Here is a 115,343-nt window from a genome sequence, read left to right as displayed (position 1 = left end):
ACCAGGACTCGGCGGACGATCTGTGCCAGATGGTCGCCGACGGCACGTTCCCGCACGAGGAGGGCAATCCGCGGGGATTGTCGACGCCTCGCGCGGGTGACGGTTTCATCCGGCTCGACCGGACCGGGACGGTCACCTACACGAGCCCCAACGCGCTCTCGGCGTTCCACCGCATGGGCTGGACGGCCGAGCTCAACCACACGCGGCTCTCCGACGTGGTGAAGCAACTCGTCACCGAGCCGTTCGAGGCCGACGATGTCGCGATGATGCTCGACATCGCGGCCGGGGTGGCCGAGGTGCCGACCGGCCCGTACCGCGACATCGGCATGCGGGTGGAGGCCGACGCCCGACGCGCGACGGTCCTCATCCGGGCGGTGCCGCTCCGCCCGAAGGGTGAGGAGTCGGGGAGCGTGGTGCTCATCCGCGACGTCACCGAGGTCAAGCGGCGCGACCGCGCGTTGATCAGCAAGGACGCGACCATCCGGGAGATCCACCACCGGGTGAAGAACAATCTGCAGTCGGTGTCGGCGCTGCTGCGCCTGCAAGCCCGGCGAACCTCCAACACCGATGCCCGGGAGGCGCTGAACGAGGCCGTGCGCCGCGTCGCGTCGATCGCTCTGGTTCACGAACTGCTGTCGGGCAGCGTCGACGAGGAAGTCGATCTCGACGAGGTCGTCGACCGTCTCGTCCCGATCCTGGTCGACGTGGCGTCCAACGAGTCACGGGTGACGGTGCGTCACCGCGACCGGCTAGGGGTTCTCCCCGCCGAGCTGGCGATGCCGTTGGTGATGGTGCTCACCGAACTGATCCAGAATGCGATCGAGCACGGTTTCGACGGTTCGCCCCGATCCGACGCAGAGATCGCGGTCATCGCCGAACGCGACGTGCGCAACCTCCGTATCGCGGTGCGCGACAACGGCTCCGGACTGCCCGAGAACTTCGACCTGGCCACCTCGGATCACCTCGGACTCCAGATCGTGAAGACGCTCGTGTCGATCGAACTCGGTGGCGAGCTCGACGTCCGGCCCAACCCGGAAGGGTTGGGAACCGAAGTCGGAGTGCATATTCCGCTGCGTTCCTGAGAACGCAGTTCTTCCGTGGGGTGAGAACCGTTGCCGGACACGAAAAAACCCGGCCGTGGCCGGGTTTCTTCGAATCCGGGCGAACGCCGGCTCGGATGAGCCTAGACGCTGCTACGGGTGCGGGTACGCGCGGTACGCCGCTTCAGCGCGCGACGCTCATCCTCGCTCATGCCGCCCCAGACGCCTGCATCCTGGCCCGACTCGAGGGCCCACGAGAGGCAGTCAGCGGTGACAGGGCACCGTGCACAGACGAGCTTCGCGTCGGCGACCTGTGCGATGGCCGGACCGCTGGTTCCCACGGGGAAGAACAGCTCCGGATCCTCGTCGCGACAGATGGCCTTGTGACGCCAGTCCATTCCACTACTCCTTCAGGCGCGTTTCCGCGCACCACTCGATTAGTTGATTGCTTGCTGATTGTTTGGCTGGTAACTCTCAGTTCACGCGGCCGCACCAAATGTTTCCGCGTTGTTGCTTGTGAATACTTTCACGAATCCGGCCGAAGTCAATGGTTCTCGGTTAACACGTGGGCAACATCACGTCCCGCGCCTACCACTTCGGCCGAAGGCGCCCCCACGGGGGGTACGGACAGCGGGTTCGCCGTCCGTGTAGTAGCCTACGCGCACCCGCCGACGACTGTCGATGAGTTTCCGCAGGTCGCGCCCCTCCCAAGGCCCGAAATAGTCCGTGACGTGGAGTGACGTGTCGCGTATTCTTGCTCACATGCGTCGACGATGTTGATCCACACCACGCCGATCCGGCCATGACGGGCCGGGTCCACAACGGCGATTAACGGCCGCGGCCGTGTGCGCCGCCCTCTTCGAGGACCTGATACCGCTCTACCCGGTCTACGCGATTCTGTTCGCCGATGCCACCGTTCCCGGGGCCGGGTTGACGGCCGCCGAGATCAGCGCACTGTTCGCGATCTGGTCGCTGTCGACGGTGATCGTCGAAGTGCCGACCGGGATCCTGGCCGACCGATTCTCGCGACGCCGCCTACTGGTCGCGGGGCCTCTGGTCACCGGCGCCGGCTTCGCGCTCTGGACCTACGCGCCCTCCTTCCTCTCCTTCGCCGCCGGCTTTGTGCTGTGGGCGATCGGCGGATCGCTGCGATCCGGCACGAACCAGGCGCTCGTCTACGACGAGCTCGCGCATCTCGGCAGGTCGCAGGACTACGCACGGCTCTCGGGCGCGATGCGGGCGGCGGCCGCGGTCGGGGTCATCGGCGGCACGGCCCTGGCGGTGCCACTCCTCGCGTGGGGCGGATACGCCGCCGTCGGTACCGCAAGTGTCGCGGCCTGCGTGCTCTGCGCGTTGATCTCCGCAGGACTACCGGAGACGGGCCGGATCGGAGTGGGGCGCTCCGGACCGGACGTGACGCCGGATGCCGGCACCGCCGACCTCGACGAACCGCCGGTCGGGTGGTTCGCGATCCTTCGCGGCGGCCTGCACCACCTGCGCAACCAGCCGACCGCACGCCGGCTGCTGATCCTGGTCGTCGTCCTGACCTGGGTCGCGGCGCTCGACGAGTACCTGCCGTTGCTGGTCGAGTCCTTCCTGAGCGGCACGGTGTCGGGCGTCGCGACGCCGGAGTCTGTCGCACTGCTCATGATCGTGGTCGCAGCCGGGGACATCTGCGGTTCCCTCGCGGCCCGGCGCGTCCGGGATCCCGCTGCGATCGGCCCCGCGGTGGGACTCGGCGCATCGGTGCTGATCGTGGCCGCGCTGTGGGGTCACCCGGCCGGTGTCGTCGGCGTGGCCGTCGCGTTCGGGATCTTCGGGTGGGCGCTGGTCGTCGCCGACGCCGCTCTGCAGGACCGACTGGACTCCGCGTCGCGGGCGACGGTCACGTCGATCGCGGGCGTGGGGGAGGAGGTGGTCGCGATCCTCGCCTTCGCCGGATGGGCTGCGGGATCGGTACATCTGGGGCCGGCGGCGTTGTTCGCGATCGCCGCGTCGCCCTATGCGGTGGCGGCGGGTGCGATGACGGTCAGGGCGTCGCGCCGATGATGAAAACGTATGTCGCGGAACGCACCGATGTAGTCGCCGTCCATCTGCACGTCGATCGGGGCCTCCGCCATGAACCGGACCTCGTCGACGTCGTCGTCGCGAAAGAGGTGGTGTGCCTTGGGATCTGCCTGGGCCAGCAGCCGCGTGGCGAGCGGGAGGTTGCGCAGGACCCCGGTCGACGTCGCCACGAACACGCCGAGTCCGGTGTCGAAACCGGTGGTCGGATTGGTGCGGATCTCGCGCGGCCCGAGATAGGTCCACGGACTGGTGTTGGAGACGAAACCGAAACGGGCGCCGACGATCCGGTCGCGGCCGGGGATCTCGACGTCGAACGTCGCCGAGCTGCCGGCCTGCTTGAGGAAGCTGCTGACGGTGGTCCACAGATACCGGGCGGGCGTGGCGGCCTTGCCCGCATGCCGCTTGTCCTCCATCGCGTGCACCACGACGGCGTCCATGCCCATGCCGGTGTTGAACAGGAACCAGCGGTCGTCGGTGTGACCGAGGCCGATTCGACGGCTCTCCCCGGCGTCGAGGAGCGAGATGATCTGCTGGGTCGCGAGCAGCGGGTCGGGGTCGATGCCGAGGGTGCGCGCGAAGACGTTTGCGCTGCCGCCCGGGATGACGGCCAGACTCGGCCGGCGCCTCGCGGGATCGCTCGTCCCCGGGGGATCGAGGAGGCCGTTGGTGGCCTCGTTCACCGAGCCGTCGCCGCCGTGGACGATGACCGTGTCGAATTCCTCGGCGGCCGCACGGGCGGCGAGGTCGAAGGCATGCCCACGGTGGGTGGTCAGCTCGACGTCGAGGTCGAAGTGAGCGCTCAGTGTGTGCACGAGAGCATCGCGCCCGGCCGGACTGGTCGCGGTGGCGAAGGGGTTGACGATGAGCATGACGCGCACGACACCCGAGGATATGGGGTAGGTGGCCCAAGCGCGCAATCCGCCCTGCGTCCCGGTGCCGGGAGGGGGCCCCGTGGGGTGCGCGGCCACCGCCCGACCGGCGCCGAATACCCTGGACGCGTGAGCACGGAGAAGGACCGCCCGGAGCAGGACCGGCTTGAGATCGACGTCGATCCGTCGGTGACGCCCACCCAGATCAAGGTGGCCGGCGCGGTGACCACCGTGGAAGGCCTGGTCGGCGTCGCGGTGGCGGTGATCCTGGTGATCCGCGGGCTCGCCGGACACGAGGAGACGGCCATCAGCGGCTACGGCACCGCCATCTGGTTCGGGATCATCGGTGGCGGCGTCCTCGTCGGCGGCGTGGCCCTGTTGGCGGGTCGGCGCTGGGGTCGATCGATCGCGATGGTCGCCCAGATCCTGCTGCTTCCGGTCGCGTACTACCTGTACACCAGCGGCTGGCCGGTGTTCAGCGTGCCGTTGGCACTCGCGGCGATCGCGGGGCTGGTGATGCTGTTCAGCCCGGCCGCCGTGCGGTGGCTCGCCGGGGATCTCGAGCCCGACCACTGAGCCCTTCACCGGTCGCGGGATCGGGCATCCCGATCAGTTGACCCAGTTGTTACCGCAACCCTGACTCTTATATGTCGACGCCCGGGCGGGCGCCCGTACAGTAGGGCACATGACGCGCATCCTTGCGATTGCCAATCAGAAGGGTGGGGTCGCCAAGACCACCACGGTCGAGTCCCTCGGAGCCGCACTTGCCGACCTCGACGTGTCGGTCCTCGTCGTCGACCTCGACCCGCAGGGCTGTCTCACCTTCTCCCTCGGCCATGATCCCGATCAACTGGAGTCCTCGGTGCACGATGTGCTGCTGGGCGACGAGGAGATCGCCGACGTACTCCTCGACACCGAGGACAAGGTGACGCTGCTGCCCGCCACCATCGACCTGGCCGGTGCCGAGGCGCTGCTGCTGATGCGGCCGGGACGTGAGTACGCACTCAAGCGGGCACTCGCCGAGGTCGGGCAGGACTTCGACGTCATCATCGTCGACTGCCCGCCGTCGCTGGGCGTGCTCACGCTCAACGGTCTGACCGCGGCCGACGAGGTGATCGTCCCGCTGCAGTGCGAGACGCTCGCCCACCGTGGTGTCGGGCAGTTGCTGCGCACCGTCCGCGAGGTCCAGCAGATCACCAACCCCGACCTCACGATGCTGGGTGCGGTGGCGACGCTGTTCGACGCGCGGACCACGCACAGCCGCGACGTCCTCGCCGACGTCGCCGATCGCTACGACCTTCCGGTGCTGAACCCGCCGATCCCGCGCACGGTCCGTTTCGCCGAGGCGTCGGCTTCCGGTGCCTCGGTCATGCGGGGACGAAAGAACAAGGGCGCCACCGCATATCGCGAACTCGCGGAGAACCTGTGGAAGCACTGGGACGCGGGGGAGGACGTGCGGACCCTCGACTTCTGAGGGGACGACGTCAGGCCGGTCCGAAGGCCTCGACCGTCGTGCCGCGCTGTTCGACGACCATCTCGCCGATGACCCGCAGGCTCACCACGCCGTCCGGTGCGGTGCTGCGGGTGAGTGGGATCGACCGGATCTCACGTCCACCGGCCACGTCGCGCACGCTGATCCCGGACGCACTCGGCAGCAGGAGTTGCCCCGCCATCACCTCACCGGGGCCGAGTGTCGCCGGTACCTGGTAGATCGGTTTGAGGCTCTGCGCATCCAGCACCACGGTGGCCTTGCCGGTCCAGTAGGTGACGACGCCGTCGCCCCCGAGCGGGACGCTGTCCTTCGGAGGAATGGCGTCCCCGGCGACGGTGTTCGAGCCGGTGGCCACGCCCTCGGAGTCGAAGCGGCGGATCGACGGTCCGCTGTCACCGCCGAGCGCCGGTGGTTCGGCCGGACTCGCACCGCCGTCGTAGACGGCGATACCCGTCGACGACATCGCGATCACCACCGGCGGAGGTCCGCTGACGTCGCCGGTGATCAGCGTCGAACCGTACTGCTCGACGCGTTCGTCGTCGTCGAGGAGGGCGCCCAGCACGGTCAGCCGGTAGCCCGGGTCGTCGGCACAGCGTTCGACGACGGACAGGCGGTCGCCGGTGATGGCCGAGGAGTAGATGACGCAGTCCTTGCGCTTGGCCTCGTCCTCGGGGCGCACGGGTGCCTCCACGCGGCCGTACTCGATGCCGCGGACCAGGTTCGAACCCCACGTCTCCAGTCGCCCGGAGCCCTGGGCGACCACGTATCCGTAGTCGCTGACCAGCCGGAGCTCGTCGTCGGCGTCACTGGTCCGGGAGCCCTTGCGGGCACCGGTCTTCGCGTCGAGAGCGGTGACCTCCGAGCAGCCCCGCGAGTTGCGGTAGACCGCGAGCGCGAGGTCGGTGCTGGCGGTCCAGGCGGTGTCGACGACGCAGAGGTCGAGGTCCCGGCGATAGGACCACAGTTCGTCCCCCGAAGCGGGGTCGCGTCCGACGACGGTGCCGCCGTCGCCGGTCACCACCACCGAATCGGCGATCGCCGGGACGACGGTGGCGTCGGAGGCGGCCTGCCAGCGCGGCGCGAACGCGTCCGGAACCGCCGCGGGCTGTTCGACCTCGGGTGGGGTGGACTGCGCCTGAACGCTGGTCGTCCCGCGGACGGGGCTCACCAGCCAGGCGATCAGCCCGGCAACGGCGACGAGCACGATGATGGTCGCGGTGATCGCGAGATCGATCGGCCGGCGCCGCTCCGGTTTGACGCGTGCCACGCGTGGACTCGTGGTGGGTTACTCGGCTGCGGCCGGTGCGGACTGTGCGGCGACCGGGGTCGCGTCGGAGCCTGCACCCGAACCCTCGCCCGCCGTCGCGCGGTTGGCGCCGCCCCGACGGCGACGGCGACGACGCGGCTTCGAGGTTCCCTCGGCGGTGTCGTCCCCGGAGGTCTTCGCCTCGGCGTCGTCGGTGGTGCTCGTGGTGGTCTCGCTCGTGGTGGTCTCGCTCTTGGTCGTCTCGGCGCTTGCGGCATCGTCGCCCTGGCCGCCGCGGGTACGACGACGGGTGCGGGTGGAACGCTTACGCGGCTCCCGATCCTCGCGCGTCTCGCGGGTCTCGTTCGGGTCGCGCGCCGGCTTGGCGGCCACGATCCGGCCGGTGACCGAGTCCGGGATGGACATCTCCTCGTGCAGGTGCTCGGAGGTGGAATAGGTCTCCGCGGGCTCGGGGATGCCGAGTCCGAGGGCCTTGTCGATGAGCTCCCAGCGGTGCAGCTCGTCCCAGTCCACGAGGGTCACCGCGATCCCGGTGCGGCCCGCGCGGCCGGTACGGCCGATCCGGTGGACGTATGTCTTGTCGTCCTCGGGGCACTGGTAGTTGATCACATGGGTCACGTCGTCGATGTCGATGCCGCGGGCGGCGACGTCGGTGGCGACGAGGACGTCGATGGTGCCGTTCCGGAACCGGCCGAGGGCCTTCTCACGGGCGATCTGACCGAGGTCGCCGTGCACGGCGCCCACCTTGAATCCGCGCTCGGCGAGGTCGTCGGCGACCTTCTGGGCGGTGCGCTTGGTACGCGTGAAGATCATCGTCGCGCCGCGACCGTCGGCCTGCAGGATGCGGGCCACGAGTTCGGCCTTGTCCAGCGCGTGAGCACGGTAGGCGTACTGCTTCGTGCGGTCGTGCACGGCGGAGTCGTTGGCGTTCTCGGCCCGGATGTGCGTCGGCCGATGCAGGAAGGTGCGGGCCAGGGTGACGATCGGGCCGGGCATGGTCGCCGAGAAGAGCATCGTCTGACGCGGCGTCGGCAGCGCGGACATGATCCGCTCGATCTCCGGCAGGAAGCCGAGGTCGAGCATCTCGTCGGCCTCGTCGAGGACGAGGATCGAGACCTTGCCGAGCACGAGGTGTCCCTGCTGGGCGAGGTCGAGGAGGCGGCCCGGGGTGCCCACAACGACGTCGACGCCGGACTGCAGTTCGGCGATCTGCGCCTCGTAGGGGCGGCCGCCGTAGATCGAGGTGATCTTCAGCATGCGGTTGGTGCCAGTGTCCTTCGGCCCGCTCGCTCCGCTCCCGGCGCCGGGGGCAAGGGTGACGTCGGTCTTGCGGGCGGCGATCTCGAGGTCGCTGGTGACCTGCACGCAGAGTTCGCGGGTGGGCACGATGATCAGCGCGCGAGGGGTGTTGTCGAGGGGGCGGACACCCGTTGCCTCGGCGTTGGCGAGGCGATGGAGCAGCGGGATGCCGAAGCCGTAGGTCTTGCCCATGCCGGTACGGGCCTGACCGATGAGGTCGTCCCCGCCCATGGCGAGGGGGAGGGTCAGTTCCTGGATGGCGAACGTCTGGGTCTTGCCGTCGTCGGCGAGTGCCGAGACGATGCGCTCGTCCACGCCGAGTTCGGCGAAGGTGGGGGCGGTGTGGGTTTCGTCGACGATGGTCGTCTGCACGGCCGAATCGCTCATATGCGTGTGTTGCCTTTCTGGCCAGTCTCTTGCGCGCGTGTGATTCCTGCGCGCACGAGGAAAAAGCTCGAAAGTGCGCGCGCAAATGTCGTGGTGGCACCGGGGATTCGACCGAGGTGTCGTGAGACGGACTCTTCGATCCGGCGAGGAACTCGCTGTCTCGATCCCGCGAGGAGATCGCGAGGGGGCGTCGTCACATCCAATCGGCCGCATCCACACGCTCGCGCCGGCGAGCACGCGATGATCACGCAGCTCAGCGGGCAGGCGCCGGGGGGTCCCGTCGGAGTGCACCGAAGTCGAGTGTACTTGGTGCTTCCGGAGAGGCCGCTACCATCACCTCATGGCGCCTGTACCCGACCCCTCCGACATCACCCCGGTAGCTGCGATCGAGACCCAGGACCGCGTGGTCGGGAAGCTGTTCGCGGTGCTGCTGGCCGGCGAGTTCGCCGCCTTCCATCGGCTCATCGAGGAGTCGGCGATGGCTCCCGACGTGCCCAGCAAGATCGCGATCGCGCGGATGGCCGCCTCCGAGGTCGGCCACTTCGACCGCCTCGCCGAGCGGGTCGAGACGATGACGGGCCTCACCGCCGCCGAGGCGGTGGAACGGTACCGGTCGGTCTTCGACCAGTACCACCGGGCCACCACCCCGAAGACCTGGTACGAGGCGCTGGTCAAGGCCTACGTCGGTGACGGTCTGGCCTCCGATTTCTACGTCGAGCTGTCCGACATGCTCCCGCCCGACTCGCGCACCGTGATGGCCGAGGTGATGGCGGAGACCGCCAACTCGGCGTTCGCCCGCGAGCAGGTCCGGGCGGCCGTCGAGGCCGATCCGTCGATCAAGTCCGCGCTGGTCCTGTGGGGGCGCCGTCTGCTGGGCGAGGCCATCACCCATGCGCAGTGGGTGCTCGCGGCCGAGGAGGAGGTCACCGATCTGCTGTTCTCCGGGGGCTCCTCGCTGTCGGGGGTCGCCCACTTCTTCGACGCGGTCGCGGCCAAACACGGCGAGCGCATGGCCGATCTCGGTCTCGGCTGACCAATCCGCTCGTTCCCTTGCTTTTTCGCTGTCAGCGGAGCGGCTGTCCGGTCCCGTGACCGCTGGACTAGCCTTGTGCGGCAAGCGTTGTTGACACCGGAGGAGGGCGGCACATGGCCGTGGAAGTGAAGATCGGCATCACCGACAGCCCGCGTGAGCTGACCGTCGCGACGTCGCTGACCAGCGACAAGGCCTATGCCGAGGTCGAGGCGGCACTCGGCGGCAAGCAGCAGTTGCTGGCCCTGGTGGACGAGAAGGGCGCCCGTTACCTGATCCCGGTCACCAAGATCGCCTACGTCGAGGTCGGGGCGTCGGAGAACCGTCGCGTCGGGTTCGGTTCCTGAGGCGGGACACAGACCAACGAACAAGGGTCCGGTGCGCACCTCGCGATCACTCGCGAAGGTCGCACCGGACCCTTGTCGTCGGTCTGGGTCTGTCGTCTGAGTTCAGGACTGACCGTAGTCGGTGTCCTCCGCCGGGGTCTCCGCGTCGGTCTGCGGTGCGGCCTGGCGCGGGAAGTGGGACAGACCGCCCCAGAGCAACGCGACGGTGGTGTCGACGGCCGTCTGCTTGTCCACGGGACGCTTGGCCTCGAGCCAGTAGCGCGCGTTGACCTGGCTGGCCCCGACGAGCCCGGAGGCGAGCATGCGGGAGCGGTACGGATCGAGACCGGAATCGTGCATGACCAGGCCGTACACTGCGTCCACGCAGGCCTCGGTGGCACCTTCGACGCGGCGGATGACCGCGGGGTCGGAGGCATCGGAGGAGAAGATCAGCCGGTAGCCGGAGTTGTCCTGGTCGATGAAGTCGAAGAAGGCCTCGACGGCGGCACGGACGCGCTTCCGGTTGTCGGTGGTGGTGCGCAGGGCGGTGTTCACGTCGCTGACCAGCTTCTCGGCATGCGAGTCGACGACCGCGATGTAGAGGTCCAGCTTCGACGGGAAATGCTGATACAGGACGGGTTTGCTCACTCCCGCGTGCACGGCGATCTCGTCCATCCCCGCGGCGTGGTAGCCGCGTTCGACGAAGATCTCACTGGCCGCATCGAGCAACTGCATGCGCCGTGCGCTGCGAGGCAGGCGCGTACTGCGTCCGGGAACCGAGGACGCGTTGGTTGCGGTCGACATGGCGAAGATCGTACTCGGGAGACCTTCCTGCGCAGTATCTGCGGTCCGCTGTGAGAAAGTTGTCCCGTGAGCCGCGCAGAGGATGGTGGCACCGGCCTTGATCAGGGACCGGTGCGCACCAAGGATGTCGGCCCGAGATCGTCGGGACGCCCCAAGCCGGACCAGCCGCTTCGGGCGCGCTGGGACCCGACCGATGACAGCGGCCGTCCCCGCGTCGACCGCGAGGCACAGCCCGAGTACAAGAAGCAGTCGTCGCTCGGCCGCTTCGTCTCGACGTACGGCTGGCGCGCCTACGCCATCCCGGTCCTCACGGTTCTCACGATCGCGCTGATCGTGGTGACCATCCAGGACGGGCGCGGTTCCGATCTGGCCCCGACCGCCGCGGTCAACCCGGACTCGGCTGCCCGCAACACCGACATCAACACCGAGACCCGCCCGATCGGTGCGCCGACTGGCGACATCCAGGCCGCCGCGCTGCCGGCCGGCACCCTTCCGCAGGGCGGACCGTTCACCACGCAGGGCCGCCAGACCTTCCGGGTGCTGCGCGGCGCGGGACCGAAGGTCGGCACCGGAGGCCAGGAGTACACCTACACCGTCGAGGTGGAGAACGGCCTGAACCCGCAGGACTACGGCGGCGACCCGACCTTCGCGAAGATGGTCGACATGACGCTGGCCAATCCGCGCAGCTGGATCGGCGACGGGCGCGTGAGCTTCCGGCGCATCGACCGCGGGGAACCGGACCTGCGCATCACCCTGGTCTCCACCGGCACGACCCGCGAACTGTGCGGGTACCAGATCAGGCTGGAGACCTCGTGCTACTACCCGCCGCAGGAGCGCGTGACCCTCAACGAGGCCCGCTGGGTCCGCGGGGCGCTGTCCTATCAGGGTGACGACATCGCCTACCGGCAGTACCTCGTCAACCACGAGGTCGGCCACGGACTCGGCTACGCATCGCATGAGCCGTGCCGCGAGGACGGGGCGCTCGCGCCGGTGATGATGCAGCAGTCCTTCGGCACCGACAACTCCGAGATCATGGCTCTCGACCCGGACATGAAGGCCAACCGCTCGCTCGTCTGCCGCCCGAATCCCTGGCCGTTCCCCAAGCGCTGACCCCGGGAATGAGCGGACCCTTCCGGTGGTTGTGCCAAGAGTCCGTGTACTCGCCGAATACTGGAGGCGTTCGTGTCGTCGCAAGGGTCGCTCACCGGGTCGCTGCCACCGCTCGTGGAGCCGGCAGCCGAACTGAGCAACGAAGAGGTGGCCCGCTACAGCCGCCACCTGATCATCCCGGATGTCGGGATGGACGGGCAGAAGCGCCTGAAGAACGCGAAGGTGCTCGTGATCGGCGCGGGCGGACTCGGTTCGCCGACGCTGCTGTACCTCGCCGCGGCGGGTATCGGCACCATCGGCATCGTGGAATTCGACATCGTCGACGAGTCCAACCTGCAGCGCCAGGTCATCCACGGACAGTCCGACATCGGGCGCCCGAAGGCCGAGAGCGCGCGGGACTCGATCCTCGAGATCAATCCCTACGTCACCGTGAACATCCACGATCAGCGACTCGAACCCGAGGGCGCGATCGAGCTGTTCTCGCAGTACGACCTCATCCTCGACGGCACCGACAACTTCGCGACCCGCTACCTGGTCAACGACGCCGCGGTGCTCGCGCACAAGCCCTACGTCTGGGGATCGATCTACCGTTTCGAGGGTCAGGCGTCGGTGTTCTGGGAAGACGCCCCCGACGGTCGCGGCATCAACTACCGCGACCTCTACCCGCAGGCCCCGCCGCCCGGGATGGTGCCGTCGTGCGCCGAGGGCGGTGTCCTCGGCATCCTGTGCGCCTCGATCGGATCGATCATGGGTACCGAGGCCATCAAGCTCATCTGCGGCATCGGCGAGCCGCTGCTCGGCCGCTTCATGGTCTACGACGCCCTCGACATGACATACCGGACCATCAAGATCCGCAAGGACCCGGAAGGCGAGCGCATCGCCGGCCTCATCGACTACGACGACTTCTGCGGTGTGGTCTCCAGCGAGGCCTCCGACGCCGCGGCCGGGTCGACGCTCACCGCCGCCGAACTCAAGCAGAGGATCGACGCGGGGGAGAAGCTCGCGATCATCGACGTACGTGAACCGGTCGAGTGGGACATCGTCCGGATCGAGGGCGCGACCCTGATCCCGAAGGGCGAGATCCTCTCCGGCGAGGGCCTGGCGAAGGTTCCGCAGGATCGCCCTACGGTCCTCTACTGCAAGACCGGCATCCGGTCGGCCGAGGCACTCGCCGCACTCAAGCGGGCCGGTTTCGCCGACGCCACGCACCTGCAGGGCGGGGTGACCGCCTGGGCCAACCAGGTCGACAAGACGTTGCCGGTCTACTGACCGCCGTTCCCACCGCGTGCCTTCTCGAATCGGTCACCTGCGCTCGGTAATCTGGCCTGGTGAATACCGTCGAGCCGCCCGAACACGTGTTGAACACGTTCGGGCTCACCTCCCATCCGCCCGTCGCCATGGGCGAATCATGGATCGGTGGCTGGCGCGTCGGTGAGGTCGTGCTGTCGCTCGTGCCCGACCACGCGCGCGCCGCCTGGTCGGCCGCCGTCCGCGAGACGCTCTACGTCGAGGGCATGCGGATCGCACGCCCGTTCCGCGCCACCGACGGCCGCTACGTCGTCTCGGGTTGGCGTGCCGACACCTACATCGCCGGAACACCCGAGCCGCGCCACGACGAAGTGGTCCTCGTCGCCGACCGCCTGCACGAGGCGACCGCAACCCTCGAACGTCCGCGCTTCCTGCTGCAGCCGCCCGCGCCGCCGCACACCGACGTCGACGTCTTCACCGCCGCCGACCGCGCCGCGTGGGAGGAGGTCCCGTTGCGCTCGGCCCGTGCCGCGGGCATGGCCGAGCCGACCGCACCCGACGGGGTGCAGAGCGTCGAGATGCTGAGAACCCTTGCGAAGCTTCGCAAGCCGGTCGACCTGCCGTCCCAGGTCGTGCACGGCGACCTGTTCGGCACCGTGCTCTTCGCCGGTGCCGCGGCGCCCGGCATCACCGACATCGTCCCGTACTGGCGACCTGCTCCGTGGGCGGCCGCGGTCGCGGTGGTCGACGCCCTCGCCTGGGGCGGCGCCGACACCGAACTCATCCAGCGGTGGTCCGATCAGCCGGAGTGGCCGCAGATGATGCTGCGGGCGACGATGTTCCGTCTGGCCGTCCACGCGCTGCACCCGCGCTCGACCGCCGGCGCACTGCCCGGGTTGCAGCGGGTCGTCGAGCTGGTACGTTTGCTCGTATAACCGCAGCTCACAGCCCCGATCTGAGTTTGTCGGAGTTCTCACAGGGCCCTTGGGGTGAAGTGAGAACAACGTGACGGTCCGGTCACCTCGCGGAAAATCCGCGCAACACGCCCCCGGGATGCTTGGTCTCAGTCGCACGACACAGGTGTCGGCGTCCGATATGACAGTTCGCTGTCGTGTCGAGAAGACAGCCCGCACTGCTCGTGCAGTGACCACCAAGCATCGGAAGACGGGGACGAATGGCCTTCGCAGACCTCAGAACACAGCTCAAGCGTGACCACACGATCACCGACTGGGACCCGGAGGATCGCGTCGCCTGGGAGAACGGCAACGCCGCGATCGCCAAGCGCAACCTCGTCTGGTCGGTGATCTGCGAACACGTCGGCTTCTCCATCTGGTCGCTGTTCTCGGTGATGGCCCTGTTCATGGGTCCCGAGTACGGCATCAGCATGGATCAGAAGTTCGTCATCGCCGCGACCGCGACCCTCGTCGGCTCGTGCCTGCGCATTCCCTACACCCAGGCCACCGCGAAGTTCGGTGGACGCAACTGGGCCATCTTCTCCGCCATCGTGCTCCTCATCCCGACGGGCCTGACGATGATGCTGATGATGAACCCGGGCGAGTTCGGGTTCGGCTGGTTCCTCGCGGTCGCGGCCATCACCGGCTTCGGCGGCGGCAACTTCGCCTCCTCGATGACCAACATCAACGCCTTCTACCCGCAGCGACTCAAGGGCTGGGCGCTGGGCCTCAACGCCGGCGGCGGCAACATCGGCGTCCCGGTCGTCCAGGTCATCGGACTGCTGGTCATCTGGCTCTTCGCCGACCAGCCCGAGCTTGTCTGCGCGATCTACCTGGTGGCACTTGCGGTCGCGGGCATCGGCGCGGCGATCTACATGGACAACCTCGACCATCAGACCGCCAGCGGCAAGGCGATGATCGACTGCCTCAAGTACCGCGACACCTGGCTCATCTGCCTGCTCTACATCGGCACCTTCGGCTCGTTCATCGGTTTCGGTTTCGCGTTCAGCCAGGTCCTCAACATCAGCTTCACCTCTGCCGGCGCCTCCAAGCCCGCCCTCGCGGCGGCGCAGATCGCCTGGATCGGACCGCTTCTCGGCTCGCTGGCCCGTCCCTACGGCGGCAAGCTCGCCGACCGTATCGGCGGCGGCAAGGTGACGCTGTACTGCTTCATCGCGATGGCCGCGTCGGCGTCGATCCTCGTGATCGCCGGTATGTCGGCCGACGCCAACGGGAAGGTGATCAGCGGCGGTGTCCTCGCGGCCTTCATCACCGGCTTCATCCTGCTGTTCCTGATCTCCGGGATCGCCAACGGTTCGGTCTACAAGATCATCCCGACGATCTGGGAGCACAAGGCGCAGACGCTGTCGGGTCTGAACGCCTTCGGCAAGTCCACCTGGTCGCGCAGCATGTCCGGCGCGCTCATCGGCATCGCCGGTGCGGCCGGCGGCCTCGGCGGTGTCGGCATCAACCTGGTGCTGCGGTCCAGCTACAAGTCCAATCAGTCGGCGACGCAGGCATTCTGGGTGTTTCTCACCTTCTATGTGGTGGCCGCGGTGGTCACCTGGTGGTTCTACGCACGACGCCCGATCGTCGTCGGCGAGACCACCGACCTGCCGGTCGCGGAGACCGCAGGCACCACCGCCGGCACCGGCGAGCCGGTCACCAAGGAAGCGCTGGCCTGAGTTCACCCGCGGCGCAACCCGACCAACAGGCAAGGCACAGGGAGTAGACAATGAGCAGCGAGACCAGCACCGGCCGCAACACCGTCGTCGTGATTGGTCACGGCATGGTCGGCCACCGCTTCGTGCAGGAGATGCGCAAGCGTGACACCGACAACCGGTGGCGCGTCGAGATCGTCAGCGAGGAAGCCGATCCGGCCTACGACCGCGTGGGTCTGTCCTCCTACGTCGGTGCGTGGCAGCGCGATGCGCTCGCGCTGGACGGCAATACCTACGACGGTGACGATCTCGTCGTCACGCATCTGGGGGAGACCGTCACCGGCCTCGATCGGGCGCAGCGTCGGGTGGTGACCTCCGCGGGACGCGAGATCGACTACGACGCACTCGTTCTCGCGACGGGTTCCTACGCCTTTGTGCCGCCGGTGCCGGGGCACGACAACTCCAAGTGTTTCGTCTACCGCACACTCGACGACCTCGACGACATCCGGGCGGCCGCCGACACGGCCGGCCCGGGTGCGACGGGCGTCGTGGTCGGCGGTGGCCTGCTCGGGCTCGAGGCGGCCAACGCCCTGAAACTGATGGGCCTCAAGCCGCATGTGGTCGAGTTCGCACCGCGGCTCATGCCGATGCAGGTCGACGCCGGCGGCGGGGCGATCCTGAAGAACCTCGTCACCGACCTCGGCCTCGAGGTCCATACCGGCGTCGGCACCTCGGAGATCGCCGACGGCGAGAACGGTGGCCTGCGTGTCACGCTCTCGGACGAATCGCTGATCGACGCCTCGCTGGTCGTCTTCTCGGCCGGTGTCCGACCCCGCGATCAGCTCGCCCGCGACGCGGGCCTGGCGGTAGCGGAGCGCGGCGGTGTCCTCGTCGACACGAACTGCGTCACCGACGACGAGCACATCTTCGCCATCGGTGAGGTCGCCGCGGTCGAGGGTCGCTGCTACGGACTCGTCGCGCCCGGCTATTCGACGGCCGAGGTCGTCGCCGACCGCCTGCTCGGCGGATCGTCGACCTTCCCCGGCGCCGACCTGTCGACCAAGCTGAAGCTGCTAGGTGTCGACGTCGCCAGCTTCGGAGACGCGTTCGCGACCACGGAGAACGCGCTCGAGATCACGTACCACGACGCGGTCGCGGGCCGCTACGCCAAGATCGTCGTCAGCGACGACGCGAAGACCCTGCTCGGCGGCATCCTCGTCGGGGATGCCTCGGCCTACGCGCTGCTCAAGCCGATGGTCGGTCGCGAGATCCCCGGCGACCCCGCTGCCCTGATCGCTCCCGAGGGCGGCACCGGCGTCGGCATGGACGCGCTGCCCGACGATGCCGAGATCTGCTCCTGCAACGGGGTGTCGAAGGGCTCGATCTGCTCGGCCATCGCCGACGGCGCCTGCGACATCGCCGCGATCAAGGGCTGCACCTCGGCCGGCACCACCTGCGGCGGCTGCCTGCCGAGCATCAAGCAGCTCCTCTCCGCGTCGGGCGTCGAGCTCAGCACGTCGCTGTGCGATCACTTCGCCCAGTCGCGCGCCGAACTGTTCGAGATCGTCGCCGTCACCGGCATCCGGACCTTCTCCGAACTCATCGACCGCTTCGGCACCGGCCTGGGTTGCGAGATCTGTAAGCCGACCGTCGCCTCGATCCTCGCCTCCACGTCGAGCGATCACATTCTCGACGGCGAGCAGGCCGCCCTGCAGGACACCAACGATCACTTCCTCGCGAACATGCAGAAGAACGGCTCGTACTCGGTGGTGCCGCGCATGCCGGGCGGCGAGGTCACGCCCGAGCAGCTCATCGTCATCGGCGAGATCGCCCGCGACTACGGGCTGTACACCAAGATCACCGGCGGCCAGCGCATCGACCTGTTCGGCGCCCGCGTCGACCAGCTGCCCGAGATCTGGCGGCGCCTCGTCGACGCCGGGATGGAGTCCGGTCACGCCTACGGCAAGAGCCTTCGCACGGTGAAGAGCTGCGTCGGCTCCACCTGGTGCCGCTACGGCGTCCAGGATTCGGTCGGCATGGCGGTCTTCCTCGAGAAGCGATACCGGGGTCTGCGGTCGCCGCACAAGATCAAGTTCGGCGTCTCGGGATGCGCCCGCGAATGCGCGGAGGCCCGCGGCAAGGACGTCGGCGTCATCGCCACCGAGAACGGCTGGAACCTCTACGTCGGCGGCAACGGCGGTCAGAGTCCCAAGCACGCGCAGCTGCTGGCCAGCGGAGTGGATGACGACACGCTGGTCGCCTACATTGATCGGTACCTCATGTTCTACATCCGGACTGCCGACCGACTGCAGCGCACAGCCCCGTGGCTGGAGTCGCTCGACGGCGGTCTGGACCATCTCAAGGCCGTCGTCTGCGACGACAGCCTGGGGCTCGCCGCCGAACTCGAGGACGCGATGGCCCGGCACGTGGCCGGGTACACCGACGAATGGGCGGCGGTGCTCGACGACGAGGACAAGTTGAAGAGGTTCGTGTCGTTCGTGAACGCACCCGACGTGGTCGACCCGACCATCCGGTTCGCCGAATACGAACGTAAGGTGCCGGTGCTGCTCGACATGCCGCAGGTGCGTCCGGGAGCGGACGCGGACACCGGGCCGGTTGTGGACGCGGCGCCGGTGAAGGAAGGAGTGCCGACATGACCATCGCACCAGACGAGACCGGGCAGATGCCCGGGACGGTCGAGGGGAGTTGGATGCGGGCCTGCCCGATCGACGACCTGATCGTCGGCCGCGGCGTCGCGGTGCTCGGTCCGCGCGGTGAGCAGGCGGCGCTGTTCCGCCTGCCGGCCGCCGAGACCGACCGCGAGGCCGCACCCGGCCGTTCCCGCCTGTACGCCATCGGCAACATCGACCCGTTCGGCCGCGCCGCGGTCCTCTCGCGCGGACTCACCGGGGACCGCGCCGGCGAGCCGACGGTCGCCTCGCCGCTGGGCAAGCAGGTGTTCGCACTGCGGACCGGCGTCTGCCTGGACGACGAATCGGTCTCCGTGCCGAGCTACGGCGTGCGCGTCGTCGAGCGGATCGTCGAGGTGTTCTTTCCCGCGTGAACGCCATCAATCTTCCCGGTGACCCGACCGACCCGGACCCGTTGCCCGCCGACCCGCTACCACTGACCGGATTCACCATCGGCATCACCGCGGCGCGTCGTGCCGAGGAGTTCGCCGCACTGCTCGAACGACGCGGTGCCCGGGTGGTCCAGGCTCCGACGATTCGCATCCTGCCGCTCGTCGACGACACCGAACTCGAGCGGGTGACCGAGGAGATCATCGCCTCGCCGCCGCAGATCATGGTGGCGACCACCGGCATCGGTTTCCGCGGTTGGATCGAGGCGGCCGACGGCTGGGGCAACGCCGAGGACGTGCTGCGTTCGCTGTCGCAGAGCAGGCTGATCGCGCGCGGTCCCAAGGCGAAGGGCGCCATCCGCGCCGCGGGACTGCGCGAGGAGTGGTCGCCGGAGAGCGAGTCCTCCTCGGAGGTGCTCGACCACCTGCTCGCCGAGGGCGTCGAGGGTGTGCGGATCGCCGTCCAGCTGCACGGCGCGACGAGCGAATGGGAACCGCTGCCGGACTTCTGCACCGTCCTGCGGGCCGCGGGCGCCGTGGTCGTGCCGATCCCGGTCTACCGCTGGAACATGCATCCCGACGTGGCGCGCATCGACAAGATGATCGCGCAGGTGCTGCGCGGTGACCTCGACGCGATCACCTTCACCAGTGCGCCGGCGGCGGCGTCGATCCTCACCCGCGCCAAGGAACTCGGCAAGCTGCAGCAGTTCGTGCACGCACTGCGCACCGCGGTCCCGGTGATGTGTGTGGGATCGGTGACCGCGAGTCCGCTGGAGGCGCTGCAGATCCCGACGACGTATCCGCGCCGGTTCCGGCTCGGCGCGCTCGCGCGCCTGATCACCGACGAACTCCCGCGCCGCGCCCACGTGCTGCGAGTCGCCGGACACGACACCGCGATCCGCGGGCAGGCCGTCGTCGTCGACGGCGAGCTGAAGGACCTGTCGGCGACGGGCCTGCTGCTGTTGAAACTGCTCGCCCGCAATCCCGGTCGGGTGGTGTCGCGGCAGGAGATGCTCGCGGTCCTGCCCGGCGACAGTTCCGACACCCACGCCGTCGAGGTTGCGGTCGCGCGACTCCGTGCGGCGCTGGGGGATTCGAAGATGGTCCAGACCGTCGTCAAACGCGGTTACCGCCTGGCCGTCGACCTCGAGTACGACGCCGAAGACGAATGACTGCCGAAGACGATGACCAGGTCCAGGGGAGGACACATGCGAGACAACCACGTCCGGCTCCCGCACGGCGACCGCCTGCGCGACGTCAGTCCGGTGCTGGTCGCCCACGGCACCCGTAACCCGCACGGGGTCAACGTGATCGCCGAGATCGCCGAGGCTGTTGGCGCGCGGATCGGGCTCACCCGTACCGCCTTCGTCGACGTGCTCGGACCGACGCCCAGTGAGGTGATCGCCGATCTCGACAAGCCCGCGGTCCTGGTGCCGGCCTTCCTCGCATCGGGGTACCACGTTCGCAAGGACATCCCCGAACACGTCGCTCTGGGGGGTCGAACCGACACCGTCGTGACCCGTGCGCTAGGCCCCGACCCGTCGATCGCCGCGGTGGCGCGGCTCCGACTCGCCGAGGCCGGCTGGGAACCGGGCGACGCGGTGGTCCTGGCCGCCGCCGGATCGTCGGATCAGAGTGCTTGCGGCCAGGTGCATCTGGCTGCACGGCAACTCGAGTCGCTGATCGGCGGCCGCGTGGAGGTCGGGTTCATCACGACCGCGCAACCGTCGGTGCCCGAGGCGATCGAGAGGGCGCGCCGCACCGGACGCCGCGTCGTGGTCGCCAGTTACCTGCTCGCGCCGGGACTGTTCCACCAGCGGCTCGAGACCTACGGCGCCGACGCGGTGGCCGCGCCCCTCGGACCCGACCCGCGCATCGTCGACCTCATCGTCACGCGCATGCGTGCCGCGATCAGCCCGTACCGACGAACCCCGGTGCCGCGCCTCGTCTGACCCGTCGGCGCTAGGGGATGGCCCACCGGCACTCACGCAACCGGATTCGTCCGCCGACGATCGGAACGCCCTCCGCGGCAAGCCGTTCGAGCTGACGGTTCGCGAGATGAGGTGCGGGACGGCCGCTCGCGGGGACGACCCGATGCCACGGGAGGTCGGCGGTGTCGGTGCGCATGATCCAGCCGACGATACGGGGGCTGGACAACCCGGCCGCGCCGGCCAGGTCGCCGTAGGTGCTGACCTGACCGACCGGGATCTCCGCGACCAGGGCGCGGACGGCTTCCACCTGCTCCTCGGTGATCGCAGCCATCGGGGCCCTAGAGCAGGGAGCGGATCAGCGACGCGGACAATTCCGGTTCCAGGAACGGCACCATGTGCGCGCAGTCGACGTGGTGCACGGTCACGTTGTCACCGCGTTCGCTCGCGCAGGCCTCCAGGAACGCCGGCCGCACGAACGGCGGCTGCACCTGACCGGCGACGACGATGTGCGTCGGCACGCCCGGCGGCGGAAGGACTGCGGGCCTGGCCATCTCGCTCCACGACGCGGCGGCCGCGGGTGCGCTGACCCGCCAGCCCACCCGGCCGTGCGGGCGGGGGATGAGGTGCTCGGTGAGCTCGGCCTCGAGGATGTCGTCGGGCACGTCCGCCCAGCCTTCGGCGCGTTTGGCCGAGCGTGCGGCGTCGGCGCTCGCGTAGTCCCAGTTGTCGAGACTGTCGGTGGCGACCTGGAGCGCGAACTCGAGGTCGAGGCCCTGGGCGGGGTCGAGGAGGACGAGTCCCTTGACGGCGTCCGGCCGGCGATTGGCCAGGTGTAGCGCCAGCGCACCGCCGAACGAGTGGCCCACGATGACGATCGGCCGCCCGGCCGGGACGTGATCGTCGAGCACGGCGGACAGTGCACGAACATGATGCTCGATGCTCCACGGCGGACGCCACGGCGAACGACCGTGGCCGATGAGATCGGGAGCGACGATGCGGACACCGCTCAGGTTCTGCGCCAGCGGCTCCCAGCGACGACCGTGGCCGGTGAGACCGTGGATCGCGAGGACCGTGTCGCCCTCCGCCGAGCCGCCGCCGAAGACATACGTGTTGAGAGCTGTCACCCGTCCATCCTGCCGTATGCGCGGGTCGCGAGCCCGACCCACCCGCACCGACACCTCGGGCCGCCGGAGTCGTCGGTGCCGCATGATTCGATGGAGCCCATGAGTCGGAAACCGGGCACCCAGGCGTCGCGCAGCGCCCTGCGCGCACGGCTCGTCGCGGCGCCCGAGGCCGCGGACCGTCCCCGTGAGTGGCCGCCGGCGATCGCGCAGGTCATCGACCCTGCAGCCAGCATCCCGGCCGGCGAGGAGGAGCAGGCGTGGCGTCCGGTCCGGGTCCACGGCGGACCGGGCAGCGGCAAGACCGCCCTGATCGTCGACGCGGCCGTCGCGCGTCTGCTCGATCCCGCGACCGATCCCGAATCGGTCCTGGTTCTGGCCTCGAGCCGCCGCGCGGCGGTCGCGTTGCGCGAGGAGATCACCCGGCGCGTGCTCTCGGCCAACGCGACCGGGCGGCGCGTGCTGGGCGGAGCGCTCCGCGAACCCCTCGTGCGTACCGTGCACTCCTACGCCTTCGCGATCCTGCGCCTCCAGGCGAGTGCGCACGGCAACCCGCCCCCGCGGCTCATCACCGGCTCCGAACAGGACGTCGTGCTGCGCGAGCTGCTGGCCGGCGACATCGAGGACGGTGCGGAGTACTGGCCCGCACATCTACGGCCGGCACTCGGCACCGACGGCTTCGCGCAGGCCCTGCGCGACCTGATGATGCGGGCCGCCGAACGCGGCGTCGGCCCGGAAGAACTCGCGGCGCTGGGTCGCGAACACAAACGCCCCGAGTGGACCGCCGCGGCCCGTGCCTACGCCCAGTACGAGCAGAACATGCTGCTGCGCGGCGCGGTCGGACTCGAGACGCCCGGTGCATCGGCACCGGCGGTCGACGCCGCCGAACTGATCGGTTCGGCGCTGTCGGCCTTCGCGACCGACCCCGAACTGCTCAGCGGCGAACGCCGCCGCATCCGCCACCTGCTCGTCGACGACGCGCAGCATCTGGATCCGCAGGCGGCACAGCTGATCCGGCTGGTCGGCACCGGCACCACCTCGACGATCATCGCGGCCGACACCGATCAGTCGGTCTTCGGATTCCGCGGGGCCAGCCCACGTTTCGCCGACGGGCTCGCCGAGGCGGGATCCGAGCGCGACATCGTGCTCGAACACGACTTCCGCTCCCACCCCGATCTCGCGCGCCTGGGACGTGCGATCGCCGCACGGCTCCCCGGGGCGCGCCCGCACGCGTATCCGCAACCGGTGCAGACCGAATCCGCCGCTGGCGTGCCACGCGACGCCGCGGCGGTGCGCGTGTACGGCTCGGCGGCCAAGGAGGCCACCGCGATCGCCGATCTGCTGCGCCGCGCGCACCTGTTCGACGGCGTGCCGTGGTCGCAGATGGCCGTGATCGTCCGGTCGGTGTCCCTCGCCCTGCCTCCGCTGCGGCGCGCGTTCCGGTCGGCGGGTGTCCCGGTGACCACCCCGGCCAGCGACCTGCCGCTGCACCGCCAGCGTGCGGTGATCGCGCTGATGCTGGTGCTGCGCGTGGTCGCCGCCCGCCGCGAGGACCCGTCGACGCGGAGCGAGGCGACCCCGCAGCGCGAGCTGTTCACCACCGAGGACACGCTCACGTTGCTGTCCGGCCCGGTGGGAGCGGCCGATCCCGGCGCGATGCGGCGCCTGCGGCGTGGCATCCGACGCCTCGACGAGAAGAACGACCCGACGGCTCAACCGGATTCGCTGACCTCGCTCACCCGCGCACTCCTCGACCCCGAGCTCGGTGCGCGGTACCGCCGTGCCCTGACCGAGACCGAGGCGGCGCCGCTGGCCCGCGTACTCGACGTCGTGGCCGCCGGGCAGCGGGCACATGATGCCGGCCGCGGCGTCGAGGAGACGCTGTGGGCGGCCTGGCAGGCCACCGGTCTGGAACGACGCTGGGCGGCGTCGGCGGTCCGGGGCGGCCCGGCCGGGGAGCAGGCCGACCGCGACCTCGATGCCGTGATGGCGATGTTCGAGGCGGCGGCCAACTTCGCCGACACCCTGCCCGCCGCCGGTCCGGCCGGATTCGTCCACTACCTCTCCCAGCTGCAGATTCCGCGTGACAGCCGAACCGCCACGGCGGCAAGCGAATCGGTGACCGTTCTGTCGGCGCACGCCGCGGTGGGCCGGGAGTGGGAGGTCGTCGCGGTCGCCGGGGTCCAGGACGGGCTGTGGCCGTCGCTACGCAGCCGGGGTGGCGTGCTCTCCACCGGCGCGCTGGTCGACATCCTCGACGGCATGGACGCCGGCGCGGTCGACACCGTCGCGCGCGGCGCCACCGCACTGGCCGACGAGCGGCGGCTGTTCCTGGTCGCCTGCACGCGTGCACGCAGCAGGCTCCTCGTCACGGCGGTGGAGGACGGCAGCGGCGACGCCTCGCCGTCCCGCTTCCTCACCGAACTGGCCGATCTCGTCGACGATCCCGACGACGAAGCGCCCCAGGCCGAGCTCCGGCTCGACCCCGGCGTGGACCGCGTGCTGTCGCTCCCGTCACTGGTCGCGACCCTGCGTTCGGTGGTCATGGGCGGTGCCCACGAGCCCGATGACCGGACCCGGGCCGCCGCCCGCCTGCTCGCCGAACTCGCCGACTCCGACATCCCCGGCGCCCACCCGCGCGACTGGTTCGGGCTCGCCGAACCCAGCACCGACGCGCCGCTGTGGACGCCGGACACCGGACCCGTCGTGCTGTCGCCGTCGAATGTCGAGGCGTTGAACCGGTGTTCGCTGCGTTGGGTGCTGGAACGGAACGGCGGCCGAGACGGTGACGGTACGCCCGCGCTCACCGGAAGCCTGGTCCACACGCTCGTGCAGGCCGTTGCGGGACAGCTGGATCCGGCCGAGGTGACCGCGGCGCTGCGCGGGATCTGGGACCGGGTCGACACCGGTGCGGGTTGGTACTCGGCCCGGGAACTCGAACGCGCCGAGAGCATGCTCGGCCACTTCCGCGACTGGCTGCGGATCTCTCGTGCCGACCTCGAGGAGGTGGGTGTCGAATTGCCGGTCGACGCAACCGTTCCCGGCGGTCCCACCGGTGATCCCGACTCCGCGGATGCACCCGACGTGCGTCTGCGCGGCCGCGTCGACCGCCTCGAGACCGACTCGGCCGGACGCCCGGTGGTGGTCGACGTCAAGACGTCGAAGAACGCGATCACCAAGGCCGAGGCCGACGAGCACGCCCAGATGGCGGCCTATCAGGTCGCGCTGGCCCACGGGGGAGTGCCGCAGTTCGGAGATGTCCCGCCGGGTGGCGCACGTCTGGTCTACGTGTCCACCGCGAACCGCAATTCCGGTGCGGCCGAACGTGTCCAGTCGCCGCTGACACCGGAGATGCTCGACGAGTGGATCGGCGTCGTGCGCCGGGCCGCGCGGGCGAGCATCGGCCCGACCTTCCACGCGACACCCAACCCGGGCTGCGTGCACTGCAACCTCACCACCAGCTGCCCCGCGAAGATCCCCGGAAAGGCGGTGACCGATGACTAGCGCACCGACGACCGGCCGGACGCTGATCGGCGCGAAATCGCTGGCCGCGGCGCTCGGCCTTCCCGACCCGACCCCGGAACAGGTCGCGGTCATCGAGGCGCCGGTCGAACCGATGCTCGTCGTCGCCGGTGCCGGTGCGGGCAAGACCGAGACGATGGCCTCGCGGGTGGTGTGGCTCGTCGCCAACCAGGTCGTGGCCCCCGACGAGATCCTCGGACTCACTTTCACGCGCAAGGCCGCCAGCGAGCTCGGCGCACGCATCCGGCGTCGCCTGTCCATGTTGTCGGGCGCGCCCGCACTGCGGACCTGGGACCCGGACGGGACGCTGGCCGCGCGCTTGCGCGGCGCGGACCCCGAGGTCAGCACCTATCACGCCTACGCCGGCCGGCTGATCGCCGACTACGGTCTGCTGCTGCCCGTCGAACCGTCGTCGACGCTGCTCACCGAGACCGAACTGTGGCAGCTCGCCTTCTCGCTCGTCTCGTCGTGGCCGGGGGAGCTGAACACCAAGAAGGTTCCCGCCGGCGTCACCGAGTCGGTCCTCAAGCTGTACGGCGAGATGTCCGAACATCTCGTCGACATCGACGATCTCACCGAGGCGGGGTCGCGACTGTACGAGCTCATCGACACCCTGCCGAAAGGACCCAAGCAGCGCGACAAGCCGACGCAGGCGCTGCTGAAGGTCAAGGAGGTCATCGACGAACGGCGCGAACTGATCCCGATGGTCATCGCCCTCGGCGAGACGATGCGGGCGCAGTCCTCACTCGACTTCGGCAGCCAGATGTCACTCGCCGCAAAGCTCGTCGTGTCCAACCCGGAGGTCGTGTCCGCCGAGCGCACGGCGTTCCGCGCGGTCCTCCTCGACGAGTACCAGGACACCGGACACTCGCAGCGCGTCTTGCTGTCGACCCTGTTCGGCGGCCACGACCCGTCGCGTGAGTCGGTCGCCGTCACCGCGGTCGGTGACCCGATCCAGTCGATCTACGGCTGGCGCGGCGCGTCGGCGGCGAATCTGCCGCGATTCGCCCGGGACTTCCCCCGCCCCGACGGCACGCCCGCCGAACGTCGCGAGCTCCTCACGAGCTGGCGCAACGCGGCGCAGGGCCTCCGCCTGGCCAACCAGATCTCGGAGGAACTGCGGCGCCGCGGCATCCCGGTCTCCATCCTTCGACCCCGCCCCGACGCTCCTCACGGCACCGCGACCATCGCCCTCACCGAGACCGTTCTCGACGAACGGAACTGGATCGCCGACGAGGTCGAGCGGCGCTATCGTGCGGCCGAGACCGCCGGTGAGGCACCGCCGACCACGGCGATCCTGGTGCGGCGCAACGAGGATTCAGCTCCGCTGGCTGCGGAGCTGGAGAGCCGCGGCATCCCCACCGAGGTCGTCGGTATCGGCGGGTTGCTGCACGTCCCGGAGATCGAGGACATCGTCGCGACCCTGCGCGTGATGGCCGACCCGATGGCCGGCACCGCGGTCATGCGGCTCCTCACCGGCGCCCGCTGGCGCCTGGGGGCCAAAGACCTTGCCGCCCTGTGGCGCCGGGCCACCACGCTCGCCGCCGAGAGTTACGCGGAGGCGGGTGGCGTCGTCACCAGCCGCGAGCAACTCGACGCCGCGCTCGACGCGGTGCTGCCCACCGAGATCGTCGATCGCGCCGGAATCGCCGACGCCGTCGTCGATCCGGGTGATCCGACCGACTACAGCCCGGAGGGATACGCCCGCATCCGGGCGTTCGGCGCGCAGCTCGAATCCCTTCGCCGCCGCATCGGACAACCACTGCCCGAACTCGTCGCCGATGTGGAGAACACCATCGGCGTGGGGGTCGAGGCGCAGATCCGGGCCCGGCGCATGCGCGGTGCGATCACCGGTCGTGAACACCTCGACGCCTTCGCCGACTACGTCAGCCACTACGCCGATCGTCCCGGCGCGAATCTGCCTGGGCTGCTGGCGTTCCTCGACGCCGCCGAGTCCATCGAGAAAGGTCTCGAACCCGGCAAGATCGAGGTCGCCGAACAGCGCGTGCAGATCCTCACCGTGCACGCGGCCAAGGGGCTGGAATGGGACGTCGTGGCGATCCCGCACCTGGCCAAGGGCATCTTCCCGAGCGCCAAGGCCGACACCACGTGGCTGGGCAGCGCGCGCGAGCTGCCCGCCGACCTGCGCGGCGACCTCGCGATCCCGGCCGAGTCGGCCGACGGCACGCCCGAGGGCTTCCCGCTGCTGAAGATCGACACCGTCGGCGACCGCAAGCAACTCGAGGACGCCCTGTCCGACCACAAGGCGGCGATCGGCGAACGACGCCTCGAGGAGGATCGGCGCCTGCTCTACGTCGCCCTCACCCGCGCACGGCACGACCTGATGATCTCCGCCCACCACTGGTCGGAAACCGGCGACAAGCCGCGCGGCGGCTCGGATTTCTTCGACGAGCTGATGGTCGCCATCGACGAGGCGATCACCGATCCGGCCGTCGACTCGACCGGCCTGTCGATCGCGGTGCGCACCCCGCCGCCCGCCGAGGATGCGACCAATCCGCTTGCCGAACGCGTTGTGGCGCAGCCATGGCCGCGTGATCCGCTCGCCGGCCGGCGCGACGCGGTGCAGGCGGCCGCAGACCTCGTCCTCGACGCCATCACCGCCCGCGAGGCGCCCGTGCTGTTCGAGGCGCCGGACGCCTCGGACGGTCCGGAGATGCTGCCGATGCCGCCGGACCCGGAGGACGAGGTGGCGGCGTGGGAGGCGGAGGTGTCGGCCCTGCTGGCCGAACACCATCAGGCCAACCAGGCACTCGTCGAGGTGACGCTGCCGACGCACCTCTCGGTCAGCCAGCTCGTCGAACTCGACGCCGACGAGGCCGAGTTCGCGCGCCGGCTCCGCCGACCCACACCTTTCCGGCCCAACCCGATGGCGCGGCGCGGCACCGCATTCCACGCCTGGGTGGAACGCTGGTTCGGCGCGACCCGGCTGCTCGACATCGACGAACTGCCGGGCGCCGCCGACGCCACGGCCAGCCCCGACGCCGATCTCGACGCGCTCCGCGACGCTTTCCTCGCCTCGCGCTGGGCCAACCGCAGCCCCACGGAGGTGGAGGTGCCGTTCGAGACCGTGATCGGCGGCATCGTCGTGCGCGGCCGCATCGACGCGGTCTTCGCCGAGAAGGACGGGTCGTGGACGGTCGTCGACTGGAAGACCGGCGTCGTACCAGAACCGGCGAAACGGGAATCGCTGTTCATCCAGCTGGCCGCCTACCGGATCGCCTGGGCGCAGCTGGCCGGTGTGCCGGTGGAGAAGGTGCACGCAGCCTTCCACTACGTGCGTGACGGACACACCCTGGAGGCCGACGACCTGCCCGACGAGGCCACGCTCGCCGCCAAGCTCGCCAAATGAGCCCTCGCGCCGCCGGGTGGGTTACATTTCAGCGTGTGAGCGAACTCCAGGAGCGCAAGCGTGGCAGTGCGTAACCGCTTCCGCGGCCGCTTCGGATCAGACGCCGAACTGGCCAACCGGCCCGACCATGCACTGGTCGGCGTCGTCCGTATCCCCGAGCTGCAGCAGAGCCCCGCCCGCGCGATCGGACGCCGCGTGCTCTGGGCATGTCTCGCGCTGTTCTTCACCTCGGTGGTCGTCTGGCTCGATCGTGAGGGATATCGGGACGCGCAGAACAGCGAGCTGTCCTATCTGGACGCGCTGTACTACTCGGCGGTCACCCTGTCGACGACCGGCTACGGCGACATCACGCCGATCAGTCCCTTCGCCCGCTTCATCAACATCATCATCATCACGCCGCTGCGTGTGCTGTTCCTGATCGTGCTGATCGGCACCACCCTCGAGGTGCTCACCGAACGGTCCCGGCAGGCGCTCAAGATCCAGCGTTGGAGGAATTCCGTGCGCAATCACACCGTCGTCATCGGCTACGGCACCAAGGGCCGCACCGCGGTCGACGCCATGCGCGGCGACGGCATCAAGCCATCCGAGATCGTGGTCGTCGACTCCGATCCGACCGTGCTGGAGTCGGCCGCCTCCAACGGGCTGGTCACGGTCCGGGGCGACGCCACCAAGTCCGACGTGCTGCGCCTCGCCGGTGTCGCCCACGCCGCGAGCATCGTGGTCGCCACCAGTCGCGACGACACCGCCGTCCTGGCGACTCTCACCGCACGCGAGATCAACCCGCGGGCCAAGATCGTGGCGTCGATCCGGGAGTCGGAGAACACCCACCTCATGCGGCAGTCGGGCGCGAACTCGGTGGTGGTGTCCTCGGAGACGGCCGGGCGTCTGCTCGGCATCGCGACGATGACCCCGTCGGTGGTCGAGGTGATCGAGGATCTCCTCACTCCCGATGCGGGTTACGCCATCGCCGAACGCGAGGTCGACCCGACGGAGACCGGCGGCTCGCCCGCCCACACCCGCGACATCGTGCTCGGCGTCGTCCGCAACGGGGTGCTGCACCGCGTCGACGACAGCGAGGTCGAACAGATCGAGGTCGGCGATCGGCTGCTGTACGTCCGCAAGAGTCCCGGCGACGACTGAGCCCCGGAAACGACCGGCCGCGTCGCACCGAGTACCCCGCACCGACCACCGAAAAGGGACACACCGACGTGCACTTCGAACTGGTCCAACAGCCGCTGCTGTCGCGCGCGAGCTTCCACCGCGCCGACGAGATCCGCGACGACGCCGAGCGGATGCTGGCGGGATGGCCACAGGCGAAGGTACTGCTCATCGACTCCAACGGTCGGTACCCGGTCGGGGAGTCCGGTGTGCTGCACTGGGTTCCGGCGACCACCGTCGCCGATGCGCCGCCTGCCGACGCGGTGATCCTCGGCATCGTGGACGGCGTCGACCGGTGGGCGCGCCGCGTCGACCACATCGACGGACCCACCGACGACGCGCGTCGTGGCGCGGTATATCTGACGCCGGACGAGGCGGGCCTGCTCGTCACTGCGCTGGGAATCCTGAATTGGCATGAGACGGCAAGTCATTCGCCGGTCGACGGGTCGGCGACCCAGCCGGCGCGTGGCGGTTGGGTGCGTCGGAGCGTCCAGTCCGGCCGGGACGAGTTCCCGCGCACCGATCCTGCCATCATCACCGTGGTCCACGACGGCGCCGACCGGATCCTGTTGGGACGCCAGGCCGTCTGGCCCGATGGCTGGTATTCGACGCTCGCCGGGTTCGTCGAACCGGGGGAGTCGCTCGAACAATGTGTACTGCGCGAGGTACACGAAGAGGTCGGCATCGTGGTTCGCGAACCGCGCTACCTGGGCAGTCAGCCGTGGCCGTTCCCTCGCTCGCTGATGCTCGGCTTCGCCGCGATCGGCGATCCCGCCGACGAACTCGCCTTTCTCGACGGTGAGATCGGCGATGCGCAGTGGTTCCATCGCGACGAGGTGCGCGAGGCGCTGTCGCGGGACGGGTGGACGCGTGCCGATCCCGGGCCCGACGGCGAGGCGCCCCGGTTGCAGCTGCCCGGATCGATCTCCATCGCACGCACGCTGATCGAGTCCTGGGCCGCGGCCCGGTAACCACGCCGCGCACCCCGGAGACGAGAAACCCGGGTCCGGCGAGGGCCGGCCCGGGTCTCAGGTCACGAGATCAGACGCCGAGCTTCTTCTTGACCTCGGCGATCGAGGGATTGGTCGCGGTCGTGCCGTCGGCGTAGAGCACGGTCGGGACGACGTGGTTGCCGCCGTTGACGCTGCCCACGAAATCGGCGGCATCCGGGTTCAGCTCGATGTCGATCTCCTGCCAGGGGATACCACTCGCCTTCAGTCCGGTCTTCAGGCGGGCGCAGTAACCACACCACGAGGTGGTGTACATGGTCAGTTCGCCGGTGTCGGAGTTACGGGCGCCGGCCTCGTCGTCGATCACGTTGCTCATGACTGCCATAACACCACGCATGCGCGGGCTGTTCCCGCCGGCGCATGCGATCGACGACGTGGGACGCGTCACCCACAAGCCCGATCGCCGGTCCGAAAGAGCGTCGGTGGGTGGTGACATAGTGGAGTCCGTGCGCCACCCGACCTTCCCCGCGAACCCCGATGCCCGCTCCCGCGATGCCGGCGCGGTCGAGGGACTCGACCCGGAGCAGTCCGCGGCCGTCCTCGCACCGCGCGGCCCGGTATGTGTGCTGGCCGGCGCGGGTACGGGCAAGACGCGCACCATCACGCGCCGCATTGCCCACCTCGTCGACACCGGGCAGGTGAATCCCGGCCAGGTCCTCGCGGTCACGTTCACCGCCCGCGCGGCGGGTGAGATGCGGACCCGGTTGCGGAGCCTCGGCGTCGGCGGCGCCACCGGCAACGTCGCCGCCCAGACCTTCCATGCCGCGGCGATGCGGCAGCTGCGCTACTTCTGGCCGCGCGCCTTCGGTGATGCCCGGTGGGAGCTGCTCGACAACAAGTTCCCGCTCATCTCGCGCGCCGCGCGCCGCGCCGGACTCGACACCGCGACCGACACCCTGCGCGACCTGTCGTCGGAGATCGAATGGGCCAAGGCCACGCTGATCTCGCCGGAGAACTACGTCGAGGCGGTCGGGCGCCTCGGACGCGAGTCACCCGCGCCCCCGCAGAAGGTCGCCGCGGTGTACGGCCATTACGAGGACTCCAAGGTCTCGCCGGACGGCGATCGCCTTCTCGACTTCGACGACATGCTCATCTACATGACGCAGATCCTGACCATCGAACCCGGCGCGGCCGACGAGTTCCGCTCGCGTTACCGGTGTTTCGTCGTCGACGAGTACCAGGACGTGACGCCCGTCCAGCAGGGTCTTCTGGACGCCTGGCTCGGCGAGCGCGACGACCTGACGGTCGTCGGCGACGCCAATCAGACGATCTACACGTTCACCGGCGCGTCCCCGAACTACCTGCTCGACTTCAGCCGCCGCTTCCCGGAGGCGACGGTCGTCCGGCTGGAACGCGACTACCGGTCCACGCCCGAAGTCGTCGACCTCGCCAATCGCGTGATCGGCGCCGCGCGCGGGCGCATCGCCGGCACCCGGCTCCGTCTCATCGGCCAGCGCCCGTCCGGTCCGCAGCCGCAGTTCGCCGAGTACGACGACGAGCCGGCCGCCGCCACGTCGATCGCGATCGAGATCAAGCACCTCATCAAGGCGGGTGTCGCGCCGTCGGAGATCGCGATCCTCTACCGCGTCAACGCCCAGTCGGAGAACTACGAGCAGGCGCTGACCGAGGCCGGCATCCCGTATCAGGTGCGCGGTGGCGAGGCGTTCTTCGCGCGGACCGAGGTGCGTCAGGCGATGCGGCAGATCGCGACGGTGGCCAACCGCGAGGTGAAGCCCGGTGTGACGACGATCGACGTCGTGCGCGCGGTCCTCGGCGAACTCGGGCTCACCGAGGAGGAACCGTCGGGTGCGCAGGCGCGCGCCCGGTGGGAGTCGCTGAAGGCGCTGGTGCAGCTCACCGAGGACATGGTCGCCGAGAACCCCGATCTCACGTTGCCGCAGCTGTCCGCAGAACTCACGACCCGGTCCGAGGCTCGCCACCCGCCGACGGTCCAGGGCGTCACCCTGTCGTCGCTGCACGCGGCCAAGGGACTCGAATGGGATGCGGTCTTCCTGGTGGGGCTGACCGACGGATCGTTGCCGATCAGTCAGGCCATCAAGGGTTCGTGGGAGGACGTCGAGGAGGAGCACCGACTGTTCTACGTGGGCGTGACGCGTGCCCGCGAGCACCTACATCTGTCGTGGGCCCTCGCCCGCAACGAGGGTGGCCGCGCCCGTCGTCGGTCCCGATTCCTGACCGATCTCATCCCCGACGATTCGCCGGCCTCGAAGATCGCGAAAGAACGTACGCCCCGCAAGGGACCCACATGCCGCGTCTGCGGCTCGCGGTTGATGGATTCGACGGCGACGCTGCTCGGTCGGTGCGCGGGGTGTCCGTCGGACCTGGACGAGAACCTCCTGGTCGCACTCAAGGAGTGGCGCCGGGCCCGCGCCCAGGCGAAAAAGGTCCCGCCCTTCGTGGTCTTCTCCGACAAGACGCTCACCGCGATCGCCGAACAACGGCCCACGGACACCGCTGCGCTGGTGTCGATCTCGGGGATCGGGGCGCAGAAACTCGACGAGTACGGCGAGGATCTCCTCGATCTCGTCAAAACCGCAGGTCAAAAATAGGTTGTGCGCTTTCTGGCGTACCGTTTAGGCTGATCTCCGTCAGCACACGGGTGGGAAACACTCTTGTGCCCACCAGGAGCCCATCGCTCATGTGGGAGCCGTCGAGAAGAGAGAGGAGCGGATCAGTGAACGGAAGCACCGTGAACCAGGCCGGCATCGCCGTGCCTGCGGCCAAGCCGAATCAGGCACACGCCGTCGTTCTGCGCGCCCGTCGCAACCGCTCCTGGCTGCCTGCAGTCTGCGCACGTCCGGTCGCCACTCGCGCGACCATTCCGGCACCGCCGGCCGACGCAGCGGCCCTCCCGGCGATCGCACAGCCCGCAGCGGCAGTGCATCCGGCAGCAGTCGCCGCGGCGGCAGCAGCGCACGTAGCGCCGCCGGCAACAGCTGCAGCAGCCCCCTCGCCGCATGGGTTCCCCGTACCGACACCGATTCTCCGGAGTTAGACCTCCGAGAACTTCGGGCCACGGGCGAATCGCAGAGGCGAAACCCGTGGCCCTCTTTTTGTCACCGAGCATCATCCCGGCAGGGATTCTCGGACCGGCAGCCACATCGAGGACATGGGTCACCAATCCCAAACGAGCAGATGTGGAGAAACCAATGACTGTCGATTGCGTACTCGAGTCCTGTCTCTCGGCGGACCGCGCAGCGACCGCCCAGCTCGACCTTCCCTGCCAGGTGGCCGACGCCGACCTGTGGTTCGCCGACAATCCCCGCGACCTCGAGCGTGCCAAGGCAATGTGTGCCGACTGCCCGCTGAAGACCCAGTGCTTGCAGGCGGCCCTGGATCGCGCCGAGCCCTGGGGCGTGTGGGGCGGCGAGATCTTCGAACGCGGCGCGGTGATCGCACGCAAGCGGCCTCGCGGCCGGCCGCGGAAGAACGCAGCCTGAGACAGAGAACAGCGACGCCGCGAGCAGTTGCTCGCGGCGTCGCTGTTCTGGTCGGGGGGATCAGTCGCCCAGACCGGGCACCCATTCCTCCATGATGGCGCGGTACGGTGCGTGCGCCTCGAGCTGCGAGGCGATCCCGACACAGCCGCCGAGCACACGGAACACCATCACGAACCGCTTGGGCACGTTGAGGTTCCGCGAAGTCTTGTAGACCTCGCCGCGCACGTCGGTCGCCTTGCCCGCGGCACGCTGCATCCACTTGCGTGTGAAGTGGAACGACTCGGAGTACAGCGGGTCGACGTACGGCCGCAGGTACGCCTCGAGGTCGGCGCTGGTGACCTTCGACGCATGCGACGGGCGGATGAACTCCGCCTCGACCATCAGTTCCTTGAGTTCGTCGTACTTCTTGTCGCGGGCGAGTCGCAGGATCGGCCCGGTCTCCGGAGGCAGTCCGCCGGGGTAATGGCCGACCGCACCGAAGTCGAGGACGCCGAACCGGCCGTCATCGGCGATGAAGAAGTTGCCCGGATGCGGATCGCCGTGGAGCAAGCCGACCCGGTAGGGCGAGCTGACCTCGAACTCGGCCATCTTCGCGGCCGCGTTGTCGCGGGTCTTCTGGTCGCCGGTCGTGATGACCTTCGACAGCGCGATCCCGTCGACCCACTCCGAGACCACGACCTTGGGTGCGCTCGCGATCACCTTGGGGATCAGGAAGTCCGGATGCCCGTCGTACACCTTGGCGAAGGCCCGCTGGTTCTCGGCTTCGCCGAGGTAGTCGAGTTCGGCCTCGGTGCGGTCGATGAGTTCGTCCATCATCGCCTTGACGTCGGTGCCCGGCGACAGCCGCTGCAGCAGTCCCGACATGCGCGACAACGTCTTCAGGTCCGCCTTGAGCGCGTGGTCGGCGCCCGGGTACTGGACCTTGACTGCGACCTCGCGCCCGTCGGACCACACACCCTTGTGCACCTGGCCGATTGACGCCGACGCCGCCGGCTCGTCGGAGAACTCCTTGAAGCGCTCACGCCAGCGGGTACCGAGCTGCTGGTCGAGCACCTTGTGGACCTTGTCGGCCGACATCGGCGGTGCTTCCGCCTGGAGCTTGGTGAGTGCCTCCCGGAACGGTTCACCGAATTCGTCGGGGATCGCGGCTTCCATGATCGACAGCGCCTGGCCCACCTTCATGGCGCCGCCCTTGAGCTCACCGAGGACCGCGAACAGCTGTTCCGCGGACTTCTCGAGGAGTTCCTGGTTGACCTCGTCCTTGTCTTTGCCGACCATGCGCTTGCCGAGCCCCGCCGCCGCACGTCCGGCCATACCGATGGGGAGAGAAGCCAACTTCGCGTTGCGACGACCCTGCCCCCGAGTGATGTCGGTCATAGCATCCTTTCCGCGTCACACAATAGACGACTTGAGCTGTTCGTCTCGCATCGCACGACAATCGCAGCTTGGGTGGGGTAACCATTCTCGGCGGTCCACTCGCACAGGATCATCGCGGAACTCCAATACCTGATTCAACAACTGCGGCGTGCCCCGCGCTGCGGCGGGGGAGGGCCGACGCAGCGCAGTGACCAGACGTTCGATCTGCCCGTGCGCGATCGCGGCGGTAGGCCGCACGATCGCGGGGTCGGGATCGCCGGGCGCGCGGATGAGCTGCACCGCCATCATCGGCCATTCCGGGTCGGCGTCCGAGCGATGGTGATCGGCGCACATCAGACAGCTCGACAGTCCCGGCAGGACGAGAGGGCCGACGATCCCGACGCCGTCGCGCGCCCGGACCAGCAGATGCGGAATCCGGGCCCTCGTCAGGGCGAAGACGACCCGTGGGTCGTGGACGAGGAAGTCGCTGAGGATCACGAGTCTGGTGTCGACGGTGTCGAGCGAGCCGTCGGCGCGTCGGCGCATCGTCCGCTGGACGTGCAGGCCCTGCGCCCGCAAGGACGCACCCAAGAGATCCGACAAAGGTCCCTGACCGTGGATCTGTATCCGGAACTCGGTCGGATCCGGACTCGCCGACGATGTGTCGGCCTCGCCACCCGTGATCGTCCGCCCGGCCGCGGTCAGACCGTCGAGGAGCGTCCGGATCTCGTCGTCGGCGAGCCCGGCCGCCGACGCCCGACGGATGAGTAGTTCCGGCGTGCACGGGCGTTCCAGCGTCCGCAGCATCGCCGCGACCGAATGCGCCGAGATCGCGTCGTCGAGCTCGATGATCACGCTGCCGGCCGGATCGATCCCCACATGCACCCGGTTGCCAGGCCGCACCAGGATCGATGTTCCCGGCCGGATGCGCGGGACCGTGATGGACATGACGCAACTCTGCCAGCGAAAACACCTCGCCGAGGTCGGTCGGGCCGGTTATCCACAACATGGGCGCGTACGGCGTCGACTGTGGAGTTATGAGCCGGCCTGACCGCTCTGTCCGTTCGGCCCGTCGTCCCCGGACTCGGTGTCGTCCTGTTCGGCGAGAGACTTCTCGAGCTGCGCGATGGCGTCGTCGAGTTCGGTGTCCTTGTGCAGGAGACGGTCGATGAATGCGGCCGGGTTGTCCAGATCGTCGGAGTCGGGCAGCAGGTCGGGGTGCGCCCAGACGCCGTCGCGGGTCGACAGATCGGTGGCCTCGAAGACCCGGCGCCACAGCTCTGATGCCTCACGCACCTTGCGCGGACGCAGTTCCAGGCCGACGAGGGTCGCGAAGGTCTGCTCGGCGGGGCCGCCCGAAGCGCGGCGTCGGCGGATGGTCTCGGTCAGTGCGCCGGTGCTCGGGATGCGGTCGCCGAGTGCCCGGGTCACGACCTGCTCCACCCAGCCCTCGACGAGAGCCAGGAGCGTCTCGAGGCGGCCGAGCGCGGCCTTCTGCTCGGGCGTGGTGGTCGGCTCGAACGACGTCGACGAGCTGATGAGCTCCTCGAGCTTCGACGGATCCGACAGCAGTTCGGTGGGATCGATGTTCGCCGTGGCGTCGGTGATCCCGCTGAAGTCGATGCTGATCCCGCGTGCGTACTCCTCGACCGTCGACAACAGGCGCTGACGCAACCAGCCGACGTGCGTGAAGAGCCGGACGTGCGCGGCCTCGCGCGCGGCGAGGAAGACGATGATCTCCTGGCCGGGCTGCTCCAGACCTTCGGCGAACTTCGCGATCGCCTCGGGGAGCAGGACCGCGATGCCCTCGGGTGCCAACGGCAGACCGATGTCGGTGGAGGTGAGCACCTCCTTGGCGAGCTGACCGAGACCCTGGCCGAGCTGCGTCCCGAAGGCCATTCCGCTCATCTGCGTCAGCATGCCCAGCATCGGGCCGGCGAACTGCGCGGCCTCGGCGGGGAGGTTGTCCTGCCAGGTGCGCGCGAGCTGCTCGGCGACCGGGTTGCACAGACCCTTCCAGGTGTCCATCGACTCCTCGAGCCACTGCACCGGGGTCCACGCGACGGTCTGGGTGACGCCACTGGGGAAGGTCGTCGCGTCGTCGAGCCAGACGTCGGCCAGTCGCACGGCATCGGCCGACGCCGAGATCTCCTTCTCCAGGATCGGTGTGAACGAACCGATCTGCTGGCGGGCGAGATTGGTGGCGACCTGATAGTTCACCGGACCGCCGCCGCCACCGGCCATCCCGGCGCCCATACCGCTGAACATGCTGCCGAGTTGGGAGAACATCTGGCCGAGCATGTTCGGGTCGAGGTTCGACGGGTCGAAGTCGCCGAAGCCCTGGCCGCCGCCGGAACCCTGTCCGCCCATTGCGAATCCGAACGGGTTGGCGCCACCGAAGGGGTTGCCGGGGTTGTCGCCCGGCTTGTCCTTGTCGCCGCTGTTCTTGTCGCGGTCGTCGTCGCCGTTGCCGGACGCCGAGAAGCCGAAGGGCAGATCACTCATACGTCCACCGTACCGCCCGGACAGGCGCGTTCACGGCGTCGGATGTTCGCCGTGCGCGTAGCGACGCCGGGACCGTCCCCGGAGGTCGGGGCACTATCGTGTGCGGAATGAGTTCGAGCCCTCGCTTCCGCCGGATCGCCACCGCTGCGGTCAGTGCCCTGGTGTTGCTGGCGTTGCTCGTCGTCGGCACGCAGGTGCAGGTGCCCTACGCCGCGCTCGGTCCCGGTCCGACGCTGAACACGCTGGGCATGACGAAGGTCGAGCAGGACGGCAAGGTCGTCGAACGCAGGGTCGTACAGATCGATGGTGCCCCCGTCGACAAGACCACCGGCAACCTCAACCTGACGACGGTGTCGGTCAGCGACGGGCTCACACTCTTCGACGCACTGGGCATGTGGCTGTCCGGGAAGTACGCGCTGACCCCACGTGACGAGGTGTATCCGCCGGACCGCACCACCGAGCAGGTGCAGGAGGAGAACGCCCTGCAGATGACCGGATCGGAGGAGAACGCCACCGTCGCGGCGCTGCGTTTCCTCGACCGTCCCACGGTCCTGCGGATCGCCGGTGTGGGCGCCGAGGGCCCGTCGGCCGGTGTCCTGCAGGCCGGTGACGTGGTCACCCGGGCCGGGGGCGTCGAGGTCGAGACGAGCGAGGAACTGCGCGACGTCGTCTCGAAGAACCCGCCGGGCACGGTGCTGCCGCTGGAGATCGTGCGACAGGGCACGCCGCAGACGGTGAGCGTCACGCTCACCGCGCATCCCGACGACGCGAAGGCCGGATTCCTCGGGGTCGCGGCCGAGGTCGCCAATGCCGACCCGTCGCTGAAGGTCACCTACACCGTCGGCGACATCGGCGGGCCGTCGGCGGGCATGATGCTGGCGCTGTCGGTCATCGATCAGCTGAGCCCGGGCGAACTGACCCACGGCAAGTTCATCGCGGGAACCGGCACGATCACCGCAGACGGGGACGTCGGGCCGATCGGCGGCATCACCCACAAGACCCGAGCTGCGCACGACGCCGGTGCCACGGTGTTCCTCGTCCCGGCCCGCAACTGTGCGGAGGCCGTCTCCGACCGTCCCGACGGCCTCGAACTGGTGAAGGTCGAGACGCTCGACGGCGCGGTCGAGGCGCTGGATGCGGTCGGCGAAGGTCGTCCTGCCCCGACCTGCTGAGTCGGCCGAACTCGGTCCGGCGGTTCAGGCCCCGGGGTCGTCGGGAGTGAAGGTACCGGCGAGCGCCGCGCGCAGCTCGGTCCCGAGCTGCGGATGCGTGAGGGTCTCGATCTCCTCGCCGGGCTGATGGCGTAGCCGCATGATCGCGAGGTCCGGGCCGCCGCGCAGCACGCCCGCCACCAGACGCGCCTGCTCCGACGCGCCATCCGAATCGCCTGCGGCCGGGTCGGTTCCGTCCACGACGTAGCGCGGCGTGCCGTCATCGCCGGGCGCCGGGGGAGCGACCACGATCTCGATGGCCACCGCGGCGCCGGCGACCGCGTCCGGCCAGACCGCCGAGGCGAGGAACGCGTCGAGGTCGGGGCACTCCTGCTCGATCGGCGTGAGGACGGAATCGGCGTCGTCTCCGAGAACGTCCGGTGCCTGCTGCGCCAGGACCGCGGTCGGTGCGAGGGCGAACACCGACGGCTCCTGGCCCCAGCCCGCGGCGTCGACGTGGTCGAGGATCTCGCTCAGCGCGCTCCCGAGGTCGTCGGTGGAGAAACCGCGGGGCGTCGAAGGGGGTGTTTTGGGGTCGGACACCCGCCCATCTTGCCCCGACGAGGCCCGTACCACGACCCCGGGGAACCCGTTCCGACCCCGGATCGTTGTCCCGAAGCCCGAGTGTGATCGGCACCCGGGTGGTGCCAGTACAGTGGGCACCACGCCCAGGCTGCTCGTCACGCAGGGCGTTGTCCGGATTGAGAGCTTTGGAGAGTGGGTCTGGTGGGCGTCCGAGGGCCGGCAGGAATGCCGACACTGTCACGCAGGAGCAAGATCGTCATCGGACTCGGCGTTGCCGTGCTGGTCCTCTTGCTCATCGGACCACGACTGATCGGTCTTGCCACCGACTGGCTGTGGTTCCGCGACGTCGGGTATTCGAGCGTGTTCAGCACGGTCATCTGGACCCGCGTCATCCTCTTCCTGATCACGACGCTCGTCGTCAGCGTGATCGTCTTCGCCGCGGTCGCCCTCGCGTACCGGTCACGGCCGGTCTTCGTGCCGACCGCGGGCCCCAACGACCCGCTCGCGCGCTACCGGACCGCCGTCATGACCAAGGTCCGCTGGTTCGCGGTGCTGCCGGCCCTGATCATCGGCGCACTCGCCGGTCTCGTCGCGCAGGGTTCCTGGGCCACGGTCCAGATGTTCCTGCACGGGACCCCGTTCGGTCAGAAGGACCCGCAGTTCAACCTCGACATCGGCTTCTACGCCTTCGACCTGCCGTTCTATCGGTTCGTGCTGAACCTGCTGTTCGTCGTGGTCGTCGTGGCGTTCCTGGCCAACCTGGTCACCCACTACATCTTCGGCGGCATCCGACTCGGTCAGGGCGGGGGATCGGTCACCATGGCCGCCCGCATCCAGCTCGCGGTCCTGGCCGGGACCTTCCTGCTGCTCAAGGCGGCGGCGTACTGGCTCGACCGTTACAACCTGCTGTCGAGTTCGCGGAAGTCCGAGATCTTCCCGGGCGCCAGTTACACCGACATCAACGCGGTGCTGCCGTCCAAGCTCATCCTGATGGCGATCGCGATCATCTGTGCCGTCGCCTTCTTCGCCGCCGTCGTGCTGCGTGACCTTCGTATCCCTGCCCTCGCAACCGTGCTGATGCTGTTCTCGGCACTGCTGATCGGCGTGGGCTGGCCGCTGACCATGGAGCAGTTCTCGGTGAAGCCGAACGCTGCCCAGAAGGAGGCCGAGTACATCCAGCGGGCCATCAACTCCACGCGGGAGGCCTACGGCATCGGGCCCGACAAGGTCATCACGCAGAAGGACTGGACGGCCCAGCCGGCGAACCCCGCGCTCGTCAACAGCGACACCCCGACGCTGTCGAACGTGCGCATCCTCGACCCGAACGTGGTCTCGCCGACGTTCATCCAGCAGCAGCAGCGGCAGAACTTCTACGGCTTCCCGACCCAGCTCGCGGTCGACCGCTACAAGATCGACGGCGAACTCCGCGACTTCGTGGTCGCAGTGCGTGAACTCGACCCGAGCCGGTACCTCGAGAACCAGCAGAACTGGCTGAACAAGCATCTCGTGTACACGCACGGCAACGGCTTCGTCGCCGCGCCGGCGAACCGGGTGAACGAGTCGGTCGACGAGAACGACATCGACGGTGGTGGCGACCCGTTCTACTACGTCAGCGACACCACGAACTACCAGACCGAGGCGTACAAGCGTGACGCCCCGATCAAGGTGACGCAGCCGCGTATCTACTTCGGTGAGCTGCTCGCCAAGATCGATCCCGACTATGCGATCGTCGGTTCCGAGGGCGGCGAACCCCGCGAGCACGACATGGGTGACGCCAAGTACACCTACCAGGGCCCGGCGGGCGTCCCGCTGAGCAACTGGTTCAGCCGACTGCTCTATGCGGGCAAGTACGCGGAGCGCAACTTCCTGCTGTCGGGGGAGATCACCTCGGCGTCGAAGATCATCTACAACCGCGACCCGCGGGACCGCGTCAAGCAGGTCGCGCCGTGGCTGACCGTCGACTCCAAGACCTATCCCGCGGTCATGGAGGACGGCTCGATCAAGTGGATCGTCGACGGGTACACCACCCTCGACAACTTCCCTTACTCGCAGCCGACGTCGCTGCAGAGCGCGACCGCCGACGCCCAGGATCTCAATCCCGGACAGACCGGACGCACGCAGGTCAACAAGACCGTGTCGTACGTCCGCAACTCGGTGAAGGCCACGGTCGACGCCTACACCGGTGACGTCCAGCTGTACGAGGTCGACACCGAGGACCCGGTTCTCAAGACGTGGATGAAGGTCTTCCCGGATTCGGTCGCCTCGCGTGCCGAGTTCGACAAGCAGACCTCGCTCCGCGAGCACGTCCGGTACCCGGAGGATCTGTTCAAGATCCAGCGGGCGCTCCTGACGCGCTACCACGTCGACACCCCGGGGACCTTCTTCCAGGCGAACGACTTCTGGTCGGTGCCCTCCGATCCGACGAGCCCCGACGCCGAACAGCGCGGACTCGATCAGCCACCGTACTACTTCGTGGCCTCGGATCCGGAGAGCAAGCAGGCATCGTTCCAGCTCACCTCGGTGCTCACCCGACTCAACCGGCCGATCCTCGGTGCCTACATCACCGTCTCGTCGGACCCGTCGAACTACGGGCAGATCACCGTCAAGGAGCTCCCGAGCAACAGCCAGCGTTCGGGACCGAAGCAGGCCTTCAACCCGATGAAGACCGATGGTCGAGTCGCCGAGTCGCTGAAGTCACTCGAGAACACGGCGAAGGTCACGTTCGGCAACCTGCTGACGCTGCCGGTCGGCGACAACGGAATCCTCTACGTGGTCCCGATGTACGCGCAGGCCCAGGGCGAAGAGGCCTTCCCGCGGCTCTTCCGGGTGATCACCCGCTATGAGCCGAAGGAGCGTGAGGCCCGGATCGGTTACGCACCGACAACGGCCGAGGCGCTGCGCCAGGTCGGGATCACGCCGGCCGCCGGTGTGGTTCCAGGTGAACAGCAGTCCGAGGGCGCGCCGGACCAGTCCGAGCAGCAGGGTGGGACGACCAACCCGCAGCTGCCGACGCCGCCGCAGGGCGGAACGCCTGAACGCGACGCCGCGGTGAAGGCGATCGGGGATGCTCTCGGTGCGCTGCGCGATGCGCAGACCAAGGGCGACTTCGCCGGCTACGGCCAGGCCCTCGATCAGCTGAACAAGGCTGTCGCGCAGTACGAATCACTGCCCGAGCAGAACTAGCCGGACAGAATCCGATCGATGCGCCCCGGTGAGGGGCGCATCGATCGGGAGAAGGAAGCCGAGCGCTGCTGCGCCGGGTATCGCTAGCCGCGATACTTGCGCACGTAGCGCTCTTTCTCGTCCGGGGTGTTGTCCGGCAGAACCGGGCTGTGGTGATACCGGTGGCCGATGGTGTAGAAGATCGAGATCGCGCAACCGAACGCGGCGACCATGACCAGCGCGAAGAGGACTGCGTGGCCCGTGTTGCCGGCGGCCATGTGGACCAGCCACAACGCCGCGGACAAGAAGCCGCCGAGTGCGAGTACAAAGCCGATGAAACTCATCGGGTGGTTGCCATGGCTCTCATGATGGAAATGGGCGGACATGGTTCCCTCCTCGGTAGTGGGTCAGCCCGGATCGGGTAGCGCCGAGTGTACGCCCGAGAGTGACTCAGCTCACAACGGTCGGCGCTGCTGTTGCCGGACGTAGCGGCGCAGTGACCTCCCCTTTACCCCCATCGGTGACCGCCATCACAGGTATTCGTGCTGGTCACAGGCGGTTGCGGAATCGATTTGCATCGCTGACAAACGCGTGTGTAACGTTGTCTTCACCAACGCGGGGTGGAGCAGCTCGGTAGCTCGCTGGGCTCATAACCCAGAGGTCGCAGGTTCAAATCCTGTCCCCGCTACCAACACAAGAACCCCCGCCCGGGACACCCGGGCGGGGGTTCTTGCATGTGTGCCCAAGGTTCGTGGCTCGCCGGCCTGGGAAGGGCGGACAACTCGGGTCGTTCCCAGCAGGGGATCACCCGTAGAGCGGGTCGGCTTCCGCCATGGCGTGCACGCCGACCTCGCTGTTCGTCCTCGGACGAAGCTACTGACCAGGCGATTTGACGCTGGCGACCCATGTGCGTAACTTATGTCGAGTCAGCGAGCCACGGCGCCGCCCCGGAGGACCTGAGAGGGTCTGACTGGTGGGGAGTGGAGACCGGGTTTTTCGTTGGCCGCCCCTGATCTTCTGGTTTGAGACTTGGTGTCTCGGGCTGGGTGTGTGGGGTTGCTGGACTGTCCTGGTGCGCGGATCTTCGGATTTTGCGGGCGGGGTTTGGGTCTGGTAGGCTGGAAGAGTTGCCCCGGAGACGGGGTGGCGGTGGAAAGTCGGAACGAAGTCTGCTGGTGAAAGCCCTTGTGGGGGTGAGTGGCTGGTGGGTGTGTGTTCTTTGAGAACTCGATAGTGTGATGATGAATTGTCTGATGCCATTTTTTTGGCATCGTGCATTCTTTATGGATGTTGATGTTTGTTTTTTGTGTGGCGCTCGGCTTTGTCTGGGTGTCACATGTTTTGCTAGTTTTGGATTGGTCAGGTTTTGCTTTCCTGATTGTGTTGAAACGCTGGCGCCTTGTGGGTGTTGGTTTTGTTTCGCTATTTTTTCATGGAGAGTTTGATCCTGGCTCAGGACGAACGCTGGCGGCGTGCTTAACACATGCAAGTCGAACGGAAAGGCCCAGCTTGCTGGGTACTCGAGTGGCGAACGGGTGAGTAACACGTGGGTGATCTGCCCTGAACTTTGGGATAAGCCTGGGAAACTGGGTCTAATACCGGATATGACCTTGGAGTGCATGCTCTGGGGTGGAAAGCTTTTGCGGTTCAGGATGGGCCCGCGGCCTATCAGCTTGTTGGTGGGGTAATGGCCTACCAAGGCGACGACGGGTAGCCGACCTGAGAGGGTGATCGGCCACACTGGGACTGAGACACGGCCCAGACTCCTACGGGAGGCAGCAGTGGGGAATATTGCACAATGGGCGCAAGCCTGATGCAGCGACGCCGCGTGAGGGATGACGGCCTTCGGGTTGTAAACCTCTTTCACCAGGGACGAAGCGCAAGTGACGGTACCTGGAGAAGAAGCACCGGCCAACTACGTGCCAGCAGCCGCGGTAATACGTAGGGTGCGAGCGTTGTCCGGAATTACTGGGCGTAAAGAGCTCGTAGGCGGTTTGTCGCGTCGTCTGTGAAATTCTGCAACTCAATTGTAGGCGTGCAGGCGATACGGGCAGACTTGAGTACTACAGGGGAGACTGGAATTCCTGGTGTAGCGGTGAAATGCGCAGATATCAGGAGGAACACCGGTGGCGAAGGCGGGTCTCTGGGTAGTAACTGACGCTGAGGAGCGAAAGCGTGGGTAGCGAACAGGATTAGATACCCTGGTAGTCCACGCCGTAAACGGTGGGTACTAGGTGTGGGGCTCATTTCACGAGTTCCGTGCCGTAGCTAACGCATTAAGTACCCCGCCTGGGGAGTACGGCCGCAAGGCTAAAACTCAAAGGAATTGACGGGGGCCCGCACAAGCGGCGGAGCATGTGGATTAATTCGATGCAACGCGAAGAACCTTACCTGGGTTTGACATACACCAGACGCATGTAGAGATACATGTTCCCTTGTGGTTGGTGTACAGGTGGTGCATGGCTGTCGTCAGCTCGTGTCGTGAGATGTTGGGTTAAGTCCCGCAACGAGCGCAACCCTTGTCCTGTATTGCCAGCGGGTTATGCCGGGGACTTGCAGGAGACTGCCGGGGTCAACTCGGAGGAAGGTGGGGATGACGTCAAGTCATCATGCCCCTTATGTCCAGGGCTTCACACATGCTACAATGGCTGGTACAGAGGGCTGCGATACCGTGAGGTGGAGCGAATCCCTTAAAGCCAGTCTCAGTTCGGATTGGGGTCTGCAACTCGACCCCATGAAGTCGGAGTCGCTAGTAATCGCAGATCAGCAACGCTGCGGTGAATACGTTCCCGGGCCTTGTACACACCGCCCGTCACGTCATGAAAGTCGGTAACACCCGAAGCCGGTGGCCTAACCCCTTGTGGGAGGGAGCTGTCGAAGGTGGGATCGGCGATTGGGACGAAGTCGTAACAAGGTAGCCGTACCGGAAGGTGCGGCTGGATCACCTCCTTTCTAAGGAGCACACAACATCACCCATTTCTGCCGGCGTATGTCTGTGCGGTGGGTGTGTGTTCGAGGGTGAAACATCAGACAGCCCTGTTCGATGTTCTGTCACAGGACGGAATGTTGGGGGTACCGCTTTGGCTGTGAGGCCGGTGGGTTCACGTCACACTATCGGGGTTCTGAGAGAACACGCGGCATGCCTTCGGGTGTGTGTCGGGTTGTCTCTGACCTAGCTGTTCGGTCAATCATGCTGGTGAGGTGTCCTGTGATGGGGCGCGGAGGTGTGGGCGGTCAGACGGTGTGTGTTGTTTGAGAAGTGCATAGTGGATGCGAGCATCTTTATTTCAAATCAACGTTGACGTTGGTCTGTGATTTAGCAGAAATTTGTTTGTTTTGTGATGTCTACATTCGATCCTCGTTCTTTTGGGGTGGGGGTGGTTTGTAGGTGTTGTTGTAAGTGTGTAAGGGCGTTCGGTGGATGCCTTGGTACCAGGAGCCGATGAAGGACGTGGTAGGCCGCGATAGTCCTCGGGGAGTTGTCAAACGAGCTGTGATCCGAGGGTGTCCGAATGGGGAAACCCAGCACGAGTGATGTCGTGTTACCCACCTCTGAATGTATAGGGGGTGTGGAGGGAACGTGGGGAAGTGAAACATCTCAGTACCCATAGGAAGAGAAAACAAAAGTGATTCCGTGAGTAGTGGCGAGCGAAAGCGGATGAGGCTAAACCATGCGCATGTGATACCGGGTAGGGGTTGTGTGTGTGGTGTTGTGGGGTTCATCTTCTTCCATCTACCTGTGGAAGCGTGAGTCAGAAAATCGTGTGTTAGGTGAAGTGGCCTGGAATGGTCTGCCGTAGACGGTGAGAGTCCGGTAGCTGAAAACACATGGTCTTGCGTGATGGGTGCCCAAGTAGCAGCGGGCTCGTGGAATCTGCTGTGAATCTGCCGGGACCACCCGGTAAGCCTGAATACTTCCTGGTGACCGATAGCGGACAAGTACCGTGAGGGAAAGGTGAAAAGTACCCCGGGAGGGAGTGAAATAGTACCTGAAACCGGACGCTTACAATCCGTCAAAGCCTGTGCCTCTTCGGAGGGTGGGTGATGGCGTGCCTTTTGAAGAATGAGCCTGCGAGTTAGTGCTCGGTGGCGAGGTTAACCCGTGTGGGGTAGCCGTAGCGAAAGCGAGTCTGAATAGGGCGTTTGAGTCGCCGGGTCTAGACCCGAAGCGGAGTGATCTACCCATGGCCAGGGTGAAGCGACGGTAAGACGTCGTGGAGGCCCGAACCCACTTCAGTTGAAAATGGAGGGGATGAGTTGTGGGTAGGGGTGAAAGGCCAATCAAACTCCGTGATAGCTGGTTCTCCCCGAAATGCATTTAGGTGCAGCGTCACATGTTTCTTACCGGAGGTAGAGCTACTGGATGGCCGATGGGCCCCACAGGGTTACTGACGTCAGCCAAACTCCGAATGCCGGTAAGTGAGAGTGTGGCAGTGAGACTGCGGGCGATAAGGTTCGTAGTCGAGAGGGAAACAGCCCAGATCGCCGGCTAAGGCCCCTAAGCGTGTACTAAGTGGAAAAGGATGTGGGGTCGCGAAGACAACCAGGAGGTTGGCTTAGAAGCAGCCACCCTTGAAAGAGTGCGTAATAGCTCACTGGTCAAGTGATCCTGCGCCGACAATGTAGCGGGGCTCAAGTACACCGCCGAAGCCGCGGCACTCACACGTTAGCCCGTTGATGTTCTACGGAGTGTCAACCAGGTGTGTGGGTGGGTAGGGGAGCGTCCTGCATCCGTGGAAGCCACAGAGTGATCTAGTGGTGGAGGGTGTGGGAGTGAGAATGCAGGCATGAGTAGCGAAAGAAGAGTGAGAAACTCTTCCGCCGAATGACCAAGGGTTCCTGGGCCAGGCTAATCCGCCCAGGGTGAGTCGGGACCTAAGGCGAGGCCGACAGGCGTAGTCGATGGACAACGGGTTGATATTCCCGTACCCGTGTATCCGCGCCCATGCTGAATCAGTTGTACTAACCATCCAGATCCCCCAGGAGCACCTTCGGGTGCCGGGTGGGGTGATGCATGGGACCTTGGCTGGTAGTAGGCAAGCGATGGGGTGACGCAGGAAGGTAGTGGGGCCAGTCAGTGGTTGTACTGGTGTAAGCCTGTAGGGCGTGTTCTAGGCAAATCCGGAACACATATAGCCTGAGAGGTGATGCGTAGCCGTTGCGGCGAATTCCATGATCCTATGCTGCCGAGAAAAGCCTCTAGTGAGTTGGTACACGGCCCGTACCCCAAACCAACACAGGTGGTCAGGTAGAGAATACTAAGGCGATCGAGAGAACTGTGGTTAAGGAACTCGGCAAAATGCCCCCGTAACTTCGGGAGAAGGGGGACCCAGACCGGTGACGAGATTTACTCTCTGAGCGGGTGTGGGTCGCAGAGACCAGAGAGAAGCGACTGTTTACTAAAAACACAGGTCCGTGCGAAGTCGTAAGACGATGTATACGGACTGACGCCTGCCCGGTGCTGGAAGGTTAAGAGGACCGGTTAGTCACCTTTGGGTGGCGAAGCTGAGAATTTAAGCCCCAGTAAACGGCGGTGGTAACTATAACCATCCTAAGGTAGCGAAATTCCTTGTCGGGTAAGTTCCGACCTGCACGAATGGCGTAACGACTTCTCTGCTGTCTCAACCACAGACTCGGCGAAATTGCAGTACGAGTAAAGATGCTCGTTACGCGCGGCAGGACGAAAAGACCCCGGGACCTTCACTATAGCTTGGTATTGGTGTTCGGTTCGGTTTGTGTAGGATAGGTGGGAGACTGTGAAGTGGGCACGCCAGTGTTCATGGAGTCGTTGTTGAAATACCACTCTGATCGTATTGGACTTCTAACCTCGGACCCTGATCGGGTTCAGGGACAGTGCCTGGTGGGTAGTTTAACTGGGGCGGTTGCCTCCTAAAAAGTAACGGAGGCGCCCAAAGGTTCCCTCAGCCTGGTTGGCAATCAGGTGTTGAGTGTAAGTGCACAAGGGAGCTTGACTGTGAGACGTACATGTCGAGCAGGGACGAAAGTCGGGACTAGTGATCCGGCACCGGCAAGTGGAAGCGGTGTCGCTCAACGGATAAAAGGTACCCCGGGGATAACAGGCTGATCTTCCCAAGAGTCCATATCGACGGGATGGTTTGGCACCTCGATGTCGGCTCGTCGCATCCTGGGGCTGGAGTAGGTCCCAAGGGTTGGGCTGTTCGCCCATTAAAGCGGCACGCGAGCTGGGTTTAGAACGTCGTGAGACAGTTCGGTCTCTATCCGCCGCGCGCGTAAGAAACTTGAGGAAACCTGTCCCTAGTACGAGAGGACCGGGACGGACGAACCTCTGGTGTGCCAGTTGTCCCGCCAGGGGCACTGCTGGTTAGCTACGTTCGGAAGGGATAACCGCTGAAAGCATCTAAGCGGGAAGCCTGTTCCAAGATGAGGTTTCTCACCCCCTTTTGCGGGGTTAAGGCCCCCTACAGACCATGGGGTTGATAGGCCAGAACTGTACGCACAGCAATGTGTTCAGGTGACTGGTACTAATCGGCCGAGGACTTACCAACAACACCCACAACATCACCAAACAACAGTTTTTGGTGTGTTCGCATCCACTATGCATCTTCTGAGACAACACACAACAAACAAACAAACCGTTGTGGATTGTTTCATAAAGTTACGGCGGCCATAGCGGAGGGGAAACGCCCGGCCCCATTCCGAACCCGGAAGCTAAGCCCTCCAGCGCCAATGGTACTGCACCTTAATCAGTGTGGGAGAGTAGGACACCGCCGAACACAACATCCCATTGTGGCCCTACACGAGTAATCGTGTAGGGCCACAATGCATTTCCGGGGCTGTCGCTGATAGAGGAAACCCACCGGTTTTCCGTACTTCCACCCCCTGACCGGGTGGTGGATCTACGGAAAAAGGGTGGGTGTGCGGCCGGCTCGGGCCACAGACATGAGAATGCCCCGCGATCTCCTCGTCACGGGGCATTACTCGTCTTCAGGTACTCAGCTGAGGTGATGCACTTCGGCCAGTCCGTAGACCGGAGTGTCGAGACCCTCGTACCGAGCCTTCAGCTGGAGTGCCAGGTAGAGGGAGTAGTGCCGGGACTGATGCAGGTTGCCGCCGTGGAACCAGAGGCCAGGCTGCTGCGTCGGCTTCCACATGTTGCGCTGCTCGCCCTCCCACGGGCCGGGATCCTTCGTGGTGTCCGATCCCAGTCCCCATACCTTGCCGACGCGGTCGGCGACGTCCTGTCCCATCAGGTCAGCGGCCCAGCCGTTCATCGATCCGAACCCCGTTGCGTAGACCACGACATCGGCCTCGAGCTCGGTGCCGTCGGCGAGCACGACGGAGTTCTCGGTGAGGTGATCGAGCTGTCCCTGAACCAGCTTGATGGTCCCGTTGGCGATGAGCTCGCTGGCGCCGACGTCGATGTAGTAACCCGAGCCGCGTCGTAGGTACTTCATGAACAGGCCCGAGTCGTCGTCACCGAAGTCGAGTCTGAAGCCGGCCGCCTCGAGACGGTCGTAGAACTCCTTGTCCTGCTCGCGGATCTGGTTGTAGACCGGCACCTGGAACGCGTGCATGATCCGGTAGGGCAGCGACGCGAAGGTCAGGTCGGCCTTCTTGGTGGTCATGCCGGAGGCGACGGCCTCCTCGCTGTACAGGCCGCCGAGGGCGATCGACCGCAGCGAATCGGACTTCACGATATGCGTCGACGAGCGCTGCACCATCGTGGCGTCGACGCCGTTGTCGACGAGGGCTTTGCAGATGTCGTGAGCCGAGTTGTTCGACCCGATCACGACGACCTTCTTGCCGGCGTAGGCGTCGGGACCCGGGTGCCGGCTGGAGTGATGCTGCTCGCCGGCGAAGATGTCCTGACCCGGCACCGTGGGGATCGAGGGCTTACCGGACATGCCCGTCGCGAGTACGAGCTGCGTCGGGTGGAGCGTGAGGCGTTCGCCGTCGCGGTCGAGTTCGACCGTCCAGCGTTCCTGGTCCTCGTCGTAGTTCGCCGACAGGCAGGTGGTCTTGCTCCAGTAGGGCACCTCCATGACCTTGGTGTAGAACTCGAGCCAGTCGCCGATCTTGTCCTTGGGTGCGAACACCGGCCAGTTCTCGGGGAAGGGGAGATAAGGGAGGTGGTCGTACCAGACCGGGTCGTGCAGGCAGAGGGACTTGTAACGCTTACGCCACTGGTCGCCGGGCCGGTCGTGACGGTCCACGACGACCGACGGCACCCCGAGCTGTCGAAGGCGTGCCCCGAGCGCGATGCCGCCCTGTCCGCCGCCGATCACGAGGACATAGGGCTGGGCAGTCCGGCCGAGCTCGCGCTCCTCGTCGGCCTTCTTCTCCGCCCACGATCGGGTGTCCGGATCGGAACCGTGCACGGCACCGAGCACGCGGGTCGGACCGCGGCTCTCCTCGTAACCCTTCAACTCCTGCATGGTCGTGAGGAGCGTCCAGGCGCGGTCGACGCCGTCGGCGTCCGGACGGATGCGTACATGGCCCTCGCAGCGTCCGACGGCGGTCTCGAACGAAAGGAAGGCCGACGCCACGCCGTCGCCGTCATCGGTGGCGTCCTCGGTCGTCGCGAAGCCCGCCGGCCGGGTGTCGGCCAGGCGTGCGGTCAGCATGTCGCTGATCTGCTCGTGGCCCTCGACCGTCTTGATGTTCCAGGTGAATGCCGTGAGATCGCGCCAGTAGCTGTCGGTGAGGAACGCACTCGTCGCACGCCCGACATCCAGCGCGGCCAGCGCAGCTTCGAACTCCTGCAGCCACGCGTCGACACGCTGCTGTGGGGTGCGGCCGGTGCTGACAACCGGCTCCATCGTCTGGGTCATCGTCTCTCCTCAAACAGTTCGGGGTGGCGCCGATAGTGACGCGGGCCACAATCTTGCTGAGGACAGCAGACGCCTCGGGTGCCCGCGCCGGCAAGGGTTGCAGTCCGTTGCGACCCGTCCCCTCGTTGCATCGCTTCTGTGATGTGACGCACAATCTTGGTAATGACGATTTCCGACCACGTCTCCGATCTGGAGCCTGCCGTACAGGCCGGCGACGATCCGCGGGAGTTCGCCCACGTCCTCAGCGCCGTCCACGACGCCGCTATGTCGGGTGGGCGGATGCCGGCACGTCCGCGGGCCGTCATCGACGACTCGTGGCAGCGGCTTCGCAGGGCAGGCCTCTCTCCGGACGCCGACACCGCGGTCGAGCGGGGCCTGGACTTCGAAGAACTCGAGGAGCGGCGACGCCAGTCGGGACTGATCGAGGTCGTCGATGAACTCGCACGCAATCTGGACTCGTTGATCGCGGACGGGGACAACATCCTGGTCATCGCCGATGCACGAGGTCACGTGCTGTGGCGCAGCGGGTCGTCGAGGGTGCTCAGTCGTGCCGATCAGCTGGGGTTCATCGAGGGCGCCGACTGGGCAGAGGGTTCGGTGGGCACGAATGCGATCGGCACCGCACTGATGTCCGGCAAGTCCATCCAGGTGTTCTCCGCCGAGCACTTCGTCCGCAGCCACCACTCCTGGACGTGCACCGGAGCTCCGATCAAGGACCCGCGGACCGGAGACGTGCTCGGCGTCGTCGACGTCAGCGGTCCGGCGGCAACGATCCACCCGACCACCCTGGCGCTCGTACATGCCGTCGCGCGGTTGGCCGAGTCGCAGCTGCGGGAACAGCATCACCGACGGCTCGATTGCCTCCGGGCGGTCGCAGCGCCGATTCTCGCCCGCTCGCCGGGGCCGGCGTTGGCCGTCGACGTGGACGGCTGGGTGGCGGCCGTCGATGCGGTGTCCCCACGATCGCGGCTGTTGTTGCCGCGCGGTGTCGGACCTGGCCGGTCCTTCTTCGGTGCACTCGGCGAATGCGATGTGGAAGCGTTACCGGGCGGCTGGCTCGTGCGCGTCGCCGATGCCGCGGATGCGTCGACGACGCGGGTCTCGATGCGAACGGTTGTCGCCGCTTCCGGAGGTGAGTGTGTCGAGGTCTCGGTCGAGGGAGCCAGTGGCGGCTGGACCCATCGGTGTTCGCCCCGGCACGGTGAGATACTCACCTTTCTCGCGCGGCACCGTAGCGGGGTGACCGCTGCGCAGATGTCGGCGCACCTCTTCGGCGTCGACGATCGGACGGTGACCGTCCGCGCCGAGATGTCCCGGCTGCGCAAGCGTTTCGGCGGTCTGCTGATGGCGGGACCGTACCGCTTCGCAGACGGCGTCGAGGTGCGCCTGGCCGGCTGAGAACTGCCCTGCAAACCGCTCCTGAGATCAACACACCTGGAGCGTCACCGCGGACATGTCGTCGTCGACAGCCCTGCTGAGGGTGCGTTTGAGGGGCGGATTCCAGTGGCTCCCGGTCAGTCGTACTCGGCCAGGACGAGTCCCCGGTCGTAGGCGTAGACGATCGCCGCGGCGCGGTCCCGCAGGTCGAGCTTGGTGAAGATGTGGTTCACGTGAGTCTTCACCGTCACCTGCGAAATGCCCAGTGCCGAACCGATTTCGCCGTTCGTCAGGCCGCGGGCGATCAGACGCAGGACGTCGGTCTCGCGGTCGGTCAGATCCGGTGCGATCGAGGTCTGCTCACGCCCGGCGCGTCGGAAACCGTTCAGGACACGTTCGGTGACGGCGGGATCAAGGAAGGCGCCGTCGCGGACCACGGCCCGGACCGCCCAGATCAGGGCCTCTGCCGACGAGTCCTTCAGGATGAAACCCGCGGCGCCGGCACGCAGTGCGCCGGACAGCAAATCGTCGTCGTCGAAGGTGGTCAGTACGAGCACCGGCGGGGGTTCGCGGAGTGTCCGCAACATCGTCGTGGCGGTGATGCCGTCGATGTTCCGCATGCGCAGATCCATCACCACGATGTCCGGTCGGTGTTCGGCTACCGCCGCGAGAACCTCTGAGCCGTCGGCACATTCTCCGACTATGTCGAAACCGTCCCGAGGGCGGAGTATGCGTCGGAGTCCGGTGCGGACCAGTTCCTGGTCGTCGACCAGGAGGACTCGGATCGGGTCGGTGCCGATGTCGGTGGGACCGGTGGAGGTCATACGCCGATCCCGTCGGTCATGACCCGGGCCGGGAGCGTGGCCCGTACGGTCCAGGTCCCGTTGTCGTGGCAGGTCTCGAAGGTGCCGCCGAGCAAGGCGGCCCGTTGCGTCATGCCGTCGATCCCGGCGCCGTCGCGATCTCTCGCCCGTCCGCCGAAGTGTGGGTTCTCGATGGTGATCTCGACCGAGTCGCCCACAGTGACGCTCACCGTGGCCCGGTTGGCAGTCGAGTGTTTGACGACGTTGGCGAGGGACTCCTGCGTGATCCGGTACAGGGCAGCGGAGACCGGATCGGGGAGCGCGGCGAGGTCGCCGTCCACGCGGTGGGAGACGTGGATGCCCGCCTTCCGGTAGTCGTCGATCAGCGCGGCGAGATCGCGATCGCTGGGCGGAGTCGTGGGCGGCTGTGTCTCGTTCGCGCCGAGCACGTGCACGATGTTCCGGATCTCGGACATGGCCTGCCGGCCCTGGCGTTCGGCGTCGGTCAGGGCGTCGATCGCATCGTCGACGTCGCGGTCCTGTTCCAGTGCGCGCCGCGCGCCGGTGACGTTCAGCATGGTGATCGACAACGAGTGCGCGATGACGTCGTGGATCTCCCGGGCGATGCGGCGTCGTTCGTCGCTGGCGGCGCGATCGGCACGCTCACGCAGGACCCGGGCGCGGTTGTCGGACAGACGTTTCTGGATCAGGACCATGTATCCGATCAGCCAACCGCAGGCGACGCCGAGCGCGTACAACGCGGGGGACTCGAGGCCACCGAAAATTCCGAACGCCACGACCAACGCGACTCACACGACCGCGACGCGGATTCCGGTGCGCAGTGAGTACATCGCGGCACCGATGGCCGCCGTGAGGGTCAACTGCAGGGGCGCGGCATCGTTGGGTACCGGGGCCATCAGGAAACACAGAGTGCTCGCCAGCACGGTGAAGCAGACGTACGTCGACGGCGGCACGCTGAGATCGAGGACGAGTGTCAGGCATGCGAGCACGAGTCCCGCGATCACCCAGCCGAGATGATCGAACGGGTATCGCTGCGCCACCGCGACCGCCGTGACGACCACGCTCGCCGACAGGATCACCGCGGGGTACAGCGGGGGATAGTCTCCGCCGGCGCGTTCGACCCGACGCCGCAGTTCGGCTCCGAGGTCTGCTGTGAAGCTCGTCACCGTTCCAGAATAGGTCCGCAGCCCGCGCCCGCTTCCTCCCACCGATGGATTCCGACCTCCACCCACGGGTGGATGTCAGTTCATCCCACAGCATGGCGATTCGGGGTCTTCGCCTCCATAGCGTTGTGAGCAGCACGTTTACATCACTGGCGAGAGGACGAGACGATGATGCTGCTCCCCGGACCCAACGGCCCGCAATGGGTCGCGTCACCCGCTGTTCCGGAACTACACGGACTGTCCGCGGGACGCCCGGTGGTCGTCGGCGTCTCCGGAAGCGAGGCGTCGCGTCGGGCCATCAAGACCGCCGTGCGCGCGACCGGAGGGACGTCCGACGTGATTCTGGTCTGCGCGACACGACGCAGCCGGCGAGACGAGGCCCCGACCGGACTTCACGATGCACTCAAGGACGAGTCCTACCTGCTGAGCGGGCAGGCCACGGTCGCCGAGCAGCTGCGGACCGCGCGTGAACTCGCGATCTGGCTCGGCGCGCGATCGGTGGTGACGGCCACCGACCTCGGCGACCCGGTCGCGGTGATGCAGCGGGCTGTCGAGCGCTTCGGCGCCGGGGCGGTCGTGCTCGGTACCTCCGGTCGTCGGCCCGGGTGGACGGCGAGGTCCCTCGCCCGGCACCTCGATGCCGAGGTGGATCTCGTCGTCACCGATGGGACACGGCATCACCGTCGCCGGTTCACGACCCGGGAGGCATCGCTCCGCACCCTCCGCTGGACACCGGAATGGACCGTTCCGCAACGCGGCCTTGCCTCCCGCTGAACGCTTGGGAGTATGTGCACATGCGCATCACCGATGAGGCACGTCTCAGGGAGATCGTCGGGCATCCGATCCTGGTGGTGGAGACCGCAAGATCCTGTGCTGATTCCCTTCGACACGCTCCTCCGCAAGTTCGACCGCGTCGAGCAGCGCGGTGATGATCTCGTCCGCGGGCTCGAGCGGCAGCGTGTGATGAGTTCCGCTGGGCAGCATCACGGTCCGCGCATCGGGTAAGTACTGCCGAACCCGAGCAGAGACGCGGGCCGAGTCATGTGCCCTGCTGTGTGGTGCGAACACCGCGGTGACGTTCTTGCCGCCGGCCAACCTCGAGAGCGCTTCTGATGAAGGGCGTTTGGGGACGATTGTCCGGCCGGTGGGGAAGCGTGCTCCGGCCCAGTACATCTCGATCCACGTGCGGTCGAGGGTGGCGTCGCGGGTCTCCCACGACAGGAATCGGCGCTGCCGCTCCGGGTTCGGGGCGAGGAGCGTCGGCAACGCGTGGGTGAGGTAGCCCAACCGCAGGCCCGCGAAGCACGTAGTCGGGTCGAGGAGGACGAGTCGCCGCACCCGCTCGTGGTTGATGCCGGTCGCGTAGGCCAGGGCGATCATCGCGCCGTATGAATGGCCGACCAGGTCAACGGTTTCGAGTCCGAGGTCGTCGAACACCGCATCCAGCCAGGCCATCAGTTCGTCGGCGGTGCGCGGCCGGCCGGGTCCTGGGCGAGAGCGGCCGGCGTCGCCGATGATGTCGACCGCATGAACCCGGCGCCTCTCCGCGAGACGTCCGGCCACGTTCACGTACGACGCGGACGTGCCGCCGCCGCCCGGGAGCAGGACGATCGGCGCCTCCGGTGCGGTGCCGTAGCTGTTGACGCGAGTCACTCCGTAACCGGTCTCGATGTCGATCGGGCGAGCGCCTCCGCGGGCGATGAGTGCGTCGTAGGCGGCGAAGAACCCAGCGCCGTCGGGGGAGTCGGCGAATTCCTGCAGTGACGGTCGTGCCATGCATGCCTCCGATGACCATGTATCTCGATTATCGAGAGATTAGATCATCGAGCGAATGTCGTAGAGTGATTGCGTGGCATACGACGACCTGGTCCACCGCCTGCGGTCCCTGACCGTCGAGCTGGAGTTGCTCGGGTCCGAGTTTGCGGCGCGAAACGTCCTGCACGCCACCGATGTGCGTGCCCTCATCGCCCTGCTCGACCGCTCGAGGGCCGAGGAGGTCGCGACCCCAGGCTGGCTCGCCGGTCACCTCGGGCTCAACTCCGCGTCGACGACCGCGTTGATCGATCGGCTGGAGGGCCGCGGTCTCGTCTCGCGAGCACGCGACGAATCCGACCGTCGACGGGTCACGCTGCACGTCACCGAGCAGGCCCGGGAGATGGGGTGGGCGTTTTTCGGGCCGCTCATCGACCGAGTTCGTGCCGTCGCCGACGGCTTCTCGGCGGCTGACCTCGACACCGTCAGGTCCTTCCTCGACCAGGTCACCGACGCGGTGGCGGAGTTGCGGCAGATCTGATCGAGCACCGCGGGCAACCGTTCGTCGCGTCCGGGCTACCGGTCGGCGCAGGTCACGAGAACTGATTCGGTGTCGGGCGTCACACCGATACGCTCTAGGGGCGGCGTGACACGTGTGGGTGTCCTGCCATGCGCGTGAGGACGAAAGGATGGCCATGGGCCGGTACAGCAAGGCATTCACCCAGGCGGTCAGCGACCGCGAAGGCTTCTGGCTCGAGGCCGCGAAGGCCGTCGACTGGACCACCGAGCCCACCCGCGCCCTCGACGACTCGGCCGCGCCGTTCTACCGGTGGTTCCCCGGCGGCGAGCTGAACACCTCGTACAACGCCCTCGACCGCCACGTCGCGGCCGGACAGGGTGACCGTACGGCCCTCATCTGGGACTCGGCGATGGTCGGCGAGGTCCGCCGCTACACCTACGCCGAACTGCTGGACGAGGTGTCCCGGTTCGCGGGCGTCCTCGTTGCCCGCGGCATCACCTCCGGCGATCGCGTCGTCATCTACATGCCGATGATCCCGGAGGCCGCCATCGCGATGCTGGCCTGCGCGCGGATCGGTGCCGTGCACTCGGTGGTCTTCGGCGGCTTCGCCGCACCCGAGCTCGCCACCCGAATCGACGACGCCGAGCCGGTCGCGATCGTGACCGCCTCCGGTGGTCTCGAACCCGGACGCGCGGTCGAGTACCTGCCGATGGTGGCCAAGGCGATCGAGCTGTCGGCCAACGCGCCGCAGACTGTCATCGTCAAGGACCGTCCCGAGATCGCCGGTTCCGCTGCCGATCTCGACGGGTGGCTGGACTGGGACACGGCGATGGCCGACGCCCAGGCCGCCGATCCGGTACCGGTTGCCGCGACCGATCCGCTCTACATCCTCTACACCTCCGGCACCACCGGAAAGCCCAAGGGTGTGGTCCGCGACAACGGAGGCCACGCCGTCGCGCTGACCTGGTCGATGAAGAACATCTACGACATCTCCGCGGGCGACGTCTGGTGGACGGCCTCCGACGTCGGCTGGGTCGTCGGCCACTCCTACATCGTCTATGCGCCGCTGCTCGTCGGTGCGACGACCGTGATGTACGAGGGCAAGCCGGTCGGAACCCCGGACGCAGGCGCCTTCTGGCGGGTCATCTCCGACCACGGCGTCAAGGCGCTCTTCACCGCACCGACCGCGATCCGCGCCGTCCGCAAAGCCGACCCGAACGCCGAAGAGCTGGCGAAGTACGACGTGTCGTCCCTGCAGACGTTGTTCGCCGCAGGCGAGCGACTCGACCCCGACACCTTCACCTGGGCGTCGAACACCCTCGGCGTCCCGGTCGTCGACCACTGGTGGCAGACCGAGACCGGCTGGGCGATCGCGGCGAATCTCCGTGGCCTGGAACCGATGCCGATCAAGGCGGGTTCGCCCACCGTGCCGGTACCGGGTTATGCCGTGGGCGTCGTCGATGCCGAGGGCAAGCCGGTGTCGGCCGGGGAAGAGGGCAGCATCGTCATCGAGTTGCCGCTGCCGCCGGGGACGCTCGCCGGTCTGTGGCGCGACGAGGACCGCTACCGCAAGTCCTACCTGGCCGCCTTCGACGGTTACTACCTCACCGGCGACTCCGGTTACGTCGACGAAGACGGCTACGTGTTCGTCCTCGGCCGCTCCGACGACGTGATCAACGTTGCCGGACACCGCCTTTCGACCGGAAGCATCGAAGCTGTGGTGGCGTCGCACCCGGCCGTCGCCGAGTGCGCGGTCATCGGCATCCACGACGACCTCAAGGGGCAGCGGCCGAGCGGGTATGTGGTGCTCAAGTCCGGCGTCGACATCGAGGCCGACACGCTGCGCAGTGAACTCGTGGCCAAGGTGCGTGAGGAGATCGGCGCGGTCGCAACCTTCCGCGACGTGACCGTGGTGCCGGCCTTGCCGAAGACGCGGTCGGGCAAGATCCTGCGCAAGACGATGCGCCAGATAGCCGATCACGAGGAGTACACGGTTCCGTCGACCATCGAGGACCCGGACGTGCTGACCGCGCTCGCCGAACAGCTGAAGGGCTGAGAAGGTCCGACGCCGTGAGCGACCGCATCCTCCGTATCGCGATAGCCGTCGTCCCCTTCGTCGGACTCGTCGGCACGGTCGTCATGACCGTGATCGATGCGCTGTCACCGGGAGGTGACCTCGGCCGGGATCTGCTCGAGAACTCGGTGCTGTGGATGATCGGTGTTCAGGGCTGGATGACCGGTTGTGGACACATGTTCTTCGGTGAGCCGATCTCGGACTCGATCGGCTGGCCGTCGAAGACGCCCTGGCAGTGGGAGGTCGGGCTCGCGAGTCTCGCGACCGGTGTCCTGGGTGTGATCGCGTCGGGGTTCGGCGACGAGTTCACCCTGGCCACGATCATCGCGTTCTCCGTGTTCTACCTGGGCGCCGCAGTCGGGCACGTGCGAGAGATGGTGACCAGGCGAAACTTCAAGCCGGGCAACGCCGGACCGATCTTCTTCTTCGACGTCCTGGTGCCGGTCTACCTGATCGTGTTGTACACCGTCGTCACCTAGCGCAGACTGGGTCGCGTGCAGGTGGACAAGCACGACGAACTCCCCGTCGACCCCGACGAACGTCCGCTGCACCTGCGCGTGCACGCTCTGGCGTGGGTGTTCGCGGGCGGGCTGATCGGTACGGGCGTGCGGTACTGGGCGGAGGAGACGTTTCCCTCCGCCGAGGGACACTGGCCGTGGGCGACTTTCGCGGTCAACGTCATCGGTGCGTTGGTCCTCGGTGCGCTCCTCGAACTGCTTGCCCGCCTCGGGCACGACGAGGGGTGGCGTCAGCGGGTGAGGCTCTTCGGCGGTACCGGCATCTGCGGGGCGCTGACGACCTACAGCACCTTCGCACTGGAGATCTCGGAACTGACACGGGCCTCGGCGGTCGTGACCGCACTCGCGTATGCGGTGGTCAGCGTCGTCCTCGGTCTGCTGACGGCAGCCAGTGGCATCGCGCTCGCCTCGGGGTTCGCGACTCGATGGGCACGACGTTGATCGCCCTGGCCGTGATGGTTGCGGGAGCGCTGGGCGCGGTGACGCGCTTCGTCGTCGACGGCGCGGTCAAGTGGAAGTGGCCGACCATCACCCCGTGGGGCACCTTCGTCATCAACGTGAGCGGTTCGGCGCTGCTCGGTGTACTCGCCGGTCTGGTGCTGTTCCACGGTGCACCGCATGAACTGCAGGCGATCATCGGGACCGGATTCTGCGGTGGCTACACGACTTTCAGCACCGCCAGCTTCGAGGTCGTCCGCCTGGCGGAGAACAAACAGCGACTGGTCGCCGGTGCGTACGCAGTCCTCACCCTGCTCGTGTCGGCGGCGGCGTGCGCAGCGGGTTTGGCTGTGGTCTGGGCGGTCTGAGGCGAGCCGTCTCTCGACAGCGAATCGTCCCCGCCACCTCGATGAGGTGGCGGGGACGAATGCTGTTGCGTCAGGCGCTCACTTGAGCTCGGCGCTGCTCTTGTTGAGCACGCGGCGGGCGATGATGAGGTTCTGGATCTGCTGGGTGCCCTCGAAGATGTCCAGGATCTTGGAGTCGCGCGCCCACTTCTCCACCAGAAGGCGCTCCGAGTAGCCGAGGGTGCCGGTCAGCTCGACCACCTTGTTGGTGATGTCGGTGACGGTGCGTCCGGCCTTGGCCTTCGACATCGACGCCTCGGTCGAGTTCGGCTGCTTGTTGTCGGCCATCCACGCGGCGCGCATGGTGTGCAGGTAGGCGGCCTCGAAATCGGCTTCCATGCGCAGGAACTCGGCGGCGGCGGCGTGCTGGTCGGCGGCCGGACGGTCGTAGTCGACCTCGACCCCGGCCTCGTCGAGGATACGGCGCAGCTCCTCGAGTGCCGCACGCGCGACACCGACGGCCATACCCGCGACGAGGGGGCGCGTGTTGTCGAAGGTCTGCATGACCCCGCCGAACCCCTTCTTGGTGTCGACCTCGGGGGAGCCGAGCAGGTTCTCCTTGGGGATGCGGCAGTTCTCGAAGCGGATGACCGCGGTGTCGGAGACGCGGATGCCCAGCTTGTGTTCCAGGCGAACGACTTCCACGCCGGGGTGCTCACGCGGGACCACGAAGCTCTTGATGGCGGCACGGCCGAGGCTCTTGTCGACGGTCGCCCACACGACGATGTGGGTGGCACGCGAGCCGGCGGTCACGAAGATCTTCTCGCCGTTGATGACGTACTCGTCGCCGTCGAGCGTCGCGGTGGTGCTCACCGCGGCCGAGTCGGAGCCGAAGCTGGGTTCGGTGATGGCCATCGCGGCCCACACCTTGCCGAACTGCTCGAGCTGCTCGTCGGTGGCGACCGCGGCGATCGCCGAGTTGCCCAGGCCCTGATAGGGAATGGACAGCATGAGGCCCACGTCGCCCCACGAGGTCTCCATGACGTTCACGACGGACTGCATGTTGCCGCCGTTGACGACCTGGCCCTCGGCCTTGGGCTTGGCCTTCTTCTGCTGGCTGCGGCCGCCGTCGGCGCCCGCGCCGGCCTGCCCGGTCTCCGAGAGGCCGTCGTACAGGCTGGCCAGGGTGTCGAGCTCGACCGGGTAATCGTGTTCGCGCAGATCGTATTTGCGCGAAATGGGCCGGAAGATCTCCGCCGCCGCCTGATGTGCCTGATCGATGGTGACGTGCAGCTTCTTCGGGAGTTCGAGATTGATGCTCATGTCAGATTCCTTGGGTCACAAGCGGTCTAGAGGACGATGATGCCTTCGCCGATACCGGCGCCACGCAGGTCGCGGTACCAGCGCTCGACCGGGTGCTCCTTGGTGAAGCCGTGGCCGCCGAGGAGCTGGACGCCGTCGAGGCCGATCTGCAGCCCCTTGTCGATGGTGAGCTTGCGAGCGAGGGCCGCTTCGCGGGCGAAGCTCAGGCCCTGCTCGGCGCGGGCGGCGCCGCGCAGCGTGACCAGCCGGATCGAGTCGACCTCGGTGGCCATGTTCGCGACCATGAACGCCACCGCCTGGCGGTTGGAGATCGGCTCGCCGAACGCCTCGCGCTCGTTGACGTAGGGGATGACGTAGTCGAGAACGGCGCGCGTGGTACCGGCAGCGAGTGCCGACCAGCCCAGGCGCGACAGGCGTACGACGTCGCGGTATGCGGCGTGGGCGGCGTCGCCCTCGCCGGCGAGCAGCGCCGACTCCGGGACGGCGACATCCTGCAGGAGCAGGCGACCCATTCCGGCGGCGCGGACGCCCATGCCGGGATCGGCTTCGACGATGAGGCCCTTGGAGTCCGACTCGACGAGGAACAGGGCGGGCTTGCCGTCGAGCTGCGCGCCGACGACGAACAGCTCCGATGACCCGGCGGCGGGGACGAAGGACTTCACGCCGTTCAGGCGGTAGCCACTGGGAACGCGGGTTGCCTTGGTGCTCAACGCGAATGCGTCGAACAGCGGCTTCGGCTCGGCGATGACGACAGCCGACTGCGGCACGTTCTCGCCGGCGAAGTCGGGCAGGTAGGTGCGCTGCTGGGAGTCGGTGCCGAAGTTGGTGAGGGTGGTGGCGACGCCGCTCGGTGCGAGCAGCGGGAGAGCCAGACCCATGTCGCCGTAGGCCATCGCCTCGGCGACGAGTGCGTTGGTGACCACGCCGCGCTCGGTGGCCGCGCCGTCGAGATCCTCGGGCACGTTGATCATCGTGATGCCCAGCTCGGCCGAGCGCTTCACGATGTCCTCGGGCGCGGTGGCTGCGGCGTCGGCGTCGTACGCGGCGGGGCGCAGGATCTCGGTGGCGAAGTCCTTCACCGTCTCCGCGATCATCTGCTGCTCGTCGTCGGGCGTGAGGTTGAAGTAGTCCTTGGGCGCGGTGGTCAGACGCTTGGCGTCACCCGAACCGCCCTGGACGGACTTGAACGCGCGGTTCGCCGCGCCGAGGGTCTGGAACCCGGTCTTGGCGGCCTGGTAGGCCACGCGGTTGATGGGCTCGCGGATCTTGTATTTCTCGGCGAACTCCGAACCCGTCACCGTCGAGAGCACCCGCATCGCGGTGCCGATGAAGTTGCGGGGATGTGGGTTTCGGCCGACTGCGGAGGTGTCGCGCGGTTCGGTGTGAGTTGTCATGATCACCAGCCGTTTCTTCCAGTCGCCCCGGTCAGGGGCCTCTGCACAGGACTTTGCGGACCGATCTTACTCGGTAGTAAGTCCAGACCTTACTCCGTAGTAAGAAGTTTGTCACCTACTTCTCCGACACCGTCGTACGGCCTGCGCGCTAGGCTGGCCGGGTGACCGTGCAAGCCCGCTCCGACCTGCGCTTATCGTCGAGCGGCGCACTGGGCGCGGCGGTCGTCGGACTCGCCGGCGCCGCTGCTGTCGGAGCCGCCTGCGTGTTCACGCCTGCCGGGATCGCCGATGGTCCGGGAATTTGCCCGTTCGCGATGATGACGGGCCTGCCGTGCCCGGGGTGTGGACTCACCCGCAGCTGGGTGGCCTTCATGCACGGCGACGTCGGGGCGTCGTTCCGCTTCAACGTCTTCGGTCCGATCCTGCTCGTCCTGACGGTCGTCACCGTTGTCGTCGCGGTCGCAACCCTGGTGCGGCGGAGGAGGTCTCCGCTCGAGGGCTGGCGCGACGTCGTGCTGGGTCGTGCGGGCGCCGTCCTCCTGGGGACGTGGTTGACCTACGGACTGGTGCGCGTGGTCGACGCCGCGGCGGGGTGGGGGATCTTCCCGATCGTGGTGTGAAGAAGGCAGAGTGGACGTATGCAGATCACCCACTTCGGCCACTCCTGTCTGCTCGTCGAGATCGACGGGACCAAGGTGCTCTTCGATCCGGGCAACTTCTCGCACGGCTTCGAGGGCATCAACGGTCTCGACGCCATCCTCATCACCCACCAGCACCCCGACCATTGCGACGTCGCGAAGCTGCCCGACCTCGTCGCTGCCAACCCCGACGCCGTCCTCTACGCCGACCCGCAGACCACCGCGCAGCTCAACGGCGACAACGTGGCCGGCGCCTGGACCGCGGCGCGCGGTGGCCACCAGATCGAGATCGGTTCGCTCACCGCACGATTCACCGGCGGCCGGCACGCGGTCATCCACCCGGAGATCCCGGTCATCGACAACGTCGCCTACATCCTGGGCACCGCCGAGAAGCCGGGACAGTTCATGCATCCGGGCGACTCGTTTTACATCCCCTTCGAGCAGGTCGACGTCCTCGCGTTGCCGTCGGCCGCGCCGTGGATGAAGCTCAGCGAATCGGTCGACTACCTCCGCGCGATGGCGCCGCGGGTCGCCGTGCCGATCCACCAGGCGGTCTTGTCCGACGCCGGGTCCGCCGTCCACTATGCGCGGCTGGCCGACATGAAGGACGAGGCGACCGAGTTCAAGGTGCTCGACGAGGAAGCCGGTACCGAACTGTAGGTCGGCTCACCGGCCCTGCGTGGCTCGTCGCTTATCGCTCCTCGCACGTCAGGGAGCGGATGGGCTGAGCGCGGCGAGCACCTCGTCGTGGAGGAGTCCGTTGCTGGCGACGGCGCTGCCACCGGCGGGGCCGGGGGTCCCGTCGAGTGCGGTGAACTTGCCGCCCGCCTCGCGGACGAGGATGTCGAGGGGGGCGAGGTCCCAGAGGGAGACCTCGGGTTCGGCGGCGATGTCGACCGCGCCCTCGGCGACGAGGCAGTAGTTGAAGAAGTCGCCGTAGCCGCGAACGCGCCAGACCTGGTCGGTGAGGTCGACGAAGCGGTCGCGGATGCCGCGGTCGGCCCAGCCCGACAGGCTCGAGAAGGCCAGGCTCGACGAGGAGAGGTCGCCGACTCCGGACACCGAGAGTTCGCGGGCGTCCTCGCCGTCGAAGCAGGTGTGGGCGCCGAGCCCCGTGGCGGCCCACCAGCGCCGGCGCAGGGCTGGGGCGGACACCACGCCGACGGTGGGCACACCGTCGACGAGCAGGGCGATCAGCGTGGCCCAGACCGGGACGCCGCGCACGAAGTTCTTGGTGCCGTCGATGGGGTCGATGACCCACTGACGGCTGGACAGGGTGGCGTCCCCGCCGAACTCCTCACCGAGAACCATGTCGGCGGGCCGGCGGGCGGCGAGCCGTTCGCGGATGAGTGTCTCGCAGGCGAGGTCGGCGTCGGAGACGGGCGTGAGGTCGGGCTTGTCGTCGACGCGGAGGTCGACCGCCCCGAACCGGTCCGTGGTCAGCGCGTCGGCGGAGTCGGCGAGCGACAGCGCGAGTTCGAGGTCGTCGTCGTAGCTCTGTGAGGTGCTGGGGTTTCTCGGACCGGAGTCGGCGGACATGCCCGGTAGGGTAGCCCTCATGCTGCTCACCGTGACGTTCACCCTGTTGCTGGCTGCACTGGTGGTGGTGCTGGTCCTGCAGTGGCAGCGGGGACGCAATCCGCGGGCCATGTCCGCAGGGAAGGCCTCGCAGTACGTGCAGGGCACGCTGACGATCGTCGGCGTCTCCGACAACCAGTCCGATCCGCAGAGCGCCGCCGACAAGAACGGGCAGCGTTTCCACACCATCACCGGAACCATCGTCGGACCCGAGACCAACCCGACCGAGGTGTACGGAACCCTCGTGCTCGGACCCGACGATCCGTGGCCGCAGGTGGGTGACGACCTGCCGGTGATCTACAAGCCGAACAAGGCGGTGACGTCCTGGCAGTTCGGCGTCCTGCCCGATCCGCAGCCGCCCGCGGGACCCGGCGGCTTCTGAACCGCGGGACCCGGCGGCTTCTGAACTGCGGGGCCTGACGCTGTCTGACCCGGCCCGCGGCCGGTACTCTGGATGATTGTGCATCCCGACGTGACCGCAGACCTCGAATCCCTCGACGCCACCTTGACCACCGTGGAAAAGGTGCTCGACCTCGAGGAGCTCCGCCGTCGCATCGACGAGCTGGAGATGCAGGCCTCGGATCCGGACCTGTGGAGCGACCAGGACCACGCGCAGAAGGTCACCAGCGAGCTGTCGCACGCACAGTCCGAACTGCGCAAGGTCTCCGAGCTTCGCCAGCGCCTCGACGATCTGCCCGTGCACTACGAGCTCGCCGAGTCCGAGGAGGGTGAGGACAGGGCCGCGGCCCTGGCCGACGCAGACCAGGAGCGGGCCGGCCTGCGCGCCGACATCGAGGCCATGGAGGTCAAGACGATGCTCGCGGGTGAGTACGACTCCCGCGAGGCCGTGGTCAACATCCGTTCCGGCGCCGGTGGCGTCGACGCCGCCGACTGGGCGCAGATGCTGATGCGCATGTACATCCGCTGGGCCGAACAGAAGGGCTACGGCGTCGAGGTCTACGACACCTCTTATGCCGAAGAAGCCGGACTCAAGTCCGCCACCTTCGCCGTGAAGGCGCCCTACATGTACGGCACCCTGTCCGTGGAGCAGGGCACCCACCGCCTCGTACGGATCAGCCCCTTCGACAACCAGAGTCGCCGTCAGACCTCGTTCGCCGAGGTCGAGGTGCTGCCGGTGGTCGAGACCACCGACCACATCGACGTCGACGAGAACGACATCAAGGTCGACGTCTACCGCTCATCGGGCCCCGGTGGTCAGTCGGTCAACACCACCGACTCCGCGGTGCGCCTGACGCACATCCCGACCGGCATCGTCGTGACCTGTCAGAACGAGAAGAGTCAGCTGCAGAACAAGGCGTCGGCGATGCGCGTGCTGCAGGCCAAGCTCCTCGAGCGCAAGCGTCAGGAGGAGCGCGCCGAACTCGACGCCCTCAAGGGCGACGGCGGCTCGAGCTGGGGTAACCAGATGCGTTCCTACGTGCTGCACCCGTACCAGATGGTCAAGGACCTGCGAACCGGCGTGGAGGACAACAACCCGACCGCGGTCCTCGACGGCGAGCTGGACAAGTTCATCGAGGCCGGTATCCGCTGGCGTATGGCGTCCGCCGAGGCGTGATCGTGCAGCCCGGACTCGAGCTGCTGGCCGCTGCGCCGTCCCCGACCGAACTCCTCATCGGTCGGGTTTATGTCTGGCTGGCCACCAGCGGCCTCGAGATCGTCATCTGGATTCTCGGGGCCGTGCTGCTGGCCCGCGTCATCCGATGGTTTGCCGGCAAATATGCCGCTCGGGTGGAGACGAGGTTCTCCACCAGCGACCTGATCGTGCAGACCGAGGACGCCAAACACCGACGGGCGCTGGTCGACGTGGTGGCGTGGACGCTGATCGTGGGCATCGCCATCGTCGTCGTCATCCATATCCTGGGAGTGTTCGGGATCCCGCTCAGCGGCCTCACCGGCCCGACCGCGGTCATCGGCGCGGCCCTCGGTTTCGGCGCGCAGCGCATCGTGCAGGACATCCTGGCCGGATTCTTCGTCGTCGCCGAGAAGCAATACGGTTACGGCGATGTGGTGAACCTGACGGTGACCGGCAACGCCCCGGCCGAGGGAACCGTCGAGGACGTGACCTTGCGGGTGACCAAGCTTCGCACCACCGAGGGTGAGGTCATCACCGTCCCCAACGGCCAGATCATCAAGGCCACCAACCTGTCGAAGGACTGGGCGCGCGCCGTCGTCGACGTGCCGGTGCCGTCCGAGGCCGACATCGGGCTCGTCAACGACACCCTCGACCGGGTCGGGCACCAGTTCTACGAGCTGCCGCGCTGGCACGACATACTGCTCGACGCGCCGTCGTCGCTGGGCGTGATCAACCTCGAACTCGACTCCATCACCGTGCGCATGGTGACGCGGACCCTACCGGGCAAGCAGTTCGAGGTGGGCCGTGCGCTGCGTGTTCACATCATCCGGGCCCTCGCCCGCGAGGGGATCATGGTGCCTGCCGGGCGTGAGGTCCAGGCCGCGGGCGGACCGCCGGCGACCCTGGCCGATCAGACCGGTCGCGACCGGGACGAGGACGAGTGATGGCCGGGTCCCAGGAGAATCAGTCCGACCAGTCGGGGTCGGGTGGCCAGGACGACGGTCGTCGTCGGCGCAGCTTTCGATGGGATCAGCACATCGGACGGACGTCGATCCGCATCAGCACCGCGATCCTCCTCGTGGTTTTCATCCTCTGTTGTGTCCTCTACGGCTACACCTCGCAGCGCTACGGCATCGTCTCGCCGGAACCGCCGCGGCCCGCGCCGAGGACATCGCAGGTCGTCGAGGAGCCCACCTACGAGGAGCCGTTGCCGTCGACGACCTACGAGGAGTCCACCTCGAAGACGCCGTCGGGGTCGACGACCGGTGAGCCGGGGGTCGAGGGCGGGACCGACGCGCCGCTGCCGCCGGGGGAGACCCGGTCCCCGTCACAGCAGTCCGCCCCGCGCAACACCATCCCCGGTCTGCCGGGCGTCGAGATCCCGAATTTCGGCGCCCCGACGCCGACCACTCCGGTTCCGACACGCTGACGCCCACGCAACCGCAGGTCAGTGCCTTCTTCGACGCAGTGCGTCGCGCCTGAACGGACTCTCAGGCGTCGTCGTTACACTGGCTCATCGTGATCAAGCTGGAGAACGTCACGATGCAGTACAAGGCATCCTCTCGGCCGGCTCTGAAGGATTTGAGCTTCGAGGTCGACAAAGGGGAGTTCGCGTTCCTGATCGGTCCGTCCGGCTCGGGCAAGTCGACGTTCTTCCGGCTGCTGCTCAAGGAGGACCGGCCCACGAGCGGCGACGTGTACCTCGGTGAGTTCCACGTCAACAAGATGCCGGCCCGTTCGGTACCGAAGCTACGACAGTCCATCGGCTGTGTCTTCCAGGACTTCCGGCTGCTCCAGAAGAAGACGGTCGCCGAGAACGTCGCCTTCGCGCTCGAGGTGATCGGCCGGCCGAAGTCGACGATCCAGCGCGTCGTGCCCGAGGTGCTCGAGTACGTCGGTCTCGAGGGCAAGCACGACCGCATGCCCAACGAGCTGTCCGGTGGCGAGATGCAGCGCGTGGCCATCGCCCGCGCGATCGTCAACCGCCCGCTCGTGTTGCTGGCCGACGAGCCGACCGGAAACCTCGATCCCGAGACCAGCGAGGAGATCGTCGACGTCCTCGACCGCGTCAACCGTCGGGGCACCACGGTGGTCATGGCCACCCACGACCGGCACATCGTCGACGCGATGCGCCGCCGCGTCCTCGAATTCGACAACGGGCAGCTCGTGCGCAACGACCCGCAGGGTGTGTACGGAATCGGCTGACGGCTCAGCCCACTTCCGACACACAACAACGACCCCCAAGGACGTCTGAGCAAGCATGCGAGCGAATTTCATCATCAGCGAGGTTCTCAACGGACTGCGCCGCAACGCGACCATGACCATCGCGATGATCATCACCACGGCGATCACGCTGGGAATGTTCGGCGGCGGTCTGTTGGTGATCCAGATGGCCGACAAGAGCCAGAAGATCTTCCTCGACCGGGTCGAGATGGAGTTCTACCTCAATCCCGAAGTCACCGAGCGCGATCCGCAGTGCGAAGCCGATCCGTGTGCTCAGCTGCGACGGGGACTCGAGAACGAACCGGGCGTCACCTCGGTGACGTACCTCGACAAGGACGAGGCCTACAAGCGCGCGAAGGAGATCTTCGCGAACAACCCCGACCTCGCCGAGAACATCGTCGAGGGCACGCTTCCGGCGTCGCTGCGGGTGCGGGTCTCCGATCCCGCCCAGTTCGATGCGGTGCTCACCGAGTACGCGGGCCGAAAAGACCTGGGCGTGGACGCATTCAAGGACGACCGCAAACTGGTGCAACGCATCTTCAGTGTGCTCGACGGGGTGCGCAACGCGACGTTCGCGATCGCCTCGGTGCTCGCGGTCGCGGCGATCCTGTTGATCATCAACACCGTCCAGATCGCGGCGTTCACCAGACGCACCGAGGTGTCGATCATGCGCCTGGTGGGCGCGACGCGGTGGTACACGCAGTTGCCGTTCCTGTTGGAGGCGGTGGTGTCCGCCCTTGCGGGTGCGTTGCTGGCAATCGGTGGACTGCTGCTGGCGAAGAAGTTCTTCTTCGACACCGCGCTGAAGGAGCTCTACGGCGTCAGCTTCTTCGCCCGCATCGAGCTCACGGACGTCTTGTTCGTGGCGCCGTGGTTGATTCTCGGCGGAATCGTGTTGGCGGGCGCAACGGCTTATGTCACCCTTCGTGTGTACGTCCGGGAATGAGCGGACCCGCCGCCGGCGTTCCACACAAGCTTGACTACGGTCTATTCGACCCTGCCAACCGTCGATCCACGAGGAGGTGAGTGCTCGATGCCCAGGGAAAAGGGACGCAACGTGATTGCGTCGAACCGCAAGGCGCGGCACAACTACACCATCCTCGACGTCTACGAGGCCGGCATCGTCCTCGTCGGAACCGAGGTGAAGAGCCTGCGCGCCGGTAAGGCGTCACTCGTGGATGCGTTCGCCACGATCGACGACGGCGAGGTCTGGCTGCACGCCCTGCACATCGCCGAGTACGGCCAGGGCTCGTGGACCAACCACTCGGTTCGACGCAAGCGGAAGCTGCTGATGCATCGGCGCGAGATAGACAACCTGATCGGCAAGATCCGCGACGGCAACCTCACGCTCGTGCCGCTGTCGATGTACTTCAGCGATGGACGCGTGAAGGTCGAGCTGGCGCTGGCCCGCGGTAAGCAGGCCCACGACAAGCGTCACGACATCGCCAAGCGGACCGCGCAGCGTGAGGTCGAGCGTGAGGTCGGCCGGCGCGTGAAGGGAATGGGTTGACCGACCGGGCCGTGACGGCTCAGGCGGCCTTGTACAGGCGGGTGCCCTCGGTGGGTTCGGGCGCCACCGTATGTCCTTTCCGCCGGTAGGTACGCTCGTACCGCTCGACCTGCGCGCGGTAAAGGGGAGGCGTCATCGGGTCCGTGTACACCCGGACGTCGCCACCTCGTTGACTCTCGGCGGCCTGCGCCAGCTGGAGACGAAACGCTGCGACCGCGAGTACGAACAGTACGACCATCGCAGTCCCGGACGGCCACGCGGAACCGCCGAACTGGCCGGCGAGAGTCAAGAGAAACACCCCCATGCTGACGAACCCGAGCAGCAGGATCAGGTAGCCGATGAACCCGTGGGACTTCGGCTGGGTAGTGGTGCGCATTCATCCTCCTCGAAACGATCGATACATCCTATGTAGCGCTACGCTCACTGTAGCGATACACGATGTGTAGCACCTGAGTGCTCCGTGCTATTCCTGATGCATCGATTACGGCGACGAAGGGTGTCTGCAGGTGCCTGCTGACAGCGGCTCGAAGATCATCACGGCTGCGCTGGAACTGCTGCGCGCGAAAGGTCCGGCCGGTGTGACGATCGAGGCGGTCGCGGCACATTCCGGCGTCGCGCGCACGACCATCTACCGGCGGTATCGGAACCGGGACGAGATGTTGACCGCGGCGCTCGTCGCCGTGGGGACGCCGCCGGCCATCGACGAGGAGCTGTCGGGGGAGCACCGGCTCCGCTGGGTGGTCCGGCAAGCGGCATCGATGGTGTCGGACGGTATCGGGTTCGGTGGGATGGCGGCGCTGCTCACCGACGCCGACCCCGCGTTCACCGAGATCTTCCGCACGGCGCTGGCGAAGCACCGAGCTGATCTCGCGGCCGTCGTCGACGACGGCAAGCGTCGTGGCCTCGTCGGACCGACTGTGGACCCCGACACCCTGATCGACGGCATCGTCGGGACGCTTGTGGCGGAGAAGGCGAGGTCAGGGCGTGTCAGTGACGACTGGGAGGACCGCGTCGTCGAGATGTACGCCCCCATCGTGCTCGTGCGGTCGAAACGGGAATGAAGTCCGCTGTCCGACTTGTTAGACTTAAGTGCTCGCCGACTTCGGTCGGTGGGTACCTCCTCGGGGCTGATCGGTTTCGACTACGTGCGTCGAGGTAGGGGAAGCGTGTCGGTGCAGGCTGGAGACCACCGTATAAGCGTCGCAGCAACCAATTAAGCGCCGATTCCAATCAGCGCGACTACGCCCTCGCTGCCTAAGTAGCGACGGCTAGTCTGTCGGCCCGGATTGTGCTCCCGAATCCGGATGCCGGCATCATCTCAGGGGGCTCACCGTCCTCGCCGGTCGCGGGCGAGGTCGGAAAATCAAACAGCGACTGGGATCGTCATCTCGGCTTGTTCGCGTGACCGAGAGATCCAAGTAGAGACATAGCGGACTGCACACGGAGAAGCCCTACCAACACGACGGAGGACCCGGGTTCAATTCCCGGCAGCTCCACGGCAGAGCGCCCCACCTGTTCGCAGGTGGGGCGCTTTGCGTTGGGGCCCGATCGGTCAGCTGGGCTGGGATTGCTGCCCGGCCGACGGCTGCGGGCTTGGCGTCTGGCCGCCCGGTGCATCTGTCGAAGCGCCACCCGGTTGCTGACCGCGCGGTCCCTGGAAGTCCGGACGTCCTTGGCCATTCGGGCCGGGCATTCCGTTCCCGTCGGGTCCGCCGCGGAAGCGCGGGGGCGGGCCGCCGTGACCGTCCATGCGGTGCCAGTCGCCGCCGTGGCGCGAGACCCCGACGGGGTGGTGGTCCGAGGTCGTGTCGCCGGTGATGTATCCGGCGCCGAAGCCGAGTGCGCCGGCGATGATCGCCACACCCAGACCGCCGGCGACGAGGATCGGTGTCTTCGACTTGGCCGCGGTGATCGTCGGGGAATCAGCGGTTGCGGGGGCTGCCGGAGTAGATGGGGCAGGGGGCGCCTCGGACATCGGCTCGGTCGGCTGGTCGTCGGCGGGCGTGACCGGGGTCGTCGCCGCGTCTTCATGGGCATCGGGAGCGCGACCCGGTTCGGGCGCCTCGGGCGTCGGATTGTTCGGCGTTGTGTTCATGGCTCTCTCCTTCAAGGAAAAACCGGGTTCTTCCCGGGAAGTGAACGCCATGATGCGCACGCTGTCTGGAGCGACGCTGTTGCTTACCTGTACATCTGCTGGGAACGGTCCTCAGGCCGCGGCCGCGTCGGCCAGGGCGTTCTCGCGGTGACGACGGCGCTTGCTGATGACGCCGTGGGTCGGGCTGAACAGGAAGACGAGCAGGAACAGGATCCCCTGCACCAGAACGACCATCCCGCCGGGCGAGGTGTCCTGGTAGTAGGACACGTACAGGCCGATCACACCGCACAGAGCCGAGGTGGTCGGCGCGATGACGAGCATCCGGGTGAAGCGGTTGGTGAGCAACTGCGCGGTGGCGCCGGGGATGATCAGCATCGCCACGACGAGCACGATGCCGACGACCTGCAGCGCGGTCACGGCCGTGAGAGCCAGCAGGGCGAGAAGTGCCGCGCCCAACAGCCTCGGGCTGAGGCCGATCGCGAAGGCATGTGTCGGGTCGAACGCGTAAAGGGTGAAGTCGCGACGCTTGAGCAGCAGGATCACCGCGACAATGGCACCGAGGATGGCGATCTGGATCAGGTCGGACGTCGAGACGCCGAGCAGGTTGCCGAAAATGATGTGGTTCAGGTCTGTCTGGCTCGGCGTCACCGAGATCAGAACCAGGCCAAGTGCGAACAGCGTCGTGAAGACGATGCCGATCGCGGCGTCCTCCTTCACCCGGCCGCCGTCGCGGACCGCGCCGATCATCGCCACCGAGAGGAACCCGAAGACGACCGCCCCGATGGCGAAGGGGATTCCGACGATGTAGGCGAGCACGACACCCGGCAGCACCGCGTGCGAGACGGCGTCACCCATGAGTGACCAGCCGATGAGCACCAGCCAGCACGACAACAGCGCGCACACCACCGATGCGATCAACGTGGCCCACAGCGCCCGGGTCATGAAGGCGTAGGCGAACGGGTCGAGGAGGTGGTCGACGATGCTCATGACGCCTCCTCCTGCCGGTCGCGGGGAGTCTGTTCGGTTCGGTCCAGTGGGTCGAGTCCGAACGCGCGGATCAGATTGTCGGTGGTGATGACCTCGGTCGGATCGCCCTGTGCGACGACCCGGCGCATCAGCAGGATCGCCTCGTCGGCGAGGGTCGGCAGGACCGCGAGGTCGTGCGTGGAGACCAGGATCGTCACGCCGGAGTCGGCGAGCTCGCGCAGCAACGCGGTGATCGTGGCCTCGGTGCGTTTGTCGACGCCGGCGAACGGCTCGTCGAGAAGCAGGATCGAGGCCTCCTGTGCGATGCCGCGGGCCACGAAGGCGCGCTTGCGCTGGCCGCCGGAGAGCTGGCCGATCTGGCGGTCGGCGTACTCGGTGAGCTCGACGCGGGCGAGAGCCTCGTCGACGGCGTCGTGGTCGGCACGCTTGGGTCGTCGGGTGAAGCCGAGATGGCCGTAGCGACCGGTCATCACGACGTCGCGCACCGACAGCGGGAACGACCAGTCGATGACCTCGGACTGCGGAACGTATCCGACGAGGCCGGACTTACGGGCAGCTGTCGGGTTCTTGCCGGCGAGCGTGACCGAGCCGGTGGTCGGGGTGACCGATCCGACGATGGTCTTGAACAGCGTCGACTTTCCCGATCCGTTCATGCCGACGAGCGCGCAGACGCGGCCGGTCGGAACGCGTACGGAGGCGTGATCGAGTGCGAGGATTCGGCCGTAGCGCACGGTGACGTCGTCGACCTCGATGGCGTGCGAGGTGATCATCGGTTGTCTCCCGTCAGTCCCGACACGATGGTCCGGGCGTCGTGTCGGATCAGATCGAGGTAGGTGGGCACCGGGCCGTCGGCCTCGGAGAGCGAGTCGACGTACAGGGTGCCGCCGAAGCGGGCGTCGGTGGCCCCGACCACCTGCTGCATCGCGGCGTCGGACACGGTCGATTCGCAGAACACCGCAGGCACCCGGTTCGTGCGGACGAAGTCGATGGTCGCGGCGACCTGCTGCGGGGTGGCCTGCTGCTCGGCGTTGACCGGCCAGATGTAGCGCTCGGTGAGTCCGGCGTCGCGTGCGAGATAGGAGAAGGCGCCCTCGCAGGTGACCAGTGCGCGTTCGTTGGGCGGCAGGCGGTCCAACGCCGCGACCAGGTCGGTCTGCACCTGCTGCAGTTGCCGTTTGTACGCCGCGCCGTTGGCCGCGAAGATCTCCGCGCCCTCCGGGTCGAGGTCGGTGAACGCGTCGACCAGGTTGTCGACGTAGATGCCGACATTCACCGGAGACATCCACGCATGCGGATTCGGTTTGCCCGCATAGGCATCCGAGGCGATGTTGATCGGATCGATGCCGTCGCTGGCGACGACGTGCTCGACGTCGAGTCCGTCGACGAACTGCCCGAACCAGGCCTCGAGGTTGAGTCCGTTGTCGACGACGAGGGAAGCGGTCGCGGTGCGTCGGACGTCGCCGGGTGTTGGCTCGTAACCGTGGATCTCCGCTCCCGGCTTGGTGATCGACTCCACGCGCAGACGGTCGCCCGCGACGTTCGACGCGATGTCGGCGAGCACGGTGAAGGTCGTCAGCACCACCTTCTCGTCGGGGAGCCGGCTGGACAGGGTGCAGCCCGAGACGACCGTGCACAGGGCGATGATCAGCGCCCCGACGGACAGCAGTCGACGAGCGCGCACCTTGGGCATGCCGACACTATAGTTTCGGGCGTCCGAACTTTCCAGCCGAGGGTGGCCGAAAGTCTGCGAGAAGGCACTGTCCCCGCGACCACGGGTGCTACCCGGCCGGCGGAATAGTCTTGGCGCTCAGGCGATCCGGACCCCGCGTGCCAGTTTCCCCGCGGGGACTCGTAGTCGTCGTGCGGCCACCCAGAATCCGATGCCTCCGAGGGCGAAGTAGAACGTGAGTCCGAAGTACCACGAGTCACCGACCTTCGACGTCTCGTGTGCCGTCTCGCGGACGCTGTAATCGGCCGGGTCGACAGCTGGGTAGGTGTACGTCGTGTCCGAGCAATACCTCGAGCCGATGTAGGGGCCCGCGCGCACCGCGGAGAAGACCTGCGAGATCTCCGACGCGACGCTGGATGCTGCCTCGCGGTCGAGAGGGTCGCGCTGAGGGGCGACGGCATCGGCGACGATGAAGAACGGGTTGGGTGCCAGCAGCCACCAGATGTGTTCGTGATGGTGGAACTCGCGGTCCTCGCGGACCTCACGACACGTCGACGTCGGGGGCTGCGGAGGGTTGTCGACGAACGTCGTGTTCGGCCGGATGACCGTATGCGTCTGTGTCGTTGCCGGGAAAAGCAGGCCGAAGACGATGGGTAGACCCAGGATGAGGAACAGCACGCTCGCTTGGGTGAGGACCGCCGACCCTGCGGGCCGCGTCGTCATCGCGGAGAAACCGAGTCCGATGCCCGCATAGCAGACGAAGAGGGCGATCAGCACCGTCACGCCCGCGAGACCGTGTGCGACTCCATTGGGCGACTCGACGATGCCCCAGATGACATACGGGGCCGCGACTCCCACGAAAGCCAGGCTCGCCAGCCAGCTTCCGATCAATTTCCCCAGTGCCAGCTGCGAATTCGTGATGGACGTGGCTTGGACGACGGCCAGCGTGGCGTCCTTGCGATCGCCGTTGATCGTCGTCGCGGCCAACGTCGGAGCGACGATGATGCCGAGAAACAGCAGAAACCCGACGAGGATCTCGTACAGAGCCGATGACCACCCCCGGTACGTGCCGCCGAATGCGACCACCGACAAGTACAGGGATCCCAGCACGACCAGGGATACCACCGCGAATGCGGTCGCGAGAATGGCCTTCCACCGGGTCGTGCGCAGGCGTTGGCGTAGTTCGAGTTCGACGATGACCCAGACCATCCGCCACCAGGTGGTGAATGCGGTCGTGCGGGTCTCGGGTCGAGTCGGCTGTTCGAGAAGGGGGGTCGTCATCGGCGCTCCGGGTCCAGGGCCAGATAGGCATCTTCGATACCGCTCGAGGTGGGTGCGAACTCCGCGACCGCGGCCCCGGAGCGGATCAACTCGCGCAGATATCCCGCGGCCGCGGGCTCGTCATCGAAATGCCGTTGCTCGGCGTCGGACATCGACTGGCCGGCGAGCCTGATGCGCCACACGTGGCCCGCGGCCGGTGGCGGTCGGTGAGTACGTCCGCCGGTCATGAGGACCACGTCGTCGACCATCTCGTCGAGTTCGGAAAGGATGTGGGACGACACCAGAACCGCACACCCGTCATCGGCGAGTCGGCGGAGTTGGCTGCGTAGGTCCATCCGCGACCGCGGGTCCATGCCGGAGGCCGGTTCATCGAGGAGAAGGATTTGCGGGCTGTGGACCAGTGCCCGGGCAAAGCCGAGTCGCTGCTTCTGGCCTCGGGACAACTCGTGCGCCGGCCGGGCGGCGAACTCGCTCAGGTGGACCAGTTCGAGCAGTTCGTCGGCCCGCTGACGTGCCGAAGCCGTGCGCAAGCCGTACAGCCGGCCGAAAGTCGTCAGGATCTCGTGTGCGGTGAGGCTCTCCCACGTGCCGAAGACATCGGGCATCCAGCCGATGAGTCGCCGGGCGTCCTCGGGCGACGCCGGAGACCCGTCGATGACGATGGTGCCGTCGTCCGGTGCGAGAAGTCCGGCGAGTAGCAGGAGCAGCGTGGTCTTCCCGGCCCCGTTCGGGCCGACCAGTCCGCAGATCCGACCGGGGGTGAGTTCCAGGCCTGCGTCGGCGACAGCGAGGTGCCGGCCGAAGGTACGTGAGAGCCCGGTCGCGACCAATGACATCCCCCGACCATAGTCGAGTCAGATGACCCCGCCCTCATGCAATTCGGTCAGGTCGGCCGACGACAGCCCCAGCATCTCGCCGTAGACGGCCTCGTTGTCGTACCCCGGCGTGGGCGGTCCGGCATTGCGGATGCCGCCGGGTGTCTCGCTGAACTGAGGGACGACGCCGGGTCCGAGTACGGTGCGCTGGGCGCCTTCGTCGTAGTGTTCGGCGATCATGCCGCGCGCCCGCAGGTGCGGGTCTGCGACCACCTCGGCGACCGTGTTGACCGGTCCCACAACGACTCCCGCGGCGCTCAGCACCTCGGTGAGTTTCTCGGCGGAGTACTGCGCCGACCAATCGCCGATCATCATGTCCAGCTCGTCCTGGTTGCGACCGCGGGCGGTGTGATCGGCGAACCGTTCGTCGGTGGCGAGTTCGGGACGGCCCATCGCCTGGCAGAGCCGGGCGAACACCGAGTCCTGGTTGGCTGCGATGATGACGTGGGTGCCGTCGCTGGTGGGGTAGAGGTTCGACGGCGCGATGCCCTCGAGTCGGGTGCCCGACGGTCCGCGCACCACGCCGCCCGCGTCGTAGTCGGCGATCGCCGATTCCTGCACGGCGACACAGGATTCGATGAGTGACGTGTCGACGACCTGGCCCTTGCCGGTCACCGTGCGCCGGTACAGCGCGGCCAGTGCACCCTGGGCGGCGAACATGCCGGCGAGGGTGTCGCCTATCGAAAGTGCAAGTCGCGGAGGCAATTGCCCGGGGTAACCGTTCAGATACCGTAGGCCGCTCGCCGCTTCGGCGACGGATGCATAACCGGCGCGCGTCGCATCCGGCCCGGTCTGCCCGTAGCCGGACACCCGCACGATGACGAGGCCGGGGTTGCGTTCCGACAGCACGTCCGGGCCGATGCCGAGACGTTCGAGCGTGCCGGGCCGGAAGTTCTCGACGACGATGTCGGCGCGGTCGGCGAGCTGGAGGAAGATCTCACGGCCGCGGTCGGAGCGCAGGTCGAGGGTGATCGCTTTCTTGTTGCGGGCGTGGACCGTCCAGTAGAAGCGGTGGCCGTCGACCTCGGCCTGACCCCAGGTGCGGATCGGATCGGGCTTGCCCGGCGGTTCGATCTTGATGATGTCGGCGCCCATGTCACCGAGGAGGCGGGCGGCGTGCGGACCCGCGATCAGGGTGCCCATCTCGAGCACGGTGACGCCATCGAGCGGCCCCGGCGGGGTTCCTCCTCGGTTCGGCGCGTCAACGGTGTTGTCGGTCATGGGTACACAGTGTGGCCGGTCACAGGTGCAACGCCAAGACGAAGGGTGGACTCACGTTTGGAACGAATCGATCTATGCGTTCCATTGTTGCGGATCTCCGGCTATGGTGTGTGTCGTCGAACACACACCGGGGAGGCTTTGAATGGTTGATCACGCATCGGGGACCGGGCTCCTGCCCGACATCCGTCTCGCCGACATGGCGGCGGGCGTCGCATCGCTGCGCAAGGACATCGGGACCGTTCTGCGTGTGTTGCCGGAGATGCTGCCCAAGCCGCCGACCACCAAGATGTCGATCGGCAAGCGCTTCCAGCAGTCCGTCGACAAGTACCCCGACCGCGACTTCCTGCGCTTCGAGGGTTCGTCGATCACCTACCGCGAGGCCAACGCCCGGGCCAACCGTCTCGCCGACTTCCTGACGCGTGAGGGCGTCGGCAAGGGCGATGTGGTGGCGGTGCTGTCGAAGAACCACCCCGATGTCGTGATCGCCATGCTGGGCATCGTCAAGATCGGCGCCATCTGCGGCATGATCAACTTCCACCAGCGCGGCGCAGTGCTCGAGCACAGCCTCGGACTCCTCGACGCCAAGGCCGTTCTGTACCAGGAAGATCTGGGCGAGGCTCTGGATTCGGTCCCGCTGAGTGCGCGTCCGGCAAAGGAATTCACCTTCGAGAAGCTGCCGTCGCTGGTCGCACCTTGCTCGCCGGTCAATCCGAAGGCCACCGAATCCGTCGAGGTCGGATCGACCGCGATCCTGATCTTCACCTCCGGCACCACCGGATATCCCAAGGCCAGCAAGCTGAGTCACTACCGCTGGCTGGTCGCCATGAACGGCATCGGCGGCCTCGGGATCCGTCTGCGCAGCGACGACGTGATGTACACGGCGCTGCCCTTCTATCACAACAACGCGCTCACGATCTCGCTGTCGTCGGTGCTCAACTCCGGTGCCTGCCTCGCGATCGGCAAGCAGTTCTCGGCGTCACGATTCTTCGACGAGCTCATCGAGAACGACGCCACCGCGTTCAGCTACATCGGCGAGCTGTGCCGGTATCTCCTTGCGCAGCCGCCGAAGCCGACCGACCGCGCGCACCGCGTCCGGCTCGCCGTCGGCAACGGCTTGCGCCCCGACATCTGGGACGACTTCACCGGACGGTTCGGCATCGACCGCATCGTCGAGCTGTATGCGGCCAGCGAGGCCAACATCGGTTTCGTCAACGTTTTCGGGCTGTCGAAGACAGCGGGCTTCTCGCCGCTGCCCTACATCGTCGTCGAGTACGACGAGGAGACCGGTGAACCGTTGCGCGGACCCGATGGCCGGGTGCAGAAGGTCGGCAAGGGTGGCACGGGACTGCTTCTCGCACAGATCAACTCGCGCGTCCCCTTCGATGGTTACACCGACCCGAAGGCCACCGAGAAGAAGATCGTCCGCGACGCCCGCAAGAAGGGCGACCAGTGGTTCAACAGTGGCGACGTCGTCCGCGACCAGGGCTTCCACCACATCGGCTTCGTCGACCGCATCGGTGACACCTTCCGCTGGAAGGGTGAGAACGTCGCCACCACCGAGGTCGAGGCCGTGATCGACGCACACGACTCCGTCGAGGAGGCCGTCGTCTTCGGTGTGCCGGTGCCCGGCGTCGACGGCAAGGCCGGGATGGCGGCGGTGAGCCTCCACGACGGTCAGGAGTTCGACGCCGCGGGCTTCGCCGCGCACGTCCGGAAGGGGCTACCGAGCTATGCGGTCCCGCTGTTCGTGCGGATCGTCGACCAGCTCGAGCACACGTCGACCTTCAAGAACATGCGCACCGAACTGCGCAAGCAGGCCTACTCCGAGACCGGTGACGACCCGATGTACGTACTCTCCGGCGACACCTACGTCGAGTTCTACCCGGAGTTCGTCGAAGAACTGTCCGGAGCTCGGCGATAGGAGTGAACGGGGACCGACGTGGTGGCGGTGTCAGCCGTCCACCACGTCGTAGACCGCCTCGGCCGGCGCGGCCAGGAGCCGATCCGCCATCTCCTGCTTGAGGTAGGTCAGGCGCGCCTCCTCCTCGGCGGTGCGCTGACCATCTCGAAGGTGTCCCGTACACCGGGCCCGGTGTGTGCCGTGGCCACGACGATGTCACGGCGCTCGACCGAGCCGGGTTCACCGAGTTGGGGCAGAGCTCGCTCGAGGACCTTGAACGCGTGCGCGACGCCGCCCGGGAAGCCGGGACCGTGGTATCGGGTCACGTCGTCGATGGTGAAGGAGATCTGGGTGCCCTGATCGATGACGGTGATCGCGCTCATGCGATGGACTCCTTCGTGGTGCGGGCCGCCGGGGACCGGAGACTTCAGCCTGCGAAGTCTACTTACGGTGCACAGCGGACAGGCGCTCGCCCACGAACTCGAGTGCGCTCCGCTGCCACAGGCCGACATGATCGAGCATCGCGTGGCCGCCGTCGGGGACGTCGACGAACTCGGCGTCGACGCCCTGCGCCGACAACTCGTCGATGCCCTTGCGGGTGCGCTTGGCGAAGGTGCGTTCGTCCGCGGCGCCGTGGACTGCCACCACGCGGGCGCCCGGTTGGATGTGTCGCCAGTCGGCGTGCTGCCACCAGGGGGCGAGGGCGAGGACGCCGATGACACGGCGGTCGGCGGCGAGTTGCGCGGCGACCCGGCCGCCCATCGAATGGCCGATCGCGACGACGGGGGTGCCGGGGTGGCGTCGGCACAACTCGTCGAGCGCGGCGCGCGCCGGGAGCATCGGGCTGCTCTCGTCGCCGTTCCAGCCGTAGACGCGGTACCGCACCTGATGCACCCGTACGGCGCGTCCGTAGCGCAACCGCAACGACCACGTGAACGGGTACATGCGCAACGCCGATCCCTGCCACGGACTGAACGGCTTGCGGCTGTCGTCGGTGCCGCCGGGCAGCACCAGGACGAGAAGTCCGGCCGGGGCTCGCCGGGTCGGGAACAGGCAGGGGGAGAGCAGGCGCAGGGGACCGGGATTCAACATGGTCTGGCAGGCCTCCAACGGCACGTCGTCGATCGCTCCACCCTAGCGATTCGATTCCGGGCGGAATATGGACCGGTCTGGTGAGCTTGACGAATTGGTGTCGTCGGACGGGCGAATTCCGATCTTGATGGCAGAATCGCGGATATGGCACATTCCCGCGCTGGAACATTGGCCCTGCCCGAAGACCTCGTCGACGTGGAGGCACTCGAGCGTGCCTATTACGACAACGTCCCCGATCCGTCGGACCCGTTGCAGCAGGTCGTGTTCGGGACCTCCGGCCATCGGGGCTCGAGTTTCGACACCGCATTCAACGAAGCGCATATTCTCGCGACGACCCAGGCCATCGTCGAATACCGGCGCAGTGCGGGAATCACAGGTCCGCTGTTCATCGGTTTCGATACGCACGCTTTGTCGATTCCGGCGTGGCGGACCGCGCTGGAGGTTCTCGCCGCCAACGAGGTGGCGGTGTTGACCGCCGAGGACGACTCGTATACCCCCACCCCCGCGGTCAGTCGGGCGATCCTGACGTTCAACAAGGAGAACCCCGGCGTACTCTCCGACGGCATCGTGGTGACGCCGTCGCACAACCCGCCTCGCGACGGCGGGTTCAAGTACAACCCGCCGACCGGTGGTCCGGCCGACACCACGGTCACCTCGGTCATCGCCGCCCGCGCCAACGACCTGCTCGCGGCGAAGCTCGACGGCGTGAAGCGGATCCCGTTCGAGCGGGCCCGATCCAGTGAGTTCGTCCAGGATTACTCGTTCCTACAGGGTTACATCGAGGGCCTCGGCGGCGTCATCGACATGAAGGCCATCCATGACGCCGACATCCACATCGGTGCCGACCCGCTCGGTGGTGCGTCGGTCGGGTACTGGGCCCACCTCGGGCTGCGCTACAACCTCGAACACCTCACCGTCGTCAACCCGACCGTCGACCCGACGTTCTCCTTCATGACGCTCGACACCGACGGCAAGATCCGGATGGACTGCTCATCGGCGAACGCGATGGCGTCGCTGATCTCCGCACGCGACTCCTTCGACATCGCGACCGGCAACGACGCCGACTCCGACCGCCACGGGATCGTCACGCCCGACGCCGGCCTGATGAATCCGAACCACTACCTCGCGGTGGCCATCGACTACCTGTTCACGCATCGTCCGCAGTGGTCGGAGCAGGCGGCGGTCGGCAAGACGCTGGTTTCGTCGTCGCTGATCGACCGAGTGGTCACCGGAATCGGGCGGCCGCTGCTGGAGGTGCCCGTCGGTTTCAAGTGGTTCGTCGACGGTCTGCTCTCCGGACGCGTCGCCTTCGGTGGCGAGGAGAGCGCCGGGGCGTCGTTCCTCATGTTCGACGGCACGCCGTGGTCGACCGACAAGGACGGCATCATCATGGCGCTGCTCGCCTCGGAGATCCTGGCCGTCACCGGAAAGACACCGTCGCAGCGGTACGCCGAACTCGCCGAGCAGTACGGGGAGACCTCCTATGCCCGTATCGACGCGCCCGCCTCGCGCGAGCAGAAGGCGGTGCTGTCGAAACTGTCGCCGGAGCAGGTGAAGGCCACCGAACTCGCCGGTGAACCGATCTCCGCGGTCATGACGACCGCACCCGGCAACGGGGCGGCGATCGGCGGTCTGAAGGTCACCACCGAGAACGCGTGGTTCGCCGCTCGGCCGTCCGGAACCGAGGACGTCTACAAGATCTACGCCGAATCCTTCAAGGGCCCTGAGCATCTCGCGCAGGTGCAGAAGGAGGCGCAGCAGGTCGTCGACACCGCTCTCGGGAGCTGATCAACCGCCCGCGGGGACGCCGATCGCCAGGCCCACCAGATAGGTGGCGCCGGCGGCGATCGCGCCGAAGCACAGCTGACGCAGCGCGCCCCGGGCGATCGGATGGCGGGTGACGTAGGCGGCGACGCCTCCGGCGATGAGCAGGCCGACGGCGCCGACCGACAGGCCGAGGATCAATGAGGAGAACCCGAGCAGGTAGGGGATCAGCGGGACGACGCCGCCGACGCCGAACATCACGAACGACGAGATCGCCGCCACCCACGGCGACGGCTTGTCCGACGGGGCGACGCCGAGTTCCTGCGTGATGTGGACGTCGACCGCGCACTCGGGGTCCCGATGGATCTCGTGCGCCGCGGTGGTCGCGGTCTCCTCGGTCATACCCATCTCGGTGAACATCTCGACGAGTTCGTTGAGTTCCCCACGGGGATTTTTCGCGATCTCGGAGCGTTCGACATCCACCTCGGCGTCGAGTTGCTCGTTCTGCGTCGACACCGAGGTGAACTCACCGAGGGCCATCGAGAACGCGCCCGCGATCAGCCCGGCGACACCCGACAGGACGATCGTGTGCGCACTGGCCCCCGCCCCTCCGACGCCGGCGACGAGGCTGATGTTGGTGACCAACCCGTCCATCGCGCCGAAGGTCGCCGCGCGCACCCGGCCGCCCGAGACGTCCGGATGCTCATGGCTGATCGGGTTCATTTCCTCGTCGACCTCGCTGTTGGTCACCCGGCGAGCGTAACGACGCATGTACCGGTGCGCTGGGCGAGCCTCATCCTGCTGATCGAGCAGGTGGCGGGCTTAGCGAGTAGTCGCATGAAAAAGTCCCCATCGACACGGCACGCAATCGGTGCCGGTTCGGTGCAGCTACTCAGCCGTTTATCAGCGCTGCGCGGATATTGTCGTTACGTGAGCGAAAAGCGTAAGTCGGGAGCCTCCGTGCCCCGCGCCACCACATCGAAGTATCAGCCGAGCGCGCCGTCGAGCACGATGACCTACGTTCTCGGAGGCATCGCGGTCCTGGTGATCGCGGGCCTGGTCATCGGCGGGATCTGGTGGAGCGGTCGTGACAAGGGAACCGCGGACCAGTCCGCACTCGCCGCCAGTTCGACGATGATCGTCGGACCCGAGAACGCCCCGCTGATCGATGTCTTCGAGGATCCCCTGTGCCCGGTGTGCAAGATGTTCGAGCAGCAGTCGGGACCTGCGATCACCGCCGCGGTCACCGAGGGCAAGCTGCGGGTGCGCTATCACACGCTCAACTTCCTGAACTCGCGGTCGGCGACCGGTGACTACAGCTCCCGGGCCGCGGGCGCGCTGACCTGTGTGGCGCAGGAACAGAACACCGACCTGTTCCTCCGGTTCCACAGCGCACTGTTCGCCGCCCAGCCGGCCGAGGACGGCACCGGCAACATCACCAGCCCCGAACTGGCGCGCCTGGCGACCTCGCAGGGCGCGACGCCTGCGACCGCCAAGTGCATCACCGACAACGAGAAGGTCGCGCAGGCCGAAGCGAACGCCACCACGTCGAGCGACGAACTGAAGAAGGCCGCCGGCCAAGTCGGCACCCCGAGCGTCCTCCACGACGGCAAACCCGTCGAAGGACTGCTCGACGGCACCGGCTGGCTCGACGGAATCCTCGCCGGCAAGTCCTGATCCGGGAGGGACCGGGTCCTTGATAGGACCCGGTTCCTGCGGATTTGGCCACTGTCGTGGCAGTGGTGTAACTTTCCTAGTGCCCTTGAACAGGGCGGAACAACAAAATACGGGGCTATGGCGCAGCTGGTAGCGCACCACACTGGCAGTGTGGGGGTCAGGGGTTCGAGTCCCCTTAGCTCCACGTAAGTTGAGAAATTCGAAATCTGCCCCGTCTGATGGCGGGGCAGTTTCGCGTCCGGGGACGGTTGGGGCATCTCGCCCCCGTGCTCCTGGGCGAGGACAGCGGCCGCCGGTTCTGCTGGCACGAACGTGACGTGTTCGTCCTCGTCGATGACTATTCGCTTGAACAGCGCGCGGTTGAGCATGCGGCGTTCAGCAGGTTCGCACTTGCTGTAGAGGTCACCGAGGTCGGTGAGGACATCGACGATCTGATCGAGCCCCTCGTGAGCGCTGTGGTAGGTGTTCGCGAGGTTGTCGAGCCGGCTGTTGATGGCGTCGAGGCTTGTGCGGATGCGGTCCTGTTCGCTCTTGAGCAGGTCGAGCGGGATGGCGTCGGCGTAGTGGGCTTGGACGAGCTTGAGGCGTTCGGCATCGAGCTTCTCGCGCTGGGTGGTCAATACGGTGCGTTCGTTGTCGCTGGAGGCTTCGAGCTGGTCGAACACTTGGTGCAGTACCTGGCTGACGTGCTCGGCTTCCTCGTCGGTGAGCCCGTTGGTGCCGTAGTCGCGTTCGACGCGGTCCTCGATCCGTTCGGCGAGGATCGCCGAGCGGGTGCAGCCGTTCTTCTTGCGCCGCCCTGAACAGGTGAAGTACTCGTAGCGATCTCCTTGCTTGTCCCGGGGCCGTTCGATCATGAGCTTGGCGCCACACGAGCAGCACAAGCTCCCCTTGAGGTAGTGGTCGTACTTCTGAGGCCGCTCACCGACAGCGTTCTTCGCATCGAGCTGCGTCTGGACCCGCAGCCAGTTGTCCGGGTCGGCCAGCGGGATGTGGGCGCCGTCGTAGGTGACGCCGCGGAAGGTCACGGTGCCCTGGTAGTAGGGGTTGGTCAGGATTTTGTGCAGCCCGGTGGTGGAGACCGGCTTTGCCGGCTGTGAGGGTGTGGAGCGGGTCGTCAGGCCGCGGGTCTTCAACTCGCGGGCGAGGGAGGAGAGGGACCAGTCGCCGGTGGCGTAGGCGGCGAACGCGAACCGGATCAAGTCCGCGCGATCGGGGTCCAGTTCGATATCTCGGGCTTCTCGGCCTTTGGCGTCTGTGGTGCGCACGTTCAGGTAGCCCAACGGTGCTTTGGTCGGCGTGCCACCGATCGACGCTTTCTGCGTCATCCCTTTGAGGACTTCCTGGGCCAGGTTGAGGGAGTAGAACTCGGCCATCGACGCGAGGATGCCGTGCATGAGCATGCCGGAGGGGGTTTCGTCGATGTTCTCCGTGACAGAGACCAGGGTGATGTTCGCCCCGCGCAGGGTGGAGTGGATGATCGCGTCATCGAGCCGGTTGCGAGCGAGTCGGTCGACCTTGTTGATGATGCAGTACCGGACCGGGTTAGCTGCGATGTAGTCGAGCATTTCCTGCAACGCGCGGCGACGGGCGGTCTTCGCGGACTCGCCGGGCTCGATGAACTCCTTGACGATGACTGCGCCGAGCTGTTCGGCCTTGCGCTGGGCGGCTTCTCGCTGGGCGGGGATGGACAGACCTTCTTCGAGGCCGTTGCGGGTGGCCTGGTCCTTGGTGGAGACCCGCAGGTAGGTGACCGCTGGTATCAGCCCGTCAGCTCCTTCCTCACCGGTCCCGGCTATCTGGTGCCGCTGGTCAGTTGCCAGTGCGCGGAGTGTCGCGACGTCGATGCCGGAGGGGAGACTGATGGGAGACATGGAGTGACCGCCTTTCAGGTGCCCAACTGTGGGTTGGGCGTCTGGGGCGCCGGATGGCGGTCACGTCAGGATTCGAAAAGAACACCCCCGATAGGGGTTTAGGGTCTGTGCCAGCGACGCCGTGATCGTCGTGTTGGCTTCTGATTCTACCGTCTGGGCGTGAGTAGTTGTCGGAGGTGTTTGCCTGCTTGGGTGGTGGCGTCGTCATCGGATGCTCGCAGGGCGAGGCGGATGAGGACTTCGGCGACCTTCTCGGTGTCGATGTCCTCGCGCCTGTCGAACCGGACCCGGACTGGCCGGTCGGCGCCGACTCGATCAGTCCTGCGCGCATAGGAGCGAACCATCAGCGCTCACCTTGCTCACGTTGCGCACCGGGGCGATGGTCGAGGAGTTCACCGGTGGCGTCGTCGATGGTGGTGAAGAACGCGTCCTCGGCGGTTTGCCGCTGCCTGACCTGCTCTCGGACGAAGTCGATGAACTCATCGTCACGGTCAGTGATCACAACATCCTCCACCGGTGGTGGGGGCGTTTCGCCGGGCCAGGCGGTCTGCCGGGTCGCACGGTCCCGGTCGAGACGGGTGCCGGATGCCGCCACCCAGTCACGCAGCCGCGCCCTGGTGTCGGCGAAGTCGCGGTGCCAGCCGACAGGTGCGGAGCCGTTCTGCTCAGGGTCGTAGGCGCACAGCCAGTGCAGGTGCAGGGCTGATAGTTCCCAGACCAATTCGGGGTGGTGGTGCCAGAACGGGGGGATCACGGCGGCGGGGAGCCCGTAGGTGTGGCGGAGCCAGTCGACCCACCGGTTCAGCTCCAGCCACTCTTGCTCCAGATCGTGGGCGGAGAGCAGGTTCCAGTTCACCGGGTGCGGCGGTCCGCCCAACGACTCGGTGGTCATCTCATCGCCAAAGTCGTCGTCCAGGTCGTCTTCGAGGTCGTTCTCATCGGGCTCGGGGGGTGGAGTGCGGGCGTTCATGATCCTGCTTCTCCCGGTTCAGCGACCCAGCACCGGCGTATCGGCAGCCGGTGAGGCTTGTGGCGGGTCGAACGCTCGGTCCTGCTGCCGGGATACGTTCTCGCGCTCTGCGGTGACACCTGCACGGCGAGGTGTTCGGTCCACGTCGTAGCGGGTCCGCGCGGTGTCGTGGCCGATCTTCTTGGCCACGAACTCCTCGCCCTCGATCTGTTGCCCGTCACGGGTGTAGGAGTACTCGTGCGCGTAGCCTTCGGCGACGAAGTTGTCGCCTTTGGTGAACCGCTCATACGCGCGTTCGGCCGTTGCGCGGTACAGCACGAGATTGCTGAAGCTCGGCTCCAGCTTCGTGAACGCCCCGTCCTCTTCGCGGTGGTAGTTCTCCTGCCCGAACCGGGCATAGAACCGAGCGTCACCGTTCTCCGTGGTGGTGAGTTGCGGATCGGTGGCGATGAATCCAGAGATGGACTGCTGCGTGCGGATAGCCATTGAACCTTCTCCTGACGATCAGTCGCGACCACCAGGGCGTGGTCGCTGTGTCAGGCAGGTGCACACCGCGACCCATGCTCGGATCAGGGCTTTCGGTGCAGCAGCGCTTCGATTTCTGCTCGGTCGGCCTTCAACGTGGAAGCGTCGGAGCGGGACGGCCAAGCCCGTAGATCGGTGACGATGGGTGGGGCGGCCCGGAGGAGGGTGACGCCAGTGCCAAACGGGAGCGTTCTGATCCGGTCAGGCGGCAGGATCGCGACGCGGCGAATGGAGCGTTGGTTGGAGCGGGTGCCGTGGTCGCCGAGGGTGACGGAGTCGGTGTACTCGTCGCGCTCCCCGATGAGTGTGGAGAGGTCTTGGAGGTCGCGGCTGTTGGAGGCACCGCCGAGGATGATCTTGACGATGGAGGCGTCCCAGATCGCGCCGGCGGCGTTGTCGTTCCATTTGTCGCGCGCCTGCGCCAATGACTGCAACACAGGCAGGGTGGTGATGCCGGTGCCGCCGCCCTCAGCCATCAGCGTCGGGAGGCTGGGCAGGGGGGCGAGGTTGCCGATCTCATCCAGGGCAAGCAGCAGGGGCGGGTCGAGGCGTGCGCCGGGTGAGCGGGCGGCGATCCGGCGGGCGGTTTCGATGAGGTCTTCGATGAACGCGGCCACCAGGGCGGCGGATGCGCCGGCGCCGGCGCCGGTGGCCAGCAGGTAGAGGGTGCCGCGGTCGCGGATGAAGGTCTCGGGGTCGAAGCTCTCACCAGGTCCAGGCGAGACAGCGTCCAGGACGCGCGGGTCGGCCAGCGCGCCGAGGGCCAGGGCGACGCCCTGCCAGATCGAATCCCTGGTTTTGGGGTCGGCGTCGATCATCGCTCCGAGGGAGTCCGCCCACCCGGTGGCTGCCTGGGTGTTGTTGGTGAGGATCGCGACGGCTTCGGCGGCGGCGGTGGGGTCGAGGGTCCAGCGAAACAGCTCGGCTGGGGGCCGGTGGTCGAGCGCCGCGGCGTGTAGGAGGGCTTGGAGGGCGGTGCGGGTCTTGCCTTCCCAGAAGCCGCCGGATTCGACCCCGCCGGCGGACAGGCCGGTTGCTGCGGACAGGCCGGTGGCTCGGATCATCGCCGTGAGCGGGTCCTCGCATCCGCGGATGGGTGACCAGCGCATTCCGGCGGGGATGCCTTCGGCGAGGTGTTGGGGGTCGAACACCGCTACCGGCCGACCGCCACGCTGCCGGGCGCGGAGGGTGGCGGTGAGGTTGTCCGGCCGCGTGCTGGTGGTGACCACGGCGCCGGGGGCGTCAAGGATCGTCGGGATGACGATGTGCAGGCCCTTGCCGGAGCGCGGGGGGCCGATGAGCAGGATCGAGTCCTCCACGCTCGCCCACACATCGCGCCCCTTGGACGCGCCGATCCGATACCCGACATCACCGGGTGCGGGTTTATCGAGGGATGGGCGCAGTGTCCCGGCCCGGCGTAGCAGCGCCTTCGCTGAGGCGGTTTGGGTGACTTCATGGGCCGTGGCGGTGCCGGCGAGGCGGCGCGGATCGGTCTCAACCCGGCGGGAGTGGCGGCGCAGCCGCATCCACACCCATGCCCCGGCCGTGACCAGGCCAGCGAGCATCGCCGCGGTGATGATCCAGTACACGGACGAGTTGAGCCCGGTGGCGTCGAGCGCGCCCGCGGGGTCGCCGGGGTTGAACAGCACTCCGAGCCCCGACGCCGGTCCAGCAGTGGGTTGGGGTGTACCGGTGAGGAACGCGGCAACGGACCCGGAAGCGCGCAGGATGAGCGCGATCCCGAACATCCCCACCAGGGCCATGAGAGCGGCGTTGGTCAGCTCGTCACCGAACGCCCCGGCCTGCCGCCCGGATGGGGTGCTCATGACAGCCGCCGCACGTGGATCGTGCCGGAAATGCGGCCGAACAGAATCACCTCGCCGCCGCCATCGGGCAGCAGCAACCGGAGACGACCTCGGTCCAGGAGCGTGCGGGCATGACCGGTGCTGATAGCATCGGTGTGGGAGACGATGACCGCGGCCGCGACGTCCTCGCCGGGCACGAACCCCTCCCCGATCATTTCGACCAGGTCCGGCCCCCGCTTGCTCCTGCTCGTGACCCGTGTTTCCCGTTCGTCCTCGGTCTTCGCTTCGGTGTCGGGCGGTTCGGACCTGTCGCGGCGACGGGCGCGGATGACGTCGGTGAACACGCTCCCGTCGCTTTCGTGCACCTCGATGCGCACCGTGATGGTCCGGTCCCGGGTGAGGGCGTCCAGCAGGGACCCGAAGGTGCTGCGCGTCCATGCTTCGCCTTCAGGTGGTGGGACGTCGGTGCCGTCGAGGGTGACGCCCAGGGCGCCGGTCTCGGTGACGGTGATGACCGCGTGCGGCAGCACAACCGGCGTCTCCTCTGGTTCCGGCCGAGGCGTGCGGCGTGGGGCTTTGCGGGTCATCACTTCACCCCCGAGGTGAGCCGCGAGCTGGTGTCGAACAGTGTCAGCTCGGCGGGATGGAGCTGGTGCTGGGTGACGAAGGCCCGGTCTTTGATCCGCCACAGCCCCTGCCCGACACCCAGGCCCGGGAGGAGCTTCTGCTCGGTGCCGGTCAGGCCAAGAGCCTGGGCGGTGGGGCCGAGCTGGTCGGATTCTTGCCGGTAGACGATCCGAGTCTCGGCGTTCGCGAGGAGGCTGTTGGCGAGGGATCGCATGGCGGAGCCGGCGTCGCCGACGTTGTCCAGGTCGGAGAGTTTGTGGAAGATCAGCATGTTCGCGATCCCGTAATGCCGCGCGAGACGCCAGTGCGCGTCCATCCGCTTCAACAAGGCGGGGTGGGACATCAGCCGCCACGCTTCGTCGTAGATCACCCACCGCTGCCCACCGTTCGGGTCCAGCAGCGCGGACTCCATCCACGCCGACGAGCACGTCATCAACACCGAGATCAATGTGCTGTTCTCGGTGACGCGGGACAGGTCGAGGCTGATCATCGGCAGGCTGGGGTCGAACCGGACCGTGCTGGGGCCGTCGAACAGGCCGGCGAGGTCACCGGCGACCAGGCGGCGCAGGGCATGGCCCACGAGCCGTCCGTCCTCGGCCAATCTGCCGTCGGCGGCCTCGTCCGGGGTGAGGATGCGGTCGACGACCATCGGCAGGATCGGCACGGTGTTTTCTGCGACGACTGCGGTGAGAGCGAGGTCGATCGCGGTGTGCTCCAACGGCGTCAACCCGCGGGCCAGGACGGTCTCGGCCAGAGCGCCGATGAGGTCGCGGCGGCGGGAGGCGACCGTGATGGCCCACTCCCGGTCCGACAGTCCGGTGGGCCGGTGGCCTTCATCGAGGGGGTTGAGGCGTGTGTTCAGGCCGTGGCCGAGGACGATTGCCCGTCCGCCGACCGCGTTGGCGACGGCGGTGTGCTCGCCCTTCGGGTCGCCGGGGACGTAGACGCGCCGTCCGAACGGCAGCGACCGCGTGTAGAGCGATTTCGCCAGCGAGGACTTGCCGGAGCCCACGATGCCGGCGAGGACGACGTTGGGGGCGGTGATGATCCCGCGGGCGTAGAGGACCCAGGGGTCATAGACGAACGAGCCGCCGGAGTAGAGGTCTTGGCCGACGAACACGCCGTCGGCGCCGAGGCCGCCTTCGGCGACGAACGGGTACGCCCCCGCCAACGTCGCGGACGTGTCCTGATGGCGCGGGAGCCGGAACCTGCCGGGTGTGCGCAGCGCCGCCGGGCCGGGCTCACCGGCGGCAGGCAGGTACGTGGTCGCGCGTCGCTCAGTGCGTTCCGCATCGGCCTTCGCTCGCGCGGCAGCCTGCTCGGTACGGTGCTGCTCGGCCCGCAGCGCTGCGGCAGCCCGCCGGCGTCGCTTGCGCAGCCGGCGACGCTCAGCGGCCGGGGCCACCAGGACCGATGCGTGCAGCCGCTCGTTCTCTCGCGCGCTCACAGCGACAGCCCCCGCCCAGCCGACCGTGCGGAGCGGGCCGGCCCGGCGAACCAATCCCGGTCCACAACCGCCGGCCCCTGCTGCGCCCGCGCGGACGCCGGTGTCACCGAGGACCTTGGCGTGCTCGAATCGAGCGGGCCGACGCCGCTGATCGCTTCACGCGCGGGCACCACGCCGGTCTCATCCAGGCCCGGGTCGGACATCGCGGCAGGGTGTGCACGCAGGAGGCTGACGTGGCCCATGAACGGGTTGTACGTGAGGGTGTAGTCACCATCCGTGATCACCCGGTCGAGCTGCCCGGTGGGTGGTTCGTCGTAGACGTACCCGTTCTCCAGGGCCGCGTCGGTGGTCTCGTCCCCGTAGTCCCAGCCGCGCAGGTGCTCGACGGCCGCATCGGCGCCGTCCTGGTCGATCAGGTCGAGCACCTCGTCGGCCTCGGCGCCTTGGAGGAAGACGACGCTGATCCAGCGCCGCGGCGCGTCCGTGGACACTGCCTCCCCGTCGATCTCCTGGGCCGGGGCGTGCCAGGCGACGCGTCCCGAATGGGTCATTGCGGCATTGACGCGCTCCTCGACACCGTCCAGGAGTGTTCCGGCGTGGTGCAGGTCGTCTGCCGCGGCGAGGGCTTCGGCGGCACCGATCACGTGGTCACCGTCATCGTCGTGAGCGCGGTCGCGATGAGTGAGATGCGCGGAGCCGACCTGGTCGAGCACCTGGCGCAGCGATCGGACGCCCGAGAGGAGGTCACCGAGCACGCTGTAGGTGTCGGCGGGGTTGTCGAAGACGCGGCTGGCGTGCGCGAGCCCGCGCAGCGCGTCGGATGCTTCGGCAGCATCCTGGAGTGGGTCGTGATAGGTGGGCATGAGCGGCCTCCTGTGACAAGCGCGAAAGCCCCGGTCATCCGGGGTCGACTCTCAGGTGCACGCGCACCCCCACGGCGCGAGGGTCGGGGTGTACGCGGGGCGTCAGATGCGGCGGCACAGCGGCAGCGCCGCGGCGGTGAACGCAGCGGCCTGCTGTCCCACGAGCAGCCGGGTTTCACAGGAGGCTTGGATCGCGGCCTGCTCGATCGCGGCCACCCCGGCCTCCAGCTCTTCGACGGTGGGTGCGGAGACGCTGATGAGGCCGGTGAACCGCAGCACTCCGTGGCCGGCGGTCAGGTCGGCTTCCTGCTGGAGCACGTCGTGGTACTCGGCGGTCTGGGTGGCGTCTTCGATCTGCCCGATCTTCGCCCGCTGGGCTTGGTCGGAGATGTGCTCGACCTTCTTCTTGCGGATGTCGCGGGCGGCTTGGTCGGAGCGCATTGGGGTGCACAGCAGCGAGAACGAGCGTTGGATGCCGGTGGACAGCAGCACCGGGGACAGGAAGCCGGGGTAGACCATCGAGCGCGGCCACTCGCTGACCCACAGCACCGCGTGGTGGGCGGAGTCGGTGCGCAACCGGGCCCAGGACTCGTTGACGGCCACGGGACCGGCGGTGGCGAGGTGCTGGCCGAGTTCGCCGTGGCGCTCCAGGGTGGCGGCGATGGCCGGGTCGTACGCGCTGCGCAGGATCACCGCGATCTGTCCCGGGCTCAGCCACCCGGAGGGTTTCAGGTCGGCGGAGCGTAGGGCTGCGACCAGGGTGGACATCTCCTGGCGCAGGACGGCGGCGGCCCCGCGGATGCCGCCACCGGCGGTCCTGATCTGACGGGCGGCGGTCTTCGTATCCAGCGACAGGGACAAGGTGGTGGCGTGCCGTTCCCCGGCCGGCCCGGCACGCTCGATCAGTTCGGCGTAGGTGGTCGCGGCCCAGGTGTCGTCGGCGGTGCCGTGGGAGGCCCACCATTCGGCCAGTCCGGTGCCGGAGTCCGGCAGCGTCCGTTCCAGCACTTGCAGGGTGGCGATCCGCCCGGAGCGGCACACCGTGGCCAGCACGCGCCCCCAGGAGGTGACGCGGCGTTCCTGCTCACCCGGGTCCAGGAGCACGAACGCCGGATGGGTCACCTCGCAGACCACGGTGAGGGTCGCAGCGTGGGGGTCGTGGATCATCCCGGCGCCGGTGTCGGGGTCGGTGTACTCCCGCAGCCGGGCCATGTCCCCGGGCAGCGCGAGCGTGCCGACCGGCCGCGGTGCCACGATCCGGCGCCGGTACAGCAGCTGGCCCGCGGTGGAGCGCCACAGCCACCAGCACGCCACCGGCAGCCACTCCACGGCCGGACGCCCAGCGACGGGTACCCAGGTCAGGGCGGCGGCGAGCACCCAGACGGGTGCGGTGTAGGCCAGCAGGATGCCTCCGCCGGCATACAAGGCGCCGACGACGGCGAGGACGCCGGTGGCGAGGGTGATGAGCTGGGATAGGGACAGGCCGAGGAGGATGCCGCGGCGGGTGAGGCGGGAGAACTTGACCGGCACCAGCTGCGTGGTGGACTCCTTCTGCTTCGAGGTCATGGCCCCTTCAGTCCTTCCCGGTCGACTTCGGCGCCGGCGGCGGGGCCGGCTTCTGCGCACGCGGCTCCGGTTGTGCCGAGCCCGGACCCGCCGATGGTGTCTTCGGCTCGACCGGAGGCGGAGCCTTCGTGGCCGGTGGGGACGACGTCGGGGACGCCGCCGGAGGGGGCGTCGCGCCGGTCTGCCCGGCGCTGTCGGCGGCCGTCTCAGCCTGGTTGGCGAGGGCCGTGCCGGCCTTGGGGCCGGCGGTTGCGGCGTCCTTGGCGACCTTCGCCGCGATCACCGCTGCCGCGGCCGGTCCCGCCGCCGCAGCACCCGCACCGGCGCCAGCGCCCGCACTGGCACCGCCGCCTGCTCCTGCGCCGGCTCCAGCGGACCCACCGGCGGAGCTGGCGCCACCAGCGGCACCCGTCGCGCTTCCGGATGCCTGCGGTGTGGAGGTCTTGGCCCGGGGCGGCGCCTTCCCACCGCCCCCAGCGTTCCCCCTGCTGCCGCCGCCGCTTTCGTTACCGCTGTTGTTGGCGCCGTCGAGGACCTTCTTCGGGCCGTCACCGGCCGGTTTCGTCGGGGTGGGGACGGGCCGGTTGAGGGCCTGTTTGGCGTCTTGTTCGGAGCCGATCGCGTGGTACATGTCGAAGCCGATGAAGCTGATGAACTTGTAAGTCAGGTAGGGGGCGAACGCGGCCATCGCCATCAGCACGATCCCGGCGAGGGGGTCGCTGATCGAGGACAGGTCCGCGTCGATCGGTGCCGACACCTGGGTGATGGCGACGAGGAACATCACGACCAGGACGAGCTTGGAACAGATCAGCGCGATGACGAACATCGCCCACTTGCCGATCCACCCCCTGCTGGCGTCCCAGGAGGCGCCGGAGAACGCCAGAGGTGCGAACACGATCGCCACCAGCAACAGTGCCTTGCGCACGAGCAGCGAAAGCCACACGATCGCGGCCGCGGCGATCGCCAGGCCGGCGAGGAAGATAGTGATGATCGCCCCCACCCCGGGCGCGGCGATGTTGATCCCGACCAGGCCGGCGGCGAGGAGGGTGATCTTGTCGCCCATGGACTCGGTGGTTTCTCCGGCGGCCTGGATGATCCCGACACAGAGCTGGTCGACGATCTCCAGCAACAGCGCCGTCAGCGTGATCACCACGAACGAGCCGAGCACAGACTTCGCCAACCCGAGCGCGGCACGGGACAAGGCGGTCGGGTCACGGCGGACCAGGCCGGTGAGCAGCTGGAGGCAGAAGAAGATCAGCATCACGAACACGGCGATGCCGAACAGCAGGTTGTAGACCGCCACGTACTCCGGCCGGGTGACATCGACGAGGGTGGTGGTGTCGAACACGGACCACACGGCCTCGAACAGCCACCCGGCGGCGGCACCCATGGCTTGGGCGAGCCAGTCGAACGGAGCCGCCACCAAGCTCGCGGCGGCTTCGCCGGCGGTGTCGCACACGGTCGAGATGACGGGGATATCGCACACACCCACCGCAATCACTCCTTCAAGGGGTCGGTCAGCGGGTGGTCAGACCTGCTGGCCGACGTCCCAGAAGAAGTTGATCAACGTCACGCTGGCGCCGCAGATCACCGCGGCCCCGCAGCTGACGAGGACGCCGACCTTCCCGCGGCCGGCCAAGTGCGGGTTGGAGGAGTTGGCGCCGAATCCCCACACGATGGCGGAGATGATCAGCGCGAGGACGGACAGGATCAGGCCGATGGTCATCACCGCGCCGACGATGGTGCGCAGTTGGGCGATGCCGGGCAGGCCGTCATCGTTGGGGGTGATGTCGACATCCATCGGCAGAAGCGCCGGCAGAGCGGTGATGAGATCGAACACGGTGAGTCTCCTGACGAGCGAACCCGCCCTTTCCGGGCGGGGAACACGGATGGGTTCGCAGATCAGGTGCGCGACAATCCCCAGGGCGGTCCGCGGCGGCCGTTTCGAGCGTGTGCAGGGATCAGAGTTGCTGGCCGAGTTCGATGAGCCAGTTCATCCACGCCACGCCGGCACCGGCCAGGACCGCGGTGCCGAGGGCGACCAGGACACCGGTGCGGCCCTTGCCGGCTGCGCTGTAGTTGCCGTTCGCGGCAGCGACGGCCCAGATGATGGCGGAGACGATGAGCATCAGGACGGCGGTGATGAGCACGAACGTCAGCAGCGCTCCGATCACCGCACGCAGGTCGCCGATCCCGCCGATTCCGTCGAAGTCGGGGAAGACGTCCATGCCGTTCAGCTCCCTGTCCGGACGGTGATGTGGAGGTGGTCGTAGTGGCCGCCGGTGACGTCGTCGGGGTCGTGCATGCCGCCGCCGGTGTAGTCACGCCACCCCTCGGCGTCGCGGGCGAGGGACCAGATGCGGCCTTGCCAGATCAGGTATTCCACGCCGAGGACCTCGGCGTGGTCTTTCATCCAGTTCGTCACGGCCCAGCCGGCTTCGAGCTGGGCGGGGGTGGGGTGCTGGCCGATGGCGTTGCCGAAGGTGAGGTCACAGGCGCGGCCGAGGGGGTGCTCGGAGCGGGTGCCGGGCCGGGGTGAGTAGCACGCCCAGGACGTGTCGGGGAACGCCGCGATGCCCTGGGTGTAGAGGTGCAGCATCCGGGTGGTGATCTGCCCGCCGGAGATGGGGTCATCCACGAGCGCGTCCGGGTCGCCATCGATCGGGTCAGGGTCACCGCCGGGCGGCGCGGTGGCGGGGTCGCAGCCGGCGGGGGCGCCGGTCTCGGGTTCGGGCAGGTCGGCGGCGTCATGCGCGTTGAGCCAGGCGGCGGGGTCGGTGTGCTCTCCGTCGGTGCCCCCTTGCCGGACTTCGAAGTGCAGGTGCGGGCCGGTGCTGTTGCCGGAGGAGCCGATGTCGCCGATGTGCTGCCCGGCGCTCACCTGGTCGCCGGCGGTGACGTGGATGCCGTGCTCCCACATGTGCGCATACGCGGTCGCCACCGTCTGCCCGGCGATCTGGTGCTCGATGACGACGAGGCCGCCGTAGCCGCCGGAGAACTCCGCGATGGTGACGGTGCCGTCGGCGGCGGCGAGGATCGGCGTGCCGTCCGGGGCGGCGAAGTCGGTGCCGGTGTGAAACGAGTTCTCCCCAGAAATCGGATGGACCCTCGGCCCGTATTCGCTGGTGAGCACCCAGGTGCCTTCGGGTACCGGGAACACCACCCGGGAGGACTCCGCCGTGACCGTCTGCGCTGCTGGCATGGCCGCGTCGCCAGTTGCTGGGCTCGCGCTGGTGGTGAGGGTGGTGAAGATGGTTTCGGCGACGGGCTCGTAGTTGCGGTAGCGGTCGGGGTAGGCGGAGACTTCGACGGCTTGGGCGGCCTCGCCCTTGTCCATCTGTTCCCAGCCGGGGATATCCAGCAGCCCGCGCGGTGAGGGGTAGTTCGGCCCGTCGGGTCCGCCGAAGAACGCCCGCGCCTGGTAGACGGGGTCCATCAGGTCGGCGACGGTGCCCCACCCCGATTGCGGGCGCATCTGGAACAGGCCGAGCGAGTCGTTGTCGGAGCCGTCACCGTCGTTGGGGTAGTTCGCCGACTCCGGATACGCGGAGGTGTTGGACAGCATCCGCAGGGTGGACTCGGTCAGGGCCGCCATTAGCGCGATCACCAGGCCGTCGCTGGTCACTCCGTCGATGCCGGAGCCGGTCGCGATGATGGTGGCCGCGTGCGTCAGCTGGGTGCTGTTCAGGGTGAAGGTCTCACCGTTGGCGGTGGTCACGGTCAACGAGTTGGGGACGTCCCCGATGGTGACGTTCGTGCCGGTCACGGTGCAGGTGGCCGACGCGGCCGGGTTCATCACCAGACCGACGCCGATCAGCCCGAGCGAGGGGCCGAGCAGCACCAGGGCCAGGGCGACGATACCGAGCTTCTTCAACACTGTGGGCACCCCTTGTCGTTCAGCGCAGGGGGTTGTCGAGCTGGGACAGCCGCAGCAGGTGGCAGGTGTCGTAGGTCGGCGCGCAGACGATGAACACGGTGAACGCCACCGGATGCTCGGAGGTGACGGCCTGGTCGTTCCAGAGGCCGGTGCGGTGCCGGGTGCCCTCGATCGTGTACGCGATAGTGCCCTCGGCAAGCTGCCCGGGCTGTGCCTGCGCCACGGCGTCACTCCACGCGTCGGGGACGTAGATGGTGTCGATGGTCAGGTGCTGGGTCGTGGCGTACTGGCGCAGTTCCACCCAGGCCTCCCGGGAGGGGAGGTAAGTGGCGATGTCAGCGGCGAGCCCGGCCTGTTCCGCACCCGACGGGTCACCCACGGCCAGGATCACGGCGGTGTAGTCCAGGGGCATGAACCCGCTGGCGGTATCCCAGCTGAACAGCGCCGAGGCGACATTGCCGGCGAACGTCGCCGGATCAGCTGAGGGCCGTAGCACGGGAAGGCGGGGTGCCTGGGTGGGTACCGGCTCGCTGGGCACGGTGACAACAGGCCCCGGCCCGCTGCTCTCATCGCTGCCGGGCTCGGTGCTGGCGGGTGGTCCGGCCAGCAGGCCGTAGACGCCGACCCCGGCCAGCACGAGGACGGCCACCAGGGCGGCGAGCACCGCGATCATGCGGTGACGGGAGCGAGCATCGGACAGCTCAGGAGTCTTCATGCCCCGTAGGTGCACCCGCGCGCCCATGTGATCGGCATGGTCAGAGGGCGCGGAGGTGGCCGCGGCCTGGCGCCGGGTCATCGCCGCGCTGACGGTTGCGCGCGGCGCGCAGCTGCTCCCCGAATCGGCTAGTGCCGTCCGCAGTGGCGAGGAAGGAGTCGATCTGCTCGTCGGTCAGCTCAGCGGCGAGCTGGTCGAGGTCGTAGTGGGTCCACCAGTCGACCAGTTCGCTCCAGGTAAGCACGAACGCCCGCACCGGATACCGCACCGTCTCACCATCATCCTGACCAGCTGCTGGAGTGGATCGCGGGGTGCGTCTCTGTGGTGTCGTCGCCTTGATGCGGGCCAGCGCGTCGGCGGCGAGCTGGTGCAGGTCCGCGTCGCGGTCACCGCGTGCGGTGTCGGCCTGTTCCCGGATCTCCCGGTAGAGCGGGTCGACGGGGTTGCCGGCGTCGATGCGCTCCAGCGCGGTCGCCGCCTCCTGGCGTAGTTCGTCGGGTTGAGCGGGGTCCTCGGCGATGTGCTGGAGGTAGCTGATCTTGTCCAGCGTCTTGTAGGACGCGCTGCCGGGGATCATCCCGGCAGCCTGCTCGCTGGCCCGCCCTTGGTCGGACGGTGCGGGAAAGTTTCCCGCACCGTCGTCCCCGGGCTGCCGCTGCGCACTGAACCGGGTCGCGGCCTGCCGGCGGGCGGCGTCCTCGGCCATGACCTGCTTCAGTTCCCGGTACAGGGCGGCGGCTTCGAGCTGGGTCAGGGGCTTGTGCAGGACGTTGTCATCCTGCTCGGCGAGGAGGTGGCCGAGGCGGTCGGAGATACCCGAGCGGACCCAGACATTGACGGTCTTCCAACCAAGCTGCCGGATCGCGGCCAACCGGCGAGCCCCGCACACGAGGACGCCGTCGGGGGTGATGGTGATGGGTTGCAGGAGACCGTCGCGGGCGATGGAGGCGGCGAGTGCGTCGATGTCGCCCAACTCGGTGCGGTTCCGGTGGCCGATCTGGATCGAGGCGACCGTGCGCTCCAGCTCGATGGACCCCGCCGGCGCGCTCATCACGCACCACCATGGGTGTCATCGGCGTGGTTCCGACGGCGGCGTGGGGCGGCGAGCGAGATCGAGAGCACGAGGTCGTCGTCGCGCAGCAACACCGGCAGGCTCTCGCCGATCAGCAGGCGCAGCAGCACACCCCGGCCAAGGCCAGTAGCGGTGTAGGCCGGGTGGGGGTGGCCGAGCAGGGCCTTCAACAGCGCGGTCCAGGAGTGGCCGGGGATGTCGAGCAGGGCGCGGGCATGCTTGTCGCGACGCAACGCCTCGTGGGCGGTCTGTCGGGTGCCGGCCCGGGTGAGCGCTCCGCACACGTGCTCGACCGCAGCCCGCGCCGTGTCGGGCGGCCAGTCCAGCAGCGTGAACAGCGCGATCGCGTCGTCGACGGCCGAGCCCGCCGAGGTGCTGGCCCGCGCCGATGCCGGTGTCTCGGGAGCGTCCGGTGCGTCGGCGGCGGGGATGTGGAAAGCGGGGTGGTAGTCGGTCAGCGGAGTCTCGCGGTCGGAGAACCGTTCGGGGTCGTGGAACGCGGAGATGTGGGGGCGGCGGGCTTGATGGACCGAGCACAGCAGTCCTTGGGCGCGTTCTTCGAAGATGCAGGTGATCCGCACCGCGTGCGTGACCACCGCCCACGGATCGTGCGCCTCGCGGGCGGCCCGGGTGTGCATCACGTCGAACGCCGCCGACGCGGCCTCCCACGGGTCCAGCCCATGCTTGCGCGCCAGCGACGCGTACTTCTCCGCGGTGAACGCCATCAGCTCCGCCGCTTGCGCATCGTGCTGCCAGGCGCGCCGGCCGCCGTGGTCGAGCCGGTGCAGCACGGCGCGCAGGCCCTCACCGGTCGTGAAGTCCGCGCGGTCAGCAGCTGCCGCTGGGGCGGTGGTGGGGTGGGTGTTCTCGGTCATGGTCAGGGCACCTCCTGACAAGCAGGTGCACACCCCATCCCCACGCTCCGTTCCTGCTGGCATCCGCATCGCTTGTCACCGCCCTCCTCAGCTCATCCCGACACCGAGCCGGGACGGAGCGACCTGCCCCGAGCTGCCGCGGCCGAACGCCGACAAGGGCGGCAGCCGGCGTGCCCGCTCACCCAGCCGGCGGGCACCAGTGGCGATCGGGGTGCCGGTGCGGCGGGCCAGCTCTACCTCGAAGTCGATACCCCGCCCGGCGAGGGCCGCCCCGTGGCGGGCGATGAGGTCCGTGGGCCGCACCCACTCCACACCCCGCGCCCGCCTCGATTCCGCCGCTGGTGTCTGCCGTTCGGCTCCGCGTCGGTGGGAGGCCCGTGTTGCCCGGACCGCGTCCGGTGCCTCGCTCTTCTCGACAGACTCCGCCGACGTGCGCGCGGAGTCCTGCTCGGGTACCCGCTCGTCGGCGTCGGGCCGCCGGGGATCGTGGTCGTGTTCGGAACTCATGGGGTCGCCTCCTCGACATCGGTGCTGTCGGGAAGGTGCGCCGCGGTGAACCAGCGGCCCACGGTGGAGGGATGCACGCCGAGTTCTCGCGCGATCTTCTTGTTCGACCACCCCTGCCCGCGCAGCTCCGCTGCTCGGGCACGCCGATCGGTAAGGACCGCCCGGGGGTCGACCGACGGTTCGGCGCTCTCGTGCGCCGATGCCGGGTCGATCGCTTCCGGCGTTGGCGCCGGCAACGTGACGACCGTTTGAGCCTCTGCTGACTGCTCCGCTCCCAACTCCGGCGCCGGCACCCCGCCCCACCCGGCTTCATTGATGGACGCGGACGTGTCACTGGCCACGGTGTCGTCGTGGGACACGGATGCGTCGGTGTTCCGTTGGGGTCGGGTGAGGATGACGGTCAGGTGGGTGATCGCCAGCAGCACCACCGGCGGCACCGCGGCGACGGCCGCGGCCAGCACCCCGGGGACATCGGCATCCGCGGCGACGACGGCGTGGAGGGCGTTGGCGGTCACGGAGACGGCAGCGCCGCCGATCAGCAGCGCCCACGGGTACCACGCCGACCGCTGACCGGCCAGGGCGACGACGGCGACGGTGGCGACGACGATGATGCCGTCGACGATCAGCGGCCACGCCCACGCCTGCGAGCCGCCAACGCCGGAGCGAGCGGCGAGATCGGCCAGCGCTGTGAACGACAGCCAGAACGCGCCGGCGGCGATGAACACCGTCCCGGCCACGGCGGTGACCACCGCCCAGTGCCGGCTCCTCCGCCCCGTGCCGGCATGGACGGTCATGACAGCCCCCGCACCGGAGGGGAGGGCCGCACGGTCGCCTCCCGACTGAACCAACTATCCGTTGCCGGCGACAAGCCGCCCTGGACCTGTGAGGAGGTCTGGGGGCGGGGTTGGACGGTGCAGTAGGCGGAGCGGACGGTCGCGGTGATCTCTCGCTCACCCAGTCCCGCCTCCGTGGCTGCGGCCGCGAGCACCTCCAGCGCTTCCGGCGCCGGCATGTTGTTCTCGGCGAGGCGGCAGGCGGCCCAGAACAGGCCTCGGTTGCGTTCTCCTTCGCCGCGGCCGGCGACCCACGCCGCCAGGCGCGACACATCCGCTGACCGTTCCACCTCCCGGCCCGACCTGCCGGAGGACGTGGGACGGCGATCGAGGAACTCCCGCAGACGGTCGGCATCGAGCACCGACGTCGCCCCGCTGTTGATCCGCCGCACCCGGTAGCCGGCGCTCGTACCGGCGGTGGACACGGTCGAGGGTGGGACGACGATGTACCCGCCGTCACCACGGAAGTCGATCCCGGCGCGCGCGGCTTGCCACGACCGCTGTTCCCGGTCTGGGGTGGCCGGGTAGTAGGCGTGCATCCCAGCCGAGGGCGTCGCCACGAGAAGCTGCCACCCCGACACCAGCCCCGTCCTGTGGGCGCGCTCGAACGCCCGGTAGCCGTCGACGGGCCCGTGCACGTCGACATCGACCACCACCACCCCGGACGCCGCGCCGGTGGGCACGGCGAGGTTCGCTTCCGGATGCTTGTGCCACCACGCTGTGATCTGTTCGAGGTCGGTGTTGGCGTCGTGGAAACCATGCGTCGTCAGGGGACGCTTGCCGCCGGGCAGGCACGGGAACACCGGCACCCCGGCGGCGGCCAGTTCCCGTGCCACGACCGAGACCGGCCGCGGGTCGGCGGCGTGTCTGAGCACGCTGGCGACCGCGTCTACCGCGGCCGTCACAATGCCCTCGCCGGTGTTGTCGCGGACGCGGTGACCGTCCGGGTCTCGGGCTCGGGCAGCGGCGTCACCTGGCGCGATGCCGGGACCTCGTGGGTCGGCTGAGTGCGGGAGGTCTCCTCGCGCTGTGGTGCGTCGCGGTCCAGGCCGGGCGGGGCGCCGTCGGTCACCTGTGCGGTGTCGAGCCGTTCCAGGATCGACAGTGCCGTCTTGCGGACCCGCTCCCCGGTGGCCTTGACAATCTCGCCGGGCTCTTTGCCATCCACCCGCGCGGCCCACGTGGACACGTACGGGATCGTGTACCCGGAGGTGTCCATGCCGTGGGCGGCGCCGATCATCAGCGCGACCGACTCCGTCTCGACCTCCCCGATGCCACGATGCTGACGCGCCTCGTCGTTGTCGGGGCCGTGCAGCAGGACGTGACCCAGTTCGTGGGCGAGCGTCTTCACCTGCGCGGCAGGGTCCATGTTCTCCCGGATCGCCACCGTCTTCGCGGTGTAATCGGTGACCCCGTTGGCGCCGTGGATCATGCCCTCGTGCGGCACCCGCAGCACCGCAAACCCCTGCGCGCGCACGTGATCGGCCAACCCGTCCCACAGACCGGTGGGAGCTTCACCCTCCAACAGCGTCGGCGCCGGCGGCTCCGGGATCGGCTCCCCGGAGGTCTGGGAGGCATCCCACACGTAGGCAGGCTTGGCGGTGATCATCTTCGACCGGACCACCTCGCCCGGCCGCGGCTTCTCACCCTTGCCCAGGCGCCGCCACGACTCCGCATCCGCTGGATTCGAGGAGGCGAACCGGCCGGTGACCGGGGCCAGAATCTGGTACCCGGACTGCCCTTTCTCGACCTGCCGCCCCAGAGTCTGCCACTGCCGGTACCCGGCCACATACGACGGCATCGGCTCCGGTACCCGGCCCGCCTCGAAGGCCGCTTGGTGCTGCGCCCAGATCAGCAGCGTGTTCGAGAACGATCTGGCCCTGAACCGTGCCGCGAACGCGAGCGCCCGCGCCCAGTCCTCCCCGGACACGAGCTGGTCGACCGCACCGGTCAGCCGTTCGTGCAGCTCGTCGAGCTTCGCCTCGCGGGCCGCCTGAGCGTTCTCCCGTGTCGTGGCCATCGTCGCCGTCTCCTCCCGCTACCCTGGTCACCGGGCCGAACAGGCTCGGTGACCATCAGGTACGCCGGGACCACCAGCACGGATGAGACGGACAACGACGGGGTGGCCGTCAGGCGCAGCGGTGAACCCGACAAGTCCTTACCGGCCTACCAAACCGAAGTCCGGCCGTGGGCCGGGAGGGGCCGATGATGCCGATCCGCGTATCGAAGATGCGCTAACACGAATCACGCGGTCAGTCGGAAGTGCCCTGCCGGCTGCGGTGGCGGTACCGTATAGGGGTGAGCCCGACCGCTTGGCGGAACAGACGAGCGGCGTGGCCCCGGCTGTGCCAGCCGACCTGGGCCATCGCTTGCTCAACCGGCAGGTCGGTCTCGCGCAGCAGCCGGGCCAGGTGTTCGGCCCGCAGCGTGGTCAGGTACGTCATCGGGGTTTGACCGTAGGCCTCGACGAAGACCCGTCCGAGCTGGGACGGCGACAGATGCACCACGTCAGCCAGCGCGCTCAGCGTCCATGGTCGTGCCGGGTGCTCGCGCAACAAGTCAGCCGCAGTCCGGGCCTCGATTCGCAGGGGCGCCAGCCGCCGCAGTGCCGGGGTGCCGGGCCAGGTGGCCTTGCGCTGAGTCGGGGACCGGCGCACCGCCGTGGTCGCCACGAAGGGAGAGACCACGTCCAAGACGGCGAACAGCAGCGCCTGCATCCGGTAGAACCGCTCCGGGGCGGGCCCGTCGAGACTGAGCTGGCCGAGTTCGTCCAGCCACGGCATCAGGCACCCCACGCGATGCTCACCCAGCCGCAGCACTTGAGCGGGTTCGGCATACCGGGCGGCGAGAAAGTCCTTGGCCTCCAGACGGTCGGCCAGGATCGCGGCGTGCTGCCAGAACACCTGGTCCACCACGTAGTCCCGGTTCAGGTACAGCGTCGTGGTGGTGATCCAGTCCTCAGATTCGGCGCCACAGAGTGTGTTCGCCGCGAGAAGTACTGCATCCCCGAGCCGAATGGGACGTTCACCGAACTCGCTGAACAACCACGCCGACCCGGCCCGTACGAAGATCAGCTTCACGCAGTCATAGGCGATCGGATCACGCCGCTGGTGCACACATTCGGTCCGCGCCACCACCGGCGAGAAGCCCCGGTCAGATGGCGTGGTCGATGAGCCATGCACCCCGTCACCGCGCCCATCCATCCTGACGTCTCGCTAGTGGCTTTCCCTCGGCTGGAAGGTGACCGTGCCCCCGGCGGGGATTGCCACAGTCCGCGCGCCCTGGCGAACCAGCAGCTGGGAGTTGGTGGTGCCCGGGTCGGCATTGATGATGAGGCTGTGGTGGTCGAGGGTGACGCGCAGGTGTTGGCCGCGGTGCACGAGTCCGAAGCGCACCGAGCCTAGGGCCCGCGGGAGGTGGGGGTCGAAGACGACGGTGTCGCCGTCGGTGCGCAGTCCGGCGAAGGCACGGGTGACGATGTCGACGGTGGCGGCCATGGCGCCAAGGTGGATGCCCTCTCCGGTGGTGCCGCCCTGGGTGTCGTCGAGGTCGGCGACGAGCGCCTCCCGGAAGGTGGCCCAGGACCGCAGCGTGTCCATCTGGGCCAGCGCCGAGGCGTGCACGACCCGGCTGAGGGTGGAGCCGTGGGCGGTGCGGGCGAGGTAGTAGTCCACCGTGCGGGCGAGCAGGTTCTGGTCGGCTGGGTAGCCGAGTCGCCCCAGCGTGGCCATTAGCTCCGAGGGGCCCAGGAGGTAGAGCAGCATGATCACGTCGGCTTGTTTGGCGAGCCGGTACCGGTTGGTGGTGTCGCCCTCGGCTTCGAGGATCAGGTCCAGGCGGCCGATGTTGCCGTACCGGTCGCGGTAGGCGCCCCAGTCCAGCTCGGCGAGGTGCTCGTAGCCGGCGAACTGGGAGATCACGCCGTTGTGGAAGGGCACGGCCAGGCGCCGGGAGAGGTGCTCCCAGCGGGCGAGTTCGTCGGCGCGGATGCCCAGCCGTGCACGCAACTCGTCGCAGTCCTGGCCGTGGGTGACCCGAAGGGTGTCGAGCGCGCGGGTGCAGAGCCAGGCGGTGAGCACGTTGGTGTAGGCGTTGTCGACCAGGCCTTGCCCGGGGGCGTCGGGGTAGCTGTCGTGGTATTCATCGGGCCCCATCACGCCGGCGATGTGGAACCGGTCCTCGGTGCCGTCGTAGGTGGCCAGGGAGGTGAAGAACCTGGCTACCTCGATGATGAGGTCTGCTCCGCGGTGGGCGAGCCAGGCGGTGTCCCCGGTGGTTTGGTAGTACTGCCAGGCGTTGTAGGCCACGGCCAGCCCGACGTGGCGCTGGTGGCGGGAGTTGTCCGGCATCCACCGCCCGGAACGGGTGTTGAACAGCATGACCGGGGTTTCCTCCCGTCCGTCGCTGCCGCTCTGCCAGGGGAACATGGCTCCACGGTGGCCGGCGGCGGTGGCGGCGCGGCGGGCGGCGTCGAGTCGCCGGTGCCGGTAGTCCAGCAGTGTCCGGGACACCCACGGCTGGTGGGCGGTGAGTACGGGCAGGACGAACAACTCGTCCCAGAACACGTGCCCGCGGTAGCCCTCCCCGTGCAGGCCCCGCGCGGGCACCCCGGCGTCGACGCCGGCAGTGTGTCCTGAGAGCGACTGGAGCAGGTGGAAGACGTGCAGGTTCAGCACCAGCTGGGTCTGGGTGTCGGCGTCCAGGGTGACGCCGAAGCGGTCCCACAGCCGCGCCCAGGCGTTTTCGTGGGCGGGCAGCAGGTCGGTGAACCCGCCGCGCGCCCAGCCCAGTTCACCGGCTGCGGCCAGCGCGGGGGCGGCGATCGCCCGGTCTTTGGAGGTGAACATCGTGACCGTCTTGTCGACCGTCACCGGCACGCGGTCCCGGAGCGAGAACTGGAAGAGCTGGGCGTGCCGGTCTCCGACGAGTTCGGGCACGGGAGGTGCAGCGGCCGCGCCGGTGATGGTGGTGCGCGCTGCGGTGGCGATCCGGATCCGGCTCTGCGTGGTCTCCACTTCCACCAGCAGGGAGCCGTCGCCGAGAGTGTCGGCGCCCAGGACGCGCAGGTGACGGTTGGCCAGCGCCCGATACTCGGCCACGTTGGCGTTGACCACCCCGGCGTCGATGCCGGACCGGACGCTGACCGGGCCGCTCCAGCCCTGTGCCACCAGCGTGGTCTCCAGGGCGGCCAGGTGGGGGCGGGCCATGGACACCAGACGCCGCTGCGTCAGGTGCAGCCGCCGTCCGGCGGGGTCGGTGAGCACCGCGGTGCGGGTGAGCACCCCGCGGCGCAGGTCCAGCTCGCGGCGCTCGTCCATGACCGTCAGACCACCCTCGGACCACCACGGCCCGTCGCCGACGCGGAGGTCCAGGACCAGCCAGTTGGGGGCGTTGACGAGGTGCTCGTCCTCGACCTGCCGCCCGTGCACGGTGGTGACCAGCCGGTTGTACACCCCGGCCAGATACGTGCCCGGGTAGTGGACCCCGTCCGCGGCCCGCTCCGGCGCCGTCCCGCGGGTGCCGAGGTACCCGTTGCCCAGCGCGGTCAGCGCCTCCCGGTGGGTCCCGTGGGCCGGGTCGAACCCGGCATAGACCAGGGTCCAGGGGTCGGCGCGCAGCGCCCCGAGGTCCAGTTCGGAGACGTCGGTGACGACGATGCTGGCCCCGGCGGCCTCCAGGGCGGCACGATCACCGGCCCGGTCCACCCCGACCACCAGGTCGAACCCCCCGGCCCGGGCGCCACGGACCCCGGCGACGGCGTCCTCGACCACCGCCGCGCGGGCCGGGTCGACGCCGAGCCGTTCGGCCGCCCGCAGGAACATGGCGGGGTCAGGCTTGCCCGGCAGACCGAGTTCCTCGGCCTGCCGGCCGTCCACGACCACGTCGAAGAGCCCGTTCAGTCCGGTCGCGGCCAGCACCTGTTCGGCGTTGCGGCTGGCGGTCACCAGGCCCACCGGCACCCCACCGGCCCGCAGACGCTGCAGCAGGTCCACCGTGCCGGGGAACACCCGCACGCCCTGCTCGGCGAGCAGGTCGAGGTAGATCCGGTTCTTCCGTGCTGCGAGCCCGCGTACCGACCAGTCGTCGGCCGCCCCGCCATCAGCGCCCGGTTTGATCTCGATGCCGCGGGCGGCCAGAAAGGCGGCCACGCCGTCCTCGCGGGAGCGCCCGTCGACGTAGCGCCGGTAGTCCTCGGTGACGTCGAAGGGAGCGTACGGGCCGCCGTCCAGCCGGGGGTCGGCCAGCGCCTCGTCGAAGAGGCGCTTCCAGGCGGCAGCGTGCACGGTGGCGGTGTTGGTGACGACGCCGTCCAGGTCGAAAATCACCGCCTCCTGCGGGGGCGTGGCGCCTGCTGGTGCGGGCGGTCGACCCTGCTCGTGTGTCGTCGTCCGGGTCATCGCGCGCCTCCAGATCGGTAATGGGGATCAACCGGAGGGTCCGCCGCCGGCGCCGGATCGGTCGGTCGGTGTGGCGCTGGTGGGCCGGGCGCCGCAACACGATCCACGTGGCGGCCAGGACCACGACCAGACCCGCGGCGGTCCACCCAGTCGGGCGTTCGCCGAGCACCGCAAAACCGATCCCGATCCCGACGACCGGGGTGAGGAACGTCCAGGCGGTGAGTGTGTCAAGGCGCGAACGGCGCGCCTCCGCGAACCACGCCACCGTGGTGGCCGCCGTGCCGACCAGGGCGAGAAAGAGCAGGGCGAGCACGAACCGTGGGGTCCAGACGATCACTGCAGGTCCCTCCGCCACCGCAGCCACCACCGCCAGGGCGGCCCCGCCGACGAGCAGGTGCCATCCGGTGAACACCACGACATCGACTCCGCGCAGGCGCCGGGACAGCAGCGTCCCGGCGGTGACCGCCGCGGCGGACACCAGCGACAGCACGGCCCCGCTGCCCCCGCCGCCAGGGACCGCGACCAAAACCAGGCCGATGAAGCCCAGGCCCAGTGCGGCACTGGTGCGGGCCGACAGCTTCTCTCCGTACAGCCACCACGCGGGGACCAGGATGAGCAGGGGCTGAGCATTCGCGAACACCGCCGCGGTGCCGGTCGCACCGGTGTCGACGCCGGCGAACATCGCAGCGAACGCGACGGTCACGTTCACTAGTCCCAGCACCGTGATCCAGGCCCAGTCCCGTGCCGCTGCCGGTGCCGGGCGGCGTTGAGTAGCACCCAGCGCGACCAGCGCGGCACCCGCGAGCAGGGCCCGCAGCGCGGCGTACCACAGGACGGGCGCGTCCCGCAGGCCCCACTCGATCGCCACGAAGCACGCGCCCCAGGCTGCGGTGATCCAGATCATGCGGCCAGCGCGCGGTGGTCGCGGCGCTCCGGACTCCCGGCCGAGGGGGTCGCTGGCAACGACGGGGGTGACGGGGGTGGCCATCTACATCTCGACCCTTCTCAACAGCTGAGCGTTGAGGGAGACGACGATGGTGCTCGCCGACATGAGTACCGCACCCAGCGCTGGCGTCAGGAGAATTCCCCACCCGGCCAGTACCCCTGCTGCCAGTGGGATGGCCACGATGTTGTACCCGGCTGCCAGCCAGAGGTTCTGCATCATCTTTCGGTACGTGGCCCTGGACAATGTGACGATTCGAGGGATGTCGCGGGGATCGGACCGAACAAGCACGATGTGACCGGCTTCCACGGCGACGTCAGTTCCGGCGCCGATGGCGATCCCGAGGTCAGCGGTGGCCAGCGCCGGAGCGTCGTTCACTCCGTCGCCCACCATGGCCACCTTCCGGCCTTCCTGCTGCAGCTCGCGGATCTTTGAGGCCTTGTCCTCGGGCAGCACCTCGGCGAACACGGTGTCAATCTGCAGCTCCTCAGCCACCGCGTCGGCAACTGGCCACGAGTCGCCGGTGAGCATGGCCACCTCGATACCACGCTCGTGGAGCGCGCTGATTGCCTCACGGCTCTCTTCGCGGACGGCGTCCGCCACGACGAACACGCCCAGGGCCTTGCCGTCTTGAAGGAGGTAGATGGCCGCCTGACCCCGCTCGGAGGCCTGGGCCGCGGCCGCCCGCAGGGCCTCAGGCACGTGTGCCTCCTCGGCCTCGAGAAGACGGGGTCCACCCATGTGGTACTCCGCTCCGTCCACCGACGCCGCAACGCCCTTGCCGGTGATCGAGCGGAACCCCTCTGGGGAGGGAACGTCGATTCCACGGTCCTGCGCCGTGGTGACGATCCCCCGGGCGATGGGGTGTTGAGATTCCGCCTCGACACCGGCAGCGATCCGTAGGGCGTCCTCCTCCGTGACGCCATCCGCTACCGCCAGATTCACGACGCGAAACTCACCCAGGGTCAAGGTGCCGGTCTTGTCGAAGACCACCACGTTCAAGAGGCGGGCCTCTTCCAGGCCCCTTCGATCGCGCACCAGCAGCCCGTTCTGGGCACCGAGGGTGGTCGAGATCGCCACCACCAGCGGGACGGCCAGGCCCAGCGCGTGCGGGCAGGCGATCACGAGCACCGTGACCACGCGTACGATGGAGAAGTCGATAGGGGCCCCCAGGAGTTGCCACACGATCAGGGTCAAGACGCCGGCAACCAGGGCCACCGCGGTGAGCAGCTGAGCGGCACGGTCGGCCAGATGCTGGGCTCGGGACTTCGACCCCTGCGCCTCCGAGACCAGCCGCATGATTCCCGAGAGCATGGTGTTCGTTCCGGTCCCGGTCACCTCCACCCGCAGGGAACCCTCGCCATTGATCGTCCCGGCGAGGACGTCCTGCCCCTCGCTCTTCTTCACTGGGCGGGACTCCCCGGTGATCATCGCCTCATTGAGTTCGCTTGTTCCGCGTCGCACGACCCCGTCAGCGGGGATGCTCTCACCGGGTCGCACGAGCACCACGTCGCCGTCCTGCAACTCCGCCACGGCCACGGTCTCCTCGCCGCCGTCGGTGATGCGCGTCGCCAGGTCCGGCAGCAGCTTCGCCAACTCCTGAAGCGCGCCCTGGGCTTGGTCGATCGAACGCATCTCCACCCAGTGCCCGAGGAGCATGATGGTCACCAGGGTGGCCAGCTCCCACCACAGGGGCTCGGCATCGAGGAGCCCGAGCTGCACCACCCACGAGAACACAAACGCCACGCTGATGGACAGGGCGATCAGCGTCATCATGCCCGGGAGCCGGGCCCGCAGCTCGTGCCAGGCCCCCTGGACGAAGATCCATCCTCCGTAGATGAAGATCACGGTGCTCAGCACCGGAGGAATCCAGGTGGAACCCGCAAATTCTGGCGCCTGGTAGCCAAGCAGCTCTTGAATGTGCTCGGCCCAGAACACGACCGGCAGTGTCAGGACGAGTGCAACCCAGAACCGGTTGCGGAACATCTCCGGGGTGTGGCCTTCATGCTTGTCGTGCCCAGCATGATCATCCGGGCCAAGCTGCGGATCGTGCGCTGCATGCCCGGGGTGACTCACGACCTCGTCGTGCCCCGGAGCCGGGGCCTCGGTGAGCTGATTCCGCCCGCGTGATGCAGCGGGAGGTGCTGTCGGTGGATCTCGGTGCTCGCCGGCACGGTGCCCAGCGTTCCGACGGATGGACTCACCCGATCCGCGGTCCGCACCCCGGTGATGGCGCTTATTGGGGTCTGCCTCTGACATTGGTTATCTCCTCACTCGATCAGCCCTGCGCTGTCCGGCCCGACGGCAGACCTGCAGCGGCCAGGAACTCCTGCCGCATGCCGAGGACCTCGTCGGTCAGTCCGATGGAGGTGGCGGCGTCGCGGGCCGTGCTGGTCAGGGCGCGGATGGCGTCGATGGTCTCCGGGACGACGATGGCCTCGTTGTTGACCTGGTAGGTCAGGTAGGCCTCGTCGCCGTCGACGCTGAGGACGTCCTCCCACAGCGCGACCTCCCACATGTCCCCGCGGGGCCGGCCCAGGTCGCGCATGAGTTCCACGGTCGTGTTGAGCGCCGTCAGCCCGTCGGACATGCGGATGAACGCGATCCGCGGTGCCGACCGCAGGGCCTGGAGGACGTCCTCCCGGTCTGCTGGACGGGTCAGTTGCAGCGTCCAGAAGTGGTTGTGGGTCTGGGTGTGGGCGGCCTTGGCGGCGATGGTCACCACGTCCAACTCGGGCAGGACGGTCTTGGCGTCCGGTCCCTGGTGGGAGGGGATGGCGGCCTCGGGCACCATTGTGTTCATGATCCCGCCCTCGTGGGACTCGCTGGGGTCGGTGGCCCGGCGGATCAGCACCCCGCGGGCCCGGGCCAGCAGCCCGGCATCCTGCAGGGCGCCGAGGACGCGCACGATGCTGGTGGTGTTGCAGGAGACCACCCGGGTCATGTCCCGGCCCAGCGCGCTGGCGTAGTTGGCCTGGGCGACGAAGGAGTGCCCCGTCGTGGTGTGGGACTCCCCGCCCTGCAGCACCACCTTGACCCCGGCGGCCTGGTAGGTGGGCAGGTTGGTGGCAGCAACTCGCTTTGGCGTGGTGTCGACAACGACGTCGACCTGGTCAAGCAGGTCGGTCAGGGTGCCGGCCACCGGCACGCCGGCCTCGCGCATCGCTGTGCCAGCCGTCTCGGTGGCGGCATACACCGTGATGCCGAGTTCGGCGGCGGTGCGGATGCGCCAATCGGGGGCCACATCGGCGACCCCGACCAACTCCATGTCCGGCATCGAGCGCACCGCGTCGGCGACACGTTTGCCAATCACGCCGTAACCGTTGACGGCAACCTGAACGTTCATTGTGACCTCCCGGTCGACTGCTTGGTCGTGTTCTCTGTTCTTGATCTGTGGATGGCGGGGCGAACCGGCGGCGGGGGATGCACATACGTCGTTCGCGTGCGGGTCCGGTGCGAGGCAGTGGGTCGGGGTCGGTCACTCCTGTCGCCTCGCCGGAGCAACTCGGCTAGCTGCGCACCAGGCGGGCGATGGCGGCGGAGGCTTCCTTGAGCTTGGTGTCCTGTCCCGGGCCGCCGGTGCGGGCGGCGTCGACCACGCAGTGACTCATGTGTTCCTCCAGCAGGGCCAGCGCCACCCCCTGCAGGGCCCGGTTGACGGCCGAGACCTGGGTGAGGACGTCGATGCAGTACTTGTCCTGCTCGACCATGCGCGCGATGCCACGGACCTGACCCTCGATCCGCGCTAGCCGCACGAGCACGTCGTCTTTCGGGTCCCGCACGGCTTGGATGGTTGTCATTGGCCTGTCTTCCTTTCTCCGGGGGCACCCGCATGCGTGCGAGTGCCCCCGCGCGAAGCTGGGTCAGGGCGTCCCCGCTCCGGTGTACGCGGCTGGGTCGGCAGTGAACGTCTGCGCGCAGTGGCTGGAGCAGAAGTAGTAGGTCTGTCCCTCGTGTTCGGTGCTCGACGCCGCCGCTGACGGTTCGAAACTCATCCCGCAGACGGGATCGGTGACCGTCGTGGACTTCTGGGACATGATTTTCTCCTTCTCTTCGGGGGTGTTCTCTTCGTCGGGCCCGTGCCCGACCTCCACCACCGGGTCGGTGGCGGGGACCTGCGTCACCTCGGGGATCGGCTTGGGGGTGAAGGCGCGCAGCCGGTTGGCGTTGGTCACCACCGACAGGGAGGACAGGGCCATCGCGGCCGCGGCGATCATCGGGCTGAGCATCCAGCCCAGCGTCGGGTAGAGCACCCCGGCGGCGATCGGGATGCCCAGGCCGTTGTAGATAAAGGCAAAGACCAGGTTCTGGCGGATGTTGCGCATCGTGGCCCGGGACAAGTCCACCGCGGTGACCAGACCGGACAGCGACCCGGAGATCAGGGTGATGTCGGAGGATTCGATCGCCACGTCGGTGCCGGTGCCGATCGCGGAGCCGACGTCGGCCTGGGCCAGGGCGGGAGCGTCGTTGATGCCGTCTCCGACCATCCCCACCACCCGGCCCTCGGCCTGCAGGCGCTGGACCTCGGCGGCCTTGTGTTCCGGCATGACCTCGGCGACCACCCGGCTGATGCCGACCTGGCGGGCGATCGCGGCGGCGGTGGCCCGGTTGTCGCCGGTCATCATCACCACGTCGATGCCGCGGGCCTGCAGCGCGGCCACGGCAGCCGCGGAGCCGTCTTTGACGGTGTCGGCCACGCCGATGACCCCGGCGAAACGGCCGTCGATCGCCGCGAACATCGGCGTTTTGCCGTCCGCCGCCAGGCGGTCGGCCGCGGCCGCCTCGACCCGCACGCCGGCGCCCTCCAGCAGGCGCCGGTTTCCGACGGCGACCTC

The 115,343-nt window shown here is 67.8% G+C and carries 97 protein-coding genes, 2 tRNA genes, 3 rRNA genes, 1 other RNA gene and 4 pseudogenes (2 of these 107 running past the window's edge); 49 read left to right on the top strand and 58 right to left on the bottom strand.

The annotated features are described in order from the left end of the window. Positions 1-1,082 carry the 3' portion of a sensor histidine kinase gene (locus PWF70_RS18175; protein WP_035755120.1) on the top strand. Its footprint begins 424 nt before the window's first position, so 1,082 of the gene's 1,506 nt are visible here — the last part of the coding sequence; its start codon lies off the left edge, out of view; the stop codon is at positions 1,080-1,082. A 101-nt stretch (positions 1,083-1,183) separates the two neighbouring features. Here the strand turns inward: PWF70_RS18175 and PWF70_RS18170 are convergent, their stop codons facing one another. Continuing rightward, entirely contained in the window at positions 1,184-1,438 is a 255-nt protein-coding gene (locus PWF70_RS18170; protein WP_004023450.1) for a WhiB family transcriptional regulator, read from the bottom strand. A 445-nt stretch (positions 1,439-1,883) separates the two neighbouring features. Here PWF70_RS18170 and PWF70_RS18165 point away from each other — a divergent pair, with 445 nt between their 5' ends. After that, the gene (locus tag PWF70_RS18165; protein WP_155225472.1) at positions 1,884-3,089 is read left to right on the top strand and encodes an MFS transporter; all 1,206 of its coding nucleotides are present in this window, start codon (positions 1,884-1,886) and stop codon (positions 3,087-3,089) included. Here the strand turns inward: PWF70_RS18165 and PWF70_RS18160 are convergent. Next, a complete protein-coding gene (locus tag PWF70_RS18160) occupies positions 3,041-3,976 on the bottom strand; it encodes a diacylglycerol/lipid kinase family protein (RefSeq protein ID WP_196222055.1) in 936 nt (311 codons plus the stop codon). The genes PWF70_RS18165 and PWF70_RS18160 overlap by 49 nt on opposite strands. 129 nt (positions 3,977-4,105) lie before the next feature. On the opposite strand from PWF70_RS18160, the gene PWF70_RS18155 reads away from it, so the two are divergent. Both PWF70_RS18155 and PWF70_RS18150 read left to right on the top strand, forming a co-directional pair. Further along, entirely contained in the window at positions 4,106-4,552 is a 447-nt protein-coding gene (locus PWF70_RS18155) for a hypothetical protein (protein ID WP_035755124.1), read from the top strand. Between the two features lie 109 nt (positions 4,553-4,661). Next, the gene (locus tag PWF70_RS18150) at positions 4,662-5,450 is read left to right on the top strand and encodes a ParA family protein (RefSeq protein WP_006360093.1); all 789 of its coding nucleotides are present in this window, start codon (positions 4,662-4,664) and stop codon (positions 5,448-5,450) included. A gap of 10 nt (positions 5,451-5,460) precedes the next feature. Here PWF70_RS18150 and PWF70_RS18145 read toward each other — a convergent pair whose 3' ends face one another. Both PWF70_RS18145 and PWF70_RS18140 read right to left on the bottom strand, forming a co-directional pair. Next, positions 5,461-6,735 carry an Rv3212 family protein gene (locus PWF70_RS18145; protein ID WP_006360092.1) on the bottom strand — a complete coding sequence of 425 codons (1,275 nt, stop codon included), beginning with the start codon at positions 6,733-6,735 and terminating at the stop codon, positions 5,461-5,463. Positions 6,736-6,753: 18 nt separating this feature from the next. Beyond that, positions 6,754-8,421 (bottom strand): DEAD/DEAH box helicase, encoded by a 1,668-nt coding sequence (locus tag PWF70_RS18140; protein WP_286352718.1) that lies wholly within the window; start codon positions 8,419-8,421, stop codon positions 6,754-6,756. Between the two features lie 340 nt (positions 8,422-8,761). On the opposite strand from PWF70_RS18140, the gene PWF70_RS18135 reads away from it, so the two are divergent. After that, a complete protein-coding gene (locus tag PWF70_RS18135; protein ID WP_006360090.1) occupies positions 8,762-9,454 on the top strand; it encodes a ferritin-like fold-containing protein in 693 nt (230 codons plus the stop codon). Positions 9,455-9,567: 113 nt separating this feature from the next. Continuing rightward, positions 9,568-9,798, top strand: coding sequence for a DUF3107 domain-containing protein (locus PWF70_RS18130; RefSeq protein ID WP_006360089.1), 231 nt, complete (start codon positions 9,568-9,570; stop codon positions 9,796-9,798). Between the two features lie 102 nt (positions 9,799-9,900). On the opposite strand, the gene fasR is transcribed toward PWF70_RS18130, so the two are convergent. Beyond that, on the bottom strand, positions 9,901-10,581 hold the full coding sequence (gene fasR / locus PWF70_RS18125) for an HTH-type transcriptional activator FasR (RefSeq protein WP_075863905.1): 681 nt from the start codon (positions 10,579-10,581) through the stop codon (positions 9,901-9,903). A gap of 66 nt (positions 10,582-10,647) precedes the next feature. Here fasR and PWF70_RS18120 point away from each other — a divergent pair, with 66 nt between their 5' ends. The 8 genes from PWF70_RS18120 (at position 10,648) to PWF70_RS18085 (ending at position 20,584) form a co-directional block, all read left to right on the top strand. Continuing rightward, positions 10,648-11,691 carry a DUF3152 domain-containing protein gene (locus PWF70_RS18120; RefSeq protein WP_035755133.1) on the top strand — a complete coding sequence of 348 codons (1,044 nt, stop codon included), beginning with the start codon at positions 10,648-10,650 and terminating at the stop codon, positions 11,689-11,691. A 72-nt stretch (positions 11,692-11,763) separates the two neighbouring features. Next, complete coding sequence (gene moeZ, locus PWF70_RS18115; RefSeq protein WP_286352717.1) at positions 11,764-12,960, top strand: adenylyltransferase/sulfurtransferase MoeZ; 1,197 nt, start codon at positions 11,764-11,766, stop codon at positions 12,958-12,960. Positions 12,961-13,019: 59 nt separating this feature from the next. Next, entirely contained in the window at positions 13,020-13,874 is an 855-nt protein-coding gene (locus PWF70_RS18110; RefSeq protein ID WP_006360085.1) for a TIGR02569 family protein, read from the top strand. Between the two features lie 239 nt (positions 13,875-14,113). Beyond that, positions 14,114-15,577, top strand: coding sequence for a nitrate/nitrite transporter (locus tag PWF70_RS18105; protein ID WP_155225469.1), 1,464 nt, complete (start codon positions 14,114-14,116; stop codon positions 15,575-15,577). Positions 15,578-15,627: 50 nt separating this feature from the next. Beyond that, on the top strand, positions 15,628-18,210 hold the full coding sequence (gene nirB / locus PWF70_RS18100) for a nitrite reductase large subunit NirB (RefSeq protein WP_155225468.1): 2,583 nt from the start codon (positions 15,628-15,630) through the stop codon (positions 18,208-18,210). Beyond that, positions 18,207-18,617 (top strand): nitrite reductase (NAD(P)H) small subunit, encoded by a 411-nt coding sequence (locus PWF70_RS18095; protein WP_006360082.1) that lies wholly within the window; start codon positions 18,207-18,209, stop codon positions 18,615-18,617. The genes nirB and PWF70_RS18095 overlap by 4 nt, the downstream gene beginning before the upstream one ends. Next, positions 18,614-19,804, top strand: coding sequence for a uroporphyrinogen-III synthase (locus PWF70_RS18090; protein ID WP_006360081.1), 1,191 nt, complete (start codon positions 18,614-18,616; stop codon positions 19,802-19,804). Before PWF70_RS18095 ends, PWF70_RS18090 begins: the two co-directional genes overlap by 4 nt. A 36-nt stretch (positions 19,805-19,840) precedes the next feature. Then, a complete protein-coding gene (locus tag PWF70_RS18085; protein ID WP_006360080.1) occupies positions 19,841-20,584 on the top strand; it encodes a sirohydrochlorin chelatase in 744 nt (247 codons plus the stop codon). A 10-nt stretch (positions 20,585-20,594) separates the two neighbouring features. On the opposite strand, the gene PWF70_RS18080 is transcribed toward PWF70_RS18085, so the two are convergent. Both PWF70_RS18080 and PWF70_RS18075 read right to left on the bottom strand, forming a co-directional pair. After that, on the bottom strand, positions 20,595-20,894 hold the full coding sequence (locus tag PWF70_RS18080; RefSeq protein ID WP_006360079.1) for an MGMT family protein: 300 nt from the start codon (positions 20,892-20,894) through the stop codon (positions 20,595-20,597). 7 nt (positions 20,895-20,901) lie between these two features. Further along, positions 20,902-21,687, bottom strand: a complete 786-nt coding sequence (locus tag PWF70_RS18075) for an alpha/beta fold hydrolase (protein WP_279958292.1) — start codon at positions 21,685-21,687, stop codon at positions 20,902-20,904. A 99-nt stretch (positions 21,688-21,786) separates the two neighbouring features. Between PWF70_RS18075 and PWF70_RS18070 the strand changes: the two genes are divergently transcribed. The 4 genes from PWF70_RS18070 (at position 21,787) to nudC (ending at position 30,705) form a co-directional block, all read left to right on the top strand. Continuing rightward, positions 21,787-25,188: an ATP-dependent helicase gene (locus PWF70_RS18070; protein ID WP_035755144.1), complete on the top strand. Its 3,402-nt coding sequence runs from the start codon at positions 21,787-21,789 to the stop codon at positions 25,186-25,188. Further along, positions 25,181-28,576, top strand: a complete 3,396-nt coding sequence (locus PWF70_RS18065) for an ATP-dependent helicase (RefSeq protein ID WP_279958291.1) — start codon at positions 25,181-25,183, stop codon at positions 28,574-28,576. The genes PWF70_RS18070 and PWF70_RS18065 overlap by 8 nt, the downstream gene beginning before the upstream one ends. A 60-nt stretch (positions 28,577-28,636) precedes the next feature. Beyond that, positions 28,637-29,716, top strand: coding sequence for a potassium channel family protein (locus PWF70_RS18060; protein WP_006360075.1), 1,080 nt, complete (start codon positions 28,637-28,639; stop codon positions 29,714-29,716). A gap of 68 nt (positions 29,717-29,784) precedes the next feature. Further along, positions 29,785-30,705, top strand: a complete 921-nt coding sequence (gene nudC, locus PWF70_RS18055; RefSeq protein WP_006360074.1) for an NAD(+) diphosphatase — start codon at positions 29,785-29,787, stop codon at positions 30,703-30,705. A gap of 70 nt (positions 30,706-30,775) precedes the next feature. Here the strand turns inward: nudC and PWF70_RS18050 are convergent, their stop codons facing one another. Beyond that, entirely contained in the window at positions 30,776-31,060 is a 285-nt protein-coding gene (locus PWF70_RS18050; RefSeq protein WP_006360073.1) for a mycoredoxin, read from the bottom strand. A 121-nt stretch (positions 31,061-31,181) separates the two neighbouring features. On the opposite strand from PWF70_RS18050, the gene PWF70_RS18045 reads away from it, so the two are divergent. Both PWF70_RS18045 and PWF70_RS18040 read left to right on the top strand, forming a co-directional pair. Then, positions 31,182-33,314, top strand: a complete 2,133-nt coding sequence (locus PWF70_RS18045) for an ATP-dependent DNA helicase UvrD2 (protein ID WP_286352984.1) — start codon at positions 31,182-31,184, stop codon at positions 33,312-33,314. A 600-nt stretch (positions 33,315-33,914) separates the two neighbouring features. After that, entirely contained in the window at positions 33,915-34,205 is a 291-nt protein-coding gene (locus PWF70_RS18040) for a WhiB family transcriptional regulator (protein ID WP_006360070.1), read from the top strand. 60 nt (positions 34,206-34,265) lie between these two features. Here PWF70_RS18040 and PWF70_RS18035 read toward each other — a convergent pair whose 3' ends face one another. From PWF70_RS18035 to PWF70_RS18025, 3 genes are all read right to left on the bottom strand, one after another. Continuing rightward, positions 34,266-35,582, bottom strand: a complete 1,317-nt coding sequence (locus PWF70_RS18035; protein ID WP_155225466.1) for an ABC1 kinase family protein — start codon at positions 35,580-35,582, stop codon at positions 34,266-34,268. Between the two features lie 15 nt (positions 35,583-35,597). Then, positions 35,598-36,509: a hypothetical protein gene (locus PWF70_RS18030; RefSeq protein WP_006360806.1), complete on the bottom strand. Its 912-nt coding sequence runs from the start codon at positions 36,507-36,509 to the stop codon at positions 35,598-35,600. 87 nt (positions 36,510-36,596) lie between these two features. Then, positions 36,597-38,066: a zinc-dependent metalloprotease gene (locus PWF70_RS18025; RefSeq protein WP_006360805.1), complete on the bottom strand. Its 1,470-nt coding sequence runs from the start codon at positions 38,064-38,066 to the stop codon at positions 36,597-36,599. Positions 38,067-38,173: 107 nt separating this feature from the next. Here PWF70_RS18025 and PWF70_RS18020 point away from each other — a divergent pair, with 107 nt between their 5' ends. Next, on the top strand, positions 38,174-39,238 hold the full coding sequence (locus PWF70_RS18020; RefSeq protein WP_075863897.1) for a YlbL family protein: 1,065 nt from the start codon (positions 38,174-38,176) through the stop codon (positions 39,236-39,238). 24 nt (positions 39,239-39,262) lie between these two features. On the opposite strand, the gene PWF70_RS18015 is transcribed toward PWF70_RS18020, so the two are convergent. Further along, the gene (locus PWF70_RS18015) at positions 39,263-39,820 is read right to left on the bottom strand and encodes a PPA1309 family protein (protein WP_075863896.1); all 558 of its coding nucleotides are present in this window, start codon (positions 39,818-39,820) and stop codon (positions 39,263-39,265) included. 174 nt (positions 39,821-39,994) lie between these two features. Here PWF70_RS18015 and PWF70_RS18010 point away from each other — a divergent pair, with 174 nt between their 5' ends. Further along, positions 39,995-42,985, top strand: coding sequence for a UPF0182 family protein (locus tag PWF70_RS18010; protein WP_075863895.1), 2,991 nt, complete (start codon positions 39,995-39,997; stop codon positions 42,983-42,985). 83 nt (positions 42,986-43,068) lie between these two features. On the opposite strand, the gene PWF70_RS18005 is transcribed toward PWF70_RS18010, so the two are convergent. Next, positions 43,069-43,350 carry a hypothetical protein gene (locus tag PWF70_RS18005; protein WP_006360800.1) on the bottom strand — a complete coding sequence of 94 codons (282 nt, stop codon included), beginning with the start codon at positions 43,348-43,350 and terminating at the stop codon, positions 43,069-43,071. A 228-nt stretch (positions 43,351-43,578) separates the two neighbouring features. Here PWF70_RS18005 and PWF70_RS18000 point away from each other — a divergent pair. The 4 genes from PWF70_RS18000 (at position 43,579) to rrf (ending at position 49,719) form a co-directional block, all read left to right on the top strand. Then, positions 43,579-43,655 (top strand) — tRNA-Met (locus PWF70_RS18000). A 738-nt stretch (positions 43,656-44,393) separates the two neighbouring features. Next, positions 44,394-45,916: ribosomal RNA gene (locus PWF70_RS17995) — 16S ribosomal RNA — on the top strand. 442 nt (positions 45,917-46,358) lie between these two features. Then, positions 46,359-49,491 (top strand): 23S ribosomal RNA (locus tag PWF70_RS17990). A gap of 111 nt (positions 49,492-49,602) precedes the next feature. Further along, positions 49,603-49,719, top strand: a 5S ribosomal RNA gene (gene rrf, locus PWF70_RS17985). The 16S, 23S and 5S rRNA genes sit together here, the layout of an rRNA operon. Before the next feature lie 219 nt (positions 49,720-49,938). On the opposite strand, the gene PWF70_RS17980 is transcribed toward rrf, so the two are convergent. Then, entirely contained in the window at positions 49,939-51,777 is a 1,839-nt protein-coding gene (locus tag PWF70_RS17980) for a flavin-containing monooxygenase (protein WP_006357491.1), read from the bottom strand. Between the two features lie 162 nt (positions 51,778-51,939). Between PWF70_RS17980 and PWF70_RS17975 the strand changes: the two genes are divergently transcribed. Then, complete coding sequence (locus tag PWF70_RS17975) at positions 51,940-53,175, top strand: helix-turn-helix domain-containing protein (RefSeq protein ID WP_006357492.1); 1,236 nt, start codon at positions 51,940-51,942, stop codon at positions 53,173-53,175. A 116-nt stretch (positions 53,176-53,291) separates the two neighbouring features. On the opposite strand, the gene PWF70_RS17970 is transcribed toward PWF70_RS17975, so the two are convergent. Continuing rightward, entirely contained in the window at positions 53,292-53,978 is a 687-nt protein-coding gene (locus tag PWF70_RS17970; RefSeq protein ID WP_006357493.1) for a response regulator, read from the bottom strand. Then, positions 53,975-55,144: pseudogene (locus PWF70_RS17965) on the bottom strand (sensor histidine kinase). The gene PWF70_RS17970 and the pseudogene PWF70_RS17965 overlap by 4 nt, the downstream one beginning before the upstream one ends. Positions 55,145-55,309: 165 nt before the next feature. On the opposite strand from PWF70_RS17965, the gene PWF70_RS17960 reads away from it, so the two are divergent. Then, positions 55,310-55,915: a universal stress protein gene (locus PWF70_RS17960; protein ID WP_127962623.1), complete on the top strand. Its 606-nt coding sequence runs from the start codon at positions 55,310-55,312 to the stop codon at positions 55,913-55,915. 45 nt (positions 55,916-55,960) lie between these two features. On the opposite strand, the gene PWF70_RS17955 is transcribed toward PWF70_RS17960, so the two are convergent. Next, positions 55,961-56,917, bottom strand: coding sequence for an alpha/beta fold hydrolase (locus tag PWF70_RS17955; protein WP_127962624.1), 957 nt, complete (start codon positions 56,915-56,917; stop codon positions 55,961-55,963). Between the two features lie 73 nt (positions 56,918-56,990). Between PWF70_RS17955 and PWF70_RS17950 the strand changes: the two genes are divergently transcribed. The 5 genes from PWF70_RS17950 (at position 56,991) to PWF70_RS17930 (ending at position 60,811) form a co-directional block, all read left to right on the top strand. Continuing rightward, complete coding sequence (locus PWF70_RS17950) at positions 56,991-57,434, top strand: MarR family winged helix-turn-helix transcriptional regulator (protein WP_241548729.1); 444 nt, start codon at positions 56,991-56,993, stop codon at positions 57,432-57,434. A gap of 154 nt (positions 57,435-57,588) precedes the next feature. Next, on the top strand, positions 57,589-59,469 hold the full coding sequence (locus PWF70_RS17945; protein ID WP_241548730.1) for a propionyl-CoA synthetase: 1,881 nt from the start codon (positions 57,589-57,591) through the stop codon (positions 59,467-59,469). Between the two features lie 14 nt (positions 59,470-59,483). Continuing rightward, positions 59,484-59,966: a DUF6790 family protein gene (locus PWF70_RS17940; protein WP_241548731.1), complete on the top strand. Its 483-nt coding sequence runs from the start codon at positions 59,484-59,486 to the stop codon at positions 59,964-59,966. A 15-nt stretch (positions 59,967-59,981) separates the two neighbouring features. After that, positions 59,982-60,446, top strand: a complete 465-nt coding sequence (crcB, locus tag PWF70_RS17935; RefSeq protein WP_241548732.1) for a fluoride efflux transporter CrcB — start codon at positions 59,982-59,984, stop codon at positions 60,444-60,446. Then, on the top strand, positions 60,431-60,811 hold the full coding sequence (locus PWF70_RS17930; RefSeq protein WP_006865487.1) for a fluoride efflux transporter FluC: 381 nt from the start codon (positions 60,431-60,433) through the stop codon (positions 60,809-60,811). Before crcB ends, PWF70_RS17930 begins: the two co-directional genes overlap by 16 nt. A gap of 78 nt (positions 60,812-60,889) precedes the next feature. Here PWF70_RS17930 and PWF70_RS17925 read toward each other — a convergent pair whose 3' ends face one another. Continuing rightward, entirely contained in the window at positions 60,890-62,113 is a 1,224-nt protein-coding gene (locus PWF70_RS17925; protein ID WP_127962628.1) for an acyl-CoA dehydrogenase family protein, read from the bottom strand. Between the two features lie 26 nt (positions 62,114-62,139). Then, positions 62,140-63,507: an acyl-CoA dehydrogenase family protein gene (locus PWF70_RS17920; protein ID WP_286352716.1), complete on the bottom strand. Its 1,368-nt coding sequence runs from the start codon at positions 63,505-63,507 to the stop codon at positions 62,140-62,142. 161 nt (positions 63,508-63,668) lie between these two features. On the opposite strand from PWF70_RS17920, the gene PWF70_RS17915 reads away from it, so the two are divergent. Beyond that, entirely contained in the window at positions 63,669-64,127 is a 459-nt protein-coding gene (locus tag PWF70_RS17915) for a DUF2752 domain-containing protein (protein WP_006357504.1), read from the top strand. 18 nt (positions 64,128-64,145) lie between these two features. Next, positions 64,146-64,805 carry an MBL fold metallo-hydrolase gene (locus PWF70_RS17910; protein WP_006357505.1) on the top strand — a complete coding sequence of 220 codons (660 nt, stop codon included), beginning with the start codon at positions 64,146-64,148 and terminating at the stop codon, positions 64,803-64,805. 48 nt (positions 64,806-64,853) lie between these two features. On the opposite strand, the gene hisN is transcribed toward PWF70_RS17910, so the two are convergent. After that, a complete protein-coding gene (gene hisN, locus PWF70_RS17905) occupies positions 64,854-65,684 on the bottom strand; it encodes a histidinol-phosphatase (protein ID WP_051405834.1) in 831 nt (276 codons plus the stop codon). A 19-nt stretch (positions 65,685-65,703) separates the two neighbouring features. On the opposite strand from hisN, the gene PWF70_RS17900 reads away from it, so the two are divergent. The 7 genes from PWF70_RS17900 to smpB all read left to right on the top strand — a co-directional run bounded on the left by PWF70_RS17900 (position 65,704) and on the right by smpB (position 71,050). Next, entirely contained in the window at positions 65,704-66,105 is a 402-nt protein-coding gene (locus tag PWF70_RS17900; protein WP_035750992.1) for a hypothetical protein, read from the top strand. Between the two features lie 78 nt (positions 66,106-66,183). Further along, complete coding sequence (gene prfB / locus PWF70_RS17895) at positions 66,184-67,299, top strand: peptide chain release factor 2 (RefSeq protein ID WP_035751333.1); 1,116 nt, start codon at positions 66,184-66,186, stop codon at positions 67,297-67,299. After that, positions 67,296-68,261 (top strand): mechanosensitive ion channel family protein, encoded by a 966-nt coding sequence (locus tag PWF70_RS17890; RefSeq protein ID WP_006357509.1) that lies wholly within the window; start codon positions 67,296-67,298, stop codon positions 68,259-68,261. The genes prfB and PWF70_RS17890 overlap by 4 nt, the downstream gene beginning before the upstream one ends. After that, positions 68,261-68,746 carry an Rv3103c transmembrane domain-containing protein gene (locus tag PWF70_RS17885; RefSeq protein ID WP_006357510.1) on the top strand — a complete coding sequence of 162 codons (486 nt, stop codon included), beginning with the start codon at positions 68,261-68,263 and terminating at the stop codon, positions 68,744-68,746. Before PWF70_RS17890 ends, PWF70_RS17885 begins: the two co-directional genes overlap by 1 nt. 89 nt (positions 68,747-68,835) lie before the next feature. Then, entirely contained in the window at positions 68,836-69,522 is a 687-nt protein-coding gene (ftsE, locus tag PWF70_RS17880; protein WP_006357511.1) for a cell division ATP-binding protein FtsE, read from the top strand. 55 nt (positions 69,523-69,577) lie between these two features. Further along, positions 69,578-70,486, top strand: a complete 909-nt coding sequence (gene ftsX / locus PWF70_RS17875; protein ID WP_127962631.1) for a permease-like cell division protein FtsX — start codon at positions 69,578-69,580, stop codon at positions 70,484-70,486. A gap of 87 nt (positions 70,487-70,573) precedes the next feature. Beyond that, on the top strand, positions 70,574-71,050 hold the full coding sequence (gene smpB, locus PWF70_RS17870; protein ID WP_075863866.1) for an SsrA-binding protein SmpB: 477 nt from the start codon (positions 70,574-70,576) through the stop codon (positions 71,048-71,050). A 19-nt stretch (positions 71,051-71,069) separates the two neighbouring features. Here the strand turns inward: smpB and PWF70_RS17865 are convergent, their stop codons facing one another. Then, complete coding sequence (locus tag PWF70_RS17865; protein WP_127962632.1) at positions 71,070-71,426, bottom strand: hypothetical protein; 357 nt, start codon at positions 71,424-71,426, stop codon at positions 71,070-71,072. A 130-nt stretch (positions 71,427-71,556) separates the two neighbouring features. Between PWF70_RS17865 and PWF70_RS17860 the strand changes: the two genes are divergently transcribed. Both PWF70_RS17860 and ssrA read left to right on the top strand, forming a co-directional pair. Next, a complete protein-coding gene (locus PWF70_RS17860) occupies positions 71,557-72,111 on the top strand; it encodes a TetR/AcrR family transcriptional regulator (protein ID WP_075863864.1) in 555 nt (184 codons plus the stop codon). Positions 72,112-72,173: 62 nt separating this feature from the next. Then, positions 72,174-72,549: a transfer-messenger RNA gene (gene ssrA, locus PWF70_RS17855) on the top strand. A gap of 53 nt (positions 72,550-72,602) precedes the next feature. Here the strand turns inward: ssrA and PWF70_RS17850 are convergent. The 7 genes from PWF70_RS17850 to PWF70_RS17820 all read right to left on the bottom strand — a co-directional run bounded on the left by PWF70_RS17850 (position 72,603) and on the right by PWF70_RS17820 (position 79,178). After that, entirely contained in the window at positions 72,603-73,145 is a 543-nt protein-coding gene (locus PWF70_RS17850; RefSeq protein ID WP_279938886.1) for a hypothetical protein, read from the bottom strand. Between the two features lie 111 nt (positions 73,146-73,256). Then, positions 73,257-74,132: a metal ABC transporter permease gene (locus PWF70_RS17845; RefSeq protein WP_279938887.1), complete on the bottom strand. Its 876-nt coding sequence runs from the start codon at positions 74,130-74,132 to the stop codon at positions 73,257-73,259. Further along, positions 74,129-74,902 (bottom strand): metal ABC transporter ATP-binding protein, encoded by a 774-nt coding sequence (locus tag PWF70_RS17840; protein WP_075863860.1) that lies wholly within the window; start codon positions 74,900-74,902, stop codon positions 74,129-74,131. Before PWF70_RS17840 ends, PWF70_RS17845 begins: the two co-directional genes overlap by 4 nt. After that, the gene (locus PWF70_RS17835; protein ID WP_279938888.1) at positions 74,899-75,822 is read right to left on the bottom strand and encodes a metal ABC transporter substrate-binding protein; all 924 of its coding nucleotides are present in this window, start codon (positions 75,820-75,822) and stop codon (positions 74,899-74,901) included. The genes PWF70_RS17840 and PWF70_RS17835 overlap by 4 nt, the downstream gene beginning before the upstream one ends. Before the next feature lie 117 nt (positions 75,823-75,939). Beyond that, a complete protein-coding gene (locus PWF70_RS17830) occupies positions 75,940-77,082 on the bottom strand; it encodes an ABC transporter permease (RefSeq protein WP_279938889.1) in 1,143 nt (380 codons plus the stop codon). Beyond that, positions 77,079-77,918, bottom strand: a complete 840-nt coding sequence (locus PWF70_RS17825; RefSeq protein WP_075863857.1) for an ABC transporter ATP-binding protein — start codon at positions 77,916-77,918, stop codon at positions 77,079-77,081. Before PWF70_RS17825 ends, PWF70_RS17830 begins: the two co-directional genes overlap by 4 nt. Positions 77,919-77,936: 18 nt before the next feature. Continuing rightward, a complete protein-coding gene (locus PWF70_RS17820) occupies positions 77,937-79,178 on the bottom strand; it encodes a CaiB/BaiF CoA transferase family protein (protein ID WP_279938890.1) in 1,242 nt (413 codons plus the stop codon). A 142-nt stretch (positions 79,179-79,320) separates the two neighbouring features. Here PWF70_RS17820 and PWF70_RS17815 point away from each other — a divergent pair, with 142 nt between their 5' ends. Next, positions 79,321-81,099, top strand: coding sequence for a long-chain-acyl-CoA synthetase (locus tag PWF70_RS17815; protein WP_279938892.1), 1,779 nt, complete (start codon positions 79,321-79,323; stop codon positions 81,097-81,099). A 30-nt stretch (positions 81,100-81,129) separates the two neighbouring features. On the opposite strand, the pseudogene PWF70_RS17810 reads toward PWF70_RS17815, so the two are convergent. Both PWF70_RS17810 and PWF70_RS17805 read right to left on the bottom strand, forming a co-directional pair. Continuing rightward, positions 81,130-81,461 (bottom strand): annotated as a pseudogene (locus tag PWF70_RS17810) (hypothetical protein). A 58-nt stretch (positions 81,462-81,519) separates the two neighbouring features. Continuing rightward, complete coding sequence (locus tag PWF70_RS17805; protein ID WP_286352715.1) at positions 81,520-82,170, bottom strand: alpha/beta fold hydrolase; 651 nt, start codon at positions 82,168-82,170, stop codon at positions 81,520-81,522. 144 nt (positions 82,171-82,314) lie between these two features. Here PWF70_RS17805 and pgm point away from each other — a divergent pair, with 144 nt between their 5' ends. Beyond that, on the top strand, positions 82,315-83,958 hold the full coding sequence (pgm, locus tag PWF70_RS17800) for a phosphoglucomutase (alpha-D-glucose-1,6-bisphosphate-dependent) (protein WP_182374271.1): 1,644 nt from the start codon (positions 82,315-82,317) through the stop codon (positions 83,956-83,958). Here pgm and PWF70_RS17795 read toward each other — a convergent pair whose 3' ends face one another. After that, positions 83,959-84,657, bottom strand: a complete 699-nt coding sequence (locus tag PWF70_RS17795) for a VIT1/CCC1 transporter family protein (protein ID WP_155225733.1) — start codon at positions 84,655-84,657, stop codon at positions 83,959-83,961. It lies immediately after the preceding gene. A 207-nt stretch (positions 84,658-84,864) separates the two neighbouring features. Here PWF70_RS17795 and PWF70_RS17790 point away from each other — a divergent pair, with 207 nt between their 5' ends. The 3 genes from PWF70_RS17790 to PWF70_RS17780 all read left to right on the top strand — a co-directional run bounded on the left by PWF70_RS17790 (position 84,865) and on the right by PWF70_RS17780 (position 86,414). Further along, positions 84,865-85,611 carry a DsbA family protein gene (locus tag PWF70_RS17790; RefSeq protein WP_286352714.1) on the top strand — a complete coding sequence of 249 codons (747 nt, stop codon included), beginning with the start codon at positions 84,865-84,867 and terminating at the stop codon, positions 85,609-85,611. Between the two features lie 111 nt (positions 85,612-85,722). Beyond that, positions 85,723-85,795, top strand: a tRNA-Ala gene (locus PWF70_RS17785). Positions 85,796-85,877: 82 nt separating this feature from the next. Continuing rightward, positions 85,878-86,414, top strand: coding sequence for a hypothetical protein (locus PWF70_RS17780; protein WP_286352713.1), 537 nt, complete (start codon positions 85,878-85,880; stop codon positions 86,412-86,414). On the opposite strand, the pseudogene PWF70_RS24145 reads toward PWF70_RS17780, so the two are convergent. The 27 genes and pseudogenes from PWF70_RS24145 to PWF70_RS17645 form a co-directional block, all read right to left on the bottom strand. Further along, positions 86,397-87,485, bottom strand: a pseudogene (locus tag PWF70_RS24145) (recombinase family protein); the annotation flags it as partial. The gene PWF70_RS17780 and the pseudogene PWF70_RS24145 overlap by 18 nt on opposite strands. Before the next feature lie 146 nt (positions 87,486-87,631). Then, the gene (locus PWF70_RS17770) at positions 87,632-87,829 is read right to left on the bottom strand and encodes a hypothetical protein (protein WP_286352711.1); all 198 of its coding nucleotides are present in this window, start codon (positions 87,827-87,829) and stop codon (positions 87,632-87,634) included. Next, entirely contained in the window at positions 87,829-88,455 is a 627-nt protein-coding gene (locus PWF70_RS17765) for a hypothetical protein (protein ID WP_119076365.1), read from the bottom strand. Before PWF70_RS17765 ends, PWF70_RS17770 begins: the two co-directional genes overlap by 1 nt. A gap of 18 nt (positions 88,456-88,473) precedes the next feature. Continuing rightward, positions 88,474-88,941 (bottom strand): single-stranded DNA-binding protein, encoded by a 468-nt coding sequence (locus PWF70_RS17760; RefSeq protein WP_286352710.1) that lies wholly within the window; start codon positions 88,939-88,941, stop codon positions 88,474-88,476. Between the two features lie 83 nt (positions 88,942-89,024). After that, complete coding sequence (locus tag PWF70_RS17755) at positions 89,025-90,806, bottom strand: type IV secretory system conjugative DNA transfer family protein (protein ID WP_286352709.1); 1,782 nt, start codon at positions 90,804-90,806, stop codon at positions 89,025-89,027. Then, complete coding sequence (locus PWF70_RS17750; RefSeq protein ID WP_162903864.1) at positions 90,803-91,372, bottom strand: hypothetical protein; 570 nt, start codon at positions 91,370-91,372, stop codon at positions 90,803-90,805. Before PWF70_RS17750 ends, PWF70_RS17755 begins: the two co-directional genes overlap by 4 nt. Continuing rightward, positions 91,372-92,859 carry a putative type IV secretion/conjugal transfer ATPase gene (locus PWF70_RS17745; protein ID WP_286352708.1) on the bottom strand — a complete coding sequence of 496 codons (1,488 nt, stop codon included), beginning with the start codon at positions 92,857-92,859 and terminating at the stop codon, positions 91,372-91,374. Before PWF70_RS17745 ends, PWF70_RS17750 begins: the two co-directional genes overlap by 1 nt. Further along, entirely contained in the window at positions 92,856-93,722 is an 867-nt protein-coding gene (locus tag PWF70_RS17740; protein ID WP_286352707.1) for a hypothetical protein, read from the bottom strand. The genes PWF70_RS17745 and PWF70_RS17740 overlap by 4 nt, the downstream gene beginning before the upstream one ends. Positions 93,723-93,824: 102 nt before the next feature. Beyond that, positions 93,825-95,288, bottom strand: coding sequence for an SCO6880 family protein (locus PWF70_RS17735; RefSeq protein ID WP_286352706.1), 1,464 nt, complete (start codon positions 95,286-95,288; stop codon positions 93,825-93,827). 7 nt (positions 95,289-95,295) lie between these two features. Beyond that, positions 95,296-96,780 carry a conjugal transfer protein TrbL gene (locus tag PWF70_RS17730; protein ID WP_286352705.1) on the bottom strand — a complete coding sequence of 495 codons (1,485 nt, stop codon included), beginning with the start codon at positions 96,778-96,780 and terminating at the stop codon, positions 95,296-95,298. Positions 96,781-96,816: 36 nt separating this feature from the next. Then, complete coding sequence (locus PWF70_RS17725) at positions 96,817-97,128, bottom strand: DUF6112 family protein (protein ID WP_019158359.1); 312 nt, start codon at positions 97,126-97,128, stop codon at positions 96,817-96,819. A 121-nt stretch (positions 97,129-97,249) separates the two neighbouring features. Further along, a complete protein-coding gene (locus PWF70_RS17720; protein ID WP_286352704.1) occupies positions 97,250-97,516 on the bottom strand; it encodes a DUF6112 family protein in 267 nt (88 codons plus the stop codon). Between the two features lie 5 nt (positions 97,517-97,521). After that, positions 97,522-99,174, bottom strand: coding sequence for a M23 family metallopeptidase (locus PWF70_RS17715; protein WP_286352703.1), 1,653 nt, complete (start codon positions 99,172-99,174; stop codon positions 97,522-97,524). 10 nt (positions 99,175-99,184) lie between these two features. Beyond that, the gene (locus PWF70_RS17710; RefSeq protein ID WP_119076147.1) at positions 99,185-99,880 is read right to left on the bottom strand and encodes a hypothetical protein; all 696 of its coding nucleotides are present in this window, start codon (positions 99,878-99,880) and stop codon (positions 99,185-99,187) included. Between the two features lie 40 nt (positions 99,881-99,920). Then, a complete protein-coding gene (locus PWF70_RS17705) occupies positions 99,921-100,931 on the bottom strand; it encodes a ParB N-terminal domain-containing protein (protein ID WP_286352702.1) in 1,011 nt (336 codons plus the stop codon). Beyond that, positions 100,931-101,827, bottom strand: coding sequence for a hypothetical protein (locus PWF70_RS17700; RefSeq protein WP_286352701.1), 897 nt, complete (start codon positions 101,825-101,827; stop codon positions 100,931-100,933). The genes PWF70_RS17705 and PWF70_RS17700 overlap by 1 nt, the downstream gene beginning before the upstream one ends. An 87-nt stretch (positions 101,828-101,914) precedes the next feature. Continuing rightward, a complete protein-coding gene (locus PWF70_RS17695; protein WP_119076115.1) occupies positions 101,915-102,334 on the bottom strand; it encodes a hypothetical protein in 420 nt (139 codons plus the stop codon). Continuing rightward, positions 102,331-103,128: a DUF2637 domain-containing protein gene (locus tag PWF70_RS17690; RefSeq protein WP_205547911.1), complete on the bottom strand. Its 798-nt coding sequence runs from the start codon at positions 103,126-103,128 to the stop codon at positions 102,331-102,333. Before PWF70_RS17690 ends, PWF70_RS17695 begins: the two co-directional genes overlap by 4 nt. Next, the gene (locus PWF70_RS17685) at positions 103,125-104,072 is read right to left on the bottom strand and encodes a bifunctional DNA primase/polymerase (protein ID WP_119076111.1); all 948 of its coding nucleotides are present in this window, start codon (positions 104,070-104,072) and stop codon (positions 103,125-103,127) included. The genes PWF70_RS17690 and PWF70_RS17685 overlap by 4 nt, the downstream gene beginning before the upstream one ends. Beyond that, complete coding sequence (locus PWF70_RS17680) at positions 104,069-105,187, bottom strand: ArdC-like ssDNA-binding domain-containing protein (RefSeq protein WP_286352700.1); 1,119 nt, start codon at positions 105,185-105,187, stop codon at positions 104,069-104,071. Before PWF70_RS17680 ends, PWF70_RS17685 begins: the two co-directional genes overlap by 4 nt. Positions 105,188-105,419: 232 nt before the next feature. After that, the gene (locus PWF70_RS17675) at positions 105,420-106,349 is read right to left on the bottom strand and encodes a helix-turn-helix domain-containing protein (RefSeq protein ID WP_286352699.1); all 930 of its coding nucleotides are present in this window, start codon (positions 106,347-106,349) and stop codon (positions 105,420-105,422) included. A 33-nt stretch (positions 106,350-106,382) separates the two neighbouring features. Next, on the bottom strand, positions 106,383-109,493 hold the full coding sequence (locus PWF70_RS17670) for a beta-phosphoglucomutase family hydrolase (protein ID WP_286352698.1): 3,111 nt from the start codon (positions 109,491-109,493) through the stop codon (positions 106,383-106,385). A gap of 178 nt (positions 109,494-109,671) precedes the next feature. After that, positions 109,672-110,469 (bottom strand): annotated as a pseudogene (locus tag PWF70_RS17665) (DMT family transporter); the annotation flags it as partial. A gap of 84 nt (positions 110,470-110,553) precedes the next feature. Next, the gene (locus PWF70_RS17660; RefSeq protein ID WP_286352697.1) at positions 110,554-112,584 is read right to left on the bottom strand and encodes a copper-translocating P-type ATPase; all 2,031 of its coding nucleotides are present in this window, start codon (positions 112,582-112,584) and stop codon (positions 110,554-110,556) included. A gap of 202 nt (positions 112,585-112,786) precedes the next feature. Then, positions 112,787-113,854, bottom strand: a complete 1,068-nt coding sequence (locus PWF70_RS17655; protein WP_094452572.1) for a type II glyceraldehyde-3-phosphate dehydrogenase — start codon at positions 113,852-113,854, stop codon at positions 112,787-112,789. 163 nt (positions 113,855-114,017) lie between these two features. Continuing rightward, positions 114,018-114,308, bottom strand: coding sequence for a metal-sensitive transcriptional regulator (locus PWF70_RS17650; RefSeq protein ID WP_119076097.1), 291 nt, complete (start codon positions 114,306-114,308; stop codon positions 114,018-114,020). Positions 114,309-114,371: 63 nt separating this feature from the next. After that, positions 114,372-115,343: the final stretch of a heavy metal translocating P-type ATPase gene (locus tag PWF70_RS17645; RefSeq protein ID WP_286352696.1), read on the bottom strand. The gene runs 2,118 nt beyond the window's last position; only the last 972 of its 3,090 coding nucleotides appear in the window; its start codon lies off the right edge, out of view; the stop codon is at positions 114,372-114,374.

The organism is Gordonia sp. Swx-4 (genome assembly GCF_030316175.1).
GTDB lineage: Bacteria > Actinomycetota > Actinomycetes > Mycobacteriales > Mycobacteriaceae > Gordonia > Gordonia alkanivorans.
Note: the sequence above shows the minus strand (reverse complement) of the source record. Positions and strands in the feature narration are given on the sequence as shown.

Excerpts from the sequence above, each read along its gene's own strand:
- PWF70_RS17735 (WP_286352706.1), bottom strand. The coding sequence starts at position 95,288 with ATGACCTCGAAGCAGAAGGAGTCCACCACGCAGCTGGTGCCGGTCAAG.
- PWF70_RS18040 (WP_006360070.1), top strand. The coding sequence starts at position 33,915 with ATGACTGTCGATTGCGTACTCGAGTCCTGTCTCTCGGCGGACCGCGCA.
- PWF70_RS17975 (WP_006357492.1), top strand. The coding sequence starts at position 51,940 with ATGACGATTTCCGACCACGTCTCCGATCTGGAGCCTGCCGTACAGGCC.
- pgm (WP_182374271.1), top strand. The coding sequence starts at position 82,315 with ATGGCACATTCCCGCGCTGGAACATTGGCCCTGCCCGAAGACCTCGTC.
- PWF70_RS17960 (WP_127962623.1), top strand. The coding sequence starts at position 55,310 with ATGATGCTGCTCCCCGGACCCAACGGCCCGCAATGGGTCGCGTCACCC.
- PWF70_RS17770 (WP_286352711.1), bottom strand. The coding sequence starts at position 87,829 with ATGGTTCGCTCCTATGCGCGCAGGACTGATCGAGTCGGCGCCGACCGG.
- PWF70_RS17970 (WP_006357493.1), bottom strand. The coding sequence starts at position 53,978 with ATGACCTCCACCGGTCCCACCGACATCGGCACCGACCCGATCCGAGTC.
- PWF70_RS17955 (WP_127962624.1), bottom strand. The coding sequence starts at position 56,917 with ATGGCACGACCGTCACTGCAGGAATTCGCCGACTCCCCCGACGGCGCT.
- PWF70_RS18020 (WP_075863897.1), top strand. The coding sequence starts at position 38,174 with ATGAGTTCGAGCCCTCGCTTCCGCCGGATCGCCACCGCTGCGGTCAGT.
- PWF70_RS17740 (WP_286352707.1), bottom strand. The coding sequence starts at position 93,722 with ATGCCCACCTATCACGACCCACTCCAGGATGCTGCCGAAGCATCCGAC.
- PWF70_RS17750 (WP_162903864.1), bottom strand. The coding sequence starts at position 91,372 with ATGACCCGCAAAGCCCCACGCCGCACGCCTCGGCCGGAACCAGAGGAG.
- PWF70_RS17840 (WP_075863860.1), bottom strand. The coding sequence starts at position 74,902 with ATGATCACCTCGCACGCCATCGAGGTCGACGACGTCACCGTGCGCTAC.
- PWF70_RS17720 (WP_286352704.1), bottom strand. The coding sequence starts at position 97,516 with ATGGACGTCTTCCCCGACTTCGACGGAATCGGCGGGATCGGCGACCTG.
- PWF70_RS17655 (WP_094452572.1), bottom strand. The coding sequence starts at position 113,854 with ATGAACGTTCAGGTTGCCGTCAACGGTTACGGCGTGATTGGCAAACGT.
- PWF70_RS17705 (WP_286352702.1), bottom strand. The coding sequence starts at position 100,931 with ATGAGCGCGCCGGCGGGGTCCATCGAGCTGGAGCGCACGGTCGCCTCG.
- PWF70_RS18085 (WP_006360080.1), top strand. The coding sequence starts at position 19,841 with ATGCGAGACAACCACGTCCGGCTCCCGCACGGCGACCGCCTGCGCGAC.
- hisN (WP_051405834.1), bottom strand. The coding sequence starts at position 65,684 with ATGTCCGCCGACTCCGGTCCGAGAAACCCCAGCACCTCACAGAGCTAC.
- ftsX (WP_127962631.1), top strand. The coding sequence starts at position 69,578 with ATGCGAGCGAATTTCATCATCAGCGAGGTTCTCAACGGACTGCGCCGC.
- nirB (WP_155225468.1), top strand. The coding sequence starts at position 15,628 with ATGAGCAGCGAGACCAGCACCGGCCGCAACACCGTCGTCGTGATTGGT.
- PWF70_RS17930 (WP_006865487.1), top strand. The coding sequence starts at position 60,431 with ATGGGCACGACGTTGATCGCCCTGGCCGTGATGGTTGCGGGAGCGCTG.
- PWF70_RS17765 (WP_119076365.1), bottom strand. The coding sequence starts at position 88,455 with ATGAACGCCCGCACTCCACCCCCCGAGCCCGATGAGAACGACCTCGAA.
- PWF70_RS18025 (WP_006360805.1), bottom strand. The coding sequence starts at position 38,066 with ATGAGTGATCTGCCCTTCGGCTTCTCGGCGTCCGGCAACGGCGACGAC.
- PWF70_RS17820 (WP_279938890.1), bottom strand. The coding sequence starts at position 79,178 with ATGACCGACAACACCGTTGACGCGCCGAACCGAGGAGGAACCCCGCCG.
- PWF70_RS17885 (WP_006357510.1), top strand. The coding sequence starts at position 68,261 with ATGGCCGGGTCCCAGGAGAATCAGTCCGACCAGTCGGGGTCGGGTGGC.
- PWF70_RS18035 (WP_155225466.1), bottom strand. The coding sequence starts at position 35,582 with ATGACCGACATCACTCGGGGGCAGGGTCGTCGCAACGCGAAGTTGGCT.
- PWF70_RS18070 (WP_035755144.1), top strand. The coding sequence starts at position 21,787 with ATGAGTCGGAAACCGGGCACCCAGGCGTCGCGCAGCGCCCTGCGCGCA.
- PWF70_RS17825 (WP_075863857.1), bottom strand. The coding sequence starts at position 77,918 with ATGTCATTGGTCGCGACCGGGCTCTCACGTACCTTCGGCCGGCACCTC.
- PWF70_RS17865 (WP_127962632.1), bottom strand. The coding sequence starts at position 71,426 with ATGCGCACCACTACCCAGCCGAAGTCCCACGGGTTCATCGGCTACCTG.
- PWF70_RS17920 (WP_286352716.1), bottom strand. The coding sequence starts at position 63,507 with ATGACAACTCACACCGAACCGCGCGACACCTCCGCAGTCGGCCGAAAC.
- PWF70_RS17805 (WP_286352715.1), bottom strand. The coding sequence starts at position 82,170 with ATGTTGAATCCCGGTCCCCTGCGCCTGCTCTCCCCCTGCCTGTTCCCG.
- PWF70_RS17925 (WP_127962628.1), bottom strand. The coding sequence starts at position 62,113 with ATGAGCATCAATCTCGAACTCCCGAAGAAGCTGCACGTCACCATCGAT.
- PWF70_RS18150 (WP_006360093.1), top strand. The coding sequence starts at position 4,662 with ATGACGCGCATCCTTGCGATTGCCAATCAGAAGGGTGGGGTCGCCAAG.
- PWF70_RS18105 (WP_155225469.1), top strand. The coding sequence starts at position 14,114 with ATGGCCTTCGCAGACCTCAGAACACAGCTCAAGCGTGACCACACGATC.
- PWF70_RS17845 (WP_279938887.1), bottom strand. The coding sequence starts at position 74,132 with ATGAGCATCGTCGACCACCTCCTCGACCCGTTCGCCTACGCCTTCATG.
- PWF70_RS17795 (WP_155225733.1), bottom strand. The coding sequence starts at position 84,657 with ATGAACCCGATCAGCCATGAGCATCCGGACGTCTCGGGCGGCCGGGTG.
- PWF70_RS17900 (WP_035750992.1), top strand. The coding sequence starts at position 65,704 with ATGCTGCTCACCGTGACGTTCACCCTGTTGCTGGCTGCACTGGTGGTG.
- fasR (WP_075863905.1), bottom strand. The coding sequence starts at position 10,581 with ATGTCGACCGCAACCAACGCGTCCTCGGTTCCCGGACGCAGTACGCGC.
- PWF70_RS18160 (WP_196222055.1), bottom strand. The coding sequence starts at position 3,976 with ATGCTCATCGTCAACCCCTTCGCCACCGCGACCAGTCCGGCCGGGCGC.
- PWF70_RS17850 (WP_279938886.1), bottom strand. The coding sequence starts at position 73,145 with ATGAACACAACGCCGAACAATCCGACGCCCGAGGCGCCCGAACCGGGT.
- PWF70_RS18065 (WP_279958291.1), top strand. The coding sequence starts at position 25,181 with ATGACTAGCGCACCGACGACCGGCCGGACGCTGATCGGCGCGAAATCG.
- PWF70_RS18080 (WP_006360079.1), bottom strand. The coding sequence starts at position 20,894 with ATGGCTGCGATCACCGAGGAGCAGGTGGAAGCCGTCCGCGCCCTGGTC.
- PWF70_RS17690 (WP_205547911.1), bottom strand. The coding sequence starts at position 103,128 with ATGACCGTCCATGCCGGCACGGGGCGGAGGAGCCGGCACTGGGCGGTG.
- PWF70_RS18030 (WP_006360806.1), bottom strand. The coding sequence starts at position 36,509 with ATGTCCATCACGGTCCCGCGCATCCGGCCGGGAACATCGATCCTGGTG.
- PWF70_RS18140 (WP_286352718.1), bottom strand. The coding sequence starts at position 8,421 with ATGAGCGATTCGGCCGTGCAGACGACCATCGTCGACGAAACCCACACC.
- PWF70_RS17755 (WP_286352709.1), bottom strand. The coding sequence starts at position 90,806 with ATGAGCACCCCATCCGGGCGGCAGGCCGGGGCGTTCGGTGACGAGCTG.
- smpB (WP_075863866.1), top strand. The coding sequence starts at position 70,574 with ATGCCCAGGGAAAAGGGACGCAACGTGATTGCGTCGAACCGCAAGGCG.
- PWF70_RS17815 (WP_279938892.1), top strand. The coding sequence starts at position 79,321 with ATGGTTGATCACGCATCGGGGACCGGGCTCCTGCCCGACATCCGTCTC.
- PWF70_RS18170 (WP_004023450.1), bottom strand. The coding sequence starts at position 1,438 with ATGGACTGGCGTCACAAGGCCATCTGTCGCGACGAGGATCCGGAGCTG.
- PWF70_RS17710 (WP_119076147.1), bottom strand. The coding sequence starts at position 99,880 with ATGAAGACTCCTGAGCTGTCCGATGCTCGCTCCCGTCACCGCATGATC.
- PWF70_RS18095 (WP_006360082.1), top strand. The coding sequence starts at position 18,207 with ATGACCATCGCACCAGACGAGACCGGGCAGATGCCCGGGACGGTCGAG.
- PWF70_RS17760 (WP_286352710.1), bottom strand. The coding sequence starts at position 88,941 with ATGGCTATCCGCACGCAGCAGTCCATCTCTGGATTCATCGCCACCGAT.
- PWF70_RS17830 (WP_279938889.1), bottom strand. The coding sequence starts at position 77,082 with ATGACGACCCCCCTTCTCGAACAGCCGACTCGACCCGAGACCCGCACG.
- PWF70_RS18135 (WP_006360090.1), top strand. The coding sequence starts at position 8,762 with ATGGCGCCTGTACCCGACCCCTCCGACATCACCCCGGTAGCTGCGATC.
- PWF70_RS17695 (WP_119076115.1), bottom strand. The coding sequence starts at position 102,334 with ATGAGTTCCGAACACGACCACGATCCCCGGCGGCCCGACGCCGACGAG.
- PWF70_RS17650 (WP_119076097.1), bottom strand. The coding sequence starts at position 114,308 with ATGACAACCATCCAAGCCGTGCGGGACCCGAAAGACGACGTGCTCGTG.
- PWF70_RS18050 (WP_006360073.1), bottom strand. The coding sequence starts at position 31,060 with ATGAGCAACGTGATCGACGACGAGGCCGGCGCCCGTAACTCCGACACC.
- PWF70_RS17910 (WP_006357505.1), top strand. The coding sequence starts at position 64,146 with ATGCAGATCACCCACTTCGGCCACTCCTGTCTGCTCGTCGAGATCGAC.
- PWF70_RS17945 (WP_241548730.1), top strand. The coding sequence starts at position 57,589 with ATGGGCCGGTACAGCAAGGCATTCACCCAGGCGGTCAGCGACCGCGAA.
- PWF70_RS17835 (WP_279938888.1), bottom strand. The coding sequence starts at position 75,822 with ATGCCCAAGGTGCGCGCTCGTCGACTGCTGTCCGTCGGGGCGCTGATC.
- PWF70_RS18005 (WP_006360800.1), bottom strand. The coding sequence starts at position 43,350 with ATGTCCGCCCATTTCCATCATGAGAGCCATGGCAACCACCCGATGAGT.
- PWF70_RS17700 (WP_286352701.1), bottom strand. The coding sequence starts at position 101,827 with ATGACCGAGAACACCCACCCCACCACCGCCCCAGCGGCAGCTGCTGAC.
- PWF70_RS18130 (WP_006360089.1), top strand. The coding sequence starts at position 9,568 with ATGGCCGTGGAAGTGAAGATCGGCATCACCGACAGCCCGCGTGAGCTG.
- PWF70_RS17680 (WP_286352700.1), bottom strand. The coding sequence starts at position 105,187 with ATGGCCACGACACGGGAGAACGCTCAGGCGGCCCGCGAGGCGAAGCTC.
- PWF70_RS17980 (WP_006357491.1), bottom strand. The coding sequence starts at position 51,777 with ATGACCCAGACGATGGAGCCGGTTGTCAGCACCGGCCGCACCCCACAG.